Genomic DNA, 82,075 nt, shown 5'->3' on the forward strand with positions numbered 1-82,075 from the left:
GTTGATTTTCGTTCCAGGCGCTTCGCTTTCCTCTGAAGAATTATGAAAAAGCCCAAATGCCGGCTTTTTCAAGAGCGAATTCTTCTTGGGGCGTGCGCTGAGCCTCCTCGTCGCTTTGCTCCTGCGGGGTCTCACCTGCCCGCTTCTTCCCGAAGGAATCTGCGCGCCTGGAACGAAGAGCAACAGGGTTTAAAAATCAAATTCGGCATTAACAATGCGAATCTTTTAATGTCCAAAATCTATCAGACTTTCTAAAAGACATGCATACGTTCAAATCCTTGTGTAATGTCCTTTAGAACGTGCCTATGAGACATTCAACCACTCAAACTTAGCTGGATTGTCCTTTAGAAACTCCCTATGAGACGTTCAACCTCTCAATCCCTGTTGGAATGTCCTACAGAACCGCATATGAGACATTCATCCATTAAAATCCAGCTTGAATGTCTTTTAAACCTGGTCAAACAGCCACAGAAAAGTCCCTGAAGCGCATCAGCCAGCGTACAAAGCTAAGCAAGCCTGCAACGAAGGCCATAAATAAATTTTACTGAAAACATTAGACTAAAGTCGCAGAAAAAATCAAGCTAACTGATGAGGAAGCAAATTGAGCAAAATCCTATGATGGAAATAAGAAGAAGAAACACATAGGAGCTGATGTAAAATGTTGAAAAATAAAGTTGTTATGATTACTGGAGCCACTCAAGGACTCGGACGGGCATTGACTCTGGCATTTGCAAAGGAAGGCTCAAAACTGGCAATTTGCGCAAGAAGACAGAAGGAATTGGAAGAAGTAAAGCAAGAGGCAGAAGCATGCGGTGGAGAAGTTTTCGCAATACCTGCAGATGTGTCAATTCCAAATGAAGTTGAGAAATTTGTTGCCTTGACTGAAAAGGCATATGGCAGGATTGATGTGCTGATTAATAATGCTTCCATACTCGGCCCAAGTCCTATGCCGCTTCTCCTGGATTATCCTGAAGAGGACTTTGCCGAAGTCATCCGGGTTAACAGTATAAGTCCATTTATGGTTGCACGCAGGGTGCTGCCGATTATGCTCAAACAAAATGAAGGTCATGTGATTAACGTTACATCGGAAGCTGGTAACGTTGGTTATGCAGGCTGGGGTGCATATGGAATTTCCAAGTTTGCAGTAGAAGGGCTAACGGAGACTTGGGCAGATGAACTCATCGGGACCAATGTGAGAATAAATATGATTGACCCGGGGGAAATGGACACTGAAATGCATGCTCTGGCAGTCCCTGATTGTGATTATGAACTTGCAGATCCAAAAGAAGTGGCACAGGTTTTTGTGTACCTGGCATCTGATGCCGGGAAAGAGATTCATGGCCAAAGGATCCTTGCTCAGGACTTCAAAAAGGGGGAGAGATGATGCGTTCAAAGTATGCTCAAGAATCGTATGACTTCTTTCTTCCTTCAAAACTCAACGCGTCTGTACCTCCTGAAAGGCGGGGGATTCGCCGGGACCAGGTCAAAATGATGGTACTGAGCAAAAAAGACGGCGAAATTAAACATGCTCAATTTAATCAACTATATGATTATCTAAACCCAGGTGATATGTTAGTTTTGAACAGCAGCAGGACAATCCCTGGAGTAATCAAGGGGGATTGGAAAAGAAATGGGAAGCTATTGAAGGAAAAAATCGAAATTCGGCTCGCCAGAAAGAAAAATAGTTCTGCATGGGAAACTCTGATCCTTGCTGAAGGAGTTAAAGCAGGAGATGAATTCACTTTTTCAGAAAAACTACAAGGGAAAGTAATCGGTGAGGTATTTAAATCTCCCTTGAAAATCATTCATTTCACGTTGAGGAATCTGGATTTGATGGAGGCTATTTATACAATTGGTCAACCTGTCCGTTATGAATATATAGATCATCCCTGGACTCTGGATTACTATCAGACTGTTTTTGCCAGTGAGCCGGGATCGATAGAGATGCCTTCTGCTGGCCGGGCATTCAGTTGGGAGCTTTTGTTCAAGTTGTTGGATAAAGGAGTCAAGCTGGGCTACATTCAGCTTCATACAGGCTTAAGCTATTTACTGGATGACGAATACAGCCATTCACCAGAGGACAATCACGAGGAATATGTTATCCCAGAAGAATGCATGAAAAACATCCTGGAAACAAAAGGAGCAGGTGGCAAGATCATCGCGGTAGGAACCACGGTTGTTCGTGCACTCGAGGCGGCGGCGGCCAGTTCATGTTTGAAAGGCTGGACAAATTTATATGTGAATTCAGCATATGATTTACAGCTAGCTGATGGAATAATTACCGGCTTCCACGAACCAAAAGCAAGCCATCTTGACATGCTGACGGCTTTTATTCCCGAAGAAAAACTGTTCACAGCTTATGACGAAGCAATCAAAAAGGAGTATTTATGGCATGAATTCGGGGATATGAATTTAACATTTAAAGGAGACTTATGATGCGAATTCACCATTTTGCGATTGAAGTAAGAGAAATAAACCGATCAATGGCCTTTTATGAAAAAATAATAGGATTTACTGAACACCTAAAACTCAACTCCAATGGCGAAGATATCATTTTCCTGGAGCTGGAAGGTTTTAAGCTTGAGTTGATCGAGAATAAGCTTGCCAAGGCAGCCGATTATATTCACTTATGCTTTGAAGTGGGGAATCTGAATGACCTGGTCAACAAGCTGGAAGAGTACTCCCTGAAACCAGAAGAAGGTCCCTTCCAGCTGGAAAATGGATGGAAGAATGCTTTTTATCGGGGACCGGATTGTGAACAGATCGAATTTCTTCAAACAAAGGTATAAGCAGTATAAAAATGACCAATTGACAGTGCAAAGAGGCAATTTTGAACAAAAAAGGGATGGAAATCTTTAAATTTCCAATCCCTTTATTTTTTTATGTTCCATTTTTTTATAGCGGTTAGAAAGCTTAGACGATATTTTTGTATTAGGGTAAAAATCAAAAAGTAAACGATGAAGCCGAAAAGAATTATATTTATGACCATACCCAGGAAAAATGCTGCACCTACATGCATTCCTGTATCCAATAAGGCACCATGGTGAGGCATACCTGCCGCGCCAGGGAAAAGACCATAAGGAAAAAGACTCTCACCAACGATAACATTTAAGTAGAATAGGAATGGAAATAACCAAATCAAGGACACTCCGCCGATGAACCCTGCTACCGTATTGCCTTTCAATAGCTTGGCGAAAGCAGTTGATATTAATGGACCTATTCCAAATGTGGGAACGAAATGCACCAGGAATCCTATAGTGAAGCCTAGAGAGATATTGTGGGCATTTCCTTTTATTCTAAATAGTCTTATAAGGAGAAATTTTGCATGTCGTAATTGTTTTTTGATCATAATTCACCAGCCCAAAAATAGTATACAATTTGATTAATCAGATTAATAGTACTTTTTTTAACCATATTTTTACTGAGCACTAATCATTCTTCCTTATCAGATAAAAATTTTTTATTCAAAATGGGAGGTATAAGATATAATGGGGTGTAATCATCTATTATTTTCGGCGTTATTTTCATTATATAAACATGTTTAAAGATCTGCTTGGGTAAAAGAATAGGAAGAGAGAAGCAGGAATACCTTTTTGGAGAGTGATGACAACAGATGCGGTTTACAAAGATGATCCCGAATATGTTCACGCTTGGAAATCTATATTGCGGATTTCTATCAATCGGATTCGCGGCCAATGGACAGTTTAACAATGCGGCGATCCTGATTCTAATTGGAATGATGCTGGACAGTATGGATGGCAGGCTTGCGAGGATGCTGAAGGCAGACAGCCAGCTAGGAAAAGAACTGGACTCCCTGGCTGATATTGTTACATTTGGTGTAGCGCCTTCTTTTTTAGTTTATTATACATACTTCCATCAATTCGGCATTTTAGGTACATTGGTAGCAGGTTTGTTCCCGCTATTCGGTGCATACCGATTAGCAAGGTTCAATATCAGTACTGACAAATCCTCTTTGAATTATTTTATCGGCGTACCGATTACAGCAGCTGGCGGTATCCTGGCAATACTTACACTATTCGGCCATTTGATACCCAATATCGTGACCACTGTTGTTTTTACTGCATTAGGATTCCTGATGGTCAGCAGAATCAGGATTCCAAGCTTCAAGGAAGTGCCGCTTCCTAAATACGGAACGATCGTAACTGTATTTCTAGGTTCCTTACTGTTTGTCATTTGGAAGGGTACCTACGGACAATTCCCATATTTAATCTATATTGCAACACCTCTTTATATTGCTTATTTGGCATATCGTTTTGTCAAAGGGAAAAATAAAAACAATATCGATTAAACATCAAAAAGCCTTTGCACTCCGCAAAGGCTTTTTGATGTTTAAATATATTTATGTCAATCTCTTGAGACATTATTGAAAGCGCGAGAGACGTCTTCTTTCACATCTCCTGCAGTTTCTCTTAGCTTTCCTTTTCCTTTATCGAAGCGGCCTTCCGCTTCCATAGATTCATTATCTGTCAGTTTCCCAAATTGTTTCTTGGCTTCACCTTTTAACTGGTCAAATGCACCTTTGGTCTGGTCGTTATTCATATTATGGCCTCCTTAAATGTTTATATCTTTTTTTACCACGGATAATATAAGGACAAACACTTGTTACTATATTGGATTAATTTCACATTAGTGCAGAGGAGGGAATGAATGAAGAATCATATAGAAGAAGTATTGCAAAGGATTGAGGATGATTTCCAGGTAAAAATCCTTTATGCGTGTGATAGCGGAAGCCGGGCGTTGGGAGTTGCGTCCCTTGAAAGTGATTATGATATCCGTTTTATCTATGTCCACAGACTGGAATGGTATTTATCGATTGATAAAGGAGAGGATGTCATCGAAGTCTCTAAGCGCAACAAGCTATCCCTTCAAGTGCATCCTCTCTTGGATGTCAGCGGGTGGGAGCTGTCAAAGGCGCTTAGACTTTTTCGCAAATCAAATCCCTCGATATTTGAATGGCTGCATTCAAACCAGGTTTACACCGAGGAACTTTCATTGGTCAAAAAACTAAAAGCATTGGAACAAAGGGTTTTAGCACCTAAACCTTTTATTATGCATTATGTAAACATCGCAAAAAGGAACTTTAATGATTCAGTGATTGAAGGTAAAAAGGTGAAAAACTATCTATATATATTCCGTTCCATTCTTGCAAGCAGGTGGATATTAAGAAATGGCTCGGCTCCACCTGCCGAATTATCCAATTTATTAAGTCTGCTGCCTAATGAAACTATAAAGAAGACCGTCTATGACATGGCAAGGATCAAACAGGCAGGGAGAGAGCAGTTCCCAGATGACTTAGGAGCATGTAATCAGTTTATTAGGGAAGAACTTGAAAGTCTTGAACTTGAGGGTAAAAAGCTGAAGGGAACCACCTCCGACTCAACTGAGCAATTAAACCAGTTATTCAGAAAAACACTTAAAGAAGCCTGGAAATCGTAAATCAAACAGAAGATAAAAAATATTGGACAACCATAATGCAAAAAGCCACCTGAAGACACTGTATTCAGGTGGTTTTTTTTCATTAGCTGCTCATTAAGCTGAAAATACTAATTATCCAATTAATCTTTTCGATTGGAGTTCTTTTCCCTTCTAAAAAGAAACTTCGCGCTATAAAGTAAAAAAATTACGTTTTAAAGTAATTTATTATTGCTTTATAAAGTAAAATCCTTTACTCTTTAAAGTAAGGAGGTGGTAAAAATGGAAAACCTTAGATTAAATGTCGATTTACTGAGAAAGAGAGTTCCCAATTTAACTACAGCAGCAAAATCGGTAGGCTTGAGACCTGCAACAGTCTCGAATTTATCAACTGGCAAAATACCTGTTGGGAGGGCAGAGGTACGGACTATCGTTGCACTGGCAGAGCTGGCAGGCTGTACTCTGGATGAGCTAATTTTAAAAGGGGAGAGAATCGAAATGATCGAAACCGGAATTAAAACACTTGATTTATTTGCTCCAATAGCAAAAGGCGGTACAGTTGGACTGGTGGCAAGACCCGGTATGGGGCAATTAGTTGTGCTGGCGGAGATGATATTCCGACTAAAAAGGGGAGGGTTTTTCATAATTTTAATCCAGCCAAAAGGGGAGCATCCTGAACTTAATGAGATTACGGGAGATGTTGATGTTTTAACTGAATCGGTTGAGGAGACAATTAAAGCAATGGCATCTGCGGGCAACACAAAGGATTTTATTGTAATTGCCGATCGCTCTCTTGTCTTAGCCGGAGAAATGTATACTTTGCAGGAACTCCTTATGGAGCAAGGTATCGATCAGGTTACAACCTTCCTTCTGGACTTAAAGGGTGAGGCAGTAGATGAGGATCTTCCTTATGGACCACTGGATACATTATGGCAATTCGATGCTGACCTCGCTGCAAGACACAAATATCCCGCAGTCAATCCAATCTATTCAACCTCATCAATCTTAGAGGGTTCCTACCTGGACCCCGTTCATCATAGTATTCAGCAAAGAGCGCGGAAGCTTCTGCGCAGGTACCGTGAGCTGCGTTCAGTTGTGATTGTTCATGGAATGGACCGTTTGCCTGCTTCAGAGCTACAAACCTATCAGATAGGCGAAAAACTTGAGGCATATTTGACCCAGCCCTTTTATGTAGCAGAAGCCTTTACAGGCCAAAAGGGCGTAGACGTATCGCTGCAGGAAACATTGAGTGACGTCAGAAAAATCCTTGATATCTCTCAAAATCACATTACTGCAGAAGAGCTGAATTTTATCGGCTCGATAAAATAATAACCAGCTAATGACAAAGCCCATTCGAATATGGGCTTTGTTTTTTGGGGTTCACGTATATTGACGTCTGATCCCGTGAAAATTAACAGGTAAATAGCTATCCTTAAGGTGGTGGAAGGGGTAAAAATGAAAATAAATAAACGGCATAAAAAAAATTCCATACCCTTCTTAATCCTTTTGCTTATCCATACTTTCATGCTAGGCTATACGTTTTATCGCAAGAAGGATCGCAAAAGATTATTTATTCTCCTTCTATCAGGAACGGGGTTTTGTTTCCTGTTTGAATACTTGGTACTCTCGCTTTTCAGCGCTTACCGGTACAAGCCGAAAATCTTCAAAAATAAAGAACTGGACAATTTACTCGGTGCTCTTCTCTCACAAGCAGTCTTTATTCCATTTACTGCTGTATTTTTGACAGCTTTCAAGCTGGGGTGGAAGGGCAAATTGTTTTTTGCCTTCTATTTCTCTGGAGTCGAGAAACTTTTCCTGAAACTAAAGGTCCACCAGAATAACTGGTGGAAGACCAGTTTTACGATAACTTTGCTGCCGTTGTTTTTTTTCATAAATGATTGGTGGTATAAACATTTAAAAGCAGGAACACCGATCGTCCAATTCGGCTCGTTATTTATGGGGATTATGGTGAACAGTTTGAATTTCCTGTACTCCAGGTCCATATTCAGGAACATTCGCTTTGGTTTGTGGCGCTGGAATGACTGGAAACATTATTTTAAAATTGCACCATTATACTCAATCATATTGTCATTCGCAACCGCAATTATTATAAAAAACAACAGCTTTGACAAAGGTTTCCTCAAAGCTGTTTCCATTGCAAAACTGCTGGATTATTCTTTATTCAAAACAAGATTTGGCAAACACCGTTTCCGCCAAATAACAGCCAGTAATTCGATACATATCATAATGATTTATTTGGCTGTCTATTTAAAAAAACTTATCTATATTGATATTTTGAAGGAAAAGGAATAAAAATAGACTAGAAGCCAGCGTGAAGAAATTGCTGGCTTTTAGTCCTTAATACCGTCCGACCTGTAGCTGTTTAAAGACTTCCTCTCGAACCTCATTCATTGTTTTAGGGTGAAGAAGCTTGCTGGCACTTATTTTAAGATAGGTTTGTTCATCGATATTTCCTTCTTGCAAAAGCTTATCAAGATGTGGGATCCAAAAGCTCCCGATTGGAAGGTAAGCAAGATGGAGTTTCTGCCCGTTGGTAATTAATGATATTTTTATCCCTTTAAGCAAAGGAAACAGAAAAGATGAATAATCATGTTCTATAATCAAATCCTCTTTTCCTGCCGCTTTTAAATAAGGGAGTGAAGTGGGCATGGAAATAAAATAAATCATTTGGTCATATGAATAATTCAGTTCAGAGACTGTAAACCCAAATTTTGTCGGGATTCTTTTTGTGAACAGTTTCATCGATAAGTTATAAAAAGGAACGCTAGTCAGGGAAGACGTTACCAGGAAGAAGAGGAATGCCGTAATCAAAGTCACTTCATTCAATGCTCAACAACTCCTTATATGAAATCACGGTATTCTTGCCTGCATTTTTAGCATAATAAAGTGCTTTGTCAGCAGCTTCAATTAGTTCATTTTTTGAAGTAATGGTCGGATGTTCCGTGCAGGCAGTACCAATACTCACAGTCAGCATGCCATTTGGCTGGGTTTCTTCACCAGGGAATTTGGTTCCTTCAACCATCTTCCGCATCTTCTCGGCGACTCCCACTGCATCCTCCAATGGAGTTTTAGGAAGAAGGACAACAAATTCCTCGCCTCCAAATCTGAAAGAAAAATCTCCAGGTCTTAAAGTCTTTGAAATTAATGTTCCAAGCTTCATCAAAACCTCATTTCCCAAAAGATGCCCATTACGGTCATTGAACACTTTGAAAAAGTCGATATCAAAGATAATAAGGGAAAGAGGTTCATGCAATTGTTTACTCACTGGAAAATGGTCGTCCAGGATTGTCTGGAACGCACGCTGATTCAGCAGGCCGGTTAAACCATCCTTTAAGGCCATTTGCTCGATTCGCTCGTAAAGCCTGGCATGGTCTAGTGCAATCGCAGCCTGATTTGCCAGCGGCAGGACGTTTTCCGTATCCATTAGCGTGATCTCTCTTCGATTTACGATATTATCAATCAGCAGAATGCCGATTTTTTTACCTTGATTCATGAGTGGGATAACAGCGAACTCCTCGGCCCGAAATAAATCACGCATCATAACCTGGGAAGTGTCCAGCTGATCTATTTGATGTACAATTATCGGTTTTTGGCTGTTCAGCGCTTTGCCGAAGACATTATTATCGTCATAGGGGATTTCCAGTGATTGCAGGATATCGTTCAGCTCAGGATCAGTGAAATTGCTGTCAAAGTTATGTTCGATTAAATCACGCAGCTTAAGCTTGTCCTCTGTGATTTTCTCCCACACTTCATATCCTTTTTGGACATCCATGGGGCCTACTCCGACGATGCCTTTCAATGATTTTGATTCACTTGTCAAAAGGAACACCATTGCACGATTAAAACCCAATCCATGGCCTGCGGTTACCGATGTTAATATCACTTTAAGCAGAAGATCCTGCTGCAGAGTCCGCTGCATGGTAGTACTTACCTCACGAAAAACCTGTAGGTGCTTCGATTGCTCAATCAGCATTTCTTGCCAATTATGATCATTATTCTTCTTTGCAGTCATATAGGAAGAAACGAACCCTGAACCTAAACCCAATGCAAGATAAGCCAATAAGCCAGGAATAATGGGACTGCCGGTATGATTAACGCTTAATGCAGCCGCAATACCAGCAGCCAGCAAGCCGCCTCTATGTTTGAAGGAATGACCTGCTGCACCGATGAAAAAAAGAAGCATCCACTGAATCTCTTCTGTGCTGACTAATCGAGCACTAAGCAAAACAACTAGTAAAGCAGCTGCAGTAAAAATCAATTTATTCAGAAAAGCGCTTACATGGAAACGCAATGAATTAGCCATCAATGCAATACCGATGGCAATGCTCAGTAATAATGAAAACTCTCCCAGTTTGCTCACTCCTAATCAGGAATCTTACATTTAATTTACTACTTTTCACCAAAAATTGATAGGACATTTTTACCAGATGATCTGGATAAACTCAGAGGAAAATTTATAAATAAATAACGGATTTATATGGAAAGATAATACTATAATTCTTTGTTGGGGTGTTTAAATGGAGGATAAAACCAAAATACGGCTGACAGCTGCCGAAATTTCAACCCTTTGGACACAGTATATCAATGATACTGTGTCAATGTGTGTACTGTCATACTTCCTGAACAACACTGATGATTCTAGTGTAAAGGAAATAATAGAATTGGGTCTCAAGTCATCAGAAAAAAACCTCACCCAATTAGGAGAACTCTTCGAGAGAGAAAAATTTCCTTTGCCAATTGGTTTTACACATGAAGATGTTAATAAAGATGCCCCTCGGCTATTTTCTGACACCTTTGTGATGATGTATTTACGGCATATGTCGCTGCTTGGGATGGCAGCGAACAGCGGGGCAATCGGACTGGGAACAAGGCCCGATGTGATCGCTTTCCATAAAAGTGTTTTGCAATCTGCCATGGACCTGCAGGACCAGACTCGCCAATTAATGCTGAATCAAGGGACATATATAAGGCCGCCTTTTATTTCTATACCAGATAAAGCCGACTTCGTTGAGAAACAGAGATTTCTATCTGGTTTGACCGGGAGGAAAAGGGCCCTGACGTCTGTCGAAATTACCCACCTGTTTCTGAACATACAGACTAATCAAATAGGCAAGGCGTTAATAATGGGGTTTCTTCAAGTCGCCCAGGACAAGGAAGTCAAAAACTATCTTCTGCGCGGAAAGAAAATTGCGCAAAAACATGTTGATTTATTCAGTGATATTTTAAAACATAATGATATCCCGGCCCCTATGTATTGGGATTCTGCTGTAACTGATACTAAGGAAAAGGTATTTTCAGACAAGCTTATCATGTTCCATGTTTCAGCAATGATAGCGGCAGGTATCGGAAATTATGGGGCGGCGATGTCAGCCAGCCCGCGGAAGGACGTGGGAGTGAAATATGCCTCGCTCATTCCTGAAATCGCCCTGTATGCAGAAGATGGAGCAAATATTATGATTAAGAACTCCTGGTTGGAAGAACCGCCTATGGCCGATGACCGGGATTTGCTGTCTACTTAGCAAAGCGCGGTGGCTTACAAACAGGGTCATAGCATCTCCTGGCGTAAGGGGAGCAACGGACAATCTTCTTAAGTAGATTAGAATATTACATCCTCCAGAGAAAAGAGCTTCTGCATTCAGCAGAAGCTCTTTTGAAAAGGTTTGATTCTTCAGGACTGGGCACCTGGAAGATCAGGAAATTTAATAGGCCTATCTAAGGAAAGCTGATCACGGTAAGATCGATATGAAACAACTGAATGATTATGGGTGCGTACGTCAAGCTGCAGGACTTTTTGATTATTCATCTCCATATAATACTCCATATCACCCTGCTTCAGCTCATAAAAAGATAAAGGAACACCAATGTACTGTTTCTTTTCTATCTTTGTATCTGGATGGCTGATGATAAAATCGGCAATTTGCTGAACAGAGGCAGAAGATGTGCCTGTCATGGAATAAAGAGTTTCTTTTGCATGACCGTAAGCCTGGTTCAAGGTAAGCTTCGCTTTATTAATAAGATTGCTGATTGATGGGTTCATCCTTATACCTCCATATCTTTGAGTAAAATATGTTAATTAATATACCCTCTAAATTTAGTCTGATTCCTTCTTTTGCCCAAAATCCCTCATAAAATACCTTTTTAGCATAGGAGGAATGACAAAATAAATAAAGAAAAGGCGAAATAACTGAAATCCAGTCACCATTGATAAATCCGCGTTTACTTCATGTGCTATGATCCCCATTTGATCCATTCCTCCAGGTGCCAGGCTAAGGAAACTTGTAACGGTTGACACCGATATTACGTCTTTAATATTGATGCTTACTGCAAAGGAAGAAAATACAAGGAGAAGGCCACTTATTAAAGCTAATGTAATCGTAATTGCTTTACGCTTTAATTTTTCAGGCTTCAGCAAAAGACCTATGTAACCGCCAATCATAAATTGGGATAAATCGAGAATTGCGGGAGGCAGGATTGGACCAGTTATGCCCATATTTACCAGGAAAGCTGTCCCAACGATTGGTCCTAAGAGAAACGGCGTTGGAAAGCGAAATCTTTTTCCCACAAACGCCATGATAACGGCAATAGAGGCAAACAACAGCACTGCTGGTACAGAAAAATCTCCTGCCTTGTCTGGCAAAAGACCAACTTCACCATGTTCAATATCCAGTACCGGACCAAAGATGATAAACGGGACAAAAAATACAATCATGATTAATCTCGATACCTGCATAAAAGTCACTGTAGTTATGTCGATTGTCTTCATTTCCTCAGCGAAAATGATCATCTGTGACAAGCCGCCAGGAATACTTCCTGTCAGGACTGTTGGGTAATCAGCACCTGAAATTTTTGAAACAGCAAAAGCAATAATGGCGGCAAAAGCGATCAGCAAAATCGTTAGAATCATCATCATCGGCAAGTTCCTGACTATATTTATAATTGCTTCTCTTGTAAAGGACAGTCCGATGGAATATCCCACAATAATCAAGGCAGCATCCCGGAAGTAGGGCGGCCAGAAAAATTGGTTATTAAATCTAGATGCAATCAATAAAGCTGCCATTGGCCCAAGAAGCCAGTGGATTGGTACTGAAAATAGTGAAAATAACAGGCCTCCGCTAAATGCAGTTAATAATGCGTATATAAATGGCAAATTCAACATTTTCCTAATCTGCACCTTCCGGTTGAAATTGAATATAGAAAAGCCAAATCTCTTATCCATATTGTGGTAATATTATCATATCATTTCCTGAGGAAAAATATTTGCATGCAGAAGTAAGGGCCTTTTTTAAATCTTGGCTCTGTTAGAGCATCATGTTGTTTTTTAACACCTGTTGATTGTAGTGGAAGGCGCGCAGATTCCTCCGAAACTGCTACCGCATTTCCATCGTGCGTGGGCAACTTCGAAGAAGCCAATCAAAGTCCTGCGGGCGAAGCTGGACAGATGAGACCTAGGTAGAAATGAACCGAAAGAAGGTTCATTTTACCCCGCAGGAGCAAAGAGACGAGGAGGCTCAGCGCCAGCCCCAAGAAGAATTTGTTCTTGAAAAAGCCGGCAGTTGGGCTTTTTCATAATTCTTCAGCGGAAAGCGAAGCGCCTGGAACGAAAATCAACAGCCTTGTTTAACAGAGGCTAAATCTTAAAAACATTTTATTGCTATTTTAGGAGTTGATCCATGTGAATCATAAAATTACTAGTTTTAAAGAATTAAGAGAATTATTCGGTGAACCAAGTGAGCTTGCCAAAAAGAAAGTGATCACATACATAGATGAGCATTGCCGCCATTACCTGGCACTTTCTCCTTTTTTGATTTTATCGACCGCCAACGCTTCCGGCAATACTGATGCTTCTCCCAGAGGGGATGCCCCAGGTTTTGTACTCGTACTGGATGAAAAGCGAATTGTCATTCCAGAACGGCCGGGAAACAAGCGTATGGATTCATTAAGTAATATATTATCTAACCCAAATGTAGGATTGCTTTTCTTAATACCAGGAATGGCTGAGACACTTCGGGTCAACGGGAAGGCTGCATTGACACGTGATCCAGTACTGCTGGAAAGGATGGCTGCTGGAGGGAAGGAACCGCTACTCGGCATTGAAGTGACGGTTGAGGAATGCTTTATACAATGCGGCAAGGCATTGCTGCGTTCCGCACTGTGGAAGCCCGAGGAATGGCATGATAAACACACTCTTCCTAAAGGTGCGGAGATTTTAGCATCGCACTCAAAACTTTCTTTACCACCTGAAGCTATTGAAGCAAGGCTTCAGGATGGCTATAAAAATCGCCTTTACTAGGAGTATTTCGAAATGAAAGTAAAAAATTTAAATCATCTATTATTTTCAGTTTCAAATCTATCGGAGTCCATCCAATTTTACGAGAATATATTTGGTGCAAAACTTCTGTTAAGCGGGAAGACTACTGCATATTTTGATCTCAATGGATTGTGGATTGCCCTTAATGAGGAAAAAGGCATCCCAAGAAATGACATCCATCACTCATATACCCACATTGCTTTTACAATTGAAGAAAGTGAGTATGAGCAAATGCTGGTAAAGCTGAAGGACTTGAATGTGAATCTCCTTTCTGGTCGGGAAAGAGATTCACGGGATAAAAAATCAATTTATTTTACCGATCCTGACGGACATAAATTCGAATTTCACACTGGAACACTTGAAGAACGACTCCAATACTACAAAGAAACAAAGCCTCACATTAAATTTAATTAGAAGCTGGTGCTGCAATGGCAAAATGGAAACAACACATCATTAAAACCTCCCGAGGGGATTTTGAGATTTTCACAAAAGGGAGCGGGAAGCCACTTTGTGTCACTCATCATTATTCAGAGTTCAACCAATCAGGTGACTACTTTGCGGAGGCATTTACACAGCGAAATAAAGTCATTCTAATAAATTTGAGGGAAGCAGGGAAGTCAGCAAAGGCTGTGGAAGGCTATCAGCTAAGTTTGATAGAGGCGGTCTTTGACCTCGAAAGCATACGAGAGGCACTCGGCTATAAGTCATGGATTTTTGCGGGTCATTCGACGGGCGGCATGATCGGCATTTTATATGGAATAAGATATCCTGAATACATTGAAAAACTGATTGTTGTTGGTTCAGCGGCAAGGGAATATTCCTCGTCTTCGGATTGTATCTATAATAAAGGTCATCGTGATTTCGAACTAATGCAATCTTTGATTGAACAGCTGAAAGAACCAGCAATATCTATTACTAAGAGAACAGAAATCTCAAGAAAAAGGACGATGCTGTCTCTGCATAGACCAGAAATGTATGATCAATATTTCAATCAGAACATAAATAAAAAAATGTCTGCTAAACGGATGAACTTTTTCGCAAGGGAAGTATTAATTTTTGATATTACCAGGCAGCTCCCTAGGATTAAGGCAAAGACTCTTATCATGTGCGGCAGGCACGATGTGCAATGCCCGGTTAGTTTTTCATTTGAAATGAACAGGCTGATTCCTGATAGCAAACTCCATATTTTTGAAAATAGCAATCATTATCCTTTTTTAGAAGAAAAGGAACTATTCAAGGAAATGACCAAGGCTTTCCTTGAAGACAAGGAGAAAATTTCATGATATTGAACTCAGAAAACGATGTCCTGCGCCTGATTGCCGAGGACAAATGGATGATGGATATCCTTGTCAGCGCCAGATCGCTAGGGCTGCATGACTGGTGTGTATGTGCCGGCTTTGTCCGGTCGAAGATCTGGGATACTATCCACGAGTATGAACGAAGGTCGGAGCTTTCTGATATTGATGTCGTCTATTTTAATAAAGAATCAGCTGATGAAAGCATGGAAAAAGCATTGGAAGATCATTTAGGCTGCATTCATCCAGGGTTGCCCTGGTCAGTAAAGAACCAGGCACGCATGCATGAAATAAACTGTATCCCACCGTATTTATCGACGGAGGATGCTCTTTCAAAATTTCCAGAAACGGCCACCGCCATTGGCGTGACTATGGAGGAAGACGGCAGCCTTCGGTTGATCGCGCCACATGGGATACAAGATGCAGTGGGAATGAAAATACGGCCAACACCTTTTTTCCTGGAATCTAATAGACTGATGAGGATATATGACAGCAGACTTGCATCAAAGAGCTGGCAGTCTAAATGGCCACGCGTCACTGTGGAACTACAAGGAGACTCTAAATGGAGATGACGGCATATGGAACGGACAAAAAAGAATAAGCGAAAGCGCAGGTTTAAAATATTTGGTGCACTGGCAGTCCTGATTGCCGCAGCAGCCGGATTATATACATACTCTGTCTATAAATCAGTAACCGAAACTGTAGAAACGATGCATCAGCCATTAGATCGCGAGAAATCTGAAAAAAGAGCAGAAGAACTTTCTTTTGATAACAAAGAGCCATTCTCTGTGCTTCTCCTCGGTGTTGATGAACGGGCGGACGATGGCGGAAGATCCGATACCATGATTGTGCTGACAGTCAATCCCAATAAGAATTCAGTTGAAATGGTAAGTATCCCGCGGGATACTCGTACAAAAATAGCCGGAATGGATAAAGTGACGAAAATTAACCACGCCTTTGCTTATGGCGGGCCCGAGATGGCGGTAGCCACAGTTGAAGAGTTCCTGGATATCCCAATCGATTATTTTATTAAGGTGAATATGGAGAGCTTTAAAGGCATTGTGGATGCACTTGGCGGCATAACCTTATTCAATGATTTGGAATTCGCCTATGCCGGCAGCCAGTTTCCGATGGGAGAGATCACACTGGATGGCGAGGAAGCCCTTAAGTTCATCCGTATGCGATACGAAGATAAAAGAGGGGATTACGGAAGGCAAATCCGCCAGCGCGAGGTAATCAAGGCGATTATCGATAAAGGCGCCAGCTTCTCTTCACTTGCAAAATATGAATCTATTCTTCAAGTGTTAGGAGAAAACATTAAGACTAACCTTACTTTTAGTGAAATGGCGGATATCCAGAAAAATTATAAAGAGGCAAGAAAACAAATCCATCAAAACCAAATAAACGGGGAAGAGCAAAGAATTTATGACGAAGAATTCGGAAAGAAATTATCATTCATTGTTGTTCCGGAAGAGGAGCAGCAAAGACTGCAAACATTGCTGAAAAAGCATTTAGAAATAGAAGGATTATAGAAAGAGGGAGAAAATATGGGGATAATAGTTGCAATCAGAGGCGGAGAAATTGCAGAACTCGAAACTCTTGGAATTGACAGGGAAATAGTCAAGCTGACCGGAAAAAGCCAGCCTGCTGCGCTGTTTATCCCGACCGCAAGCGGTGATCCACAAGGTTATATTGATACATTCCGCGAAATTTATGGCGGATTAGGATGTAAGACTGATGCCTTAACCTTGATAGATGGTTCCTTAACAGATGAGCAGATCAGAACTAAAATACTCGAATCTGATCTCGTTTATGTGGGTGGAGGAGATACTGCAAAGATGCTGGAAATCTGGAAGGCAAAAAAAGTTGATGAATATCTAAAGGAAGCTTATCAAAAAGGAATTGTCCTGTCAGGTTTAAGTGCCGGCTCGATTTGCTGGTTCAGGTACGGCCACAGTGACTCATACACATACAGGACTGGAGTACAGCAGGATTATTTTAAAATTGAAGGATTGGGCCTGGCAGAAGGTATACATTGCCCGCACTACACTGAAGAAGGGCGGGAGCATGACTTCGAAATAATGGTTGCTGAATCTGAGGATATTGGCATTGCAGCGGATGATAATTGTGCCATTGAATTTAACGGCAGCCGCTACAGGATATTGAAGTCCCATCCAGCAGCTAAAGCTTATAAAATTTATAGGCGTGAAAAAGAAATCGTTAAAGAGGAATTAACTAATACTGACAGCTATAAACCAATCTCCCGTTTATACGAAAAGAAATAGCCATAAAATAAAAGCTGCCAGCCGGCAGCTTTTATTTTGCTCGTCTCATGTCTATGACTTTATTCAGCCTGTCAGGATAGTTGGTGAACATTCCCGAAACTCCCCAATCCATTAGCATTTCCATGTCCGCACTCTCATTGACTGTATATGGATAAATCAAGAGGCCTGAGTCTTTGACCTTTTTGACATATCCAGGACTGATGGCGGTAAAGTGCATACCTATGCCAACTGCATAGCTTTTTATCTTGGCTATTTCCTTGTCAGTAATCACTGCTGGAGCATAGTAGGAAAGCAGCTGGATAAGAGGAATCGAATCATCAATCTCATGTATTTTTTTAAGGCTCTCCGGACTGAAGGATTGGATCAGTACCTTTCCCGGGGGCACATTATCGCCAATTAGATTATACTCAATCAGCAGTTCCAATAGTTTTTCTTCCATACCCGGATAAATTTCAGGTGATTTTGTCTCAATATAAAATCTCGAATATCGACCATATCGTTCAAAAATTTCCCGGAGGGCAGGCACCTGCTGGCCTAGGTATTCAGGCTTTGCCTTCTCTGGATATGCTTCGTTAAACCATGACCCTGCATCATATTTTTTAATTTGTTTCAGAGTGAAATCCCTCACCAGTCCTTCTCCCGTTGTGGTCCGGCCGAGAGATTCATCATGCATCGCCAGTAACTCGCCATCTTTTGTCATTTGGAGATCAAGCTCAATATAATCGGCGGCCATCATTTCAGCTAGCTCATATGCAGGGAATGTGTGTTCAGGAGCATGTCCCGAAGCGCCGCGGTGCGATATATTGATTGGTTTGAAAGGGCCAAATTGATGGTAGCTTGATGCATCAGCTGGTTCTGCTGAAAACACAAGAAAGTGAATAGCAGCAGCCAGTATAAATGACATTTTGGGATAAATACGCAGCATCTCTGCATTCTCCTCTCTTAGTAAAAACTCAAGAAGTAATGTAAGGGAGACCTTAAGAGTCCGAGAACTTTATCTGGGTGTCAATATTATTAGCTACTTTTATCTTAATATGTCTGTGACTGATGGATAATCTTTATCATTTCCAAACCTTCCACCAATTTCGTTTATCCTGTTTCGAAGCGGCGGCCTCACGGAAGCTTTCTACCATGTCCTTGAACATTTCATCACGCTGCCTGATCTCGCTCCTGAACTCCTCACGTTCACTCTTAAGGGTCCTCACTAAGAAGTCGCGTTCCTGGGTAATGACTTGATTCAAATTTGACAGCTCTTGATTGGTAGCTTCTCTGCTGTTTGAGACATAGTCAGCAAGGATTTTAAATTCTTCTGATACCGTTTCAGTTGTTTCATTCAGAACTTCAGCCAAAACATTGATTTCCTTATTGGTACCAGAAGAAAGCTTCTCCACTGATTTTGCCAGGCTGACTATTTTCTCCTCTGTGCCCTTTGTTGTTTTGGTCAAATTGCTTGCCAGGGATGCAATCTTTTCGGAAGTACCTTTTGAAACATTCGCAATGCTGCCAGAAAGAACATTTATCTTTTCGGAAGTACCCTTCGAAATCTTCGCAACGTTATCTGCCAGCTTTGAGAGTTTATCGGTCGTCCCTTTAGTTGTCTTTTGGATGCTGTCAGAAAGATGCACCAATTTCTCTTCAGTTCCCTCAGAAGACATGGCTACCTTTTGTGAAAGCTCGCCAATCATCTTTGTGGTACTATGAGATACTTTGGCAAGATTGATGTTAAGTTCGGAAGTACCCTTTGAAACGTTCGAAAGCTCTTGAGAAATGCTCCCAAGCTTTTTCGTACTTGCTTCTGAAGAATGGCTAATGGCACTTGAAAGCTCATTGATCTGTTCGTTCGTTTTTTCTCCTGATTTATAGATTGAATCCGACAGTGTCTTGACAGTGGTAAATGTACCTTTTGATATCTCTTTTTTCACTTCTTCCAGAACCTCTTTACGGATCCCATTCCGGATTTCTGCCTTGACTTCGGATATTAAAGTTAGCTTATATTCCTCCATTGCTGCCATGAAGGTATCGTATTGATTCCCCTCAATATTCTGGTTCGGTACAGCGGGAAAATTGCTGTCAAGCTGAAGTGTCATAGGATCAGAAAAGTCATCCATCTCAGTCCCCGGACTTGATTGCATATGCATTTGCAGCAAATCACGTATCATTTCCTTGCTTAGGTTTTTATCGCGCATTTGCTTAACTTTCAGCAATAATTCAATTTCCATATCCGTATAAAATCTCGCGCCTTGTTTTGTCCGCGGTATGATGAGCAGCCCGGAGAGATCTTTTTCCCATTGCCTGATGGTCCCGGAAGGAACATTAATTTTTTTGGACACCTCTTTAATCGTGTATGCCTTCATGAATTGAGTGTCAGTCATCATGCACATTCCTTTCTGTAAAAAAGTTTTATAAATTTGTGTAATGATAAAATTCAGCAAAGCTATTCCTGTTTTCCTGCATGGTGACAAAAGCTATCAAAAGTAGTGTTAATTCTTCATAACCGGCTGAATTTAAACACACTTCGAGTTAAACGATGAGGATTGTTCCTATTTTTTGCCGCTAGGATTTTTTATCCTGAAGATATTATTGATTTATCGTGATGATTTGGGCCATTTGATTTACAATATAAAAGGAATGTCTGTGGGATGAGGGGGAAGGTTTAACATTTTTTGCAAAGGTGTCGAAACCTGTATGCAAATACAACTTCTAAACTATATACATTGTGAAATGGTTATTCCAAATGGAGGTAAATAAAATGTCAGAAGTGAAAGTACGCATTGAAAAAGATTTTTTAGGAACCAAGGAAGTTTTGGCAGATGCTTACTACGGAATCCAAACATTAAGGGCTGTCGAAAATTTCCCTATCACGGGATACAGAATACATAGTGAATTGATTAAAGCGATGGCCATTGTCAAGAAAGCTGCAGCACTGGCTAATATGGAAACAGGAAGATTGTATGGAGGTCTTGGTGAAGTTATTGTCAAAGCAGCTGACGAAATCATTGAAGGCAAGTGGCATGATCAATTTATCGTCGATCCTATCCAGGGTGGGGCAGGCACATCGATCAATATGAACACGAATGAAGTAATTGCAAACCGGGCATTAGAACTGCTTGGTGAAAAGAAGGGCGATTATTTTACTTTAAGTCCTAACTCTCACGTGAACATGGCTCAATCGACGAATGATGCGTTCCCAACCGCCATTCATATTTCTGTTCTGGCGCTTCTTGATAAATTGCTTGATACTATGCAAATCATGCGAGAAGTATTTTCCCAGAAGGCCCGCGAATTTGATTCAGTCATCAAGATGGGGCGCACACATCTGCAGGATGCTGTTCCAATCCGACTAGGCCAGGAGTTTGAGGCATATACACGAGTCATCCAGAGGGACATCGAAAGGATTGGACATACACGAGGACATCTGTATGAAGTTAATATGGGGGCAACAGCTGTTGGTACTGGGTTGAATGCCAACCCGAAATATATAAAAAATGTAGTCCGCCATTTGGCTGAAATCAGCGGCTATCCATTGACAAATGCGGACCACCTTGTCGATGCAACGCAGAATACTGATGCCTATACTACAGTTTCTGCAGCATTAAAGGTCTGCATGATGAATATGTCAAAAATCGCTAATGACTTGCGACTTATGGCTTCCGGGCCCCGAGTAGGCTTCAATGAGATCTTCCTGCCTTCACGGCAGCCAGGTTCATCGATCATGCCAGGAAAGGTGAACCCTGTTATGCCGGAGGTCATTAACCAGGTCGCATTCCAGGTAATCGGCAATGACCACACCATCTGCCTTGCATCTGAAGCCGGTCAGCTCGAGCTAAATGTAATGGAGCCTGTACTAGTCTTCAATCTGATTCAATCAATCAGCATAATGAACAATGGTTTCAAAGTATTTACTGACCACTGCCTTGTGGGCATCGAGGCCAATACTGAGAAATTACAGAAGGATGTAGAAAGAAGCGTTGGCATCATTACAGCCGTCAACCCGCATCTTGGGTACGAAGCAGTATCCAGGATTGCAAGGGAAGCCATCCTCACCGGCAAATCCGTCCGCGAACTTTGCCTTGCATATGATGTATTGACAGAAGAAGAACTTGATCTGATTCTGAACCCATACGAAATGACCAATCCGGGAATAGCCGGGGAAGAACTCTTAAACAAAGATTAATAACCATTTTCACATATAAAAGCATAAAACCACTTTACCACATTAAAGCGCCGGGGGTCAGACCCCCGGCGCTTTAATGTGGTAAAGTGCACTGCATTTTTCGGTTATCCGCTTACGTTTTTCACTGCAGTTTGCGGTGTTCCTTCCTTTAAACGTAAAGTTAATGCAAGTGAACCAAGAATGAAGGTTGCAATCCCAGCTCCGATCAGTACAACCGAAACACCAGCCAGCCTGGCAAGGAATGCTCCCGCTGCCGGGGCAACCAACATGGAAAATGTCTGCAGAGACATTGCAGCCGCTGATACTCTGCCCATGATTTCCTTTGGAGTCTCAGACTGAAGCACATATCCATATGGAACTCCTTCCGCTGAGGCTAGAATCCCTAGGAGGAATGCTCCTGCCATCCATCCCAGCTTGGGCAATTCAAAGATTCCTTTAGCTCCGAGACCAATTGTAAGAATGAGAATCCCGCTGAGCAAAGATGCAATAGCCATCAAATGAATCGGCTTCAATTTCCATTGCGTCCATTTCCCCAGCATAAGAGCGCCTACTACACTGCCAAAGCCAACCGAGCTGATCAGCCAGCCGAATTCTCCCTGGCTAAAACCTAATTGCTGGGCGATAAAAACAAACAGGCCATCATACAGGAAGATGATAAAGAAGGCAATAGAAGAAAGGATAATGGCGGCTTTTAATATACTTGCTGAAAAAATATGGCGAATCCCTTCAGAAAACTCCTTCATATAAGACACTTTTTTTACAGCAGTTACATCCTCTACTTTCATGGAAGTCTCCATTTTAGGGAATGACATTAAAAATAATATTGCGATCATAAAGCCTGCTGCCTCAAAAATAAACGGGCTTTTGACTCCGAATACAGCTATCAAGCCACCACCCAGTGCGGGACCGACAATTTTCATCGTATTGACAGAAAGCTGGCTCAGAGTAACAGCTTCCGGTAAATCTTCCTCTTTCACTGTAAATCTTATTGCACTTTGTCTTGCCGGGTCATACAAAGCAGCAACAGTTGCTTTCAGGAAGATAAACACCAGCAGGACATAGAGGTTCGGGGAAAAATACAAACCTGCGACAAACAGGATCCGAAGCAAAAGGCAGGCTATCATCAAAGATTTCTTGGGCAGCCTGTCGATAAAAACACTCGCTAGCGGGCCAATGATGACCCATGGAAGTCCAAGCATTATGATTACAGAAGCAATTGCTGCTTCTCCAAGCCCCCAATGATATGCCACAATGACCTGGATCGCGACAAAATCAAGCCAATTTCCAAGATCTGAAAATACCTGTGCCCCAAACAGCGAGCGGTATGCCTTGTTGTTCAAGGGTTTAAACATTCCCGACATCCTAATCTTCCTCCTACACTGATTTCAGCGCTTTATTTCTTCTTTCAAGCTGTTTTTCCTCCAGTCCCGCTGGATCCTGGCCAATGGGCAGAGTATCTTGTTCAATTGCAGATATAGCCTCATCAAGCCAAAGAAGCTCAGCTTCAAGTTTCAGTTCAGCGTACCTGATTGCAAGCATACCAACGCTATTGATAAAGGATGTTTTGTTTTCCTTCCACTTATTTATATAGCTTAAGAGTTCTTTTGATTCGGTCATTCGTATTTTTAAATGTCCTGATAAAGTAGAAAGATCCATTTCTTTATGCCAGGCAGCCATTTTCATGAATAATTCATCCCTAATGGAAGGTGGTGCGGGCGTTTGGGCAAGCCAATTCTCAAGCTCCAGCCAGCCTTTTCCGGTCAATTCATAAAGTTTCCTCCTGCGTCCTTCACTATCAGTTTCAACTGTTTCAATAAAACCATCTTTTTCAAGTTTATTTAATTTTGGATAAAGGCTTCCATAGCTTAAACCCCAATAAAGTCCGGCAGCCTTATGTTCGAATTCATTTTTGATGTCATACCCTGAGCTTGGGCGGAAGCTGAGGACAGCCAGAATGGAATGTTCAATCGACAACTCCAATTCCTCCTTTACTTAATATATATCAAGTTGATATATCAATATGATATATATGATAGAAAAAAATGTCAAAACTATTCGTTCACTTATACATAATTAGTTTTTAAATTGGACAAAGGGGAATTATGCGATTAAGGGGTACTATATCGACAAGCTATATAAACAACAAGACAGGAGGAATTGAAGTGGCTTTTCGAAAACCACAGGAAATTGCCCAGTACGCCATTGAAGCGGGTACCACAAAAGCATCATTGCCAGTAAAAAATATGCTGGTGCTTGGATTTTTAGGAGGAGCTTTCATTGCACTAGGATACTTGCTTGATATCAGGGTCATTGCCAATCTCCCGCATGAATGGGGAACGTTTGGAACCTTTCTTGGTGCAGCCGTTTTTCCCTTGGGCTTAATACTGATCCTGCTGGCAGGAGGAGAATTGCTTACAGGGAATATGACAGCAATTTCAATCGCCAGCCTTGCCAAGAAAGTAACAGTAAAGAAACTGCTTAATAATTGGTTTTGGATTACGATAAGCAATTTTGTGGGAGCATTATTCGTAGCATATATTTTTGGACATGTCGTCGGACTTACAGAGACAGGACCTTACCTTGAAAAAACAGTAGCTGTGGCTGGCGCTAAACTGAATGATGGGTTCTGGGCAGCCTTTTTTTCTGGAATTGGCTGTAATTGGCTGGTTGGCCTGGCAGTTTGGCTTTCTTACGGAGCAAGTGATATGACAGGGAAGATTCTTGCCATATGGTTTCCGATCATGGGGTTCGTCGCGATTGGATTCCAGCACGTTGTAGCCAATATGTTCGTAATCCCGGCAGCAATTTTTGCAGGCCATTACAGCTGGGCGGATTATTTCACGAACTTTGTACCGGTATATCTTGGAAATGCTGTGGGCGGGGGAGTATTTGTAGCTTTGATGTATTGGATCAGCTATAAAGGATATCTAAAAAAAACTGCGGTACAGCCGGAAAATCAAATTTCTAAGGCGAATGAACGCAAAAGGGCTGCAAGATAATAAGAACAGCTCTGCGACTCGAGGGCTAGGCGCTGGAGCTGGACATTATTCTAAGTGGAAAATCACTTCCTAACTTGGTTTTATAAACAAGGCTCTGTTAATGCCGAGTGTTGATTTTTAAACCTGTTTCTCTTCGTTCCAGGCGCGAAGACTCCTTCGGGATGAAGCGGGCAGGTGAGACCCCGCAGGAGCAAATCGACGAGGAGGCTCAGCGCACGCCCCGAGGAAAGCGAAGCGCCTGGAACGAAAATCAACAGCCTAGTTTAACAGAGCTATAAACAAAAGGGAATCCCGGCTATCGGGATTCCCATTCATTTGATTAGACCAAGAGATTTTAAACCGTTATAGATTCCTGAGTCAGATACTTCTGTTGTTTTATGTTTCGCATAATTTAATAAATCCGGATGGGCATTTCCCATTGCAAAACCCTCTCCTACAGAAGAGAGCATTTCTTTATCATTCATCCCATCACCAAAAGCGATAGAACTTTCTATTGGAATCCCAAGGCGGTCAAGGAGGAACCTTATTCCTGCACCTTTATTGACTCTATCACGGATGACGTCATAACAGTGTTCCATACCTTCAACATTTACCTGGGACAGATGGATATCATGATTGAATTTATATAATTCATGCCCCGATTCTCCTGAAGTAATTATCGTCATTCCCAGTATATCGTTAATTACCTTTTCACTATAAAGCTCATTCTTCTTTAAATGGAAGTGTTTGACAAAATTCCGCGCGTTTTCAGAATCCATGCTAGTCAAATAGTTTCTATCAGCTGAATAAAGTACAGCTTCATGGCCATGTTCCTTTGCTGTTTCGATTATACTTCGTACAGCAGCTGCCTCCATTTGTTCTGCAAAAATCGTTTCTCCCTCATAAATTCCTAAAGCACCGTTATAACCGATAAACGAAGTGATAGCAAGTTCTTCTGCTATATCCGAAATTTCATGGATGGGCCTGCCGGTAGCAAGGACTACTTCGATATCCTGCTTTTTCATCTCCGAAATTGCCAGCCGGGTTGAATACTCGATCGTATCATCCGGCCTAAGAATCGTACCATCAATATCAAGAAATAATATTTTATAATTTGACATAATTAACTCCTTATCCATAATAACAGTCCTTTTTCTAGTTTCAGTGTTACATATTTGTGGGCGGGCAATCAACCATCTGACAGCAAGCAAGCTTGTTTATTCAGGCAATCAGAAGGGTAAGCTGATAATAAGCTATAAATATCGAAAATATTGAAAGGAGATGATTGACATGCTATGGACAATTGCAAGTATTTTGCTGGTTCTATGGGTGTTAGGATTGGTTTTCAAAATTGCCGGTGGGGTTATCCATATCCTTCTCATAATCGGTTTGATTTTAATAGCTTATAATGTAATCAAGGGAAGAGCCAAAGGGTCGAGATACTAAGCATAATGGGCAGTGGCAGACCGCCGCTGTCTTTTCATTTGTATTGCCTTTAGCTCAGCAGCATGGGTAATAGGGGAAATCCCGTGTACATTTCCTTGGCAGAAAATAAAATGCCATTTTCTTTCTTTTCAACTCTGATTCATAATAGAATATTAAATACAAACAGGTACGGGGAGTGGGAGTCCAATAATGCAAATCAAACAAATATCTGACATTTTATTAGGGCGAACTGCCTCTATTCTAGGTCATGATCATTTCATGAAATTCGCTGTCTTGCTGCCGCTTGTTGAGGTAAATAATGAGGTTCATATTCTCTTTGAAGTACGATCCTTGACTTTAAGGCGGCAGCCTGGGGAAATCTGTTTCCCAGGAGGAAAAATCGAACCGGAGGAAGATCCTCAAACTGCTGCAGTAAGAGAAACCGCAGAAGAACTTGGTTTAAAGGTGAATGACATAAAGGATGTTTTTCCTCTCGATTACATGGTTTCAGCCTTTGGAACTATCATATATCCATTCGCAGGAACTATCGCCGATTCAGAACAGATTTCCCCTAATGCTGCTGAAGTAGGGGATATATTTACAGTCCCTCTCTCTTTTTTCAAAAAGAACCAGCCAGAACGGTATAAGATCAATTACCAGGTCGAGCCGGAGGACGGATTCCCGTTCGATTTGATTATCGGAGGGGAAAATTATAACTGGCAGACACGCACTCTTGATGAACATTTTTACAATTATAACGGGAAGGTTATATGGGGACTGACGGCAAAAGTTCTGAACCATTTCATCGGTCTTTTGGATGTCCATAACCTGAACAAGTAAAGGGCGCATTTTTTGCGCTCTTTTTTTGTCCAAATTGAGACGCGTTTTGCACTATTACCGTTATCCTGAAAAACTGTTCTTAACCGCGTTGCAGGAGCCCTCAGACATTTAGAGACACGAAATTCGAAACAAGTAAGTAAAAACTTTGGTTTATCAAAACTCAAAAACATTATTAAATGAATAATATTTTTATAGAACCTACTGTGGGGGACAATTCTACTATTTCTGTGCATGGCATCAAATAAATGGTAGAAAAGGTTGCGGATGGTAGATTTATTATTTATAATTTTAAGATAATTATCTAACAGAAAGTTGGGCAGAAATATGAAATTATACATATCAGTAGATATGGAAGGAATCACGGGCTTGGTAGACCATACCCACGTTGATTCTTCCAAACACAATTATGAACGCAGCCGTAAAATCATGACACAGGAAGCAAACCATGTCATTAGCTCTGCTTTTAAAAACGGATGTGAGGAAGTGGTTGTTAATGACAGCCATTCCAAGATGAACAATCTTCTAATCGAAGACTTACACCCTGACACACAGCTGATTACAGGGGATGTAAAACCTTTCTCAATGGTCCAGGGACTTGACGGAAGTTTTGCAGGTGCCGCCTTCGTCGGATATCATGCACGTGCCTCAATGAAGGGCGTAATGTCCCATTCCATGATTTTCGGAGTAAGGCACATGTATATCAATGGTGTACAAATAGGGGAATTGGGTTTCAATGCTTATGTTGCCGGCTACTACGGAGTACCAGTCATCATGGTAGCAGGAGATGACGGAGCAGCAAGGGAAGCAGAGGCATTGATCCCGAATGTAACCACGGCCATCGTCAAGGAATCAATCTCCCGGTCTGCAGCTAAATCGTTGACCCCTGTCAAAGCTGGAGAACTCCTTGCTGAAAAAACCGCGCTCGCCTTAAAAAATGCCGAAAAAGTGAAACCGCTTACTCCTCCTGATCATCCAGTTCTTCGCATCGAGTTTGCGAACTACGGACAGGCAGAATGGGCTAATTTAATGCCAGGTACCGAAATAGAAGAGGGAACCACAATCGTCCGCTACCAGGCCAAGGACATCCTTGAAGCATATCAGGCTATGCTTGTCATGACCGAGCTGGCAATGAGAACATCTTTCTGCTAAATACATAATAAACCTTGGCAGCATACCGATTGATAAGGAAGTGAGTAAATGATCCGGTATATTATGAAACGGCTTGGGTCGATGGCCATTACGCTTCTGGTTATCATCACTCTGACGTTTTTCCTGATGCACTCTATCCCTGGTTCTCCTTTTAACGAGGAGAGAGCTACCAGTGAAGCTGTGCAAAAAAACCTTGAATCGTATTACCACCTGGATGAGCCCCTGTATGTGCAGTATTTTTTATACTTAAAATCTGTTGCGGCATTTGACTTTGGCCCCTCCATAAAGAAATCTTCACAGACGGTAAATGAAATGCTGGGAAGAGGCTTCCCGGTATCATTCGAGCTTGGTATGGTCACTTTGATTGTAGCCATTTTTTCCGGAATCTTATTGGGAATCATTGCGGCACTAAGACATAACGGATTCATTGATTATATAGCGATGTCAATTGCTGTAATCGGAATATCTGTCCCAAACTTTGTAATGGCCACTTTGCTGATCCAGCAGCTTGCCGTGAACCTGGGAATACTTCCTGTTGCCACCTGGGCAAGCCCAAAGCATATGATTCTCCCAACGCTTGCATTGGCTACAGGCCCAATGGCAATCATTGCCCGCTTAACAAGGGCAAGCATGCTTGAAGTTTTAACCCAGGATTACATTAGAACAGCAAAAGCAAAAGGATTATCTCCAGTAAAGATCGTTTTCAAGCACGCTTTAAAAAACGCCTTGCTTCCCGTTGTCACAATTCTGGGTTCCCTTGCAGCAAGCATCCTGACAGGAACGTTTGTCATTGAAAAAATCTTCGCTATTCCTGGCATGGGGAAATATTTCGTAGAAAGCATCAATCAGCGTGATTACCCAGTTATCATGGGCACAACCATTTTTTACAGTACGGTGCTGATCATGATGCTGTTCCTCGTCGATCTCGCATATGGACTACTCGACCCAAGAATCAAACTCCATAAGAAGGAGGGGAAATAATGGCATTGCGCAAATATCAAGAAACAAACTCAACTTCAAATGTACCAGACGAGTGGTTTGTGCCTAAACAAGTCAGTGCTGACGAATCGGAAGCTGTTGTCAGGCCGAGCCTGTCATATTGGCAGGATGCATGGCGGCGGCTGTTAAAAAACAAACTCGCCTTGCTTGGACTATTCTTCTTGAGCTGCCTGGCCATCATGGCGATATTCGGGCCGATTATATCTTCGCATACAATGGACCATCAGGATTTAATGAACCAAAACCAGCCCCCATCTCGTGAACACTGGTTTGGAACTGACGAACTGGGCCGCGATGTATTCACAAGAACCTGGTACGGAGCGCGTATTTCTTTGTTTGTCGGAATTGCTGCTGCACTGATTGATTTTTTAATTGGTGTGGTTTACGGCGGGATTGCGGGATACAAAGGCGGCAGGACAGACCATTACATGATGCGAGTCATCGAAGTGCTTTATGGTCTGCCGTACTTGCTGGTTGTTATTTTAATCAGTGTTGTGATGGGGCCAAGTCTTGCCACAATCATTTTTGCCCTGACAATAACAGGCTGGATAGGCATGGCCAGGATTGTCAGGGGACAGGTGCTGCAAATCAAGAACTACGAATTTGTTTTAGCATCTAAAACCTTTGGCACAAAAACAGACCGGATTATCAGGAAAAATCTCCTGCCAAACACAATGGGACCAATAATCGTGCAAATGACACTTTCAGTACCATCCGCGATTTTCGCCGAAGCTTTTCTCAGCTTCCTGGGACTAGGCATCCAGGCACCGATGGCAAGCTGGGGTTCGATGGCCAGCGATGCATTGCCTGTCATTCTATCCGGGGACTGGTGGCGCTTATTCTTCCCGGCGTTCTTTATATCAATGACAATGTTCTCATTCAACGTTTTAGGGGACGGGCTTCAGGATGCACTTGATCCGAAGCTAAGGAGGTAAACATCATGGAAAAAGTACTTGAAGTAAGAGACCTTCATGTTTCATTCAAGACATATGGCGGAGAAGTAAAAGCTGTCCGGGGTGTCACTTTTGACTTACATAAAGGAGAAACACTTGCCATCGTAGGGGAATCCGGCTGCGGAAAAAGCGTGACTTCACAGAGCATCATGCGTTTGATACCAGAGCCGCCCGGGAAGTTCGATGGAGGTTCGATCCTTTATAAAGGCAAGGATTTAACAAAGCTGAAGGATGCTGAAATGCGAAAAATCAGAGGATCTGATATTTCAATGATCTTCCAGGACCCTATGACAGCACTGAATCCAACGCTGACTGTCGGGGACCAGCTGACAGAGGGGATCATGCAGCACAAGAAGGTCTCAAAGACTGAAGCAAAAAAGACGGCTATTGAAATGCTTGACCTTGTCGGCATCCCAAGTCCGCACATCCGCCTTAAACAATATCCACACCAATTCAGCGGAGGCATGAGGCAAAGGATTGTCATTGCCATGGCATTGGTTTGCGAACCGGAAGTGTTAATTGCAGATGAACCAACCACTGCATTGGATGTAACGATTCAGGCCCAAATTCTTGAATTGTTCAGAGATATCCAACAGAAAACAGGTGTCTCGATTATCCTCATCACTCATGACCTTGGTGTTGTTGCCCAGGTAGCAGACAGAATTGCCGTCATGTATGCAGGGAAAATCGTTGAAACTGGCACAAGACGGGAAATTTTTTATAACCCGCAGCATCCTTATACAAAGGGATTGCTGAATTCGGTGCCAAGGCTGGATGTGGAAGGTGCTGAATTAATCCCGATAGGCGGTACTCCGCCGGATTTATTTTCTCCGCCAGTGGGCTGTCCTTTTACAGCAAGATGCCCGTATGCCATGGAGGTTTGTGACAGGGTTTACCCATCAAAGACTCAGCTTTCGAGCAGTCACGGAGTCGATTGCTGGCTTCAGGATGAGAGAGCGAAGAGTTTGATTGCAAGCAGGTAATCCGTTCAATCAGGCGCCAGCCTTTTTGATATAAAATTTTTACATATTCGACAAAGGGGGAAAAGGAATGAAGAAAATTTTATCATTGCTGATGGCTGCCATGCTCGTTTTCACGCTAGCTGCCTGTACTGCAAATGAAAACGCAGGCAACGAAACAGATGGGAAAGACAAGGGGGAAGACAAGGGCGGGGGAAAAGTCCTTTATCTGAACAACGGGCAGGAACCTACTTCCTTTGATCCGCCAATCGGATTTGATTCAGCGTCCTGGAGCGCTTTGAACAACCTGATGGAAGGCCTTACACGCCTTAACGAAGAGCATCAGCCAGAAGCGGCAACTGCTGAAAAATGGGATGTATCAGAAGATGGAAAGACTTATACTTTCCATATCCGTGAGGATGCAAAATGGTCTAATGGCGACGATGTTACTGCCGGCGATTTCGTATTCGCCTGGAAGCGCCTTCTGGACCCGGCAACAGGTTCAGCTGCTGCATTCCTTGGATATTTCATTGAAGGCGGAGAAGAATTCAACAGCGGCGATGGATCTGCTGACAACGTGAAAGTTAAAGCCGTAGATGATAAGACGTTCGAAGTAACTCTGACAAGCCCGCAGGCATATTTCTTAAGCGTAATTGCGAATCCCGCATTCTTCCCGATTAACGAGAAGGTAGCAAAAGAAAATCCTGAATGGTTTGCAGAAGCAGAATCATTTGTAGGAAACGGTCCTTTCAATCTTGCAAGCTGGGAGCACGACACCAAGTTTGTAATGGAAAAGAACGATAAGTATTGGGATGCAAAAAATGTAAAGCTTGATAAAGTTGAATGGGCAATCGTTGATGATACAAACACTGAATACCAAATGTACAAAGCTGGAGACCTGGATGTATCCGATGTTCCTGCAGAACTTGCTGACAAGCTGTTCAAAGAAGGGGATGTCAAGGTCGAGGACCAGGCTGGAGATTATTTCTACCGATTTAACGTTACAATGGAACCTTTCCAGAATGTGAATATCCGTAAGGCATTCGCCCTTGCAGTTGATCAGCAGAAAATTGTTGATTTCGTAACGAAAAACCAGGAAAAGGCTGCCTATGGATTTGTTTCTCCTGGATTCCAGGACCCATCAGGCAAGGATTTCCGTGAAGCGAACGGCGACCTGAATAAGACTGATATTGAACAAGCAAAAGAATTATTGAAAAAAGGTATGGAAGAAGAAGGATACACGAAGCTTCCAGATATCACTTTGACTTATAGTACAAGTGATGTTCACAAGAAGATTGCCGAAGCTCTTCAGCAGATGTTCAAGGAGAACCTTGGCGTTGAAGTAAAGCTTGCCAATATGGAATGGAATGTTTTCGCCGAAGAGCAAAAGGCTTTAAAACATCAGCTATCACGCAGCTCATTCCTTGCTGACTATGCAGATCCGATCAACTTCCTTGAGAATTTCCAGACAGGCCACTCCATGAACCGTACAGGCTGGGGAAATCCTAAGTATGATGAACTGATCAAGAAAGCTAAGAATGAAGCAGATGAATCAAAACGCTTTGAGTTAATGTACGAGGCAGAAAAAATCCTGTTTGAAGAAGCTCCAATTTTCACAGTTCACTTCTATAATCAGGTATACCTTCAGAACGAAGCAGTCACAGGTGTAGTTCGCCACCCTGTTGGCTACCTTGAACTAAAGTGGGCAGACAAGAAATAAAAACTGCTGTACTTTTAATCTATAAGAAAGAGGTGTCCATAATGGATTACCTCTTTTTTACTAGTACATACACTGCAGAAATATACATATTGATAACATAGCAGTAACAAGGAGTGGATTCTAAATGTTCATTAAACCTGAACGGCTGAAAAAAGGGGATACTGTAGGTGTCATTGCCCCGGCAAGTCCCCCAAATAAGGAGAATCTTGCCCGAGGGTTGGAGTTTCTTAAAGAATTAGACATTGATTATAAGCTTGGAGAATCTTTATATAAGGAATTTGGTTACCTGGCAGGAAACGATGAAGAAAGACTGGCAGATTTACATGCAATGTTCCTGGATGACAATATTAAAGCGATCATTTGTGCAGGCGGGGGCTATGGAACGGCTCGAATTGCTGCCAGGCTGGATTTCGACCTCATAAGAAACAACCCTAAGATTTTTTGGGGTTACAGCGATATTACCTTTTTGCATACAGCCATCAGGCAAAAAACAGGGCTGGTCACCTTCCATGGTCCAATGATTGCATCCGATCTCGGTAAAGTGGACGCAAACGAAATCTCCAGGAATCAATTCAAGCAGCTTTTCGAACCAAATGAATTGAATTACCAAGTTGAGCTTGAACAGCTCCATGAAATGGTTCCCGGCAGCGCAGAAGGGATATTGGCTGGCGGCAATCTGTCCCTCCTCTCGAGTACAATGGGGACTGAATTTGAAATAGATACAAAAGGAAAAATCCTATTAATAGAAGATATCAATGAAGAGCCCCGGGCGGTTGACCGGATGCTGAATCAGCTTTATATGGCAGGCAAGCTTCAGGAAGCCTCGGGTATTTTGGTTGGTGATTTTAATAATTGTGTGCCAGAAAGAGAATTGTCTTTAACACTCGATGAGGTGATTGACCATTATATCCATTTAGCTGGAAGGCCGACATTGAAAGGTTTCAAGATGGGGCATTGCTCTCCGCATATTGCTGTGCCTTTTGGCGTACAGGCTAAAATGGATACTCATACTAAAACTCTTGTTGTTGAGAGCGGTATTAAGTAAAGGAGTCAACAGAAAATGATCATAGAAAAAGTGGAAACCTTCCGGACAGCCGTACCGTTAAAAAAACCATTTAAAACAGCGCTTCGCACTGTGACAGTTGCCGAGGCAATCATTGTAAAAGTTTCCTGCGACAACGGAATCACTGGATGGGGAGAAGCACCCCCAACACATGTTATTACTGGTGACAGCATTGCCAGTATTGATTCAGCCATCAAGGATGTAATAAAACCATTCCTCCTCAAAAAGAACCTGTTAAACTATGAAGCTATCTTCCAGGGTCTTAAAACAGTGATGGTTGCCAATTCAAGTGCTAAGGCAGCAGTTGATATGGCGTTATATGACTGCATATCCCAAAATTGCGGATTGCCGCTTTACCAGTTCCTGGGCGGTTACAAAAATGAAATTGAGACAGATTTTACTGTCAGCGTAAACAGTCCCGAGGAAATGGGTGAAGATGCCACAGCATATGTGTCGGAAGGGTTCAATGTATTAAAGGTTAAGGTGGGAATAGGTGAAATCGCTACAGATATCGCGAGGATCAAAGAAATTCGCCGCAGGATTGGCAATGCCGCCAAAATCCGGCTTGATGCTAACCAGGGCTGGAAACCAAAGGATGCAATCAGAGCCATTCGTAAAATGGAGGATTCAGGCCTGGATATCGAACTGGTTGAACAGCCAGTAAAAGCTGAGGATATTGAGGGCCTCAAGCAGGTGACAGATTCTGTCGACACATTGATTATGGCAGATGAAAGTGTTTTTTCGCCAAAACAGGCCTTTGAAGTCATTAAGACGAGAAGCGCTGACCTTATCAACATTAAGTTAATGAAAACGGGAGGCATCTATCAAGCGCAGATTATCAATCAGATGGCTGAGGCAGCAGGAATGGAATGCATGGTCGGCAGCATGATTGAAACGAAGCTGGGCATCACTGCTGCTGCCCATTTTGCTGCCAGTAAGAAAAACATTACCCGATATGATTTTGACGCTCCGCTAATGCTTGCCAGAGAAGCAATCTCCGGAGGCATTCATTATGCTGGCAGAACAATCACTCTGACGGAGCAGCCTGGTCTTGGGATCTCTGATGTAATGATTGAAGGGGGAATCGTTAATGGAAAGCAATAACTTATGGCTCGTGAATGTACCAGTAGCAACATTATGGACATCGTTTGACTCACCTAGACCGATTGATGAGGATGCAATTACAGGTACTGGCAACATCCAATCCTGGCTGGATAAGATGAGCTATGAACCGAGACTGGAGCTATGCGATAATAACTTGGTCCAATCGCAGCTTTTATATGGCCAGGAGGTATTGGTCATCGACGAAAAAGATGGCTGGGCCAAAATAGTTGTACCTGACCAGCCTTCGGGCAAGGATGAACGCGGGTATCCTGGCTGGGTCCCTAAAGCGCAATTGATTCAGCAATCCGACTGGTATATCAAACAGGGACCAGTGGCTGTCGTGACAGCTAAACAGGCTGAACTGTTCTCAGAAAAGGAAGGTCGACCTCTGCTATTAAGCTATCAGACTATGCTTCCGGCAATCGAACAATCAGGTACCTCCATACGAGTTAAAACTCCTGTTGGCATCGGTTCACTGAAGGCCGAGGATGTTGAGCTATACCCTTCAGAAAAACTTATCACGAAAGGCAACGGTTCTCAGATTGTCAAAGCTGGAGAACAATTCCTTGGACTTCCTTATCTTTGGGGAGGAATGAGCAGCTTCGGATATGACTGTTCCGGATTCAGTTATTCAATGTGCCGTGCGAATGGATATATCATTCCAAGGGATGCACACGAACAAGCTGCGGCCGGTGAAGACGTGCCTTTATCAGAAATCCAGCCTGGTGATCTGCTGTTTTTTGCATATGAAGAGGGCAAAGGAACAATTCACCATGTAGGGATTTACTATGGTGATGGAAAACTTCTCCACTCGCCCAATACTGGCAAAACCATCGAAATTCTCCCGCTTGAAGGGACTATATACGAAAAAGAACTCTGTGCAGCAAGACGCTACTGGATGGATACGGAGGAAAAATAAATGGAAAGACAAGTGCTGTTAAGCGTAAAAAACCTGAAGAAGCATTTTCATTTGGGCAAGCATGAAATCCTAAAAGCGGTTGATGGAATTTCCTTCGATATTTACAAAGGGGAAACATTTGGATTGGTTGGCGAATCCGGCTGTGGAAAATCGACTGCAGGGCGCACAATGATCGGCTTATATGACCGGACAGAGGGGGAAGTGATTTTTCACGGTAAAAACGTTCATACACTTTCTGAAAAGGAACGATTCCTTTTTCACAGACAGATGCAAATGATTTTCCAGGATCCATATGCATCTTTAAACCCTCGTTCAACTGTAAAAGAAATTATATCCGAGCCTATGGAAGTACATGGCCTGTATCCTGATAAAAAAGAACGTCTTCAGCGTATTTATCAGCTCCTTGAGGACGTCGGGCTTAACAAGGATCACGCTAATCGATATCCGCATGAGTTCAGCGGCGGCCAGCGACAAAGGATTGGCATTGCCAGAGCGCTTGCATTGGATCCGGATTTCATTATAGCTGATGAACCAATCTCTGCACTCGATGTATCTGTCCAGGCCCAGGTTGTGAATTTGCTTAAGCGATTGCAAATCGAAAAAGGGCTGACCTACTTGTTCATTGCCCATGACCTTTCCATGGTCAAGCAAATCAGTGACAGGATTGGCGTGATGTATCTTGGCCATATTGTCGAGCTGACCGCAAGCAGCCAGCTATACAAAAAACCGCTTCATCCTTATACACAGGCGTTGCTTTCAGCTATTCCAATTCCAGATCCGGATATTGAAGACAAGCGAGAACGCATTATCCTTAAAGGGGAGCTTCCAAGCCCGATGGATCCTCCAAGCGGCTGTGTTTTCCGGACACGCTGTCCACACGCAATGGAGATATGTGCACAGAAAAAGCCACAATGGCAGGAAATTGACTCAGACCACTTTGTTGCATGCCATTTATATGATGAAAACCTTCCTGACAGCAACAAACAGGAAATGATGATCAATCTAAGGTAAGGACGATTATGATGGACTTTGACAGTTTAAAAGAATCGCTGTATAAAGAACTCGCCGGGTGCAGGGGCCGGGCGAGTTTGTTTTTAGAATTAGAAGGTTCCACCTTTGAATTGAACAGTCATAAAAGATACCAAGCTGCCAGCCTGATTAAGCTTCCTATATTATTCGAAGCGCTGAGGCAAATTGATGAGAAGGTCATTTGCCCTGAGCACAAAATAAGTATTGCTGAAAGTAATAAAATTGGCGATACCGGTATTTTACAGGCACTAAAATATACTGAAGCTTTATCATTAATGGATTTATTGACATTAATGATCATTGTCTCAGATAATTCAGCAACAAATATCTTGATTGATAAAATTGGTATGGAAGCTATAAATAAAACCATGCTTAATATAGGAATGAAAAATTCAGTGCTGCAGCGAAAAATGCTTGATTTTCACTCGATGAAAGCAGGTAGAGACAATTACTCTACAGCTGCGGATATAGTTTGCTGTCTTAAAAAGGCTGCAACAGGAGATTATTTAAGTCAGAATAGCAGGGAAGTTTTTGTTTCAGTACTCCGGCAGCAGCAATTCAGGGAAAAACTCCCTGCTTACATTGACTCCTGTCAAGCAGCAGTCGGAAACAAGACTGGAGAATTGCCTGGTGTGGAGCATGATTGCGCAATCATTCACTTTGCAAATAAAAAAGCATTTGTTGCGGTTTTAATTGATCAGCTCCCTGATGCAGAATCAGGAAAATCGACAATCAGAAAAGCAGGAAAGCTCTTAAACTCCTTTATTAGCGGGCTTTCGACAAGAAGCTAAAAAATTCGCTAATAATCGCTAACAAATGCATATCATCTGCTAGCAAAAGACTATCAGTATAATTTATACTATTTTGGTAGGTGGATTTACTTATTTTTATTTGTGAACATTTTATTGGCGAGTTCACAACTTATAGACGGATAAAGCAAAACAAGCCCGAGGATTGGATCCTCGGGCTTATTTTTAACCAGCTTTCTCCCTTAATTTAAGTTTTTCCGTTTGCATGCTGTATTTGAAAGACCAAAGTAAAAACATGAAGCCTGCAAAGATATACATTATACCTCCAAATAGACCAAGGTTTCTCGGGTCGAACCATTCTAGTACTGCACCTGACAAAAACATTGATATTCCAATCATCGTATTAGAAATAGTCGCCGTCAGCCCGAAATATAGACCATGCCATTTTGCCGGAATTGTCTCCATAGCAACAGTATCAAGGAGTGCATTTCCAACTCCGCTAAAAATCGCTGTCATCCCAAAGAATAACGCGGCAAGGACAAAAAATGGTGTTTGGCTCACCGCAGTCAGGAACAGGCCCTCACCAATAATACATAGGAATGAAAACAGCAGAAATTTACTCTTAATCATTTTTATGAATATCGGACTGATAACCAATCCTGCACCAAGTACACTATAAAAAATCCCCACTCCCAGGTCTGCTTTTGCAAAAGTTTCTACCGCATATACACTTAAAAGAACATTTTCTATCCCATTGATAAGCGGGATGACACTTTCGAATAGAAGCAGCATCATCAAAAAGGATGTGGACGCCAGGATAGGGAACAGCTTTTTATAATTGACCGATTTGATCCCCGATAATTCTGCAGTACTTTGCCTAGGTTCTAAACGAGGAAGCTTCGATAGAATCCAGCCTGCTCCCACAAAAGAAAGGATATTAATGAAAAATGCAGCTTTTGCACCTAACAAATAGGATACAACACCTCCACTAAAAGCTCCTATAACCAGGACAAAACCTGTTAACACTTGCTCCCATGCATTAATTTCTTTTAAGGATTTAGCAGAAACCATTGCAGGAATGCTTGATTTCCTGATGGGTGAATATACTGCTTCACCCGAGGCTAATAAAAATGACGATACGTAGACAATCCACATATCATTAGATTCATTAATTACCAGAAAAGAAAGTGCTATTAATGCACGAGATAGATCGGTGAAAATCAAGACTTTTTTACGTTCGAATTTTGCAGCTATTTTGCTGCTTAATGGACTGAATAATAAAAAGGGAATCATCCTTAAAGCCATAGTAATCCCCACAGACAATCCAGAGCCAGTCATTTGCAGGATTAAAGTGAGTAATGCCACCTGGCTGAAACGATCCCCAATCCCATTGATGATACCTGCAAAAAAAAGCTTCCGATAATACTTTTCGAACTTCAATGTATGAAACATATAAACCTCCGAGTTAGATATTCACCTAATTAGATTTTAATCTAATTTGATTTTATTCGAAATAAACAAAAAAAGGAATGGTTTTTCCAATTTTTTTATCTTTCAGGCTTAACTGCGATCGCCCCAGAAAGAATTCGGAAATCATCAAGTGACATTCGGGGTAGATCTAATAATCGTAAAGAAAATTCCTCACCAAAATGATTAAAAATTGTATTCATTAGAAGTAAAATGTTTTATAATGATTTTCGTATTTCCGAAAATTTGAATTCAAGATGAAAATTTAAATAGATCCAGGGGGTATCGGATATGAAAATGAGAGTATCTGCGGTCCAGTATCATCTTCACAGCATCAAAAATTTCGAAGAGTTCGCTCAACAATGCGAGCATTATATTAAAACAGCCCAGGAATATGGCTCCGAATTTGTGCTTTTTCCTGAATTCTTCACGACACAATTGCTTTCAATCGGCAGTGAACAGGGTACAAGATTAACAATTAATGAACTCCCTGGTTTTACAGAACAATATCTTGACCTGTTCCAAAATTTCGCTTTAGAAACTGGCATGCATATCATTGGCGGTACCCACGTAATCGCAAGGGAAGGGAAGCTTTTCAATGTCGCCCACATGTTTTATCCCGATGGAAGGATTGCAGAGCAGGCGAAGCTTCACATTACGCCTACAGAGGTCCACGAGTGGAATATGAGTGCCGGGGAAGATTTCAGGGTATTTGATACTGATAAGGGCCGTATTGCTTTGCTGACATGTTATGATATTGAGTTTCCTGAAATCGTCAGGATGGCTAAAGCAAAGGGAGCAGATGTCATTTTCTGTCCTTCTTGCACTGATGACCGCCATGGATTCCATCGTGTTCGCTATACGAGCCATGCACGTGCGGTTGAGAACCAGGTATATGTTGTTTTGACCGGCACTGTTGGAGCACTGCCTACAGTTGACTTCATGCGCGCTAATTTCGGCCAGGCAGCGATTATAACACCAAATGACATTCCTTTCCCTCCTAAAGGTCTTCTTGCAGAAGGTGAATTGAATAATGACATGATAGTAACCGCAGATCTGGATTTGGAGCTTTTATATGAAGTCCGTGAACGCGGCTCAGTCACCACCTGGCGCGATCGTCGAACAGATCTTTACCCAGACTGGGAAGAAGCTGAAAAAATTTAATTTATAAAAGGAGCAATGATCATGGATTACATTCGAGTTACTAGTATAGAAGACCCGCTATTCACTAAGCTTCATAACCTGATGAAGGAAGTCTTCCCTCCGGAAGAAGTACTGGAATTCGATTTGTGGAAGGAACCACTTGAAGACCCAAGTATCCGTGTCTTCGTGGCCGTAGATGGCGAAGAGGTAGTCGGTGTGACAGAGTATCGATATTATCCGGATTGGAATATAGCCATGACTGATTTTACGATCGTTGGCAAGCCAGGACTGAGCCTCGGCCGGTTCCTTGCGAACAAACGAATGGAAGACCTCCAGAGCCTGGCGGGCGATAATGGGGTAGAATTATTCGGCATGTTCGCAGAAATCTATGATCCTTACAGAAAAACAGATCACGATTTTGGCGGCGTTAAAACGATGGACCCATATGTACGACGTGAAGTATTATCTCACTTAGGCTACAAACGCCTGGACCTTGAATATGTTCACCCTTCATGGGAGAACGATGGTGAAGCGGTTGAAGGATTAGATCTTTGCTTTATGCCAGGTGATGAAAGCACGGTAGAATTGCCGGCTGCATTGGTTGCAGACTTCCTGACAACTTATTATTCTGTATTGGAAAACAAACCGGAAAAATGGACGGCAATGGTAGAAAAACTTAAAAACACAGAAACAGTAGCATTACTTCCACTATAATTCAGCAAACAGCGGAATCAACTGATTTCGCTGTTTTTTTGCTTGATTATTTAATTGAGCCTATACAAAAAAAGTACTGCCAAAAATTTCTAACTATTATATGATTTAAATAGAAAGAATGGGGAGTGAATGCTGAATGATTGTAAGGGAAGCAAGGAAAGAAGAATTGTCTCTGATTCAAATGCAGAGAATTTTAGCTTATGAGGAATACGCTGAACATCTGCCTCCAGGTCACTGGATAGCTTTGAAAGAGAGCATCTCCTCTGAAATTAATGCTTTCACCGGCGTTGAAGTATTAATCGCTGAATTAAATGGAGAGATACTAGGGAGCGTGGCTTTATTTCCCGCCAGTTCTGATTCCTATCAGGGATTGGTCGAAAAACAAGAATACCCGGAGATTCGGATGCTGGCTATTTTACCGCAAGCCCGAAAAAAAGGCATAGCCAGTCTATTAATTGATGAGTGCATTAAAAGATCAAAATCAAGAAAATCAAAATACATAGGACTACATACCGGAGAGTTTATGGAGAATGCCATAAAACTATATGAAAAACTAGGCTTCGAAAGGGTACCTGAGTCAGATTTCATTCCAGCGGGGGACGGGATTGTCGTAAAAGGGTATAGATATCAAATTAAATATTGATAGAAAAAATGTCGCGGCAATCTGTATGCGGCATTTTTTTTATGGATAATGAACCTCAGGTCAATCTGTCCATCTGAAAAAGACAGATGCAAACACTCCTAGTACCAGGTGCTAATTAATACCTTTTAATCATAGGAAACCGGGTTTTTTATAAAGAAATTAAACAAAATTATCTTAAAAAAGAACATTATTATATTAATATATATATTGTATTAAAACTCAATAATGAATAAATCCCTGTTGATTGTAGTGGAAGGCGCGTAGACTCCTCCGAAAATGCTACCGCATTTCAATCGTGCGTGGGCCTATTCGATGAAGCTTTTCAGAGTCCTGCGGGCGCAGCTGGACAGGTGAGACCCCGCAAGAGCAAAGCGACGAGGAGGCTCAGCGCCAGCCCCGCGGAAAGCGAAGCGCCTGGAACGGAAATCAACAGCCTAGTTTAACAGAGCAAAACAAAAAAAAAAACGGCATACACCGTTTTAAAATGCATATTGAAAAATGCCATAATACAAAGGAATGATGAATACCAATCCACTAAGCTTTGCACCAAGAGGCATTTTTTCCTCTTCCTCTTCCTCTTCAAAACCAAAGTCACCAGCAAAGCGTTCAGCGAAAAATATGGTAAAGACCAGATCCCATAGCAGACCTAGAATGAAGACCAGCTTCCAGAATACTGGAGTAAGCATTTCTACACCTGTCACATAACCGAAGAGTCCAAACCACGTGAAAATGGAAATGGCAAAATCGAGTCGAGTAACATTATTTTTGTATTTTCCTTTAATTAAAAACCAAATTGCTGTAGTGCCCATAAAGCCGAGATACATCAACCATAAAAATTCAACCATCTTAAAAACCTCATTCTATATTGTATCTCTACATTATATAGGGGAAATGACGGCCTGAAAATAGAATTTTGTCGAAAAAAGGTTCTAAATGTTTCTCTGCTAAATATTGAAATTAATTATAAAATGTGTAAAATTACACTAAAAGGGTTGAAGTTGGATTTCAATGAACAGGGGGATCTTAATGGATTTCACTCCAAAAGAAGAACGAAGAAGAATATTCCGAAACGAGTTATATAACTTAAAGGAACTCGGCTATGTTACTTCAGATCAATACAATAGCGTATCTGAGGCCCACAACAAATATTTTTCTGACTTAATTCAAAAAGAAAAGTCTCAAGTACAGACAGCTCAACAGGCAAATCAGAATACTGAATTGCCTACAGCAGCGCCAAAAAAAGCAGAAACACAAAAAGAAAAGGCAAACCGCGTCAAAGTAAAACCAAAAAGAACTGCCGAAGAAATCCGCGAAAGGAATATTTCATGGTCAATGAATATCGGAGTCATCATGGTACTGATCAGCGGATTATTCGTTGCAACCAGTAACTGGGAAACAATGACCCCACTGATGAAGGCAGGATCAATTGCACTTGTATCAGCCTTATTTTATGGTATTGCTTTTGTCAGTTACCGATTTCTGAAAATCGAAAAAACCGCATTTGCTTTTGTTATACTCGGCAGCTTATTTTTGCCTATTTTCACATTGTCCCTGGGATGGTTCGAATTGCTGGGAACATACCTGTCGTTTAATGGAGAAGGCAGATTCATATTGGGATGCCTCAGCAGTGCCGTCTTGATACCTGTCTATGCTTTGTTTGCGGCAAAATTGTCATCCAGATTGTTTGCTTGGTTCTCCTTTATTGCTGCAACTGCATCGGCAGCATATTTTCTCAGAGCAGTCGGGTTGGAGGCAGACGGTTTTTATTTAGGTTTAATGATCTTTAACTCATTATTGGTTTTTGGCTACCATCTCCTTAGAAAGAAAAACGTGTTCACTTTGTTCACAAAGGAGTTAGCTTTTTATTCCCAGGCAAATCTCATCTTATCAACCTTATTAATGCTTGTGTTTTTTGAAAACCAGATATATTACGGTTTTAACTTGATTTTGACATCTGCAATTTACCTGTCAATGATTTTTGTCTCAGGCAGGAAGGAATATCATTTTGTGTTCACCGCCATGCTGGTATACGGAGCTTATGAACTCCTGGATAATTGGAGATTTCAAGAAGCAAGCGTAATCGGTTATGCGCTGCTTGGTTTTGTATTTCTTGTTTTGCCAATCTTATTCAAGGATCAGACAGCAATGCAAAAAGCTTTCAGGCTGACAAGCGCAGCAGTATCGGGACTGGCTTTTATCTTCATTACAGCAGAAGGCATTTTGCTGCGTTCACAACTGCCTTCTCTATCCTTGATCCTAGCATATTTGCTGGTCACGGGTAATTTCATTTACCTGGCGAATACTGACAAAAATATTTTATTCAGATATTTAAGCCCGATTTTCCTGGCTGCAGCATTGCTCGAAACTGTTATGAAACTGGATCAATGGATTGAGTTTAATAGCTATCTTCTGCCATACTTTTTAATCGGATTTTTGTTATTCACACTATTAGGGTGGCTGATTAAATCAGCATTTCTCGCACCGATCAAGCAATCCTCGAGGGATATAGGCTTAGGAATAATGTTCTTAATCATGTTAGCTGGATTTCGTTCAAGCCAGTGGCTAGAATTAGCCCTTATGCTAACGATAACTGCACTTGTGTTCCTCCTGATGATAAAAATAGAAGAACGGCCCGTACTGCATAAAAATGCTGAATGGGCTTTCCCTATCGCAGCTGGTTTTGCCACAGCTTCTCTTGCAGAAGAATTACGTGCACACTCATACACTTATAATGAAGTGTTCGGTCTGTCTGGGAATTTCGCTGCTGCAGGTCTTATTCTGCTTTCTTTAAGTTATCTTCTAAAGATAAGGAAAATACAATCGTTAGCAAACAGCACTTTTTATAGCGCAAATGGTTATTATGCAGTTTCCTTATTGACCACATTCATTACACCGGGCATCAGTGGAAAATCACTCATCTGGTTTGTCGGCATCATAATGTCACTTTTTGTGTATTACGCAACTAAGAGCAGGGCTCTTTCTTTTTTATCGGGTGCTCTCGCACTTGTTTGGTACTTGCTGACTTTGGATTTCATCAACGGAGAGGTTTATCGCTTCACCAGGGAAACAGGGGCAATTCTCTTCCCAGCTGCAAGCTGGCTGCTGCTTGTGGCAGCAAGATTATTACTAAATAAAGAAAAACAGCTCGCTGCCAGCTTGGCCTTGGTCGCACATTTATACTTGGTGCCGAGCCTGTTGTTGACCTATTTGATGTATGGGGAACTTGCATTATGGAGTTTCCTCGCAGCTACAGTCATGTATTTTATTAACGTATCCTTTGCCAAACAGGAGTGGAAAATTAAAGCTCTATTGTATGGTGCATTTACAACACTTTTCTTAAGCATAAAGACTGGTTTCGTTTATTTTACAGGTGAAGATTTGGGTCATTACGCTTTCCTCGGATCAAGCATCCTTCTCCTGGTGTTTTGGCATAAAGCAACTGATGCATTTAAGCAGCGAACCATTCTTTACTTTGTACCTTTCTCTTTACTAGGCATAGCTAGCTTTATCATTGCTTATCCTTACAGCTTGCATTTATTTATCATTACTGTAATCTATGCTGCGGGCATTTTGGCTTTTCTGCATAGAATCAACTGGGACCTGCTTTCGGTGATTCCATTATTACAGGTGTTTTATGCAGCGATGACTTTCATTTATCAATCTGCAATGGAGGTATTCTTCTCAGTTGCCCTGCTTGCTCTAATAGGAATAACCCTATTACTGTTGGGGAGAAAGCTGTATCCTAAGCTTTGGGAAAGTGGAGGAGACTTTGGAATCAAGCAGCTTGATGGCTATACCATTGTGTCACTTATTTTCTTAATTGCAATTTCAGTTTTCAAAACAGAAGCATTCTGGGCTCAAATAGTCCATGGCCTTCTTTTATCCGCCGCTTTATGGCTGCAGAGGAACAGGACAATTGCCGAGTGGAAGTTAGGAATAACCTTCATTTCCGGAGCCTATCTGCTGGTACCGTACTATACAGCCGCAGAACAAATAAACATTCCTGCCATTTGGTTACGCGAGGTTTATGTACTGCCATTTGTTGCTCTCGTCATTTTTCTACGTTTGATCGCGAAAGGAAAATGGGAAAAAGCCGCTGAGTATATTCAATGGGCAGTTCTGGGGATCGTATCACTTGTACTAATACAGGATGGACTTGCCAGCAATACGATTTATGATGCGATAATCCTTGGTTCCCTATCATTAATTTCAATGCTTGCAGGTATGTGGCTGAGGGTGAAAGCATACTTCTTTGTCGGTGCAGGAGTCTTGCTGCTCAACGTGATTATGCAAACCCGGCCATTCTGGGGAAACCTTCCTTGGTGGGGCTATCTGCTTATTGCAGGCACCATCCTGATCAGCGTAGCAAGCTTCAATGAATGGAATAAGCAAAAAAGGACTAAAGGCGAGAAAACCTTCCTTGCAAAATGGAAGGACGCTCTCCTTGTGAAGTTTAAAAACTGGAAGTAGATAGAAGTAAGCTGGTTTAGGGAGGCAGCATCCAATCCCTTGCCAGCTTTTTTCATATACTGATTAGTAACGGCACGAAAAATGGGGAAAGTTACTTAAAGCTTGATAGCTTTTCTTACTTAGCAGATGCATTTATCGATGAATTCTGTTAACATTCATTAAAATACGGGTATGACTTCAGTCAAGGAGGTAATGTAATGAGGGACGTGACACTTTTAGATATATTTGAACACCATATAGCCCAAAAATATGTAAAGCGTTCTGGCATGGCCCACGCAATCGCAGTAGCATATCACGCCTTCCACCTTGCGAAGGAGCAAAACGTAGATGTTGATATCGCTGCAAAAGCAGGTTTCCTGCATGACATTGGCCATTTCACCTGGTACAAAAACGGCAAATGGGATTATGATTTATATCGAAAAAACGATATCCATCCGATAAAAGGAGCAGAAAGAGCGCATAAGCTGTTGATTCGGCTTGGCGAAAACCCCGTAAAGGCGAAAGCCACTTCACTTGCAATCCTTTTCCATACCGATTCCTTTTTGCCCTCCAACGATATTGTCCGTACACCTCTGCAGCAGGTAGTGAAATGGGCAGATGAAAAAGACGAGGAGGAAGGCGGAAACCACCATTACCGGAAAATCAGCCAGGAGCGGGCGAGGGACAGCATCATCAGGCTTGATCAGATGATTGACGCTCAAATAAGCAGCAAGCAGGAAGAAGGCAAGCTATTGTCTTAAAAGAAAATTAAAGTATTATCACTAAAAAAATGGCGTATGAATTCATATGCTATTTTTTATTCCAGTTTTAAATCCAGTAAATAGAGTAGGTTACATTTTGATGGCGGTTCGCGCAATTGGAATTTGCTGTTATAACAATTTAGATAGGGGAACGGTGTTTGAATTGTCTTAAGAGGGAACCTCATAACATTCCAAAAGGAAAAAACGCGGTCAAATTGTCTTGAGAGGGGCCATTATAACAATTCAAAAGGAAAAAATGAGGGCGAGTTGTCTTGGGAGGGGCCATTATAACAATTCAAAAAGAAATAACGTGGTCGAATTGTCTTAGGAGGGGTCATCATAACAATTCAAATGGCAAAACTAGGGGCGAGTTGTCTTGATAAGAGCCATCACAACAATTCAAAAAGAAATAACGTGATCGGATTGTCTTGAGAGAACCCATCATAACATTTCAAGTAGGATATATATGTTTGAATTGTCTTGAGAGGGGCCTCATAAAAATACAAGAGTGTAAAGTAGTTTTAAAATTGGAACTCAAATACCCCATAATTTATCACCGAACTAAAATAAGATAAGCAAAATGAAATTCTTATTAATACCACTTCTATAATCATGAAAGAAGGGGATCCAGGTTAAGAGGAAGAAATAGTAAATACTAGATAGTAATTTTAGGAGATTATAATGAATAAAGTAGTTAAAATTTCAGCACTTAAATACCCTAACATCCCTCATTACGAGTGGGAAGGCGAGCTGCTGCTACATGCCCCTGAGTTTTTACTTGTCCTGTGTAAGCCTGGCCGGAAATTGATTCATCATACAAAAAACAATGTCTTCACAATTAATAATACCTCATTGGAATATTTTTCTTTGAAAGAGTGGTTCACCGCTGCCATTGAAGTTGAAAATGGGAAAGTCATATCTGCATATTGCAATGTAGCCATGCCTTCCGTATTTAGCAATGGCCACATACGCTTTATTGACTTAGATTTAGATTATATCCAAGACGAGAATAAAGAATGGACATTAGTTGATGAAGATGAATTTGAAGAAAATAGTATCATATACGATTATCCAATTGAATTAAAAAAACGGACCATATATGCCTTGAAAAGATTAAAGGAGCAAGTGAGACAGGGTAAATTTCCTTTCAATAATGAACTCTTGACTATTATGTAAGTAAAAGTATTTAACCAGTAGTGAGTAAGCGGTTATTTTACATGAACTATGCTCGACCAAGAGGAGATTGAGTCACTTGGAAATGGTCAGAAAAGCTTATGGATATGTAACAAGAATTAAAAATGATAAAGTTCAAGTTTTGGTTTTTCAGCATCCTAATCCTGAAGCAGGTATTCAAATTCCCAAAGGAACAGTGGAATTGGGTGAAGATCCAACGACTGCCGTACTTAGAGAAATTAAGGAAGAAACAGGATTGAAAGATTTCAATCTCAAGGGGCTGCTTGCTGAGGATTATTGGATCTATGATGATGGAGCCTTACATCATAGGTTTTTTTATCAGATAAATGTTTCAGAAGAGAGAGATGAGTGGGTACATTATCCAACGGGCGGAGCCTTAGAGGAAGGATTACTCTTCAAATTTTTTTGGCTATCGTCAAAGAGTGAGATTCAGCTTATAAGAGGTCATGGAGATTACTTGGATATAATTTTTTCTTAAAAGTCTCATAATAACCTTTATTCTAAGATTACCATTAACAGCTTTTTTATCGAAGGAGTTGCCAGAGCAGCTCCTTTTTAACCCAAAGGCTCTGTTTAACAAGGCTGTTGATTTTCGTTCCAGGCGCTTCGCTTTCCTCGGGGCGTGCGCTGAGCCTCCTCGTCGCTTTGCTCCTGCGGGGAAAAATGGTCCCTTCTTTCGGACCATTTCTTCCGGGGTCTCACCTGCCCGCTTCATCCCGAAGGAGTCTGCGCGCCTTCCACTACAATCAACAGGAGTTAAAAACAACATTAAGCTTTAAATGAGCCAATCTAAAAATAATTTCTTCAATACTATTAAAAATTTTATAACTAAAACAAAACCTTTTGAATCTAATTACGTCTAAGATTTAAGTTTATTCACAAGGGGAGTATTTCAATGGACGATTATCGGGAAGAGGAGATTCATGAATGGTACGATCAGTACCATCAGACAATCTTTAAGTTTATATGGATGCTGACGAAAGATTATCAGCAGGCAGAGGATTTAACCCAGGAAACCTTTTTCAAAGCCTATAAAAAATTTCATACCTTCAATCACAAATCGAGTGAGAAAACTTGGTTATTCAGTATTGCACATAACGTGACCGTGGACTACATACGAAAGCAAAAGCCGATCCAATTCTTTAAAGAATGGTTTCACCCGCAAATTGATGACAAGCTCGATCCGGAAAATGTTGTCACTGTAAAAGAGAGTTCCAGGGAAATTCATCAGGCATTAAGCTCGCTTAAGCAATCACACCGGGAAGTCATTATCCTTCGGAAGATTAAGGGCTTTTCTACAAGTGAAACAGCAGAGATACTAAACTGTTCGGAGAGCAAGGTAAAATCCCTTTTGCATCGAGGGATGATATCTTTGGAGAAAAAATTATTAAAGGAGCCGAGTTTGTATGAACATACAAAGTGAACAAAAAACCTTTGATCGTGCTCTTCAGAAATTAGAATTTGATATGGAGTGGAATATTGAAAAGTCCAATGGTGTGCGAAAAAAATTGGATAGACAGATGCGTAATGAGCAACTAAGGTCCCATAGTTTAAAAATGTTAGGGTATGTTGCAACCGTTGGTGTTGCGTTTGCGTTTCTTTTTCTGGTTATAAGTCTCTCAGGCAGCACTTCTCAATTTTTTAATAGCCCTCTTGGAACCAATAGCGAGAAGCTTTATACCATGGAAATGATAAATGGAAAAGAAACACCTGTTTTAACGGATAAAGGTATGGAAACCGTGGTTTATCCAATGGATGCCTACAACGATATTGAAACAATAACTGGGGAACCAATCCTGGCCGTTTCTGTTGAAAATACCGGAAAAAAGAAGAAAATTTTTACTCATGCCTTTTACCCGACTACTTCCCAAGGCAGGTTCATTTCCGTTCACTATACGACGAATGATATGAAATCCGCAGAAAAGATGGCTGCAAACTTTTTGCCAAGCTCTCCTCTTTATGGAAGGGTAATCAAGGAAATAAATATTGCTGGCAAACGCGGCATTCTATATGAGCCAACTACAGAATACGGTTCAGCTCAGCTGTTCATCATTACAGAAAAATACGTATATTATATGTCAAACTCCGGAATAACAGAAAAGAAACAGGGGGATGCGGAGGAGTTAATCAAGCTTGCCAATTTGTTTGACTTTGAGGCAGAAAGATAATAACCAGTAAAAATTCATTAAAATTTTTAGGAGCTTAGTATAGGTGCGTTAATCCAGGCAGGATTAACGCATATTTTGTGGAAATTCTTAGAATCTATGACAAGGCATTAGTTTTGATTAACATAAGGTGAATAAATAGGTGGAGATTATGCACAGATATGAATACCCATTTACCAATAGAATGAAAAGGATTATCGAATTGGCTTCACAATTTAGCAAAGAAGAAATTATTTATCCACATCATTTATTTGTTGCTGCCTGTCAGGAAGCAACTGGGGTATGCGGAGAACTGCATTTATATATGCATAAGAAAGTAGGACCGGAATACGCAAATTACATCCTAAGTATGTATAGAACAAAGATAGATGAACCAATTACAATATACAAAAACTTGAAGTTATCAAAATCAGCTGTCCTCGTTTTTGCCAAAGCCAACGAAAAGAAGGAAACATACAACCAGGTACTGATAAATGAAGGACATATTCTTCAAAGTATCTTTATGACAGATGAGCAATTAATTGAAGTTTTGAATAGAGATGTTGTAAAAGGCATTATGAATATCGCCTGTTTACCCAGAGATTTAATTGTAGATTTGAAAAGATTCACTTCATCCGACTTTTGTGGTTACCAGAATTCAATTAGAAGAGCGGCTTCCTCTGACTTAAGCAGTGTAAGAGAGTTTATTAGAGTTGAATTCGGCGAACGCTGGCTGGAGCATATAGATAAGCTCAGAATAAGAGATAATCTCCCCATATTTATTGCTGAGGATAGAGGCATTATTATCGGTTTTGCCTGTTATGATATCGTGAGAAATAAGAAGGGAGTATTTGGTCCAATGGGTACTTCAAAAGACACCCGATTACACTCAGTTGGAAAAGAATTGTTATATAGGAGTTTAAGTGAAATGGCTATCCTCGGATATGAGTATGCGATAATCGGTCAAGCAGGACCAATCGAGTTTTACGAGAGGGTATGCGATGCCAAAATTATACCAGTGAATATATTAACAGATGAATTTTTCCACTTTATGTTAATATATAAAAGTACCAATCTTGAACGAAGGGATGAATTCAAATGTTTAAAAGAGTAGCATCAGATGTGCTTGGCCTTAGCGATGTAGGCAGTGTAATCAGCCCAGCTGACTATGATAAGGTGGATGCTGATGATTATGTCATGCATGAAGATAATGAGAAAATATACTTTTTGATCAAATCCAAAACAGATGAATATTGCTTTACCAACAAAGCATTAATCCATTTGGATGGAACAAGTGCAATCAGCAAAAAGCGCACGCTGCACCGTTATAGCTTTAGTGAACATAAAATTACGAATGTCCATCTTGAAACAGCCGGGACAGTAGACCTGGATGTCGAAATAAAATTCGTCATCGGTTCAACTCCATTTTCAATCGATGTACATAAAAAGCATATTGAGGAATTAAAAGATTTATATAAAGCCTTGATTCGCATTGCTGAAATCACAAGAGAAAACGAATTCTCGATGGAATATGCACAGCAAAGCCTGAATTTGGCTGCTACTACACTCAGCCGCATCGCCACAAAGGAAGATAGCGTCGTAAATGATTTCAGGGACCTGAATGAAATGGCGTTCAATTGGCTGATGAATTCGCGGAAAAAATACAATGTAAAAGACTTCGGTTTTGTTTATGAACGTTATATAAATAATTAATGAGAGAACCCCGTTCATCTTTACCTCGGGCAGCTATGTTCCGGCCAATAGCAATAAGAAAAGCATCGGTCTGCACCGATGCTTTTCTGTATGCACCTAACCCTGGATGTCAGGGTCAATGATATTTTTCTTTTGGCGCAGTCTATAAAATTTCCAGACATCCTTTATGATGATTTTTACCACGGAATAGAGCGGTATCGCAATCAGGATGCCTATGAAGCCATAGATCGATCCTGCTGCGATCAGAAGAAGGATGACCGTAATCGGGTGGATATTCAGCTTCTTGCCCATCACCTGCGGCGTGACCAGATTGCCTTCAAGCTGCTGGACTGCAATAAGGACAATTAGTACCTTTACCATCATCATTGGACTGGCTGCCAATGCAACGAATAAGGCAGGAATAACACCAATAATCGGTCCCAGAAATGGAACGACAGTAAAAGCCATAGTGAAAATCGCGAGCAGAAGCGCGTAATCCAATCCAATTATCTTATAGCCTATATACGTAAGAATGCCATCAGCAAGGGCTATGAGGAACTGGCCAGTAACATAAGTGAAAAGAGTTTTGTCTATATCTTTTAAAATTTTATTTCCTTCCTGTTCATGTTCGATGGGAATTAATTTTATTATATAAGGTCGGAGCTTTTCTTCATCTTTTAAAAAGAAAAAGACAAGGAACGGTACAACGACTAGCACAGTAGCCACACTAGTGACAAAAGAAAAAATCGTCATGACATTTTCACCCAGGCTCCTTGATATCTCGCTTAAATAATTTAGGGCTTTTTGTTTTAATTCCTGTGCATTGACAACCTCAACCTTGTTTTCCTTCATGACTTTTTCAGATTCCTTTGTAATCTCTTCGATTTTTTGAGGGAAGTTTTCAGTAAGGTTACTAATTTGCCCCCCCATCATGGAACCGGCAAAATAGAAGAAGACGGAAAAAATACCTGCTGCCGTGAGAAAGACAATAAGGATACTGATAACCTTAGGCATGAATTGAGCCAGCCAGCGTACAGGCTTTCTTAAAATATAGTAAATGAGGCCAGAGATTAAAACGGGAAAGAAAATTGCAATGATGAAATTCTGCAGAGGCCAGACAAAATAATCAATTTTACCAAATAAAAAAATGATAAGCAGAACGAGAATAATTCCAGTTGCATATTTAAAGAATGGTTTTTGTACCCACATGCACATACCCCCTGTATTTAATATGTATCTCCTTATTACTTCCTCAAATGCCTGTTCAGTAAACAAGCTAATTCTTGTCATAAGTTGGACACCATGTTCATATAGTAATTTAAGGAATACTAGTTTCATTTGATTTCTAACGGGTAAATATTCTGGTCAACAGAAAAAGATTCACAGCTAAAGCCAATGGTCATCTTCTGTGTAAAGGGGTCTCTGTATGATTGCAGTCGAGGAGAATCTGATTTTTATAAAAGAACTTGGGCGTTTGTTTGATGAGTACTCACAATGCGAGGATGAAAAGCTGAAGGATGAAATCTATAAAGACATCCAGCTGTTAGGGAAAGCAATTAATATAAACAACTGAAACTAATCTTAGCGGCAAGCCGATTTGAGCTTGCCGTTTTTATTTTATAGGAATAGTGCAGCGCTTACTTATCGTTCTCACAGCGCAAACCGATTTTGCAGTCAACACTTGCACCATGAACGGAACATCTGAATTTATCTAAAACCTATAATCTCCATTATGACAATGTACAATTTTAATAGCAGAATAATTAGACTTTTTGATTTGTCAAGAAATAAGTATAATAAAAGGAAAATCCTTATTACATCCAACATATATATGAAACAAGCATATGAAGGGGGAGGTTCAAATGAGGATTGAACTTTCAAAGGAACAATATTTGACACTGGTAAAATTGCTGCAGCTCGGAAACTGGCCGCTTGGCCTGACAGAAGCCGACCAGGACCTGGTTGGCAAAGCTGAGGATCTCGAGCAATATATATTTGCCCTGGCCCGAGATTTCGAAGCAGGTGACCAAATTTACTACGATAAAGAAGAAGAGTATTATTATCTTTCAGATTCTCTGAAGGAAACTGTCGAATCAATCATTGATGAGTATGAGGAAGATGTCTTCTGGGACCAGCTTACCCATAAGCTCGCTACCATCGACCTGAAAAGGGAGATTGATATTAATGCCAGTATTGAAGAGAAAATAAACCGGCTTTTCCAGCTAAAAGCACGTTATGAGAAGTATTTTTTGGAGAACGGTCTTAATCGCATCGATCTCCTATAGAACAAAAAATCCGGCCCGTTAATTGGCCGGATTTTTTATCTTAATCTATATGTCCATTCACTTAATAAAGTATCTTGATTTTTCCGAGATATAATCAGCGGCGAATACCAATATTAGATAGCAAATTAAAAGGAGTGACAAATCGGTATAATGGAAAAAGCTCATGCTAAGCTTAAATTGCTGCCCGAGCCCGCCGGCACCGACAAAACCCACGACAATCGTCGTACGCATGATCACTTCCCAACGGTAAAGGATATATGTTAAAAAACGGGGAAGGGCAGAGGGCAGTACACCGTAAAACAAAAGCTGGACTCTGCCTGCACCGCTAGATGCCAAATTCCTCACAGGCCGTGCATCCAGATCCTCAATGACCTCTGCGCAAAGCTTTCCAAGAATACCGAAATTATGAAGTGCGAGAGCGATCGCTCCTGGCAGAAGCCCCGGCTTGAAAATAAAAATAATGATCATTGCCCATACAAGTTCAGGGACTGCACGGGAAAAAACATAAACTCCCCTGATCACGGCAAAGGAAATCCGGCCATGCCATTTTTTATCCAGCGTCAGCGATCCATCCGCCACATTCCTTGCAGCAGGCACTACGGTAAGGAGAGCAGCAATGGTCGCAAACCCTGTAGCCATTATACTCATTATTAACGTATCGAAAGTGAGAGCAAGCGCATTTTTCCAGCTTTCCATGCTCATGAAAGCAGGCCGTTCTTCACCTATTCCAAAAAGCCCCTTAAAAAATTTACTTGCATATGCAGCATTTTGTTCTGTAAACAAAGCTCTTATACTGGCATTTTCCAATGTAAAGATGGATACCCATGAAACTGCAGCAAGGAGAAATAGGACGTAGACGGAGGCAGATACAAATGTGAGCCTTCTCTTTTTGCGTGCTTTCATTGTACCAGCCTCTTTCTCAATTGATTGCTCCAGGAATCAATGATGATCACAAGCAGAATTAAAAAGAACATGAACGTCCAGACCTCATTGTATTGCAGGTCATCAAGGCTCAGCTGGATCTGGTAACCCAGTCCGCCAATCCCGACAAAACTCATGATTGCCGATGACCTGACCGCGCATTCAAATCGATACATAGCATAGCTGGTTATGCTGGCTCTCACCATTGGAAGATAGCCATACCATAAGGTTTGCAATTTTGTTGCACCAGCGGCCTCAAGTGCTTTTATCGGCTCTTGCGGAATATCCTCCAGCATCTCAGCGAAAATCCGGCCAAGAATACCTCCATATGGAATCGCCAGTGCAAATATTGCCGCGAATGGCGACAGGCCGATTGAAGCAACAAAAAGCCATGCCCATACCAGCTCATGGATAGCTCTCATAAATCCAAGCTGGCCACGGAAGAAAGCCTTGGTGAATGTTCTTGTTTTAGAATTTCCGCTTAAAATGCCAGAGGCCGGGATTCCAAAACAGAAGGCGATTATTAACGCCAGACTCATGCCTGCAGCCGCGTAGGAAAGGGTAGTCCAGCTTGATTCAATTGCGAGGAGAAGGATGTCACTTGATAAATCCGGCTGAAAAAGCGCTAAAAATATTTGTCCAGCAGTTGCCAATCCGCCACTATGGATTAATTCTTCGTTCCAGTCTATTGAAAATAAACTCCAAATAAAGAACAAGGAAAGGAGGAGGGTGAGAACCTTTCTCTTATGAAGATCAAACGAAAGCCAGCTCTTCTCCATATCAAGCATTCTCCTTTAGCTTGTATAAGCTGGAGATGCGCTCGCCAGTAACTTCTTTTGATGGAAGGTCAAAGAATAATTTTCCTTCCTTCAAGGCAATCAGTCTGTCAAAATATTTTTTTGCATATTCGACTGAATGCAAGCTGGCAATAAGAGTTTGACTTTCTTCCCGGGCTATATGGACCATAAGCTCGAGTATATCCTCTGCACGAGCCGGATCCAGAGAAGCTACCGGTTCATCCGCCAATACGATTTCGGGCTTCTGTACAATCAGGCGGGCAAGTGCGACACGCTGCTGCTCGCCGCCTGACAGGGAAGATGTTCTTTCATATAGCTTATCCTCCAGGCCAACACGTTTTATAGCATTAATAGCATGGTGTTTTTCCTGCGGAACCAGGAGGGAAATTAAAGATTTCACAATTCCCCAGTCAGCAAGTCTTCCAGCCAATACATTATGGATTACTGGCAGCTCGCCAACCAGGTCAAACTGCTGTCGGATGATTCCTATAACTTTTGCTCTTGTTTTTTGGTCCTTCAAAGCAGAGGAAGGCTGGCCCTTAATATTCATTGTTCCGCTGTCAGGAAAGAGAGTGGAAGCGAGAATGTTCAGGAGAGTCGTTTTACCAGCGCCGCTCGGGCCAATCAAAGCAATCCGTTCACCTTTTTCTACATTAAAAGAAAGGGAAGATAAGGCTATCTTCCGCTCGTAGGTCTTTGTTATATCTTGAAATTTTATGATTTCCTCTACAGGCATGCATTCCACCTACTTGATGATCTTTAGTTCCTTGGCAACCTTTTCGATTGCTTTATAATTGTCATTCTTTGTTTCGATAAAGCTGTCAGTTTGAAGAAGTTTCATGATTTCGTTATCTTCAGCTTTCATGGAAAGAATAGCTTCCTTAATTTTTTCCTTTGTATCCTTATCCATCTTGTTCAGCGTCCAGTTATAATCATAATACTCAGGGGTAGTGTAAAACACCTTTACCTTTGATTCATCGACCTTGCCTTCTTTAACAGCAGCTTCCCATACAGAAATATTCAACGCCCCAGCCTCGAAAGCACCCGATTCGACCAGCTTGTAGGTTTTATCGTGTGAGCCTGAGTAATTCGGTGCGCCATCAAGATCCTTGTCTGGGTTAATACCAGCTTCCATCAGGAAATAACGTGGCATTAAGTGGCCAGAAGTAGAACTTTCGCTTCCGAATGTAAAAGATTTGCCTTTTAAATCTTCCAGCTTATTAACCTCAGAATCTTTTTTGGCAATGAAAACAGATTTGAACTTTTCATCAATTGGCCTCTGAGCGAATGCTTCAGCTTCCGGAACCAAGCTCCTGGCCTGTACTCCAGTAAGTCCACCGAACCATGCAAGATGAATATCTCCGCGTTCAAACGCTGTTACTAGAGCTGAGTAATCCACAGAAGGAACATATTCAACCTTAAGGCCTGTTTTTTCTCCCAGGTCCTTTGCAAAGTCTTCCATGCTCCGATTCAGGTCAGCAGCATTCTGATCGGGAATCGCACCGATTTTGATCGTTTCAGGCTTTGATTGAGATTGTCCTTTATCTTCATTTTCTCCTGAACAGCCAGCCAGGGCGAAAAGGAATAGGACACTAATTAACATTATGACTTTTTTCACAAGACATCACCTTCTATAAATAAATTTTATAACCTTTATAAAATTTATCAATAACCTTGGAATAACTCAATAGTTTTCCGAAATATTTGGTTGGAAAGTGATTCATTAGTTGGAATAGATGACATCCTTCTAGCAGGAGTTTTATTTTTTTATTTGTTTTTCTGAAAATGTGCAGAAATAAATAGTTCACCCCCGCTGGCAAATCCAGCGGGGGTGAATGCATTTTTTTACATTTTCTCAGCCCATTCTTCAACATTCCAGACCTTCGTTACCCAATCTTCATAAAAATCAGGTTCGTGGCTTACAAGGACAATTGTTCCTTTATATGCTTTCAGCGCGCGTTTCAGTTCTGCTTTCGCCGTGATATCGAGGTGGTTGGTCGGTTCGTCAAACAGAAGCCAATTACTCTCGTGCATGAGGAGCTTAGTAAGACGGACTTTTGCCTGCTCGCCACCGCTTAGCTGATTCAATGGCCTGGAGATATGTTCATTCTTCAGACCGCTTCTGGCAAGAGCTGCCCGCACCTGATGCTGATCCATGCTTGGGAATTCGTTCCAGACATCCTCGATTGGAGTAATATTGGCAGCTTTTACTTCCTGTTCAAAATAGGAAGGGAAGAGGAAGTCACCGCGTTCGATTTTTCCGCTCAAGGCAGGGATCTTGCCTAGCATCGTTTTCAATAAAGTTGATTTACCAACACCATTCATGCCGACAATTGCAATCTTTTCTCCGCGCTCGATGGTAACTGACAATTTAGGCAGCAGCGGATGGGTGTAGCCAATCTCAAAATCTGTGCCCTCAAAAACATAACGGCTGCTCGCCCGCGATTCCTTAAATTCAAAGGTTGGCTTAAGCGCTGTTTCAGGACGGTCGATCCGCTCCATGCGGTCAAGCTGCTTTTGGCGGCTCTTGGCACGGCCAGTCGTTGAATAACGCGCCTTGTTTTTCGCAATAAAGTCTTCCTGCTTCTTGATGAATTCCTGCTGCTTTTCATAAGCATTGAGATGCTGATTCTTGTTGATTTCGGCAAGCTCCAGGAATTTTTCGTACGTCGCTGTGTAGCGGGTCAGCTTTGAGAATTCCAGCTGGAAAATAACATTGGAAACCTGGTTCATGAATTCAGTATCGTGGGAAATCAAAATGAAAGCATAAGGATATTCCTTAAGGTACTTTGTCAGCCACTGGATATGCTCCACATCAAGATAGTTTGTTGGCTCATCCAGCAGGAGAACCTTTGGTTTTTCCAGCAATAGTTTGGCAAGCAATACTTTAGTACGCTGCCCGCCGCTTAAAGCCGCAACATCCCGGTCCAGGCCGATCGCATCAAGGCCAAGTCCGCGCCCAGCGTCTTCCACCTCTATATCAAGGGAATAAAAACCGCCGGCATCCAGCGCATCCTGAATCTCAGCCATTTTCTCAAGCAAGACTTCAAGCTCTTCAGGAGAGGCATCGGCCATCTTGCCTGTCACTTCATTCAATTCCTCTTCCTTCTTAAAAAGAGGGAGGAAGGCATCTCGCAGCACATCGCGAATCGTCTTTCCTGGTGTCAAAACCGTATGCTGATCGAGATAGCCATACTCCACACCTGGTGTCCATTCAACTTTTCCGGAATCGTGGATAAGCTGCCCTGTAATGATATTCATTAAAGTTGATTTTCCGACTCCATTCGCACCAACCAATCCAACATGATCCTCAGCTAAAAGCCGGAAGGAGACATCCTTAAAAAGGGTACGGTCGCCAAATGTATGGCTTAAATTTTCTACATTCAATAAACTCATGATAAAAATCCTCGCTTCAATCTATTTTTTCAGTCATTTTCTTAGCATTCACATTTCTTAATCATACTAAAATCTGCACCGTAAGACTAGCTTTTTATAGGGAGGCAGAAATAGTAAACCCAGATTTCAAGAACAAAGGTTTTGCAGAAAGAGAATTACTATTTTTCTTCAAATAATGGGTCCGATTGTCACCAATGAAGCCGAGTGGTGACCAAAAATTCCTGAACGAGGAAAAAAGGGCACCAATAGAGCCGATTTCAAGCTTACTAATTCCTCTATGGTTTATGCAAAAATATAAGTACAGTTCGGGTGAAGGATTAGTTTCATACATAAAAAAACACGCATTCGGGTGCGTGCTTTCATCATCTTCTATTTATAACCATTTGGAAGAAATACAGTAAAATTGAAAATAATATTCCACCGGCAAACAAGATGGTACCAATAGTGAAAAATAGATTATAAAAAGTTTCACGTTTCATTAAATACGTATTCGTTTCTGCCTGGCCGCCATTTGCCATAAGCCACGAGTCAGCCAGTGATTGTCCCCAGCTGCCACTACAAATCATCAAAATCAGCCCTACAAAAGTCCCTGCGGCTGTAATTATCACTTCATTTTTCATTCTTAGCTCTCCTTTTATGAATTTAGACATTAATGGTTGAGCATCATTAAGTATTTTACTATACTTAAAGGAAGATACTTACATTTACAGAATGGATGATTTCTTTTGAGGCTTAACCGTTATATGATTGGTATCGGTACCTTTGCCCTTGTTACAGGGTTATTATATTTAATTGGCTATGTTTTTAAGATTAATTTATTGATTTTCCATCAGTACCATAGTGAATCAGCAGAAGGTTTCACATCAGAATCGAGGTCGCTTCTGCCAATTATCATCGGGCTTGGTGCAGGGTATCTTACAGAAAAATTCTACATCTATAAAAAATATGAATTTAAAAATAAAAATTGACATCTTTTTCTTTTCTATTTATAATCTCTAAAACAATACATACACAAACGTTGACGAGGATCAGTAAATTGGATACGCCTTTTCCAGAGAGGGAGCTGCCAGCTGCAAGGCTCCTATTGGCCGCCATTTGAACCTGCCTCTGAGTCCGGATCGGATATTTTGAAGATCTCGGCGGATCATTTCCGTTATCATTTCGAGTAAAAAGCACTTTTAGCTTTTTGAATTAGGGTGGTACCGCCAGGCCTTGGCCCCTTTTGGGATCAGGGCTTTTTTGCGTTTCCGGACGAAACGTTCAATGAAGAGAAATTTTTAGAATGGGGTGCAAGTATGGCTAAGGAATTTGTAAAAGAAATTACATCGATGGATGACGATTTTGCCCAATGGTACACCGATGTCGTTACCAAGGCTGACTTAATTGATTATTCAAGTGTCAGGGGGTCCATGATTATTCGCCCATACGGCTATTCGCTTTGGGACAATATCAAGAATGAGCTGGATTCACGCATTAAAGAAACAGGCCATGAAAATGTCTACATGCCGCTTTTTATCCCTGAAAGCCTGCTGCAAAAGGAAAAGGATCATATCGAGGGTTTCGCACCTGAGGTTGCATGGGTAACGCATGGAGGTTCTGAGGAACTGGCAGAGCGTTTAGTAGTAAGACCAACATCAGAAGTGCTTTTTTGCGAGCATTACAAAAATATCATCCACTCTTATCGTGATCTTCCTAAACTATATAATCAATGGGCGAATGTGGTGAGGTGGGAGAAGACTACGAGACCCTTCCTGAGAACCCTTGAGTTCCTGTGGCAGGAAGGGCATACTTGCCATGCAACGGATGAGGAAGCACTCGAAGAAACTGTGAAAATGCTTAAAGTCTATGCGGATGTTTGTGAAAACATCCTCGCAATTCCAGTTGTACAGGGCCAGAAAACAGATAAAGAGAAATTTGCAGGAGCAAAGCTTACTTATACAATCGAAAGCCTAATGCATGACGGAAAAGCACTTCAAACCGGAACATCCCACCATCTTGGGGACGGTTTCGCAAAAGCATTTGGCATTCAATTCACAGATAAGGATGGCCAGCTCCAATATGTCCAGCAAACATCATGGGGATTCACAACAAGGGTGATTGGAGCGATGATCATGGTCCATGGTGATGACCGCGGCCTTGTCATTCCGCCGAAAGCCGCACCTACACAGGTAATGATTGTGCCAATTGCACAGCACAAGGAAGGTGTGCTTGACTTTGCCTATGATTTGAAGAATAAGCTCTCAGCTGTGGCACGCGTTGGAATCGATGCCAGCGATAAGAAGCCTGGCTGGAAGTTCAATGAATATGAAATGAAGGGCATCCCTGTAAGACTGGAAGCAGGTCCAAAGGATATTGAAAAAGGGCAAGTGGTTCTGGCGAGGCGGGATACTGGTGAGAAAATCTTCGTTCCCCTTTCAGAATTAGAAACGAAACTTCCAGAACTGCTCGATGACATCCAGCGGAATTTATATAATAAGGCAAAAGCCCACCGCGAGGAGAAAACAACTGCTGCACTGAACTTAGGACAGTTCAAGTCTATTCTTGAAAAAGAAACAGGCTTCATTAAAGCAATGTGGTGCGGAGACAGGGCATGTGAAGATAAAATAAAAGAAGAAACGACAGCAACATCTCGCTGTATTCCATTTGAACAGGAAAAAGTCAGCGACAAATGTGTATGCTGCGGCAATGATGCCGACACAATGGTCCTCTGGGCAAAAGCATATTAATCATAGAAAGCAATCCATCTGTTGGGTTGCTTTTTTTTAAGGATTTCACACCTAATTTAAATAAGGGGGTACATAATTGAAATATTTTTCATTTAATAAAAAACTGTTTCTATCATTGATTGGTTTCTTTGTCCTGAATATTTACTTTAATTTTCTTCCAACAATACTGCCACATAACGATATCTTGCGCTTTTTCCATTTGCTGTTCTTTTTTCCAATAGCCTACCTTGTAGCACAAAAGCTAACAAATAAAGGCCTTGACTTTTATGGGGTCATCTTTTTTAAAGGATGGCTGCGAAACTTGACATTGGGTTTTTCTATTGGTTTTATTTCATGGTCAGTATTGTTCGGTCTTTATTTTTATTTTGGAAAGTATCAATTTATTGGGTTTATTCCTTTTATGGATTCTGCAGCCAATTTAGTCGTTGTCCTTATTGGTTTCGGGATCGGATCGCTGATTAACGACATGATTGTTAGGGGATATGTTATCAATGGGCTTAAGGGCAAGATTCCCGCGCCATACATTTTTCTCCTCTCAGTACTTATCTATACCTTCGATGATATCTGGAATGCTGGATTTAGTTTGCAGAATACGATTTTCTCATTTATATTGGGCTTGAGTTTAACCTACGCTTTCTTTAAGGCCAATTCGATTTGGGTTAATACAGGAATCCACTTTGGTTTAAATGTTCTATACGGCCTGTTTTTCGGTGTATCGCAACAGGTTGGAGGAGGTCTATTTTTATTCAAAGAGCAGCCAGCTGCTCAAGGTATGACTCCATGGCTTTCAACCATTATTTCAGCAGTGATTCTTTTAATCTTATTGGGGCTCAGACGGCAAATTGTTGTGTACCAGCCGATAAATAAGTATATAAGTAAAGAGTCAAAGGAAAGCAACTCAGTTTTCAAATTTTAACAAAAATGCCAATTTTGGAATATAAAATACGCGGACGATTTGATATAATTTATTTGGGCAAGAAATGAACCGCAGACTAGACATCCACATCCCACAAATATGCGACAGGGGAGGATGCAATGATGAAAGCGACAGGAATTGTCCGGAAAACGGACCAGCTAGGCAGGATCGTCATCCCAATGGAATTAAGGAAAAAGCTCGGTATAAGTGAGTATGATCCATTGGAGATTTTTGTGGATGAGGATATGATCATCCTGAAAAAATATCAGCATGAGTTAACATGCATGATAACCGGTACCATCAGCAGCGAAAATTTATTGCTCGCTGGCGGAAAGGTAGTCCTTAGCCGCGAAGGCGCAGATCAGCTGAGACACGAATTGGAAAGCTTTCTCGCTTCAAATTGAACAGCATAAAAAAGCAGTCCTAGGACTGCTTTTTCTGTTATAAATCTTCCCGGTAAATAGGCATGCTCATGCAGCGCGGACCACCCCGGCCCCGAGATAATTCGGAGCTTGGGATTTCGATAACTTCAACACCATTTTGCCTTAAAAGGTCATTTGATACATAGTTTCGGTCATAGGTGACCACTACACCTGGGGCAATGGCCAGTGTATTGGAACCGTCATTCCATTGTTCTCGTGCAGCCGCAATTTCATGTCCGCCTCCACAAGGAATCATCACCAGCTCCTGAAGTTTAAGCACCTCCTTCAGGGTTTCTGAAAGATTACTGCGTTCTTTAATGGACAGTTTTTCCGGATTATCGCTTTTTTCCAGTATATATATCTTCATTCTACCATTCGGGCCCATGATCCCATGGTGAACAGTAAACTTTTCATGGTCAACCATCGTAAAAACTGTATCCAGATGCATATAGGCTCTTAATTTGGGAATCTCCACGGCTACTACTTTCTTTATGGTTCCATTTCTTGAAAAAATCCGCTTCGCCAATTTTTCTATTGCCTGTGCAGAAGTACGGGCACTGACACCAATCGCAATGACCTCCTCACTTAAAACAAGTTCATCCCCGCCCTCAATAGGGTAATACTCGTCCCGTTCATACCAATGAGGAATATCGAAGCCTGAAAACCTTGAATGGTGTTTGATGATAAAGTCCATGAACAGAGATTCTCTCTTTCTTGCACCTTCACACATCTTATTCACAGAAATGCCATTCCCAATTACAGCAGCAGGGTCGCGTGTAAAATATAAATTAGGCATTGGATCCAGGAAAAAGGGATAGTAGTCATCCATAAGCTCGTGCAAATGAATCTTTTTCTCAGGATTGATTTCAGATTTGAGTACTCCTGACATGACCTTGCGAATCATCTCTTCAGTTGAAAAAGATTGCAGATATTCTTCAACTGATTGCCGGGAGCCATTCAAGTTTCTCCGGCTCTCGCTAAGCAGCTGTTCAATAAACTCATTCCGAAGTTCATCTGAATCTATCGCTTCGGTCATCAGCTTCTCCAAATACAATACCTCAACGCCTCGATTTCTTAAAACATCAGCAAAATAGTCATGCTCCTTCTGGACAGCGGGGAGGTATGGGATATCATCGAAAAGAAGCCTTTCAAGATATTTTGGCGTAAGATTCTCAACTTCCTTTCCAGGCCTGTGCAGAACAACAGTTTTTAACTCTCCGATTTCTGATGTTACATGTAAGGGATACTTCATCTAGTCAGCCACCAACTTTTCGTCTCTATTTTTATGAATAAGGAAGGATTTTTCAGTATGTAGAATGAAACTGGATGATCCATTTCCCAGCCATCAACCTGCTAGCTTGCAGACTGGCTCACTTTTCTTTACCCTAATCTTTTGAATGAAACCGGGAATTCTTAAAATAATGCTTTTTTTCGAGAATTCTTCATTAAAGAGGGAAAACTAATACCGTTTCTTTAAGTTTAAGGCTCTGTTAATGCTGAGTGTTGATTTTTAAACCCTGTTGATTAAAGTGGAAGGCGCGAAGACTCCTTCTGGATGAAGCTGGCAGGAGAGACCTAGGTAGAAATGGCCCGAAAAGAAGGGGCCATTTTACCCCGCAGGAGCAAAGCGACGAGCAGGCTCACCGCTCGCCCCGAGGAAAGTGGCGCCTGGAACGAAAATCAACCGCCTAGTTTAACAGAGCAAATTTTTTAAAAAAGAAAGCGTTTTCTGTCCTTCATAGATGTACAGATACAATAAATATGTTAAAGTATATTTATCAACAGCTTATTATGTATGGAGGCAGGAATCATTTGTATGTCCTCTCCAAAAAGACAGTTGTATCAAATATAATTACATGCCCATCTTGCGGCAGAAAGGGGATTTTCGATGTCCAGCAAAGGCTTGGAATTGTTTCTAAATGAAAACCTGGAGGATTTAAAGGGGAAAGGCCTCTATAATGTGATTGATCCTTTGGAAAGCCCAAATGGGCCGGTCATTAGCATTAACGGGAGGGAACTAATAAATCTCTCATCTAATAATTATCTCGGCCTGGCAACTGATGACAGACTGAAAAAAGCAGCTACAGAAGCGCTTGATACATATGGAGTAGGGGCAGGAGCTGTTCGTACAATCAATGGGACTTTAAAGATTCATGTTGAGCTGGAAGAAAAATTGGCCGAGTTTAAGAAAACAGAAGCAGCGATTGCCTATCAATCCGGCTTTATGTGCAATATGGCGGCAATTTCTGCGGTAATGGATAAAAATGATGCGATCCTTTCCGACGAATTGAACCATGCTTCAATTATCGATGGCTGCCGATTATCACGTGCAAAAATCATCCGCTTCAACCATTCCGATATGGAGGATCTGCGCGCCAAAGCAAAGGAAGCAAAAGAATCTGGTCAGTACAATAAAATTATGGTCATCACTGATGGGGTCTTCTCAATGGATGGCGATATAGCGAAACTTCCTGAAATTGTTAAAATCGCAGAAGAATTCGACCTTATTACTTATGTAGATGATGCTCATGGATCAGGTGTTCTCGGCGATGGTGCTGGAACGGTTAAGCATTTCGGCCTTTCAGATAAAGTAGATTTCCAAATCGGTACATTGTCAAAGGCGATTGGAGTTGTTGGCGGCTATGTTGCCGGCTCACAAAAACTCATCGACTGGCTGAAAGTAAGAAGCCGCCCATTCCTATTCTCGACTTCTCTTACACCGGCAGATGTCGCTGCAAGCATAAAAGCCATTGAAATTCTTACAGATAGCACAGAGTTAAATGAAAAACTCTGGGAAAACGCTAATTATCTTAAGGAAGGGCTGAAAAAGCTTGGATTCGATATTGGGTATTCCGAAACTCCGATTACACCATGTATTATTGGCGATGAAGTAAAAACCCAGGAATTCAGCAGGCGCTTGAATGAAGAAGGCGTGTATGCAAAATCAATCGTTTTCCCGACTGTTCCAAGCGGGACTGGCCGTGTCAGAAATATGCCTTCAGCTGCACACACGAAGGAAATGCTTGATAAAGCGATCTCCATCTATGAAAAAGTAGGGAAAGAACTCGGAATCATTTAATATAACTTATGGAATTGATGGTTCGAGGGAATTATTCCGTCGACTGATGGCTGCATGGAAACTTGATAATAAACAACGTGTTTACATGCCCCCGCCAACCAAGTATCAAACAGTTTTAAATACATGATGAAAAACAATGAAAGGACCTGCCAGCATCTATCAAAGCAGGCAGGTCTTTTTTGGGGATCAACCGGACCGGAAGGGGTACATAGAATGAAAAAGATTTTAATCACTGGCGCACTCGGCCAAATCGGATCAGAACTGACTGGCAAGCTGCGTTCTATTTACGGCCAAGACAATGTAATTGCAACAGATATCAGAAAAACCGATTCAGAAGCGGCAACAAATGGACCTTTTGAAATCCTGGACGTCATGGACGCCAAATCAATGGCTCAAATTGCGGAGAAATATCAGGTTGATACGATCATGCACATGGCAGCATTATTATCTGCTACGGCAGAAGCCAAACCCCAGTTTGCCTGGAATCTGAATATGGGCGGCCTGATGAACGCGCTTGAAACAGCAAGGGAGCTTAACTGCCAATTCTTTACGCCTAGCTCAATTGGAGCATTTGGACCAAGTACACCAAAGGATAATACTCCTCAGGACACTATCCAGCGACCAACAACGATGTACGGAGTCAATAAGGTTGCCGGCGAATTGCTGGCCGACTATTATTTCCATCGTTTTGGAGTTGATACAAGGGGCGTGAGATTCCCGGGCTTAATATCTTATGTAGCTCCTCCAGGGGGAGGAACGACTGACTATGCTGTCGAAATTTATTACGAAGCAATTAAAAATGGCAAGTATAGCTCATACATTGGTGAAGGAACATACATGGATATGATGTATATGCCCGATGCATTGGATGCGATCGTTAATCTGATGGAAGCAGATCCTTCGAAGCTGATTCACCGAAACGCATTTAATGTAACTGCGATGAGCTTTGCCCCTGGAGAGATAGCCGCTGAAATCAAAAAGCATATTCCTGGTTTCGAGCTTTCTTACGAAGTGGACCCAGTGCGCCAGGCGATTGCTGACAGCTGGCCAAATTCAATTGACGCTTCTGCAGCTGTCAAGGAGTGGGGATTCAAGGCGAAATATGATCTTTCCAGCATGACAGCGGACATGCTTGAGAAGCTTCGGAATAAGCTCCAAACAAACCCATTATAAAACAAAAAGGTGAAATCATATGATTTCACCTTTTTACATAAATCAGTTTGTCCTTCTTGTCAGTAACCCTGCCAATTATTGCCGCATGCTTCAAACCATGTTTTTTCAGCGCTTCCACATAATCAGCTGCTTCCTGTTCAGGAAGTGAGACAAGCAACCCGCCGGAAGTGATCGCATCACAGAGGACAAACTGTTCCTCCAGCGATATTTCCTGATACGCCACATCTTCTTCCAGCCATTTATGATTCGATTTTGAGCCGCCTGGCACAACACCTTTTGCTGCCAGCTCGTAGGTACCGTCCAAAACAGGTACCTGGGAAAGATTAATTTCAAAACTCACTTCGCTTCCCCGGGCTATTTCGCTTCCATGTCCGAGCAGGCCAAAGCCTGTTACATCTGTCACAGCATGCGGGTGGAAGTTTTTCAGAGCTTCAGCTGCCGATTTATTGAGGAGAGCCATTGTTTCGGTGACTTCCTCTTCCTGTTGTGGCGTGACTGCGCTTCTCTTAATGCCCGTGGTCATGATTCCCACTCCGATTGGCTTAGAGATTACCAGTACATCTCCTGGTTTTGCCCCAACATTTTTCCAAATACGATCTGGATGTGCTAGACCTGTGACTGATAATCCGAATTTCGGTTCCTGGTCATCAATTGAATGTCCCCCAACGGTAACCGCACCAGCTTCCTTTACTTTATCACTGGCACCGCGAAGAATTTCAGCCAGCAAATCAGGTCCGAGCTTTTTAACCGGATATCCGACAATATTCAGGACAGTTTTCGGTTCTCCTCCCATGGCATAAACGTCACTTAATGCATTGGCCGCGGCAATCTGGCCAAACATATAAGGATCATCAACTATAGGAGTAAAATAATCTATTGTCTGGATCAGAGCGATATCTTCGGTTAATTTGTATACGCCTGCATCATCGGAAGTCTCATGGCCGACAAGCAGCTCGGGAACTGGCTCCTGCACTGGTAATAGACGCAAAACTTGCGTCAAGTCCTCTGGACTGATTTTGCAGCCTCAGCCAGCTTTTGTTGATAGAGAAGTCAGACGGATTTTTTCATGTTCACTCAACGATTATCACCTCAACTTGAAGTATACTCTTTCTTAATTTCAAAATCATCCTTGAGCTTCTATTATTTGCATCGAGATCAAGTTTACACTAAAATGACAGTAAAAACATAAGAAGCAGCGTACAGGGGGTTGAACATATGAATACATATCAGATTACTGTTAAGTTTTGCATGCAATGAAACTATGCACCCAAAGCCGCGAGTTTCGCGGAAGAGCTATTCACACATTTTCGCAGCCAGATCGAAAAGATGGAACTAGTGCCAGCATCCAAAGGGGCATTTGAAGTAACAGTAAATGACAAATTGTTATATTCCAAACTTGATACTGGAGTTTTTCCAGATACCGATGAAATCATCAAACAAATGGAAGCAGCAAACTAAGCCTGGCAACCGCCAGGCTATTTCTTTACCGCGTCACCGTGCCGGGGGTCAGACCCCCGGCGCGTTGACGCGGTGATGCATGTGGGACTTCTCACTGATTTCACAGGATTGAAAAACTCTCATCAGGCTAAGAATGATATAATTGACGAATGAGTTTTTAGTGGGGGTCATCGGGATGAAACACTTATTAAGACTGCTGCCTGCAGTCCATGAACTGCAGAAGGATCAGCGTTTTCATGAGCTTGTAGGGCAGAATGGCATTGACGAGAATCACTTAACTGACATTACAAAACAAATACTTACCAAAATCAGAGAACAAATTATAGAAGAAAGCTGGGCAGGCCATGAACCTGGCTCAAGATTGTTCATTGATGAATTATTCAATTTTGTAGAGGAAGCTTTGGTAAAACAGCTGGAATACACGCTGAAACCAGTGATAAATGCCGCCGGGACAATCCTGCATACCAATCTTGGCAGGGCGAGGCTGAGTGACAATGCCATTCATCATGTTGTAGAAACTGCCAGGAATTATTCCAATCTGGAATATAAGCTCCAGGAGGGAGAGCGCGGATCCCGGCACAGCCATGTAGAAGCCCTTATAAAGGAAGTTACCGGGGCAGAAGCAGCAATGGTTGTCAATAACAATGCAGCGGCTGTGTTCTTAATCCTGAGTGCGCTGGCAAAAGACCAGGAAGTGATTGTTTCCCGCGGCCAGCTGGTTGAAATAGGAGGATCTTTCAGAATCTCTTCCATCATGGAGGAGAGCGGGGCAAAACTTGTTGAAGTTGGTACTACCAATAAAACGCATCTGCATGACTACCAGGATGCGATCACAGAAAATACTGCAATGATTCTAAAGGTTCATACAAGCAACTTTAAAATCATGGGATTTACCAAAACAGTTGAAACTAAAGATCTCGCAGAACTTTCTTCCAAGCATGACGAGCTGGTCTTTTATGAAGATCTCGGCAGCGGTGTACTGTACGATTTCAAACAGCACGGAATTGGGGAGGAACCAGTGGTCAGCGATGTACTGAAAATGGGAGCGGACATTGTATCCTTTAGTGGAGACAAGCTTCTCGGAGGTCCCCAAGCTGGCATCATTGCCGGAAAAAAAGAGTTAATCTCCCGACTTAAAAAGCATCAGCTTGCAAGGGTTGTAAGGGTTGATAAGATGACCCTGGCAGCACTGGAAGGAACATTGCTCGATTATTTTAAAGGGGAGAAGGGAAGAAACAACATTCCAACTATCAGGGATTTGCTTGTTCCGTTAAAAAAACTCCAGCAAAGGGCAGAACAATTCGCCAACAAATTAAATGAGCTGGATCCGGCTTTCAAAGCACATGTTATCAAAGGCACCAGCCAGGTTGGGGGCGGGACGATGCCAGAAGTTCTTCTGCCAGCCTTCATTGTAACGGTAAAGCATGATACGCTGGACGCTGAAGTCATTGCAAGAAAGCTTCGAACTGAAACAACACCGCCAATTATTGCCCGCATTCAGCAGGAAGAAGTCTATTTTGATCTGCGGACGGTTTCTGATGAAGAGGAACCCCTCATTATGAATGCACTTTTATTGCTAAGATAAGAGCTTTTAAAGAAAGGCTGCCAATTGGCAGCCTTTCATCTTTTAAAAATCATGTCCTGAGTTGTGCTTCTGGCGGGTATGGTTGCGGTTTTTAACCTTCTTAGAACCGCTTAAAGGAGCCGGCTGGCTGTCCTGGTCACCCTTTGGTGCATTTTTTCGCATATCCTTGGAATCGTTTTTGTTCATTGGCTCATCCCTCCTGATTTTAGCTTTAGATTTTCAAGCGAATTTATACTGAATAATTTCAGCAGAACTGTGCAATTTAACGGTATAAATTGATTACATCAGGAGGAAATTCACATGCCTTATCATAAAGATAAACAACAATCCTTTCAGGCTGCACAGCAGGGATTTGAAGATGCACAGGGGCTCTACGCCGAGATCGTTCGTGACAGCGCCAGCTATGGACATCAGCTAAAGCATTTGAAGAATGAAGTAAATGAGGCTTTCCAGCAAATTGAAAATGCACTTGAAAATGCCTCTGAACACCAAAGAGCCCAGCTCGAAAGATTTCAGCAGGATTTGAGAAGCATTGTTAATGAAGTAAATATGGAATAGAATCTAAGCGGAAGGGAAGCCTTCCGCTTTTTTACTTTATTGATTTTTCTTCCGTTTTTTATTATTCTGCTTTTCCATTTCTGTCAGTGGTTCATTTGCCATTTCCTCATTAAATCCCGCACCCTGCCCCTGGGCTTTTGCTGCATTGGCACCAGGGATGACATGATTTGCTTTTCTTTTCGCCATTTATCTCACCTCCAATGGCCATATTTTTCCCCGGTATGAACTGGACAATCCTAAAAATCATTTTAGTAAAATAACTTTCAAGTCATAATTAACTATGGAAGCTGCCTTGTTTATCTTGATAAAAAAGCGTTTTTCCTGCATTTAATAATATAACTACTTTTAGCATAAGGAAAACTTATCAAGCACAATAACTTTCTTGTTATTTACTTATGTCGAAGGTTATATTAATATTAAAATTGTGAGAAAAGTTAGGATGACGAAGAAGATTCAAACTTTTCGACAATTACTATTAATTAGTTTATGATGTTTACGTAAAAGAAGGGGGTAAACATATGTCAAACCAGGATGTTTTTAACGCCCGCAGTTCATTTGAAGTTGACGGGAAACGCTATCATTACTATAGCCTGGACGCACTTGAAAAAGCAGGAATCGGCAATGTATCAAAATTGCCTTACTCCGTAAAGGTTTTGCTTGAATCAGTATTGCGCCAGCATGATGGCTTTGTAATCACTAAAGAGCATGTTGAAAATCTAGCAAAATGGGGAACTAGCGAAGTTAAGGAAGTGGATGTTCCATTCAAACCTTCACGTGTCATTCTCCAGGACTTCACAGGTGTTCCTGCAGTCGTTGACCTTGCTTCATTAAGAAAAGCAATGGCAGACATGGGCGGAGACCCAGACAAGATCAATCCGGAAAAACCTGTTGACCTTGTAATCGACCACTCAGTTCAGGTTGATAAGTACGGTACTCCAGATGCACTTAATGTGAACATGGATCTTGAATTCGAACGTAATGCTGAGCGTTACCAGTTCTTAAGCTGGGCACAAAAATCATTTGATAACTACCGTGCTGTACCGCCTGCAACAGGTATCGTACACCAGGTAAACCTTGAATATCTTGCAAGCGTTGTCCATGCTGTAGAGACTGGAGATGGGGAATTCGAAACTTTCCCGGATTCATTGGTTGGTACTGACTCCCATACTACTATGATCAATGGTATCGGCGTACTTGGATGGGGTGTAGGCGGTATCGAGGCTGAAGCTGGAATGCTTGGCCAGCCATCTTACTTCCCAGTACCAGAAGTAGTAGGTGTTAAACTAGTAGGCGATATGCCAAACGGTTCAACTGCTACTGACCTTGCATTAAAAGTGACTCAAGTCCTTCGCAGCAAGGGTGTTGTAGGCAAATTCGTTGAATTCTTCGGACCTGGCGTTACATCACTTCCTCTTGCTGATCGTGCTACTGTTGCCAACATGGCACCAGAATACGGCGCAACTTGCGGATTCTTCCCAGTAGATGGTGAAGCACTTGATTATATGCGTTTGACTGGTCGTCCGGAAGATCACATTAAAGTCGTTGAAGCTTACTGCAAAGAAAACGGACTTTTCTTTGATCCATCACTTGAGCCAGTTTACACAGACGTAGTTGAAATCAATCTTTCTGAAATCGAAGCTAACCTGTCTGGACCTAAGCGCCCGCAGGATTTAATCCCGCTTTCAAACATGCAGAAATCCTTCCAGGATGCATTGACAGCTCCTGTTGGAAACCAGGGATTCGGCTTGAGCAAAAAAGAAATCAGCAAAGAAGCAGTAGTAGAGTTCAACAACGGCGACACTACAACAATGAAGACAGGTGCGATCGCAATCGCTGCGATTACTAGCTGTACAAACACTTCTAACCCTTATGTTCTTGTAGGCGCTGGTCTTGTTGCAAAGAAAGCTGTTGAGCTTGGAATGGAAGTTCCTAAGTTCGTTAAAACTTCTTTGGCACCAGGATCTAAGGTAGTAACTGGATACCTTCGCGATTCAGGCTTGCTTCCATATCTTGAATCATTAGGATTCAACCTTGTTGGTTATGGCTGTACTACATGTATCGGTAACTCAGGCCCATTAAAGCCTGAAATCGAAAAAGCTGTAGCTGACAGCGACCTGCTGGTAACTTCAGTTCTTTCCGGTAACCGTAACTTTGAAGGACGTATCCACCCGCTTGTAAAAGCAAACTACCTGGCTTCACCGCCATTAGTCGTGGCTTATGCACTTGCTGGAACAGTGGATGTTGATCTTCAAAATGACCCTATCGGCAAGGATAAGGATGGAAACGATGTCTTCTTCAAGGATATCTGGCCATCAACTGCTGAAGTGAATGAAGTTGTTCACAAAGTAGTAACTCCTGAATTGTTCCGCAGAGAATATGAAACTGTATTCAGCGACAATGAAAAGTGGAATGCAATCCAAACAAACAGCGATGCTCTTTACACGTTTGATGAGGATTCAACATATATCGCAAACCCTCCATTCTTTGAAGGATTGACTCCTGAAGCTGGAGAAGTAACTCCATTGAATAGCCTTCGTGTTGTAGGTAAGTTCGGTGATTCTGTTACAACTGACCATATTTCTCCTGCAGGTGCGATCGGAAAAGATACACCAGCTGGTAAATACCTGCGTGAAAAAGGCGTTGAACCACGTGATTTCAACTCTTACGGCTCACGTCGTGGTAACCATGAAGTCATGATGCGCGGAACTTTCGCTAACATCCGTATACGCAACCAGATCGCTCCAGGCACAGAAGGCGGCTTCACAACTTACTGGCCAACAGGCGAAGTCATGTCCATTTTCGATGCTTGCATGAATTACAAAGCAAATGGAACAGGATTAATGGTTATCGCAGGCAAAGATTACGGAATGGGATCATCCCGTGACTGGGCTGCGAAAGGCACTAACCTATTAGGCATCAAAACTGTTATCGCTGAAAGCTTCGAGCGTATCCACCGTTCTAACCTCGTATTGATGGGTGTATTGCCACTTCAATTCAAGCAGGGCGAAAACGCTGAAACTCTTGGCCTGACAGGTAAAGAGACATTCGATGTTCAAATCGATGAAAATGTACGTCCACGCGACATTATCACAGTAACAGCTACTGACGAAGATGGAAACAAGAAGACTTTCGAAGCTCTTGTACGTTTCGATTCTGAAGTAGAAATTGATTACTACCGTCATGGCGGTATCCTTCAAATGGTACTTCGTGATAAATTAAAAGCATAATTTAGTAAAGCCCCCTGATCGCTTTGATCAGGGGGTTTTTTATTAGTAAAGTTACTAGATTAGATGGATTGGGGGGCTAGGTATCCAGTTAGTGGTGGTATATAGACTTACTGGTGAAATAACCAGACTTACTGGTGAAATATCCAGACTTACTGGTGAAAAATCCGAACTTAATGGTGAAAAAACCAAACTTACTGGTGAAATATCCAGACTTACTGGTGAAAAATCCGAACTTACTGGTGAAATATCCAGACTTACTGGTGAAATATACAGACTTACTGGTGAAATATCCAAACTTACTGGTGAAATATCCAAAACTACCGGTGAAAAAACCAAACTTACTGGTGAAATATCCGAACTTACTGGTGAAATATACAGACTTACTGGTGAAAAAACCAAACTTACTGGTGAAATATCCAAAAATACCGGTGATAAATCGCATTTAAACTCGTAATATATTCCTTCCTCTCGGTGATATGTTGCCAGATCACTTTTTTTCTCGATTTTTTAGCATTTTTGTATGCCTGTTTTGTACTTTTTAACAGTAAAACTCAACATTTGAGCAGATAAACGACAAACACCCCTAAAACTTCCTGTTAATCGACATCTTCTCCTATTGAAATTTTCAGAAAAAGAGTTATGTTTAAGTTAGATGGATGTGAAGGAGTGAACTTTATGAGCTTAATCTCAGTCGTAGCCAGGGAAGATTTTATTTCAATTGTCGCAGATATCGGAAATCAGCAAATGTTGGAGAATCATATCAGAATAAAAGAAGTTATCCCGCAAACCGCCTTTATTGCTTTTTCTGGTGACGAAGAATATTCCAGCATGGCTGCTGTTGCCGCCGAAACACTGGTTAAGCAAGATTTCTGTCTGAAAGAAATTGCTGAAACCATCCAGTCATCCTTCAACAATGGGCAATTCTCCTGCGAAGCAAGCGGAAGAACCTTTGAAGCCATTCTGGCAGGTTATTCGCAGCAAGGGGAAGCTCAGTATCATGTTATCTCAAACGCTAAACCGCTTGAGTCATATTATCCTTGCGCAGGGGAGAGCCTATACTATGCAAACGGCCTTGAACCTATGATTGTCCTGGAAAGGTCCTTGAAGATGCACGGCATGGGAACTGTCAGCCAGGCCCTGTCCGCACAGATTCACTTAATTCAAGAGGCTGCAGAAGTGCTTCCTGACATCAATAAAGAAGCTTCAACTTTCGTCTTAAAAAGAGCAAATTAAAACCGCCTGAAACCAGGCGGTTTTGTTTTTTACAATGCATATTGAAGTATGAAATTACCCAGGAACAGCAATGCAATCATATAAAGCGCTGGCTGGATTTCTTTGCCTTTCCCCATTAACAGCTTCATTAGCGGGTAGAGGATAAAGCCAATCGCCATCCCATCTGCGATACTGTAGGTCAGCGGAATCAGCACAATGATCAAGAGAGCAGGGAAGCTCTCTAGTAAATCATCAAGCTTGATATGGGTAATATTCTGGAGCATCAAAACTCCAATCAATATTAAGACTGGTGAAACAGCACTTTCTGGCACCATTTTGATCACTGGGATTAACACAATAGATGCAAGGAACAAAAGCCCGGTAATGATGCTCGTCAATCCAGTTCTTCCTCCTGCAGCAATGCCGGCAGCACTTTCTACAGAGGAAACAGTTGGGCTAGTGCCGAAAATTCCTGCAGTAGCTACTGAAATGGCATTTGCCTGCAAAGATTTTTTATATTTTTGCGGTGCATTCAGCATTTTTGTATGGGCGTGAATCAAGCCGATATTTTCAAAGATAACAACCATTGCGAGTGAGAATGCTGTCAGCCAGAACACAAAGTTGCCTGCCTGGGCAAAAGATAATTGCGAGAAGACATTCCCGTATTCTGTGAAAGAAGGCAGGCTCCAGTTCATTCCGTCATTTTTAAAGTCCCCGAATATTATTGATAAAACAGAGGTGAAGACGATGCTTAACAGCAAGTTTCCAGGTACATTCCGTATAAAAAGGATTACTGTGACAATCAAGCCGACTAAGGTGATAAGTGCGGTCGAAGTGCTTAGATCACCAATTGCAAGCAAAGTATGATCTGAGCTCCTGATAATGCCGCTATTATCAAATCCAATAAGGATCAAGAGAATCCCTATCCCTACAGTAATGGCTTCTTTTAAAGAATCTGGAATCGATGCAGTAATGGTTTTTGCCAGCGGAGTAAACGCCAGGATCATGAAAAGAATCCCTGATACAAATACCATTGCTAATGCTTCCTGCCAGGTAAAACCACCTGATTGGACAATGGTATAAGTGAACATGGCGTTAAGGCCCATTCCTGGAATTACCAGGATAGGGGTATTGCTCCATACACCCATCAGCAGACAGCCTGCAAATACAGTAAGAATTGTTGCAATGATTCCAGCCTCCAGCGGTATGCCGGCAGCCGAAAGAATTGTCGCATTTACGATAATGATATAGACAACCGTAATATAGGATATTAATCCAGCAGAAAATTCTCTCCCTATCGTTGTCCCATGTGCTTTTAGTTGAAAGAATTTATCCATTTTATACTCCTCTCTCTATATATAAGATAAATTTTTCACGTTTTATACAAACAATGAAATTATCGTATCATAGACTAGATCCATATTTAAAATATATAATAAATATACAAATCATACTTTTTTCAAATAGTGAGGTAAAAATGGATATTAGACAGCTACGTTATTTCATTGCAATTGCGGAAGAAAAAAATATTACTGCAGCAGCAAATAAACTTCATATGTCCCAGCCACCTTTAAGCCTGCAGCTAAAGCAAATGGAAGAGGATCTTGGTGTTATGCTTGTCGAACGCCAGGGAAAAAAATTGGAATTGACAGACAAAGGACAGGTTCTTTATCGACATGCCCTGAACATTGTCCATTCAATTGAGGAAGTAAAAAATGAACTGCAGGAGACAGAGGAAGGGAAGAAGGGGAATCTGTCTATTGGCATCAACACGTTATCAGTACCGGAATTCCCTTATTGGATTGATCACTTCCATTCCTCCTTCCCATTGGTTTATCTTCGTATTGTCCAGAATGATTCAGCCTACCTGGCAGAACTCATTAAAAATCGGATTATCGAGCTTGCACTGATCAGACTGCCGCTCACCAGCAGGGATGTCAGCTATCTGCATTTATATAATGAGCCTTTTATTTTTGTCTGCCGAAAACAGGGAGAAGATGATATTACAATCGAAGAAATCAGTACCTATCCATTGATTCTTCCGAGTACAGAAGGGCTTGGGAGCTATAATATCATTCACGAAGCCTTTAGCAAGCAGCAGCTTCCTCTCAATGTAGTGTGTGAATGCTCAGACATGAAGGTGCTGTTGGAGCTTGTTTCTTCAGGTATTGGCTCAACAATTGTACCAAAATCTGTTTTTCAATCGTTTCCGCATACAGGCCTTTATGCAAGGGAAATTAAGGATTCTGTGCTTAAATCTTCGGTCGGCCTAATCTGGCTTAAGCAGCATTACCTATCTAGCCCTGCGAGGCATTTTATCGAATTAATAAAGGATAAGCTGAATTTGATGGAAGATATCAGCAGTAATTGACTTACTTTAGAAACACCATAAAAAGACTGGAGGGCATATGGGAGTAGAAATGCATAAATTGGCACCATCTTCCCAAAAATAATTGCACTGCAACAGAAAAGGGAGGTGCCCTCTTTGAATTTTTTTGAAGTGATGAAGGATGCATTCGGACCATTTATGGACGGAGAAAAAAAGCCTTTGCATGTAGGTGAGGTCATGAATCTGTGGTTTTACCTTCATGGTACAGAACAAACACTGCGCTATGACCAGCACGCATATAATTTAGCCCAGGACCCCGACTTACGGGAAAAGATCGCTGATATAATTGAAAATATCCACAGACCGATGATCAATGAGTTAACCCAATTTTTTAAGGACGAAGGAATCCCGCTTCCCGACATGGGTGCTGAAAAACTCGTTGGGGACTATAAGGGATTGCCGGAAGGTGCTGGAATGAATGATGAGGAAATCGCAAACCTGATTGCGTATAATCTAGTCGTAGGGATTACCTCAGCTGCGCGCGGAATCACCGAATCAGTCCGCTCTGATGTGGGATATTTATTTACTAAATATCAGATGATGAAGATCACTTTTTCATTGACTTACAAAAGTCTGATGCAGGAGAAAGGCTGGCTTAGAGTACCGCCAGTTTATATGACAGGGAAACAATAAAAAACAGCACACGAGTGCTGTTTTTTATTGTTTTCTCGCCAATGCCTCCAATAGGAATCGTTCCCTTTCACGGGTGATACCCGCCTTCCATGACTCTGGAGGGATTGGCTGTTCTTTCAGCCAATTATGGACTTCTGCGATCGTTTCCCTGAGCGGCCTAAACACAAGGCCATCATTTAACGCCTTTTCTATATTAATATGGAAGGCGCCTCTCCATGGCTCTGTATGTTCAGGACCTAATGGTGTATTAACCGGCAGCCAAAGCGGCATCTGTACCCAGGGGGAAACATCATGTTCAAGTAAAAAGCTTTCATGTGCCCAAATGAATTCCGCCTCGCTGCCAATAACTTTACGGCACTCATCCAAAACATCCCGCAGCAAAACAGAATGTCCAGTAGCGTTATAAGTCCCTGTATGCTTTCGTTCCATCATCCTTAAAATCCAGGCTGCAAGGTCTTTCACATCAATTAATTGAACAAAAGAAGTTTCTGGATCCCCTGGAGCCAGAATGACCCCGCCGGAAGCAACTCTATCAACCCAGTAAGGGAGGCGATCGGTATAGTCATTTGCACCGACAAGCTGGCCTGCACGTATATTCAATACCTTTCCAGGCATGTTTCTTTCCGCTTCAAATTCACATAATGTCTTAAACTGGCCATAATATTGCATCATAGGGGAAGCTGGATCTTTTGTCAGTTCATCTGCTGCTTGAACTGACATAGTCTGTACAGGGTAATCTTCCGTGATGCCTTTTTCAATCCAATCTTCATAAACGGATATACTTGAAACAAACGCATAGAAATCTGCTTGTTCCTTTAAAATTGCAGTCAAATTGCGAACAGACCGTGGAATCAGTCCAGAGGTGTCCAGCACTGCATCCCATCTATGACCCTTGAAATTTTCCAAATCATCATTTCTGTCCCCAACAAGTACTTCAACATCTTTTAGCAGGTGATTATTATTGCCACGATTAAAGACGGTAATTTCATGGCCTTTACTTTGTGCCTCCTCGACAAATGCCTTCCCCAGAAAACGGCTGCCTCCGATTACAAGTATTTTCATGTCTTCCCCCTAAATTAATTTTCTTAACAGATTTCTAAGTGCTTTTCTTTAAAATAACATATTGTTGAACTATTTAGATAATTTACCGGCAGACATTTTTCGCATTATTTTTTGAATTCAATTTGTTTTTTGTTTGCGCAATGTTGTTTAATTGTTAAAATGAATTTAGTTTTAGTTTGTCTTTATGGCATGAAGGGGGATCAGCATGGAAGAAACATATTTGCAATCAGTTAGATTTGACGGTGAAAAACTTTATATACTTGATCAGACAAAACTCCCACAAGTAACAGAATTTCTGGAAATAACAGAAATTGAAGACGTTTGGGATGCTATAAAGCAGCTTAAGGTTAGAGGGGCGCCTGCAATCGGAATTGCCGCAGCCTATGGGCTGGTGCTTGGGATCAAGAATGCTCCCCAAGATAGTTATAAAGAATTTTATGATTACTTTAAAAAGCAGGCCGATTATCTGGCTGGCTCAAGGCCGACTGCCGTAAATCTTTTTTGGGCTCTTAAAAGAATGGATTCCCGAGCTCAAAAGGAATCCGATAAGCCAGTAGCTGAAATTAAAAATTTGTTAGCTGAAGAAGCTCACTTAATCAGGCAGGAAGATGAAAATGTATGCAGCTCAATCGGTGAAAATGGTTTGGCATTATTCCAGGACGGTATGAGTGTCTTAACCCACTGCAACGCTGGAGGAATTGCCACTGCGCGCTACGGCACAGCTCTCGCTCCCATTTATCTTGCGAAGGAGAGAGGGATGGACATCAAAGTTTTTGCTGATGAAACCCGTCCTTTACTTCAGGGGGCACGCCTTACAGCTTGGGAATTGATGCAGGCAGGAATCGATGTAACGCTAATTACAGACAGCATGGCTGCAATGGTTATGCAAAAAGGGATGGTCCAGGCTGTTATCGTGGGCTGTGACCGAGTAGCAGCTAATGGTGATGTCGCAAATAAGATTGGCACATACGGAGTTGCGCTGCTGGCAAAAGCACATAATATTCCTTTCTATGTTGCAGCACCGTTATCCACGATTGACCTTGAAACCAAAACCGGCGAAGACATTCCAATTGAGGAACGGGCAGCCGAAGAGATTACGGCAGGATTCGGCAAGTCAACAGCTCCCGAGGGAGTGAAAGTATTCAATCCGGCCTTTGATGTTACACCGCATCATTTAATTACAGCTATAGTTACTGAAAAGGGAGTCCTCCGAGGAAATTATAGCGAAGAGCTTCCACGTTTATTTCAAAATTAATATGGGGAATATTTCAGCCGGGTGAATTCATTTCCCCGGCTTCTTTTTTAAAAACTTTCACAAAATCCTCGAAATTATCAACATTACTACTTTCAATATATAGATATAATTTGGTTAAACAACGTGTTACAGCACTGCCAAAAGGAGGCAACCCATGGTTAAAAAAGCGATTGGTGCCGGGATACTTGCTGGGCTGATCTTATTCATGATTTTCCAGCAGTTTTCAAAAGAAAGTGAAGCAGAACAGACGGCTGTAGCAGCCAATAATTCAGGACTGACAGAGGGAGTTCTTGCTCCATCTTTCACTCTGACAAGCCTTAACGGAGCCAAGGTGAAACTGGAGGATTATCGAGGCAAGAAGGTTCTTCTGAATTTCTGGGCAACCTGGTGCCCGCCTTGCAAAGCGGAAATGCCGGCAATGGAGAAGCTTTATAATAAATACTCTGGAGAATTTGAGATCCTTTCCGTGAATCTTGATCCTGAAAATGATGTCGCAGGTTTCGTTAAGGAAAAAAACCTTAGTTTCCCAATTCTGCTCGATAAAAAACAGGAAGTTCAAACACAGTACTCCATCATCTCAATTCCTACAACATATATGATTGATGAAAAAGGGATCATTATTAATAAACATATCGGCTCGATGACATATGGACAATTGAAAGAATTCCTCAAGTAAGTTCCTGTAACGGAGCTTATTTTTGTTTAATGGTAAATATTACTTTGTAAAATCACGAAAAAGATGGGTATGAATAAAATACGATTAAATTTTCAAAAAGTTGTAATAATTGCAACCGTTTCCGGACATAATAACTGTTAGAATGATGTTAAAGGATGGTGAACGACATGAGGAAACCAAGAAAGCGTTCTTTTGAAGAGCTTGTGATGGAAAATAAACGACAGCTTTTGAATGATCGTGATGCACTAGAGAAAATCGAGGCCCGCCTGGAACAAAAACGGTTGGGAAAAGCAGAGTAATTTCATACATTACCATAAATGATTCCTCTATTTTAGGCAAAACTTAAAATAGAGGAGGGGAAATCAAATGAGCAATCCAAAAAGGGACAGCAAGCACCACGTTCCAAGCCACCTTGGTACACAGCCACGCGGATTCAGCGGGAATAAAGGCAAGAAGATGCAGGATAAATCTGGCGAACATGCCCAGGTTATTCAGACAAAAGGTGAATAAGAATGTATGGAAGATACCTGCCGCTTCGGCAGGTTTTATTTTTGAGGCTGTGTTAAAGCTGAATGTTGATTTTTAACCCTGTTGATTGTAGTGGAAGGCGCGAAGACTCCTTCGGGATGAAGCGGGTAGGTGAGACCCCGCAGGAGCAAAGCGACGAGGAGGCTCACCGCACGCCCCGAGGAAAG

84 protein-coding genes, 1 pseudogene and 1 other annotated feature are annotated in these 82,075 nt (G+C 41.6%); of the genes and pseudogenes, 59 read left to right on the plus strand and 26 right to left on the minus strand.

What is annotated here, in order from left to right:
* Positions 1–658 precede the first annotated feature (658 nt).
* The 3 genes from AC3EBE_RS18200 to AC3EBE_RS18210 are packed head-to-tail and all read left to right on the plus strand — an operon-like array spanning position 659 to position 2,789.
* The gene (locus tag AC3EBE_RS18200) at positions 659–1,384 is read left to right on the plus strand and encodes an SDR family NAD(P)-dependent oxidoreductase (protein ID WP_488596450.1); all 726 of its coding nucleotides are present in this window, start codon (positions 659–661) and stop codon (positions 1,382–1,384) included.
* Positions 1,381–2,436 (plus strand): S-adenosylmethionine:tRNA ribosyltransferase-isomerase, encoded by a 1,056-nt coding sequence (locus AC3EBE_RS18205; protein WP_488596451.1) that lies wholly within the window; start codon positions 1,381–1,383, stop codon positions 2,434–2,436. Before AC3EBE_RS18200 ends, AC3EBE_RS18205 begins: the two co-directional genes overlap by 4 nt.
* A complete protein-coding gene (locus tag AC3EBE_RS18210) occupies positions 2,433–2,789 on the plus strand; it encodes a VOC family protein (protein ID WP_488596452.1) in 357 nt (118 codons plus the stop codon). The genes AC3EBE_RS18205 and AC3EBE_RS18210 overlap by 4 nt, the downstream gene beginning before the upstream one ends.
* A gap of 83 nt (positions 2,790–2,872) precedes the next feature.
* On the opposite strand, the gene AC3EBE_RS18215 is transcribed toward AC3EBE_RS18210, so the two are convergent.
* On the minus strand, positions 2,873–3,349 hold the full coding sequence (locus AC3EBE_RS18215; RefSeq protein WP_488596453.1) for a DUF2062 domain-containing protein: 477 nt from the start codon (positions 3,347–3,349) through the stop codon (positions 2,873–2,875).
* A 264-nt stretch (positions 3,350–3,613) separates the two neighbouring features.
* On the opposite strand from AC3EBE_RS18215, the gene pssA reads away from it, so the two are divergent.
* Positions 3,614–4,309, plus strand: a complete 696-nt coding sequence (gene pssA / locus AC3EBE_RS18220) for a CDP-diacylglycerol--serine O-phosphatidyltransferase (protein WP_488596454.1) — start codon at positions 3,614–3,616, stop codon at positions 4,307–4,309.
* A 56-nt stretch (positions 4,310–4,365) separates the two neighbouring features.
* On the opposite strand, the gene AC3EBE_RS18225 is transcribed toward pssA, so the two are convergent.
* A complete protein-coding gene (locus tag AC3EBE_RS18225) occupies positions 4,366–4,560 on the minus strand; it encodes a CsbD family protein (RefSeq protein ID WP_488596455.1) in 195 nt (64 codons plus the stop codon).
* 108 nt (positions 4,561–4,668) lie between these two features.
* Here AC3EBE_RS18225 and AC3EBE_RS18230 point away from each other — a divergent pair, with 108 nt between their 5' ends.
* The 3 genes from AC3EBE_RS18230 to AC3EBE_RS18240 all read left to right on the plus strand — a co-directional run bounded on the left by AC3EBE_RS18230 (position 4,669) and on the right by AC3EBE_RS18240 (position 7,746).
* Entirely contained in the window at positions 4,669–5,457 is a 789-nt protein-coding gene (locus AC3EBE_RS18230; RefSeq protein WP_488596456.1) for a nucleotidyltransferase domain-containing protein, read from the plus strand.
* A 258-nt stretch (positions 5,458–5,715) separates the two neighbouring features.
* A complete protein-coding gene (locus AC3EBE_RS18235) occupies positions 5,716–6,762 on the plus strand; it encodes an ATP synthase beta subunit C-terminal domain-containing protein (RefSeq protein ID WP_488596457.1) in 1,047 nt (348 codons plus the stop codon).
* A 126-nt stretch (positions 6,763–6,888) separates the two neighbouring features.
* A complete protein-coding gene (locus AC3EBE_RS18240) occupies positions 6,889–7,746 on the plus strand; it encodes a hypothetical protein (RefSeq protein ID WP_488596458.1) in 858 nt (285 codons plus the stop codon).
* Positions 7,747–7,791: 45 nt separating this feature from the next.
* Here the strand turns inward: AC3EBE_RS18240 and AC3EBE_RS18245 are convergent, their stop codons facing one another.
* Both AC3EBE_RS18245 and AC3EBE_RS18250 read right to left on the minus strand, forming a co-directional pair.
* The gene (locus AC3EBE_RS18245; RefSeq protein WP_488596459.1) at positions 7,792–8,280 is read right to left on the minus strand and encodes a hypothetical protein; all 489 of its coding nucleotides are present in this window, start codon (positions 8,278–8,280) and stop codon (positions 7,792–7,794) included.
* A complete protein-coding gene (locus tag AC3EBE_RS18250) occupies positions 8,273–9,814 on the minus strand; it encodes a GGDEF domain-containing protein (protein ID WP_488596460.1) in 1,542 nt (513 codons plus the stop codon). The genes AC3EBE_RS18245 and AC3EBE_RS18250 overlap by 8 nt, the downstream gene beginning before the upstream one ends.
* Before the next feature lie 157 nt (positions 9,815–9,971).
* On the opposite strand from AC3EBE_RS18250, the gene AC3EBE_RS18255 reads away from it, so the two are divergent.
* On the plus strand, positions 9,972–10,973 hold the full coding sequence (locus AC3EBE_RS18255) for a DUF3231 family protein (RefSeq protein WP_488596461.1): 1,002 nt from the start codon (positions 9,972–9,974) through the stop codon (positions 10,971–10,973).
* A 149-nt stretch (positions 10,974–11,122) separates the two neighbouring features.
* On the opposite strand, the gene AC3EBE_RS18260 is transcribed toward AC3EBE_RS18255, so the two are convergent.
* Together AC3EBE_RS18260 and AC3EBE_RS18265 are read right to left on the minus strand one after the other, a co-directional pair.
* A complete protein-coding gene (locus AC3EBE_RS18260; protein WP_488596462.1) occupies positions 11,123–11,491 on the minus strand; it encodes a hypothetical protein in 369 nt (122 codons plus the stop codon).
* A 54-nt stretch (positions 11,492–11,545) separates the two neighbouring features.
* Entirely contained in the window at positions 11,546–12,610 is a 1,065-nt protein-coding gene (locus tag AC3EBE_RS18265) for an AbrB family transcriptional regulator (protein ID WP_488596463.1), read from the minus strand.
* 516 nt (positions 12,611–13,126) lie between these two features.
* Between AC3EBE_RS18265 and AC3EBE_RS18270 the strand changes: the two genes are divergently transcribed.
* Genes AC3EBE_RS18270 through AC3EBE_RS18295 form a run of 6 tightly spaced genes read left to right on the plus strand, consistent with a single transcriptional unit; the run spans position 13,127 to position 17,342 of the window.
* On the plus strand, positions 13,127–13,744 hold the full coding sequence (locus AC3EBE_RS18270; protein ID WP_488596464.1) for a pyridoxamine 5'-phosphate oxidase family protein: 618 nt from the start codon (positions 13,127–13,129) through the stop codon (positions 13,742–13,744).
* Positions 13,745–13,756: 12 nt separating this feature from the next.
* A complete protein-coding gene (fosB, locus tag AC3EBE_RS18275; protein ID WP_488596465.1) occupies positions 13,757–14,176 on the plus strand; it encodes a metallothiol transferase FosB in 420 nt (139 codons plus the stop codon).
* Between the two features lie 14 nt (positions 14,177–14,190).
* A complete protein-coding gene (locus tag AC3EBE_RS18280; RefSeq protein ID WP_488596466.1) occupies positions 14,191–15,045 on the plus strand; it encodes an alpha/beta fold hydrolase in 855 nt (284 codons plus the stop codon).
* Positions 15,042–15,629, plus strand: coding sequence for a nucleotidyltransferase family protein (locus AC3EBE_RS18285; protein ID WP_488596467.1), 588 nt, complete (start codon positions 15,042–15,044; stop codon positions 15,627–15,629). The genes AC3EBE_RS18280 and AC3EBE_RS18285 overlap by 4 nt, the downstream gene beginning before the upstream one ends.
* Positions 15,630–15,635: 6 nt before the next feature.
* On the plus strand, positions 15,636–16,589 hold the full coding sequence (locus AC3EBE_RS18290) for an LCP family glycopolymer transferase (RefSeq protein WP_488596468.1): 954 nt from the start codon (positions 15,636–15,638) through the stop codon (positions 16,587–16,589).
* A gap of 15 nt (positions 16,590–16,604) precedes the next feature.
* Positions 16,605–17,342 (plus strand): Type 1 glutamine amidotransferase-like domain-containing protein, encoded by a 738-nt coding sequence (locus tag AC3EBE_RS18295; protein ID WP_488596469.1) that lies wholly within the window; start codon positions 16,605–16,607, stop codon positions 17,340–17,342.
* A gap of 31 nt (positions 17,343–17,373) precedes the next feature.
* Here the strand turns inward: AC3EBE_RS18295 and AC3EBE_RS18300 are convergent, their stop codons facing one another.
* Entirely contained in the window at positions 17,374–18,267 is an 894-nt protein-coding gene (locus AC3EBE_RS18300; protein ID WP_488596470.1) for a glycerophosphodiester phosphodiesterase, read from the minus strand.
* Positions 18,268–18,403: 136 nt separating this feature from the next.
* Entirely contained in the window at positions 18,404–19,717 is a 1,314-nt protein-coding gene (locus tag AC3EBE_RS18305; protein WP_488596471.1) for a MerR family transcriptional regulator, read from the minus strand.
* A gap of 374 nt (positions 19,718–20,091) precedes the next feature.
* On the opposite strand from AC3EBE_RS18305, the gene aspA reads away from it, so the two are divergent.
* Positions 20,092–21,516, plus strand: coding sequence for an aspartate ammonia-lyase (aspA, locus tag AC3EBE_RS18310; RefSeq protein WP_488596472.1), 1,425 nt, complete (start codon positions 20,092–20,094; stop codon positions 21,514–21,516).
* A 104-nt stretch (positions 21,517–21,620) separates the two neighbouring features.
* On the opposite strand, the gene AC3EBE_RS18315 is transcribed toward aspA, so the two are convergent.
* Positions 21,621–22,877 carry an MFS transporter gene (locus AC3EBE_RS18315; RefSeq protein WP_488596473.1) on the minus strand — a complete coding sequence of 419 codons (1,257 nt, stop codon included), beginning with the start codon at positions 22,875–22,877 and terminating at the stop codon, positions 21,621–21,623.
* A gap of 13 nt (positions 22,878–22,890) precedes the next feature.
* Positions 22,891–23,490: a PadR family transcriptional regulator gene (locus AC3EBE_RS18320; protein WP_488596474.1), complete on the minus strand. Its 600-nt coding sequence runs from the start codon at positions 23,488–23,490 to the stop codon at positions 22,891–22,893.
* Between the two features lie 188 nt (positions 23,491–23,678).
* Here AC3EBE_RS18320 and AC3EBE_RS18325 point away from each other — a divergent pair, with 188 nt between their 5' ends.
* Positions 23,679–24,515: a formate/nitrite transporter family protein gene (locus tag AC3EBE_RS18325; RefSeq protein ID WP_488596475.1), complete on the plus strand. Its 837-nt coding sequence runs from the start codon at positions 23,679–23,681 to the stop codon at positions 24,513–24,515.
* A 311-nt stretch (positions 24,516–24,826) separates the two neighbouring features.
* On the opposite strand, the gene AC3EBE_RS18330 is transcribed toward AC3EBE_RS18325, so the two are convergent.
* Positions 24,827–25,615 carry an HAD family hydrolase gene (locus AC3EBE_RS18330; protein WP_488596476.1) on the minus strand — a complete coding sequence of 263 codons (789 nt, stop codon included), beginning with the start codon at positions 25,613–25,615 and terminating at the stop codon, positions 24,827–24,829.
* Positions 25,616–25,784: 169 nt separating this feature from the next.
* Between AC3EBE_RS18330 and AC3EBE_RS18335 the strand changes: the two genes are divergently transcribed.
* From AC3EBE_RS18335 to AC3EBE_RS18390, 12 genes are all read left to right on the plus strand, one after another.
* Positions 25,785–25,940 (plus strand): lmo0937 family membrane protein, encoded by a 156-nt coding sequence (locus AC3EBE_RS18335; RefSeq protein ID WP_488596477.1) that lies wholly within the window; start codon positions 25,785–25,787, stop codon positions 25,938–25,940.
* A gap of 189 nt (positions 25,941–26,129) precedes the next feature.
* On the plus strand, positions 26,130–26,759 hold the full coding sequence (locus AC3EBE_RS18340) for an NUDIX hydrolase (protein WP_488596478.1): 630 nt from the start codon (positions 26,130–26,132) through the stop codon (positions 26,757–26,759).
* Between the two features lie 324 nt (positions 26,760–27,083).
* On the plus strand, positions 27,084–27,908 hold the full coding sequence (locus tag AC3EBE_RS18345) for a M55 family metallopeptidase (protein ID WP_488596479.1): 825 nt from the start codon (positions 27,084–27,086) through the stop codon (positions 27,906–27,908).
* A 48-nt stretch (positions 27,909–27,956) separates the two neighbouring features.
* Positions 27,957–28,889 (plus strand): ABC transporter permease, encoded by a 933-nt coding sequence (locus tag AC3EBE_RS18350; RefSeq protein WP_488596480.1) that lies wholly within the window; start codon positions 27,957–27,959, stop codon positions 28,887–28,889.
* Positions 28,889–29,842 (plus strand): ABC transporter permease, encoded by a 954-nt coding sequence (locus AC3EBE_RS18355; protein ID WP_488596481.1) that lies wholly within the window; start codon positions 28,889–28,891, stop codon positions 29,840–29,842. The genes AC3EBE_RS18350 and AC3EBE_RS18355 overlap by 1 nt, the downstream gene beginning before the upstream one ends.
* A 5-nt stretch (positions 29,843–29,847) precedes the next feature.
* Positions 29,848–30,843, plus strand: coding sequence for an ABC transporter ATP-binding protein (locus AC3EBE_RS18360; RefSeq protein WP_488596482.1), 996 nt, complete (start codon positions 29,848–29,850; stop codon positions 30,841–30,843).
* 67 nt (positions 30,844–30,910) lie between these two features.
* Positions 30,911–32,539 carry an ABC transporter substrate-binding protein gene (locus AC3EBE_RS18365; RefSeq protein ID WP_488596483.1) on the plus strand — a complete coding sequence of 543 codons (1,629 nt, stop codon included), beginning with the start codon at positions 30,911–30,913 and terminating at the stop codon, positions 32,537–32,539.
* A 124-nt stretch (positions 32,540–32,663) separates the two neighbouring features.
* Positions 32,664–33,584 carry a S66 peptidase family protein gene (locus tag AC3EBE_RS18370; RefSeq protein ID WP_488596484.1) on the plus strand — a complete coding sequence of 307 codons (921 nt, stop codon included), beginning with the start codon at positions 32,664–32,666 and terminating at the stop codon, positions 33,582–33,584.
* Between the two features lie 15 nt (positions 33,585–33,599).
* Positions 33,600–34,706: a dipeptide epimerase gene (locus AC3EBE_RS18375; RefSeq protein ID WP_488596485.1), complete on the plus strand. Its 1,107-nt coding sequence runs from the start codon at positions 33,600–33,602 to the stop codon at positions 34,704–34,706.
* A complete protein-coding gene (locus AC3EBE_RS18380; protein ID WP_488596486.1) occupies positions 34,693–35,625 on the plus strand; it encodes a C40 family peptidase in 933 nt (310 codons plus the stop codon). The genes AC3EBE_RS18375 and AC3EBE_RS18380 overlap by 14 nt, the downstream gene beginning before the upstream one ends.
* Positions 35,626–36,636 carry an ABC transporter ATP-binding protein gene (locus AC3EBE_RS18385; RefSeq protein ID WP_488596487.1) on the plus strand — a complete coding sequence of 337 codons (1,011 nt, stop codon included), beginning with the start codon at positions 35,626–35,628 and terminating at the stop codon, positions 36,634–36,636. It begins immediately after the preceding gene.
* A gap of 77 nt (positions 36,637–36,713) precedes the next feature.
* Positions 36,714–37,445 carry a serine hydrolase gene (locus AC3EBE_RS18390; RefSeq protein ID WP_488596488.1) on the plus strand — a complete coding sequence of 244 codons (732 nt, stop codon included), beginning with the start codon at positions 36,714–36,716 and terminating at the stop codon, positions 37,443–37,445.
* Between the two features lie 183 nt (positions 37,446–37,628).
* On the opposite strand, the gene AC3EBE_RS18395 is transcribed toward AC3EBE_RS18390, so the two are convergent.
* Positions 37,629–38,855, minus strand: a complete 1,227-nt coding sequence (locus tag AC3EBE_RS18395) for an MFS transporter (RefSeq protein WP_488596489.1) — start codon at positions 38,853–38,855, stop codon at positions 37,629–37,631.
* Positions 38,856–39,161: 306 nt separating this feature from the next.
* Here AC3EBE_RS18395 and AC3EBE_RS18400 point away from each other — a divergent pair, with 306 nt between their 5' ends.
* From AC3EBE_RS18400 to AC3EBE_RS18410, 3 genes are all read left to right on the plus strand, one after another.
* Positions 39,162–40,034: a carbon-nitrogen hydrolase family protein gene (locus AC3EBE_RS18400; RefSeq protein ID WP_488596490.1), complete on the plus strand. Its 873-nt coding sequence runs from the start codon at positions 39,162–39,164 to the stop codon at positions 40,032–40,034.
* Between the two features lie 21 nt (positions 40,035–40,055).
* Complete coding sequence (locus AC3EBE_RS18405) at positions 40,056–40,727, plus strand: GNAT family N-acetyltransferase (protein WP_488596491.1); 672 nt, start codon at positions 40,056–40,058, stop codon at positions 40,725–40,727.
* Positions 40,728–40,863: 136 nt separating this feature from the next.
* On the plus strand, positions 40,864–41,370 hold the full coding sequence (locus AC3EBE_RS18410) for a GNAT family N-acetyltransferase (RefSeq protein ID WP_488596492.1): 507 nt from the start codon (positions 40,864–40,866) through the stop codon (positions 41,368–41,370).
* 479 nt (positions 41,371–41,849) lie between these two features.
* On the opposite strand, the gene AC3EBE_RS18415 is transcribed toward AC3EBE_RS18410, so the two are convergent.
* A complete protein-coding gene (locus tag AC3EBE_RS18415) occupies positions 41,850–42,215 on the minus strand; it encodes a hypothetical protein (protein WP_488596493.1) in 366 nt (121 codons plus the stop codon).
* A gap of 181 nt (positions 42,216–42,396) precedes the next feature.
* On the opposite strand from AC3EBE_RS18415, the gene AC3EBE_RS18420 reads away from it, so the two are divergent.
* The 8 genes from AC3EBE_RS18420 (at position 42,397) to AC3EBE_RS18455 (ending at position 51,631) form a co-directional block, all read left to right on the plus strand.
* Entirely contained in the window at positions 42,397–45,840 is a 3,444-nt protein-coding gene (locus AC3EBE_RS18420; RefSeq protein WP_488596494.1) for a hypothetical protein, read from the plus strand.
* Positions 45,841–46,037: 197 nt separating this feature from the next.
* Entirely contained in the window at positions 46,038–46,580 is a 543-nt protein-coding gene (locus tag AC3EBE_RS18425) for an HD domain-containing protein (RefSeq protein ID WP_488596495.1), read from the plus strand.
* Positions 46,581–47,261: 681 nt separating this feature from the next.
* Positions 47,262–47,756, plus strand: coding sequence for a DUF402 domain-containing protein (locus AC3EBE_RS18430; protein WP_488596496.1), 495 nt, complete (start codon positions 47,262–47,264; stop codon positions 47,754–47,756).
* A gap of 82 nt (positions 47,757–47,838) precedes the next feature.
* Entirely contained in the window at positions 47,839–48,252 is a 414-nt protein-coding gene (locus AC3EBE_RS18435; RefSeq protein WP_488596530.1) for an NUDIX hydrolase, read from the plus strand.
* Between the two features lie 417 nt (positions 48,253–48,669).
* The gene (locus AC3EBE_RS18440) at positions 48,670–49,197 is read left to right on the plus strand and encodes an RNA polymerase sigma factor (RefSeq protein WP_488596497.1); all 528 of its coding nucleotides are present in this window, start codon (positions 48,670–48,672) and stop codon (positions 49,195–49,197) included.
* Positions 49,181–49,942, plus strand: a complete 762-nt coding sequence (locus AC3EBE_RS18445; RefSeq protein WP_488596498.1) for a hypothetical protein — start codon at positions 49,181–49,183, stop codon at positions 49,940–49,942. The genes AC3EBE_RS18440 and AC3EBE_RS18445 overlap by 17 nt, the downstream gene beginning before the upstream one ends.
* Before the next feature lie 148 nt (positions 49,943–50,090).
* On the plus strand, positions 50,091–51,032 hold the full coding sequence (locus AC3EBE_RS18450; protein ID WP_488596499.1) for a GNAT family N-acetyltransferase: 942 nt from the start codon (positions 50,091–50,093) through the stop codon (positions 51,030–51,032).
* The gene (locus tag AC3EBE_RS18455; protein WP_488596500.1) at positions 51,017–51,631 is read left to right on the plus strand and encodes a PH domain-containing protein; all 615 of its coding nucleotides are present in this window, start codon (positions 51,017–51,019) and stop codon (positions 51,629–51,631) included. The genes AC3EBE_RS18450 and AC3EBE_RS18455 overlap by 16 nt, the downstream gene beginning before the upstream one ends.
* A gap of 96 nt (positions 51,632–51,727) precedes the next feature.
* On the opposite strand, the gene AC3EBE_RS18460 is transcribed toward AC3EBE_RS18455, so the two are convergent.
* Positions 51,728–52,819, minus strand: a complete 1,092-nt coding sequence (locus tag AC3EBE_RS18460; RefSeq protein WP_488596501.1) for an AI-2E family transporter — start codon at positions 52,817–52,819, stop codon at positions 51,728–51,730.
* A 217-nt stretch (positions 52,820–53,036) separates the two neighbouring features.
* Between AC3EBE_RS18460 and AC3EBE_RS18465 the strand changes: the two genes are divergently transcribed.
* Both AC3EBE_RS18465 and AC3EBE_RS18470 read left to right on the plus strand, forming a co-directional pair.
* Entirely contained in the window at positions 53,037–53,183 is a 147-nt protein-coding gene (locus tag AC3EBE_RS18465; RefSeq protein WP_488596502.1) for a hypothetical protein, read from the plus strand.
* Between the two features lie 289 nt (positions 53,184–53,472).
* Positions 53,473–53,895 carry a hypothetical protein gene (locus AC3EBE_RS18470; RefSeq protein WP_488596503.1) on the plus strand — a complete coding sequence of 141 codons (423 nt, stop codon included), beginning with the start codon at positions 53,473–53,475 and terminating at the stop codon, positions 53,893–53,895.
* A gap of 57 nt (positions 53,896–53,952) precedes the next feature.
* On the opposite strand, the gene AC3EBE_RS18475 is transcribed toward AC3EBE_RS18470, so the two are convergent.
* The 6 genes from AC3EBE_RS18475 to AC3EBE_RS18500 form a co-directional block, all read right to left on the minus strand.
* Positions 53,953–54,798 (minus strand): PhnE/PtxC family ABC transporter permease, encoded by an 846-nt coding sequence (locus tag AC3EBE_RS18475; RefSeq protein WP_488596504.1) that lies wholly within the window; start codon positions 54,796–54,798, stop codon positions 53,953–53,955.
* Positions 54,795–55,595, minus strand: a complete 801-nt coding sequence (locus AC3EBE_RS18480) for a PhnE/PtxC family ABC transporter permease (RefSeq protein WP_488596505.1) — start codon at positions 55,593–55,595, stop codon at positions 54,795–54,797. Before AC3EBE_RS18480 ends, AC3EBE_RS18475 begins: the two co-directional genes overlap by 4 nt.
* Position 55,596: 1 nt before the next feature.
* Positions 55,597–56,349, minus strand: coding sequence for a phosphonate ABC transporter ATP-binding protein (locus AC3EBE_RS18485; protein ID WP_488596506.1), 753 nt, complete (start codon positions 56,347–56,349; stop codon positions 55,597–55,599).
* A gap of 9 nt (positions 56,350–56,358) precedes the next feature.
* Positions 56,359–57,231, minus strand: a complete 873-nt coding sequence (locus tag AC3EBE_RS18490; protein ID WP_488596507.1) for a putative selenate ABC transporter substrate-binding protein — start codon at positions 57,229–57,231, stop codon at positions 56,359–56,361.
* A gap of 227 nt (positions 57,232–57,458) precedes the next feature.
* Entirely contained in the window at positions 57,459–59,009 is a 1,551-nt protein-coding gene (locus tag AC3EBE_RS18495; protein ID WP_488596508.1) for an ABC-F family ATP-binding cassette domain-containing protein, read from the minus strand.
* Positions 59,010–59,371: 362 nt separating this feature from the next.
* Complete coding sequence (locus AC3EBE_RS18500) at positions 59,372–59,629, minus strand: hypothetical protein (protein ID WP_488596509.1); 258 nt, start codon at positions 59,627–59,629, stop codon at positions 59,372–59,374.
* Positions 59,630–59,734: 105 nt separating this feature from the next.
* On the opposite strand from AC3EBE_RS18500, the gene AC3EBE_RS18505 reads away from it, so the two are divergent.
* From AC3EBE_RS18505 to AC3EBE_RS18520, 4 genes are all read left to right on the plus strand, one after another.
* A complete protein-coding gene (locus tag AC3EBE_RS18505) occupies positions 59,735–59,977 on the plus strand; it encodes a hypothetical protein (RefSeq protein ID WP_488596510.1) in 243 nt (80 codons plus the stop codon).
* A gap of 41 nt (positions 59,978–60,018) precedes the next feature.
* Positions 60,019–60,233: a binding site (T-box leader), on the plus strand.
* 71 nt (positions 60,234–60,304) lie between these two features.
* Complete coding sequence (gene proS / locus AC3EBE_RS18510) at positions 60,305–61,735, plus strand: proline--tRNA ligase (protein WP_488596511.1); 1,431 nt, start codon at positions 60,305–60,307, stop codon at positions 61,733–61,735.
* A 76-nt stretch (positions 61,736–61,811) separates the two neighbouring features.
* Positions 61,812–62,651, plus strand: a complete 840-nt coding sequence (locus AC3EBE_RS18515) for a CPBP family intramembrane glutamic endopeptidase (protein WP_488596512.1) — start codon at positions 61,812–61,814, stop codon at positions 62,649–62,651.
* Positions 62,652–62,773: 122 nt separating this feature from the next.
* Positions 62,774–63,055 carry an AbrB/MazE/SpoVT family DNA-binding domain-containing protein gene (locus AC3EBE_RS18520; RefSeq protein ID WP_488596531.1) on the plus strand — a complete coding sequence of 94 codons (282 nt, stop codon included), beginning with the start codon at positions 62,774–62,776 and terminating at the stop codon, positions 63,053–63,055.
* 37 nt (positions 63,056–63,092) lie between these two features.
* Here the strand turns inward: AC3EBE_RS18520 and arcA are convergent, their stop codons facing one another.
* The gene (arcA, locus tag AC3EBE_RS18525) at positions 63,093–64,325 is read right to left on the minus strand and encodes an arginine deiminase (RefSeq protein ID WP_488596513.1); all 1,233 of its coding nucleotides are present in this window, start codon (positions 64,323–64,325) and stop codon (positions 63,093–63,095) included.
* Between the two features lie 636 nt (positions 64,326–64,961).
* Here arcA and AC3EBE_RS18530 point away from each other — a divergent pair.
* Both AC3EBE_RS18530 and AC3EBE_RS18535 read left to right on the plus strand, forming a co-directional pair.
* On the plus strand, positions 64,962–66,152 hold the full coding sequence (locus AC3EBE_RS18530) for a glycine C-acetyltransferase (RefSeq protein ID WP_488596514.1): 1,191 nt from the start codon (positions 64,962–64,964) through the stop codon (positions 66,150–66,152).
* Between the two features lie 213 nt (positions 66,153–66,365).
* On the plus strand, positions 66,366–67,325 hold the full coding sequence (locus AC3EBE_RS18535; RefSeq protein WP_488596515.1) for an L-threonine 3-dehydrogenase: 960 nt from the start codon (positions 66,366–66,368) through the stop codon (positions 67,323–67,325).
* A 25-nt stretch (positions 67,326–67,350) separates the two neighbouring features.
* Here AC3EBE_RS18535 and selD read toward each other — a convergent pair whose 3' ends face one another.
* On the minus strand, positions 67,351–68,403 hold the full coding sequence (gene selD, locus AC3EBE_RS18540; protein WP_488596516.1) for a selenide, water dikinase SelD: 1,053 nt from the start codon (positions 68,401–68,403) through the stop codon (positions 67,351–67,353).
* A gap of 191 nt (positions 68,404–68,594) precedes the next feature.
* Here selD and AC3EBE_RS18545 point away from each other — a divergent pair.
* Both AC3EBE_RS18545 and selA read left to right on the plus strand, forming a co-directional pair.
* Positions 68,595–68,783, plus strand: a pseudogene (locus AC3EBE_RS18545) (Rdx family protein); the annotation flags it as partial.
* A gap of 175 nt (positions 68,784–68,958) precedes the next feature.
* Positions 68,959–70,368 (plus strand): L-seryl-tRNA(Sec) selenium transferase, encoded by a 1,410-nt coding sequence (selA, locus tag AC3EBE_RS18550; RefSeq protein WP_488596517.1) that lies wholly within the window; start codon positions 68,959–68,961, stop codon positions 70,366–70,368.
* A 42-nt stretch (positions 70,369–70,410) separates the two neighbouring features.
* Here selA and AC3EBE_RS18555 read toward each other — a convergent pair whose 3' ends face one another.
* Complete coding sequence (locus AC3EBE_RS18555) at positions 70,411–70,554, minus strand: small acid-soluble spore protein P (RefSeq protein ID WP_207499287.1); 144 nt, start codon at positions 70,552–70,554, stop codon at positions 70,411–70,413.
* 114 nt (positions 70,555–70,668) lie between these two features.
* Between AC3EBE_RS18555 and AC3EBE_RS18560 the strand changes: the two genes are divergently transcribed.
* Complete coding sequence (locus AC3EBE_RS18560) at positions 70,669–70,926, plus strand: hypothetical protein (protein ID WP_488596518.1); 258 nt, start codon at positions 70,669–70,671, stop codon at positions 70,924–70,926.
* 36 nt (positions 70,927–70,962) lie between these two features.
* Here the strand turns inward: AC3EBE_RS18560 and sspO are convergent, their stop codons facing one another.
* Positions 70,963–71,112, minus strand: coding sequence for a small acid-soluble spore protein SspO (sspO, locus tag AC3EBE_RS18565; protein WP_207499285.1), 150 nt, complete (start codon positions 71,110–71,112; stop codon positions 70,963–70,965).
* Between the two features lie 332 nt (positions 71,113–71,444).
* Between sspO and acnA the strand changes: the two genes are divergently transcribed.
* From acnA to AC3EBE_RS18580, 3 genes are all read left to right on the plus strand, one after another.
* Positions 71,445–74,153, plus strand: a complete 2,709-nt coding sequence (gene acnA, locus AC3EBE_RS18570; RefSeq protein ID WP_488596519.1) for an aconitate hydratase AcnA — start codon at positions 71,445–71,447, stop codon at positions 74,151–74,153.
* Positions 74,154–74,244: 91 nt separating this feature from the next.
* The gene (locus tag AC3EBE_RS18575) at positions 74,245–74,607 is read left to right on the plus strand and encodes a hypothetical protein (protein ID WP_488596520.1); all 363 of its coding nucleotides are present in this window, start codon (positions 74,245–74,247) and stop codon (positions 74,605–74,607) included.
* Between the two features lie 221 nt (positions 74,608–74,828).
* Positions 74,829–75,386, plus strand: a complete 558-nt coding sequence (locus AC3EBE_RS18580; RefSeq protein WP_488596521.1) for a hypothetical protein — start codon at positions 74,829–74,831, stop codon at positions 75,384–75,386.
* A 29-nt stretch (positions 75,387–75,415) separates the two neighbouring features.
* Here AC3EBE_RS18580 and AC3EBE_RS18585 read toward each other — a convergent pair whose 3' ends face one another.
* Complete coding sequence (locus AC3EBE_RS18585; protein WP_488596522.1) at positions 75,416–76,702, minus strand: NCS2 family permease; 1,287 nt, start codon at positions 76,700–76,702, stop codon at positions 75,416–75,418.
* Between the two features lie 140 nt (positions 76,703–76,842).
* On the opposite strand from AC3EBE_RS18585, the gene AC3EBE_RS18590 reads away from it, so the two are divergent.
* The gene (locus tag AC3EBE_RS18590) at positions 76,843–77,736 is read left to right on the plus strand and encodes a LysR family transcriptional regulator (protein WP_488596523.1); all 894 of its coding nucleotides are present in this window, start codon (positions 76,843–76,845) and stop codon (positions 77,734–77,736) included.
* A gap of 114 nt (positions 77,737–77,850) precedes the next feature.
* On the plus strand, positions 77,851–78,387 hold the full coding sequence (locus AC3EBE_RS18595; RefSeq protein WP_488596524.1) for a DUF3231 family protein: 537 nt from the start codon (positions 77,851–77,853) through the stop codon (positions 78,385–78,387).
* A gap of 24 nt (positions 78,388–78,411) precedes the next feature.
* Here AC3EBE_RS18595 and AC3EBE_RS18600 read toward each other — a convergent pair whose 3' ends face one another.
* On the minus strand, positions 78,412–79,449 hold the full coding sequence (locus AC3EBE_RS18600) for an NAD-dependent epimerase/dehydratase family protein (protein WP_488596525.1): 1,038 nt from the start codon (positions 79,447–79,449) through the stop codon (positions 78,412–78,414).
* A 205-nt stretch (positions 79,450–79,654) separates the two neighbouring features.
* Here AC3EBE_RS18600 and mtnA point away from each other — a divergent pair, with 205 nt between their 5' ends.
* The 4 genes from mtnA (at position 79,655) to AC3EBE_RS18620 (ending at position 81,890) form a co-directional block, all read left to right on the plus strand.
* On the plus strand, positions 79,655–80,704 hold the full coding sequence (gene mtnA, locus AC3EBE_RS18605) for an S-methyl-5-thioribose-1-phosphate isomerase (protein ID WP_488596526.1): 1,050 nt from the start codon (positions 79,655–79,657) through the stop codon (positions 80,702–80,704).
* Positions 80,705–80,858: 154 nt separating this feature from the next.
* Positions 80,859–81,380, plus strand: coding sequence for a redoxin domain-containing protein (locus tag AC3EBE_RS18610; protein WP_488596527.1), 522 nt, complete (start codon positions 80,859–80,861; stop codon positions 81,378–81,380).
* 167 nt (positions 81,381–81,547) lie between these two features.
* Positions 81,548–81,679 carry an FbpB family small basic protein gene (locus AC3EBE_RS18615; protein ID WP_488596528.1) on the plus strand — a complete coding sequence of 44 codons (132 nt, stop codon included), beginning with the start codon at positions 81,548–81,550 and terminating at the stop codon, positions 81,677–81,679.
* Positions 81,680–81,746: 67 nt separating this feature from the next.
* Positions 81,747–81,890 carry an acid-soluble spore protein N gene (locus tag AC3EBE_RS18620; protein WP_488596529.1) on the plus strand — a complete coding sequence of 48 codons (144 nt, stop codon included), beginning with the start codon at positions 81,747–81,749 and terminating at the stop codon, positions 81,888–81,890.
* Positions 81,891–82,075 lie beyond the last annotated feature (185 nt).

The sequence above is a fragment of the Mesobacillus sp. genome (genome assembly GCF_057785455.1).

Excerpts from the sequence above, each read along its gene's own strand:
- AC3EBE_RS18200 (WP_488596450.1), top strand. The coding sequence starts at position 659 with ATGTTGAAAAATAAAGTTGTTATGATTACTGGAGCCACTCAAGGACTC.
- AC3EBE_RS18205 (WP_488596451.1), top strand. The coding sequence starts at position 1,381 with ATGATGCGTTCAAAGTATGCTCAAGAATCGTATGACTTCTTTCTTCCT.
- AC3EBE_RS18210 (WP_488596452.1), top strand. The coding sequence starts at position 2,433 with ATGATGCGAATTCACCATTTTGCGATTGAAGTAAGAGAAATAAACCGA.
- AC3EBE_RS18215 (WP_488596453.1), bottom strand. The coding sequence starts at position 3,349 with ATGATCAAAAAACAATTACGACATGCAAAATTTCTCCTTATAAGACTA.
- pssA (WP_488596454.1), top strand. The coding sequence starts at position 3,614 with ATGCGGTTTACAAAGATGATCCCGAATATGTTCACGCTTGGAAATCTA.
- AC3EBE_RS18225 (WP_488596455.1), bottom strand. The coding sequence starts at position 4,560 with ATGAATAACGACCAGACCAAAGGTGCATTTGACCAGTTAAAAGGTGAA.
- AC3EBE_RS18230 (WP_488596456.1), top strand. The coding sequence starts at position 4,669 with ATGAAGAATCATATAGAAGAAGTATTGCAAAGGATTGAGGATGATTTC.
- AC3EBE_RS18235 (WP_488596457.1), top strand. The coding sequence starts at position 5,716 with ATGGAAAACCTTAGATTAAATGTCGATTTACTGAGAAAGAGAGTTCCC.
- AC3EBE_RS18240 (WP_488596458.1), top strand. The coding sequence starts at position 6,889 with ATGAAAATAAATAAACGGCATAAAAAAAATTCCATACCCTTCTTAATC.
- AC3EBE_RS18255 (WP_488596461.1), top strand. The coding sequence starts at position 9,972 with ATGGAGGATAAAACCAAAATACGGCTGACAGCTGCCGAAATTTCAACC.
- AC3EBE_RS18260 (WP_488596462.1), bottom strand. The coding sequence starts at position 11,491 with ATGAACCCATCAATCAGCAATCTTATTAATAAAGCGAAGCTTACCTTG.
- AC3EBE_RS18265 (WP_488596463.1), bottom strand. The coding sequence starts at position 12,610 with ATGTTGAATTTGCCATTTATATACGCATTATTAACTGCATTTAGCGGA.
- fosB (WP_488596465.1), top strand. The coding sequence starts at position 13,757 with ATGAAAGTAAAAAATTTAAATCATCTATTATTTTCAGTTTCAAATCTA.
- AC3EBE_RS18280 (WP_488596466.1), top strand. The coding sequence starts at position 14,191 with ATGGCAAAATGGAAACAACACATCATTAAAACCTCCCGAGGGGATTTT.
- AC3EBE_RS18285 (WP_488596467.1), top strand. The coding sequence starts at position 15,042 with ATGATATTGAACTCAGAAAACGATGTCCTGCGCCTGATTGCCGAGGAC.
- AC3EBE_RS18290 (WP_488596468.1), top strand. The coding sequence starts at position 15,636 with ATGGAACGGACAAAAAAGAATAAGCGAAAGCGCAGGTTTAAAATATTT.
- AC3EBE_RS18295 (WP_488596469.1), top strand. The coding sequence starts at position 16,605 with ATGGGGATAATAGTTGCAATCAGAGGCGGAGAAATTGCAGAACTCGAA.
- AC3EBE_RS18300 (WP_488596470.1), bottom strand. The coding sequence starts at position 18,267 with ATGCTGCGTATTTATCCCAAAATGTCATTTATACTGGCTGCTGCTATT.
- AC3EBE_RS18305 (WP_488596471.1), bottom strand. The coding sequence starts at position 19,717 with ATGATGACTGACACTCAATTCATGAAGGCATACACGATTAAAGAGGTG.
- aspA (WP_488596472.1), top strand. The coding sequence starts at position 20,092 with ATGTCAGAAGTGAAAGTACGCATTGAAAAAGATTTTTTAGGAACCAAG.
- AC3EBE_RS18315 (WP_488596473.1), bottom strand. The coding sequence starts at position 22,877 with ATGTCGGGAATGTTTAAACCCTTGAACAACAAGGCATACCGCTCGCTG.
- AC3EBE_RS18330 (WP_488596476.1), bottom strand. The coding sequence starts at position 25,615 with ATGTCAAATTATAAAATATTATTTCTTGATATTGATGGTACGATTCTT.
- AC3EBE_RS18335 (WP_488596477.1), top strand. The coding sequence starts at position 25,785 with ATGCTATGGACAATTGCAAGTATTTTGCTGGTTCTATGGGTGTTAGGA.
- AC3EBE_RS18340 (WP_488596478.1), top strand. The coding sequence starts at position 26,130 with ATGCAAATCAAACAAATATCTGACATTTTATTAGGGCGAACTGCCTCT.
- AC3EBE_RS18345 (WP_488596479.1), top strand. The coding sequence starts at position 27,084 with ATGAAATTATACATATCAGTAGATATGGAAGGAATCACGGGCTTGGTA.
- AC3EBE_RS18350 (WP_488596480.1), top strand. The coding sequence starts at position 27,957 with ATGATCCGGTATATTATGAAACGGCTTGGGTCGATGGCCATTACGCTT.
- AC3EBE_RS18355 (WP_488596481.1), top strand. The coding sequence starts at position 28,889 with ATGGCATTGCGCAAATATCAAGAAACAAACTCAACTTCAAATGTACCA.
- AC3EBE_RS18360 (WP_488596482.1), top strand. The coding sequence starts at position 29,848 with ATGGAAAAAGTACTTGAAGTAAGAGACCTTCATGTTTCATTCAAGACA.
- AC3EBE_RS18365 (WP_488596483.1), top strand. The coding sequence starts at position 30,911 with ATGAAGAAAATTTTATCATTGCTGATGGCTGCCATGCTCGTTTTCACG.
- AC3EBE_RS18370 (WP_488596484.1), top strand. The coding sequence starts at position 32,664 with ATGTTCATTAAACCTGAACGGCTGAAAAAAGGGGATACTGTAGGTGTC.
- AC3EBE_RS18375 (WP_488596485.1), top strand. The coding sequence starts at position 33,600 with ATGATCATAGAAAAAGTGGAAACCTTCCGGACAGCCGTACCGTTAAAA.
- AC3EBE_RS18380 (WP_488596486.1), top strand. The coding sequence starts at position 34,693 with ATGGAAAGCAATAACTTATGGCTCGTGAATGTACCAGTAGCAACATTA.
- AC3EBE_RS18385 (WP_488596487.1), top strand. The coding sequence starts at position 35,626 with ATGGAAAGACAAGTGCTGTTAAGCGTAAAAAACCTGAAGAAGCATTTT.
- AC3EBE_RS18395 (WP_488596489.1), bottom strand. The coding sequence starts at position 38,855 with ATGTTTCATACATTGAAGTTCGAAAAGTATTATCGGAAGCTTTTTTTT.
- AC3EBE_RS18400 (WP_488596490.1), top strand. The coding sequence starts at position 39,162 with ATGAAAATGAGAGTATCTGCGGTCCAGTATCATCTTCACAGCATCAAA.
- AC3EBE_RS18405 (WP_488596491.1), top strand. The coding sequence starts at position 40,056 with ATGGATTACATTCGAGTTACTAGTATAGAAGACCCGCTATTCACTAAG.
- AC3EBE_RS18410 (WP_488596492.1), top strand. The coding sequence starts at position 40,864 with ATGATTGTAAGGGAAGCAAGGAAAGAAGAATTGTCTCTGATTCAAATG.
- AC3EBE_RS18415 (WP_488596493.1), bottom strand. The coding sequence starts at position 42,215 with ATGGTTGAATTTTTATGGTTGATGTATCTCGGCTTTATGGGCACTACA.
- AC3EBE_RS18420 (WP_488596494.1), top strand. The coding sequence starts at position 42,397 with ATGGATTTCACTCCAAAAGAAGAACGAAGAAGAATATTCCGAAACGAG.
- AC3EBE_RS18425 (WP_488596495.1), top strand. The coding sequence starts at position 46,038 with ATGAGGGACGTGACACTTTTAGATATATTTGAACACCATATAGCCCAA.
- AC3EBE_RS18430 (WP_488596496.1), top strand. The coding sequence starts at position 47,262 with ATGAATAAAGTAGTTAAAATTTCAGCACTTAAATACCCTAACATCCCT.
- AC3EBE_RS18435 (WP_488596530.1), top strand. The coding sequence starts at position 47,839 with ATGGTCAGAAAAGCTTATGGATATGTAACAAGAATTAAAAATGATAAA.
- AC3EBE_RS18440 (WP_488596497.1), top strand. The coding sequence starts at position 48,670 with ATGGACGATTATCGGGAAGAGGAGATTCATGAATGGTACGATCAGTAC.
- AC3EBE_RS18445 (WP_488596498.1), top strand. The coding sequence starts at position 49,181 with ATGAACATACAAAGTGAACAAAAAACCTTTGATCGTGCTCTTCAGAAA.
- AC3EBE_RS18450 (WP_488596499.1), top strand. The coding sequence starts at position 50,091 with ATGCACAGATATGAATACCCATTTACCAATAGAATGAAAAGGATTATC.
- AC3EBE_RS18455 (WP_488596500.1), top strand. The coding sequence starts at position 51,017 with ATGTTTAAAAGAGTAGCATCAGATGTGCTTGGCCTTAGCGATGTAGGC.
- AC3EBE_RS18460 (WP_488596501.1), bottom strand. The coding sequence starts at position 52,819 with ATGTGGGTACAAAAACCATTCTTTAAATATGCAACTGGAATTATTCTC.
- AC3EBE_RS18465 (WP_488596502.1), top strand. The coding sequence starts at position 53,037 with ATGATTGCAGTCGAGGAGAATCTGATTTTTATAAAAGAACTTGGGCGT.
- AC3EBE_RS18470 (WP_488596503.1), top strand. The coding sequence starts at position 53,473 with ATGAGGATTGAACTTTCAAAGGAACAATATTTGACACTGGTAAAATTG.
- AC3EBE_RS18475 (WP_488596504.1), bottom strand. The coding sequence starts at position 54,798 with ATGAAAGCACGCAAAAAGAGAAGGCTCACATTTGTATCTGCCTCCGTC.
- AC3EBE_RS18480 (WP_488596505.1), bottom strand. The coding sequence starts at position 55,595 with ATGGAGAAGAGCTGGCTTTCGTTTGATCTTCATAAGAGAAAGGTTCTC.
- AC3EBE_RS18485 (WP_488596506.1), bottom strand. The coding sequence starts at position 56,349 with ATGCCTGTAGAGGAAATCATAAAATTTCAAGATATAACAAAGACCTAC.
- AC3EBE_RS18495 (WP_488596508.1), bottom strand. The coding sequence starts at position 59,009 with ATGAGTTTATTGAATGTAGAAAATTTAAGCCATACATTTGGCGACCGT.
- AC3EBE_RS18500 (WP_488596509.1), bottom strand. The coding sequence starts at position 59,629 with ATGAAAAATGAAGTGATAATTACAGCCGCAGGGACTTTTGTAGGGCTG.
- proS (WP_488596511.1), top strand. The coding sequence starts at position 60,305 with ATGGCTAAGGAATTTGTAAAAGAAATTACATCGATGGATGACGATTTT.
- AC3EBE_RS18520 (WP_488596531.1), top strand. The coding sequence starts at position 62,774 with ATGAAAGCGACAGGAATTGTCCGGAAAACGGACCAGCTAGGCAGGATC.
- arcA (WP_488596513.1), bottom strand. The coding sequence starts at position 64,325 with ATGAAGTATCCCTTACATGTAACATCAGAAATCGGAGAGTTAAAAACT.
- AC3EBE_RS18530 (WP_488596514.1), top strand. The coding sequence starts at position 64,962 with ATGTCCAGCAAAGGCTTGGAATTGTTTCTAAATGAAAACCTGGAGGAT.
- AC3EBE_RS18535 (WP_488596515.1), top strand. The coding sequence starts at position 66,366 with ATGAAAAAGATTTTAATCACTGGCGCACTCGGCCAAATCGGATCAGAA.
- selA (WP_488596517.1), top strand. The coding sequence starts at position 68,959 with ATGAAACACTTATTAAGACTGCTGCCTGCAGTCCATGAACTGCAGAAG.
- AC3EBE_RS18555 (WP_207499287.1), bottom strand. The coding sequence starts at position 70,554 with ATGAACAAAAACGATTCCAAGGATATGCGAAAAAATGCACCAAAGGGT.
- AC3EBE_RS18560 (WP_488596518.1), top strand. The coding sequence starts at position 70,669 with ATGCCTTATCATAAAGATAAACAACAATCCTTTCAGGCTGCACAGCAG.
- sspO (WP_207499285.1), bottom strand. The coding sequence starts at position 71,112 with ATGGCGAAAAGAAAAGCAAATCATGTCATCCCTGGTGCCAATGCAGCA.
- acnA (WP_488596519.1), top strand. The coding sequence starts at position 71,445 with ATGTCAAACCAGGATGTTTTTAACGCCCGCAGTTCATTTGAAGTTGAC.
- AC3EBE_RS18580 (WP_488596521.1), top strand. The coding sequence starts at position 74,829 with ATGAGCTTAATCTCAGTCGTAGCCAGGGAAGATTTTATTTCAATTGTC.
- AC3EBE_RS18585 (WP_488596522.1), bottom strand. The coding sequence starts at position 76,702 with ATGGATAAATTCTTTCAACTAAAAGCACATGGGACAACGATAGGGAGA.
- AC3EBE_RS18590 (WP_488596523.1), top strand. The coding sequence starts at position 76,843 with ATGGATATTAGACAGCTACGTTATTTCATTGCAATTGCGGAAGAAAAA.
- AC3EBE_RS18600 (WP_488596525.1), bottom strand. The coding sequence starts at position 79,449 with ATGAAAATACTTGTAATCGGAGGCAGCCGTTTTCTGGGGAAGGCATTT.
- mtnA (WP_488596526.1), top strand. The coding sequence starts at position 79,655 with ATGGAAGAAACATATTTGCAATCAGTTAGATTTGACGGTGAAAAACTT.
- AC3EBE_RS18610 (WP_488596527.1), top strand. The coding sequence starts at position 80,859 with ATGGTTAAAAAAGCGATTGGTGCCGGGATACTTGCTGGGCTGATCTTA.
- AC3EBE_RS18615 (WP_488596528.1), top strand. The coding sequence starts at position 81,548 with ATGAGGAAACCAAGAAAGCGTTCTTTTGAAGAGCTTGTGATGGAAAAT.
- AC3EBE_RS18620 (WP_488596529.1), top strand. The coding sequence starts at position 81,747 with ATGAGCAATCCAAAAAGGGACAGCAAGCACCACGTTCCAAGCCACCTT.